Origin of the sequence: Nocardioides perillae (genome assembly GCF_013409425.1) — a bacterium.
Lineage (GTDB): Bacteria > Actinomycetota > Actinomycetes > Propionibacteriales > Nocardioidaceae > Nocardioides > Nocardioides perillae.
On sequence record NZ_JACCAC010000001.1, the window covers coordinates 2,572,501 to 2,687,843 of the forward strand.

Genomic DNA, 115,343 nt, shown 5'->3' on the forward strand with positions numbered 1-115,343 from the left:
TCGGTCTCGGGGGCTGAGGGTCGGCGGTCGCGGGGACCGGGCCGACGGGCGAGTCTAGCGGCCCCGCACGCGACGACGCGCCCCGGGCAGCGTGTGCCGGGGCGCGTCGCTCGGGGGGTGGGGCTCAGTGCTTGAACGCGTCCTTGACCTTGTCGGCCGCCTGCTTGAGGTCGCCCTTCACCTGGTCGGCCTTGCCCTGGCGCTCGAGACCCTCGTCGCCGGTCAGCTTGCCGACGCCCTCCTTGGCCTTGCCGCGCAGACCGTCGACCTTGCCGTCCACCTTGTCCTGGTCGCTCACGTGGGCCCCTCTCGTCGTGGTGGGTGCGGGTTGCTCCCGCACCCCTTGTGTACGCCGGGGCGCGCGACGCCCGCCCACCCGTGCGGGTGGTGCCGAGCCCGCAGGCCCGCGGGGTCAGCCGAGGCGCGCGGCGACGACCTCGAGCGCGTCGCGGTAGCCGTCGACGCCCTTGCCGGCCACGACGGCGACGGCGTGCGGGGTCACGACGGAGGTGTGGCGGAAGACCTCCGGCCGCTGGGTCGGGTCCGACAGGTGCACCTCGACGAGCGGCGCGGTGAGCTGGGCGCACGCGTCGAAGACGGCGTAGGAGTAGTGCGTCCACGCCGCGGCGTTGAGCACGACGGGCACCGCCTCGTCGGCGGCGTCGTTCAGCCAGTCGAGCAGCACGCCCTCGTGGTTGGTCTGGCGCACCTCGACGTCGAGGCCCAGCTCCGCGCCCCACGCCACGCAGCGCTCGGCCAGCTCGTCGTGGGTGGTCGTGCCGTAGATCTCGGGCTGCCGGCGCCCGAGGCGCCCGAGGTTGGGCCCGTTCAGCACGAGCACCCGGCGAGCGGGAGCGGTGCCGGCGCTCACGCCGGGCCGCCGATCGCGGCGTACGCCTCGCGCAGCCAGGACTCCTCCGGACCCTCGAGCACCGCAGGGCGGGCGAGGCCCTCGAGGACCACGAAGCGCAGCAGCGAGCCGCGGGCCTTCTTGTCGACGCGCATCGTGGCGAGCAGCTCGTCGAAGGGGGCTCCGGCGTAGGTCGTCGGGAGTCCCACCGCGCCGAACGCACGGCGGTGCCGCTCCACCAGCGCCTCGTCGATGCGCCCGGCCCGCCGCGCCAGCTCGGCGACGAAGACCGACCCGATCGCGACCGCCTCGCCGTGGCGCACCTGGTAGTCCTCGGCCCTCTCGACCGCGTGGGCCAGGGTGTGGCCGTAGTTGAGCACCTCGCGGCCCGGGTGACCGTCGCGGCCCCCGGTCTCGCGCAGGTCGCCGACGACGACGTCGACCTTGACCGCCACCGCCCGCTCGACCAGCTCGCGCAGCACCGGCGAGGCCGGGTCGAGCACGGCCTCGCCGTGCGCCTCGACCAGGTCGAGGACCACCGGGTCGGCGACGAAGCCGCACTTGACGACCTCGCCCATGCCGGCGACGAGCTCCGCGCGCGGCAGGGTGTCGAGGAGGTCGAGGTCGCACAGCACGCCCGCCGGCTCGTGGAAGGACCCGACGAGGTTCTTGCCGGCGCCGGTGTTGACCCCGGTCTTGCCCCCCACCGCGGCGTCGACCATCGCCAGCAGCGTGGTCGGCACGTGCACCACGCGCACCCCGCGCAGCCAGGTCGCGGCGACGAAGCCGCCGAGGTCGGTCGTCGCGCCGCCTCCCACGGTCACGACCGCGTCGCTGCGGGTGAAGCCGGACTCCCCCAGCGCCTCCCAGCAGTCCGCGGCCACCGCGGCGGTCTTGGTGTGCTCGCCGTCGGGGAGGCCGAGGGCCAACACGTCGAAGTGCGGGCGCAGCGCGTCGAGCACGGGCGCCAGCGGCTCGGTCAGCTCGGCCGGGTGCAGGACCGCGACGCGCTGCGTGTGGTCTCCGAGCACCTCGGGCAGGCGCGGCGCCAGGCCGCGACCGACCACGACGTCGTAAGGCGAGGCGCCGCGCACCTCCAGGACCGTGTCCCCGCGGCTCTCGCCGCCGCCCCCGCCGCGACCCTCGCTGCCACCCGCCGGGCTCACCCCGCTCACCGTGCCTCCTCCTGCTCGCGTGCCTCGACGCGCCGCGCGACCTCGTCGGCCACGTCGTCGGGGGTGCGGTCGTCGGTGTCGACCACCAGGGTCGCGACGGCCTCGTAGACCGGGGCGCGCTCGTCGAGCAGCGCCTTGACCCGCGCGCGCACGCCGCCGACGAGCAGCGGTCGCGAGGTGCCGAGACCGACCCGCTTCACCGCGTCGGAGAGGCCGACGCGCAGGAACACCACCGGGTGCCCGGCGAGCAGCTCGCGGGTCGCGGGGTCGAGGACCGCGCCGCCTCCCAGCGCCAGCACCCCGTCGTGCTCGGCGAGGGCGAGGGCGACGGCGTCGCGCTCGAGCGCGCGGAAGTGGGCCTCGCCGTGGTCGACGAAGAGGTCGCTGATGCTCTGCCCGGCGCTCGCCGCCACGTCGGCGTCGGTGTCGCGCACGGGGAGCCCCCAGCGCTCGCCGAGCAGGCCGGCCACCGTCGTCTTCCCGGCGCCCATCGGGCCGACCAGCACCACCCGGGGCCCGGTGGACCCGGCGGCCGACCCGTCTGCGGCAGGCACAGGTGCGCTCACCGGTAGCGCAGGGCGTCGAGGTAGGCGGTGGCGTTGCGCCGCGTCTCGCCCACCGAGTCGCCGCCGAACTTCTCCACGACCGCGTCGGCCAGCACCAGCGCCACCATCGCCTCGGCGACGCTGCCCGCAGCCGGCACGGCGCAGACGTCGGAGCGCTGGTGGTGGGCGGTGGTCGCCTCGCCGGTGGCGACGTCGACGGTGCGCAGGGCCCGGGGCACCGTGGCGATCGGCTTCATCGCGGCGCGCACGCGCAGCACCTCGCCCGTGGTCATGCCGCCCTCGGTGCCGCCGGAGCGACCCGACGTGCGGCGCAGGCCCTGGTCGGTGGTGACGATCTCGTCGTGGGCCAGCGAGCCGGGGGTGGCCGCGAGGCGGAAGCCGTCGCCCACCTCGACGCCCTTGATCGCCTGGATGCCCATGAGCGCGCCCGCGAGCCGCGCGTCGAGGCGGCGGTCCCAGTGGACGTGGGAGCCGAGGCCCGGCGGGAGGCCGTCGACGACGACCTCGACGACGCCGCCGAGGGTGTCGCCGTCCTTGTGGGCCTGGTCGATGCGGGCGACCATCGCGGCGCTCGCCTCGGGGTCGAGGCAGCGCACCGGGTCGTCGTCGAGCCGCTCGACGTCGTCGGCGCTGGGCAGCGAGCCCTCGGGTGCGGGCACGCCGCCGAGCTCGACGACGTGGGAGACCAGCCGCGCACCGACGGCCTGCTCGAGGAAGGCGGAGGCGACGCGGCCGAGCGCGACGCGGGCCGCGGTCTCGCGGGCCGAGGCCCGCTCGAGGATCGGCCGGGCCTCGTCGAAGTCGTACTTCTGCATGCCGACGAGGTCGGCGTGGCCCGGCCGCGGCCGGGTCAGCGGCGCGTTGCGGGCGAGCGCCGCCAGCTCCTCGGCGTCGACCGGGTCGGCGGCCATCACCTTCTCCCACTTGGGCCACTCGGTGTTGGCGACCTGCACCGCGACCGGCCCGCCCTGGGTCTCGCCGTGGCGCACCCCGCCGAGGAAGGTCACCTCGTCGCGCTCGAACTTCATCCGCGCGCCGCGCCCGTGGCCCAGCCGCCGGCGCGCCAGCGCGTCGGCGACGTCGTCGGTGTTCACCCGCACGTGGGCGGGCAGCCCCTCGAGGATCGCGACCAGGGCAGGACCGTGGGACTCGCCCGCAGTGAGCCAACGCAGCATGCCTCGCAGTCTCCCACGCAGCGCCGACGCGGCCCGCGGCGGCGTCAGGCGGCGAGACCCGCCAGCGCCGGGCCGGCGACGGCGCCGACGACCGCGCCGAGCAGCATGAACGGCCCGAAGGGGAAGCCCTTGCGCTCCACCACCCGCAGCACCGAGAGCAGCCCGCCGAGCACGCCGCCGAGCAGGAAGCCGGCGTAGGTGCCGACCAGCAGCTCGGCCCAGCCGAGCTGGCCGAGGGCGATCCCGAGCACGCCCGAGAGCCGCACGTCCCCGTAGCCGAGCCCGCGCGGGTGCACCAGCCACAGCAGGAGGTAGAGACCGCCGGCCACCGCCCACCCGGTGCCCGCCCGCAGCAGGTCGTCGAGGTCGCGGCCGACCAGCGTGCCGACGACGACCAGCGGCACGACGACGGCGTAGAGGCGCGCCACCAGCCACGTCGGGAGCAGCATCGTGCGCCAGTCGACGTGGGCGAGCAGCACGCCGGCGGGCACGAGCACCCACCACACCGGCAGCGCCCACGCCCACCCGAGCGCACCGCCGACCAGCAGCCCCAGCACGCCGGAGGCCGCCGCCAGGCGCAGCGACAGCCGCGGTGCCGCCGCCAGCACGGCGTACGCCGGCTTGTCGGGGTCGGGCTCGTCGGGCTCGGGCACGCGCGCCAGCAGCGCCGGGGCGCCCAGCGCGAGGCCGGCGCACACCAGCGCGGTCACGACCGCCGGCACCAGCGCCCCGCTGTCGAGCAGGTCGCCCACGCTCACGGCGCCGCCGACCGGGCGGCCACCGCGGCCTCGCCGGCGTCGCGGACCGCGGCGAGCGGCACCGCCCGCCCGGTCATGAGCTCCACCTGCAGCACGGCCTGGTGCACCAGCAGGTCGAGGCCGGTCACGAGCGCCTGCCCGCCACGCTCCGCCGCCGCCTGGAGCGGGGTCGGCCACGGGTCGTAGAGCACCTCGAAGACCACCGGCGCCGCGGCGCAGCGCGCGAGCAGCGCGTCGTCCTGCGCCGCCGCCGGCACGGTCGAGACGACGACCTCGCCCACGACCGGGGCGGTCGCGAGGTCGAGCACCTCGACCCGGGGCGCCGCCGGGTGCGCCGCCACGGCGGCAGCGGTCTCCTCCGCCCGCGCGGCCGCCCGCACCAGCAGGCGCACCTGGCGCGCCCCGAGGTCGCACAGCGCGAGCGCCGTGGAGGTCGCCGTCGCTCCCCCGCCCAGCACCGTGACGGTGCGCGGCTCGACGTCGGTGCGCTCGCGCACCGCCGCGGCCGCGCCGGGCACGTCGGTGTTGTCCCCGTGTCGGCGCACCCCACCCGCGGCGTGCTCGAGCACGACGGTGTTGGCGGCGCCCGCGCGGCGTGCCTGCTCGCCGACCTCGTCGAGCAGCGGCAGCACCTCGCGCTTGAGCGGCATCGTCAGAGAGAAGCCCCGCCACGCCTCCTCGCCCGCGGCCGACGCCAGGAAGGCCGCGAGCGTGCCCGCGGGGACCCGCCGCGCGGTGTAGTCCCACGGCAGGTCGAGCGCGGCGTAGGCCGCGGCGTGCAGCGCCGGCGAGAGCGAGTGGTCCACCGGGTCGCCGAGCACGGCGCAGCGCCGCTGCCCCGGCCCCGGGGCGCTCACCTGGTCACCACCCGCTCACGCCCGGCGGCTCAGCACCGGTCGGACTCGTTGGCGCAGTAGTCGCGCAGCTCGTCCTTGTAGCGCAGGAACTCGTCGTAGGTCTCCGCGAACTTCGTCTCGCCGGTGGCCAGGTCGACGGTGACGTAGTAGAACCAGTCGCCCTCGGCCGGGTTCGCCGCCGCCTCGATCGCCTCGGCACCGGGCATCTCGATCGGGCCGGGGGGCAGGCCCGGGTTCTGGTAGGTGTTGTAGGGCGAGTCGACCTCGAGGTCCTCCAGCGTCGGCACCGCGCCGAGGTCGTTGCCGGCGGCGTAGTTGACGGTGGCGTCGATCTGCAGCAGGCCGTTGGTCTCCTCGCCCTCGAGCCGGTTGTAGATCACCCGCGAGATCCGCGGCATGTCGTCGCCGCGGCCCTCGGCCTCGACCAGGCTGGCCACGGTCATGAGCTCGTGGGGGGTGTAGCCGAGGTCGGCCGCGGCCTGCTCGAGCCCCGCCTCGTCGGCGGCCTGGCGCCAGCGGTCGACCATGGCGCGCAGGATGTCGCGCGGGGTGTCGCCGGGCGCCACGTCGTACGTCGCGGGGAACAGGTAGCCCTCGGCGTCACCGCCGGCGTAGTCGGGCAGGCCGATGCTGCCCGGCTGCTCGAGCACCCGCTCGAAGCGGCCCCGGCGGAACTCGGTGCCCTCGGCCAGCACGTCGAGCACCTGCTCGAGGCGCAGGCCCTCGGGCACCGTGACCGTGCTGCGCACGATGTTCGCGGGGTCGACCAGCACCTCCAGCGCGTCGGAGGCCCGCATCTCCTCGCGCAGCTCGTAGGTGCCGACCTGGATGCCGTTGGCCGCCTCGTTGCCGAGCGCGGCGTCGGTGAGCGCCTGCACGGAGGCGATGACGCCGAGCTCCTTCAGCTCCCGGCCCATCTGGGCGACGGTGTCGCCGGGCTCGACCTCGAAGAGCACCGAGCCGGAGCCCGGGCCGGGGTAGTCCTCCGCCTCGCCGAAGGCGCTGGAGAGGTAGTCGACCCCCTTGGTCACCGCGACGTAGAAGCCGGCGACGACGACCGTGAGCGCGACGAGCGCCGCCAGGCAGCCGGGCACGCGCTTCTTGCGGCGGCGCCGCCCCCCCGGGGTGTAGCCGGGGTCGGGGTCGGCGTCGGGGTCGGGGTCGGCGGCGAGGAGCACGTCGGGCTGCGCCTCGTCGTGGACCAGGTCCAGTCCGTCGTCCACCGGCTCGGCCGGGGTGCGCTGCTCCTCGTTCATGCGTTCTCCTCGACGATCTCTCCGGGAGCCTGGCCGCTGCTCCGCTCGGTGTCCAGCGCGTGCTGCAGGATCAGGACCGCGGCGGCCATGTCGACGACGGCGCGGCGGTCGGCGCCCTTGCGGCCCTGCTGGCGCAGCACCGACTCTGCCGACACGGTGGTGAGGCGCTCGTCGACGAGGCGCACCGGGACGGGCGCGACCCGTCGCGCGAGCCGGGCCGCGAAGTCGCGCACCTTGGCCGCGGCCGGCCCCTCGCCGCCGCTCAGCGAGCGCGGGAGCCCCACGACGACCTCCACCGCCTCGGCCTCGCGGGTCAGCGTCGCGAGCCGCGCCAGGTCGCCCTTGCCTCGCCGCACGGTCTCGAGCGGTGTGGCGAGGAAGCCGGTCGGGTCGCTCCGGGCGACACCCACGCGGGCGTCGCCGGGGTCGAGCCCGAGCCGGGTGCCGTGCCTCACCGCACCCGCCTCAGGCCTGCGCCGCGCGGGCGACCTCGGCGGTGACCGCTGCGAGGGCCGCCTCCGCACCGGACGGGTCGATGCCGCCGCCCTGGGCGACGTCGTCCTTGCCGCCGCCCTTGCCGCCCACGTGCGGACCGACCGCGCGCACGAGCGCGCTGGCGCTGACGCCGCGGCTGCGGGCCTCGTCGTTGACGGCGGCGACGACCGCGACCTTGCCGTCGGCGACGCCGAGCACCACGACGGCGCCCGGGCGGTCGGCGGGGATGCGGGCGCGCACGTCGAGCGCGAGCGTGCGCACGTCGCCGCCGCCGGCGCCGTCGACGCGGTGGGCCACGACCGCGACGCCGTGGACGTCGGTGGCCGCCTCGGCCAGCTGGGCCCCCTGGGCCAGCAGCTGGGCCACGCGCAGTCGCTCCAGCTCCTTCTCGGCGGTGCGGAGCCGCTCGGTGAGGTCCTGGACACGCCCGACGAGCTCGTCCGGCCGGGTCTTGAGCGTGGCCGTCAGCTGCGCGACGACGTCGCGCTCGCGGGCGAGGTAGCCGAAGCCCTCGACGCCGGTCAACGCCTCGATGCGGCGGTTGCCGGAGCCCACGCTGGACTCGCCGGTCACCACGACGGTGCCGATCTGCGAGGAGTGCTCGACGTGGGTGCCGCCGCACAGCTCGCGCGACCAGGGGCCGCCGATCTCGACGACGCGCACCTTGCCGGAGTCGTAGGTCTCGCCGAAGAGGGCGATCGCGCCCCACTCCTTGGCCTGCTCCAGCGTCATGTAGTCCCAGGCGACCGGCAGGTCGGCGCGCAGCGCCTGCTGCGAGACCTGCTCCACGTCGCGCAGCTGCGCGGGGCTCAGGGCCTGGGTCCACCCGAAGTCGAGGCGGAGGTAGCCGGGCCGGTTGTAGGAGCCGGCCTGCAGCGCCGTGGGGCCGAGCACCTCGCGCAGCGCCGCGTGGACCACGTGGGTCCCGGAGTGCGCCTGGCGCGCGCCGGTGCGCCACTCCGGGTCGACCCGGGCATGCAGCTCGGCGTCGGCGTCGAGCTCGCCCTCGACCACCCGCACCTGGTGGACGACCAGGCCGCGCACGGGCCGCTGCACGTCGAGCACCTCGAGCGTGCCGCCACCGGCGGCGGAGGTGAAGGCGATGGTGCCGGCGTCGGCGGCCTGACCACCGGACTCGGCGTAGAAGGGCGTGCGGTCGAGCACGAGCTCGCCGACCTCGCCCTGGGCCAGGCTGCGCACGGGCGCGGCGCCCCGCAGCAGCGCGACCGCCCGCGACTCGGTCTCGAGGGTCTCGTAGGCCAGCCACTCGGTCGGGCCGTGCTCGTCGAGCACGGTGCGGTAGACGCCGGTGTCGGCGTGGCCGCCCTTCTTGGCGCGCGCGTCGGCCTTCGCCCGCTCCCGCTGCTCGGCCATCAGGCCGCGGAAGCCCGCCTCGTCGACGGCGAGCCCCTGCTCGGCGGCCATCTCGAGCGTGAGGTCGATCGGGAAGCCGTAGGTGTCGTGCAGGGCGAACGCCCGCTCCCCCGACAGCGTCGCACCGCCGGACTGCTTCACCTCGCCCGCCGCGAGGTCGAAGATCTGCGTGCCCGCCTGCAGCGTCCGGCGGAAGGCGTCCTCCTCGGCGAAGGCGACGCGGGCGATCCGGTCCCACTCGCGCACGAGGTCGGTGTAGGTCTCGGCCATCTTGTCGCGGCTGACCGGCATCAGCTCGGGCAGCGCCGGGTCCCCGAAGCCGAGGAGGCGCACCGAGCGCACCGCGCGGCGCAGCAGTCGGCGCAGGACGTAGCCGCGGCCCTCGTTGCCGGGCGTCACGCCGTCGCCGATGAGCATCATGGAGGAGCGCACGTGGTCGGCGACGACGCGGAAGCGCACGTCGTCCACGGGGTCGGCGCCGTAGCGCTTCCCGGTCAGCTCCATCGCGCGCTCGATGACCGGGAACATCACGTCGATCTCGTACATGTTCTCGACGCCCTGCGTCATGAAGGCGACGCGCTCGAGGCCCATGCCGGTGTCGATGTTCTTCTTCGGCAGCGAGCCGGCGATGTCGAAGTCCTCCTTCGACCGCACCGCAGACAGCTCGTCCTGCATGAAGACGAGGTTCCAGAACTCGAGGTAGCGGTCCTCGGCGGAGAAGTCGCCGTCCGCGCCGTAGGCCGGCCCGCGGTCGATGAGGATCTCCGAGCAGGGCCCGCCCGGGCCCGGCACGCCCATCGACCAGTAGTTCTCCGACTTGCCGAGCCGGGCGATGCGCTCGTCGGGCAGCCCGGTGACCTTCTTCCACAGCGCGACGGCCTCGGCGTCGTCGACGTAGACGCTGGGGTAGAGCTTGTCCTCCGGGAAGCCCCAGCCGCCGTCGGCCTGCGGCTTGGTGACGAGGTCCCAGGCGAGCTCGATGGCCCGCTCCTTGAAGTAGTCGCCGAAGGAGAAGTTGCCGCACATCTCGAAGAACGTGCCGTGGCGCGTCGTCTTGCCGACGTCGTCGATGTCGGGCGTGCGCACGCACTTCTGCACGCTGACCGCCCGCTCGTAGGGCGGGGTCTCCTGGCCCAGGAAGTAGGGCTTGAACGGGACCATCCCCGCCGGGACGAAGAGCAGGTTGGGGTCGTTCGCGAGCACGCTCGCCGACGGCACCGCGGTGTGGCCCGCCGCCTCGAAGTGGGCGACGAACCGCCGGCGGATCTCGGAGGTGTCCATCAGGGCAGTTCCTTCGCGTCGGTGGGCGGGGGGCCGGCCTCGAGGGCGGGCGTGGTCGGGGGGACGAGGCCGAGCCGCTCGCGCAGCTCCGCCTCCTTCTCGGCGCGGCCGGCGGCGACCTCGGCGGCGACGAGTCGGGCGCCGTGGTCGAGCGCCTGCAGGCGGTCGCGCAGGCCGCCGGCGGTGAGGGCCTCGGCGGCGCGGCGGGCGCGCTGCACCGCCCACACGCCCGCTCCCGCCCCCGCGACGAACCAGAGGCTGCGGCTCATGCGGCGTCCTCACCTGCCGCGAGGTCGGCGCGCTGCTCGGCGTGCAGGTGCCGGCGGGCCGCCCGCAGGTCGGCGCGGCGCTGCTTGCGCGCGCGCCGCAGCTCGCGGCGCAGCTCGACGCGCACCCGGTCGCGGGTCTCGGGCGCGGCCGCCCGGCGTACGCCGTGGGCCAGGGCGGCGGCCTTGACCACCGACTCGCGCAGCACCAGGTCGGCGAAGAGCCGGCCCTCGAGGCGCGCCGGTGCCGGCGCGGGACCGCCAGGCGCGCGAGGCCGGTCGCCGACGCCGGTGATGACGTACGCCGGCACGCTCGGCCGTGCCGCGTCCGCCGGGTCCGGCTCCGGCTCCGGCGGGACCTCCCGACCACCGCCCGCGGTCCCGAGGGCGGCGCGCAGCTCGGCGAGGTCGCGGCGCAGCGCAGCGGTCTCGGCCCGGCCGCGCGCGGCCGCACGACGGGCGGTGACGACGGTCGCGGCGAGGGTGAGCAGGCACGCGCACGCCACCGCGAGAGCGGTGACCGCGAGGATCCCGGGCGCCGTCATGGTGCCCGACCCTACCCCGCGGGGCGGGTGCCGCCGGACCGGCCGGGACCCGAGCCGCGCACCAGTCGGCGGATGCGCTCCCACCGCTCCTTGACGGCCGCCTCGGCGCCCAGGGCCGTCGGTCGGTAGTACTCGGCGTCGGCGACCACGTCGGGGGCGTACTGCTGCTCGGCGATGCCGTAGGGCGCGTCGTGGCTGTAGAGGTAGCCGCCGCCGTGACCCAGGGTCGCGGCCCCGCCGTAGTGCGCGTCGCGCAGGTGGGGCGGGACCGGCCCGATGCGGCCCGCGCGGACGTCGGCCTGGGCGGCGTCGATGGCCCGGGTGACGGCGTTGGACTTCGGCGCCACCGCCAAGGCGATGGTCGCCTGTGCGAGGTTGAAGCGGGCCTCGGGCATGCCGATCAGCTGCACCGCCTGCGCCGCGGCCACGGCGGTGGTGAGGGCGGTGGGGTCGGCGAGGCCGACGTCCTCGCTCGCCAGGACGACGAGCCGGCGCGCGATGAAGCGGGGGTCCTCCCCCGCCTCGACCATGCGCGCGAGGTAGTGCAGCGCGGCGTCCGCGTCGGAGCCCCGCACCGACTTGATGAAGGCGCTGGTCACGTCGTAGTGCTGGTCCCCCTGGCGGTCGTAGCGCACCGCCGCGCGGTCGACCGCGGTCTCGGTGGTGGCCAGGTCGATGCGGTCGGCACCGGTGGCACGCGCGGCGCCGGCGGCCGCCTCGAGGTAGGTCAGGGAGCGGCGGGCGTCGCCGCCGGCCAGCCGCACGAGGTGGTCGCGGGCGTCGTCGTCCAGGGAGAAGGCGCCGGCGAGGCCGCGCTCGTCGACCAGCGCCTGGTCGAGCACCGCGGCGACGTCGTCGTCGGTCAGCGACTCCAGGCGCAGCAGCAGGCTGCGCGAGAGCAGCGGCGAGATGACCGAGAAGAAGGGGTTCTCGGTGGTGGCGGCCACGAGCGTGACCCAGCGGTTCTCCACGCCGGGGAGCAGCGCGTCCTGCTGGGCCTTGGAGAAGCGGTGCACCTCGTCGACGAAGAGCACGGTCTCCTCGCCGCTGTGCACCAGCTCGTGGCGCGCCGCGTCGATGGCGGCGCGCACCTCCTTCACGCCGGCCGACACCGCCGAGACCTCCACGAAGCGGCGCCGGGTCTGCTGGCTCAGGATCGAGGCGATCGTGGTCTTGCCGGTGCCGGGCGGGCCCCACAGCAGCAACGACATGGGCTGGTCGCCCTCGACCAGGCGGCGCAGCGGCGAGCCCTCGGCCCGCAGCTGCTCCTGGCCGACCAGCTCGTCGAGGGTGCGCGGGCGCATCCGCACCGCGAGGGGCGCGGAGGCCGTGGTGTTGGCGCTCAGCGACCCGGCGCCACCACCGGCGCGCGGCCCGGCCGCCCCCGTGGGGACGGCCGGCGCCGGTGCGTCGAAGAGCCCGTCGTCGTCAACCACGACGACAGGGTGTCAGGCGCCCGCCATGGTGCGCCGCTCGAGGTCGAACCAGGTCGAGTCGTAACCCGGCTTGTTGCCCAGGTCGGTCGCCGGGCCGGCGCCGGGGTCGGGGCTGCCCTGGTCGTCGACACCGAGCAGGCGCGCGGTGACCGGCTTGTCGGGGTGCTTGCCCAGCTCGCCCGGGAAGTGGCAGGCGACCTTGTGCCGCTGCCCGATCTGCAGCAGCGGCGGCTCGACCTTGGCGCAGATCTCCTGCGCCATCGGGCACCGGGTGCGGAAGCGGCAGCCCGAGGGCGGGTTGATCGGGCTCGGCACGTCGCCCTCGAGGCGGATGCGCTCGCGCCGGCCGCCGACCGCTGCCTGCTTGATGTCGGGCACGGCCGACAGCAGCGCCTGGGTGTAGGGGTGGTGCGGGCGGGAGTAGAGCGTCTCGCGGTCCGCGATCTCGACGATCTTGCCGAGGTACATCACCGCCACCTCGGGGCAGAAGTGCCGCACGACCGCGAGGTCGTGGGCGATGAAGAGGAAGGCGATGTCGAACTCCTTCTGCAGGTCCTGCAGGAGGTTGATCACCTGGGCCTGGATGGAGACGTCGAGCGCCGAGACCGGCTCGTCGGCCACCAGCAGCTTGGGGTTGAGCGTCAGCGCGCGGGCGATGCCGATGCGCTGGCGCTGACCCCCGGAGAACTCCGAGGGGTAGCGGTTGTAGTGCTCCGGGTTGAGCCCCACGACCTCGAGCAGCTCCTGCACCCGGTCGAGCACCTTGTCCTTGGGCACGACGCCGTGCACCAGCAGCGGTGCCCCGACGATCGCGCCGACGGTGTGGCGCGGGTTCAGCGAGGTGTAGGGGTCCTGGAAGATCATCTGCACGTCGCGGCGGTAGGGCTTCATGCCGCGGTTGGACAGCGTCGCCAGGTCGACGGCCTCGCTGCCGTCGTGGCCGCCGAAGCGCATCGCGCCGCCGGTCGGCTCGTAGAGCCGGGTGATCAGCCGGCCGGTGGTCGACTTGCCGCAGCCGGACTCGCCGACCAGGCCGAGCGAGCCGCCGCGCGGCACCTGGAAGGACACGCCGTCGACGGCCTGCACGTGGCCGATCGTGCGGCGCACGAGGCCGGAGGACTTCACCGGGAACCACATCTTCAGGTCCTCGACCTCGAGGACCGGGGGCGCCGTCGGGTCGAGCCGGCTCGGGGCGTGCGGCTCGAGGACGTGCTGCAGCGCCTCGGCCGAGTCGAGCTCGGCGGGGCTCACTGCGGGGCCCGCCTCCGGGCTGCGGTCGGACGTCTGGGACATCACGCCTCCTTCGACGCGGCCGCGGCGGCGTCGGGGTCGATCACGGGGAGCACCTCGGAGAGGAAGACCCGGTCGGGGTCGGTGAGGTGGCAGCGCTTGAGGTGCCCGGGGCCGCGCCCGCCGGGGGCGAGGGCGGGCAGCTCGGTGACGCAGCGGTCGCCCTCCACCTTGTCCTGGTGCACGCACCGCGGGTGGAAGGGGCACCCCGTGGGCGGGGCCAGCAGGCTCGGCGGGTTGCCGGGGATCGGCACCAGGCGCGAGTCGGTCGAGGCCGTCACGTCGGGCACGCTCGAGAGCAGGCCCCAGGTGTAGGGCATCTCGGGGTGGGTCAGGATCTCCTTGCCCGCGCCGTACTCGACGCAGCGCCCGGAGTACATCACCAGCACGTCGTCGGCCACCTCGGCGATGACGCCGAGGTCGTGGGTGATCATGATGATCGCGGAGTCGAACTCGCGCTGCAGGTCCTGCAGCAGGTCGAGGATCTGCGCCTGCACCGTCACGTCGAGCGCGGTGGTCGGCTCGTCGGCGATGAGCAGCGACGGGTCGTTGATGAGGCCCATCGCGATCATGGCCCGCTGGCGCATGCCGCCGGAGAACTGGTGCGGGAAGTCGTCGGCGCGGCGGTCGGGCTGCGGGATGCCCACCCGGTCGAGCATCTCGACGGCGCGGCGGCGCGCCTCGCGCTTCGTGGCCTTCGGGTGGTGGGCGAGGTAGGCCTCCGCGAGCTGGCCACCCACCTTGTAGAAGGGGTGCAGCGCCGCCAGGGCGTCCTGGAAGATCATCGCCATCGCGTTGCCGCGCAGCGTGCGCATCCGGTCCTCGCCCAGGCCCACGACCTCCTGGCCGTCGACCTTGATCGAGCCCGTGATGCGCGAGCGCTTCGGGTCGTGCAGCCCCATGACCGCCATCGACGACACGGACTTCCCGGAGCCGGACTCCCCCACGATGCCGAGGGTCTTGCCCTTCTCGACGGTGTAGGACAGGCCCTGGACGGCGGTCAGCCACCCGTCGCCGGTCGGGAACTGCACGGTCAGGTCCTCGACGACGAGGAACGGGTCACCCGAGGGGCGCCGGGTCGCGGCGCCCGCCGAGGTGGGCTGGCGGTCCAGCTGGGTCACGAGAGCCTCACACGGGGGTCGAGGATGCTGTAGACGACGTCGACCAGCAGGTTGCTGGTGATGATGATGACGGCGCCGAAGAGGGCGGCCGCCTGCACGATCGGCAGGTCGCGCGTGCCGACGGCGGCGAGGGCCCACAGGCCGATGCCGTTGATGTCGAAGATGCGCTCGGTGAAGATCGTGCCGGCGAAGAGCACGCCGATGTCGATGCCGAAGATCGTGACCACCGGCACCAGCGCGGCGCGCAGGCCGTGCTTGTAGACCACCGTGCGCGTCGGGAGGCCCTTGGCCTTCGCCGTGCGGATGTAGTCCTCGCCCAGGGTCTCGACCATGGCACCGCGCGTGAAGCGGGTGTACTGCGTCGCACCGAAGATGCCCAGCGCCACCCAGGCCAGCAACATGCCGGTGAACCACCTGGCAGGGTTCTCCGTGATCGGGAAGTAGCCGGTGTCGCTGATGACCGGCACCTCGTTGATGACGGTGGCGTAGAGGAAGATCAGCAGCGCGAAGAGGTAGTAGGGCACCGAGTTCAAGATGAGGAACGAGCTCACCAGGGCCTTGTCGGCGAGGGTGCCACGGCGCCGCGCCGCGGCCACGCCGATCGGCACGCCGAAGAGCAGGTAGAGCGCCCCACCGCCGATGGCGACCGAGGCGGTCGCGGGGAGCCGGGACTTCAGCTCCTCCCAGACGGGGGCGCGGGTGGTGTAGGCGTAGCCCAGGCAGGGCGCGTCGCACTGGTAGACCAGCTGCTCGCTGAAGGCGATCTCGCGCCCGGCGACGACGCCCTTGAGGAACTGGCCGTACTGGTCGAGCATCGGCTGGTCGTAGCCGAGCGCCCGCTCGAAGCGCTCCAGCGCCTCGGGTGAGCACCGGTTGCTGGTGTCGCGCTCGCAGATCGGCTGTGCCGGGCTCGACGGCCCGTACCAGAACAGCGCGAAGATCGCGAGGGACATCAGCAGGATGACGAGGAAGCCGGCGAGCGCCCGCTTCACGACGTAGGCGAACATCTGCTCCTGCTCTCGGGTCCTTCGTGGCTGTCGGGTGAGGGCCTCCCGGTCCGGGAGGCCCCCACCCGACAGCGGTGGTCGTGAACCGGCTCAGGTCGAGCCGGTCACCGGGCGTGCGTCACTGGGTGACGAAGAGGCCCTTGTAGTACGGGGCACCGATCGCGCCGTCGCCGACGCCGTTGCCGATCTTCTCGCCGAACATGAACAGGTCGTTGCGGAAGGCCGTGGGGATGATCGGGAAGTACTCCGTCTGCATCTCCTCGTCGATCGCGCCCCACTCGGCGGCCTGCTCCTCGAGCGGCAGGTTGACGACGTTCTCCATGCGCTCGTCGAGCGCGGGCTCGGAGAAGCCACCGGTGTTGTAGGTGGCGTCCGTCTTCGTCAGCGGCGGGATCATCGTCAGGCCGGAGGGCCAGTCGGAGCACCAGTTGACGCCGCGCAGGTTGAGGCTCTGGTTGACCTTGTTGTCGGGGTCGAGCCAGGTGTTGTAGGGCGAGTCCTGGGTCGGGATCGCGGTGACCTTGAAGCCGGCCTCCTCGAGACCCGCGGTCAGCTGCTTCTGGGCCTCGACCTGCAGCGGGTCGGACTCGAAGTAGATCATGCGCAGCTCGTACTCGCCGGGCTCGTAGCCCTCCTCGGCCAGCAGCTCCTTGGCCCGCTCGGGCTGGTAGGTGATCTGCTCACCGTCGACGAAGTAGTCCGGCTTGCCGGCCATGCCCGGGGGCATGATCGAGTTGGCGGGGACGCGGGTCACGCCGGGGACCTCACCCGAGGTCAGCCAGACGTTCTCGTAGTCGTAGCCGTAGGCGATCGCCTTGCGGATGTTGAGGGTGGTCTTCTCGTACACGGGGTACAGGAAGCTCGTGCACTGCGAGGACTGCTGGACCAGGCGGTCTTCGAGCTCCTGGCTGATGCGCGCGTAGTTCGCCGAGCCGGCACCGGTCGAGACCGCGGTCTGCGAGTCGGTGTTGCCGCTCAGGAAGATCTGGTCGACGGTGTTCTGGTCGGCCTCGAACTTGAAGATGTAGCGGTCCGGGTACTGCGTGCGGGCCGGGTCGCTGGCGGGGTCCCACTGCTCGTTGCGGACGAGCACGAGCTCCTCGGTGGGCCGGAACGACTCGATCTTGTAGGGACCGGTCGACAGCGGCTTCTGGCCGTAGGCCGGCGGGTTCGAGACCTTGCCGGTGGGCACGGGGCCCATGGCCATGAAGGCGCCCCAGTAGTCCATGTCGGGGAACGGCTTGGACATCTCGATGATGACGTCGTTGCCCTCGGCCCGGACGGACTCGTAGTCCTCGTTGGGCTCGGTGTAAGGGCCCTGGTACTCGTCGGCGCCGGCGAAGTAGGCGGCGGAGTACTCGGTGCCGGGGCCACCGGGGAAGGTCTCGACGTCGAGCGAGCGCTTGATGCCGAAGGCGACCTCCTCGGCGGTGACGGGCTTGCCGTCCTCCCACGTCGCGTCGTCACGGATCGTGAACGTCCACTGCGTGAAGTCCTCGTTGGGCGTGCCGAGGTCGGTCGCCAGGTCGGGGACCAGGACCATCTCGCCGTCGTCGTTGCGCTTGTACTGCGTCAGCGAGCGGGTGGTGAGGGCCTGCTGGATCGAGTTGCCGGTCACGGACCAGCCCTCGGTCGGGTCGAGGGTGTCGGGACCCGGGTCGCCGGGGAGGTAGACCGTGACGGTCCCGCCCTCGGTGGCGCCCTCGATCTCGACCGGGCCGGTGGCCTCGGCGTCCTTCGAGCCGCCGTCCTGCTCTCCGAACTCGCGCTCCGTCGTGGTCCCGCTGCCGCCGTTGCCGCCGCCACAGGCAGCGAGGGCGAGCATGGAGGTACCGACGACGAAGGCAAGAGGCTTGCTTCGCTTCATCGTGTCCAGCCTTTCTGGGTTGTGTCGTGCGGCCGGGTGCGCCGACCAGTCACGTCTGTCGCCGGCTCAGCGGCGGGTCTTGGGGTCCAGGGCGTCGCGGATGGCGTCGCCGAGGAGGTTGAGCGCGATGACCAGCACGACGATGCCGATCAGCGGCTGCCACAGGAAGAGCGGGTAGAGCTCGAAGTACTGGGTGGCGCGGAGGATGGTCTGGCCCCAGGACTGCCCCGTCGTGATGCCGAGGCCGAGGTAGGCCAGGGCCGCCTCCGAGGCGACGAAGACCGGCAGCATCAGCGAGACCGAGACCACGATCGGTGCGGCGAGGTTGGGCAGCAGCTCCTTGGTCAGGATGCGCCGGGTCGGCATGCCGAGCACGCGGGCGGCCTGCACGAACTCGCGCTCGCGCAGCGACAGCACCTCGCCGCGCACGAGGCGGGCGACGCTCATCCAGCCGAAGCCGGCCAGGATCGCCACGAGCCCCCAGAACTGCACCCGGGCGTAGAGCTCGGGGTTGATCGCGAACCGCTGGTTGATGATCGGGGCGAGGACCAGCGCGGCGAGCAGGAAGGGGATGGTGAGGAAGAAGTCGATGACGAAGGACACGATCCGGTCGACCCAGCCGCCGAGGAAGCCGGCGAGCAGGCCCAGGGTCACGCCGATGAGGGTGGCGAAGAGGGTCGCCATGCCGGCGACGCTGAGCGACGTGCGCGCGCCGTAGAGCCAGAAGGCCAGGTTGTCGTTGCCGCTCTGCGGCGCCAGGCCGAAGGGGTGGTCGGGGTCGAATCCGCCGTTGGGCGGGCCCTCCAGCGGCAGCAGCGTGGTGATGTCGAGGACCTCGGTGGGCCGGCCGCGCTCGAGCGAGACGCCCACGAGGTCGCAGATGACGCCGGCGAAGACCGCCAGGAAGACGAAGATCCCCACGATGACCAGGCAGAGCAGCGCGACCTTGTCGTGCAGCAGCCGGTCGGCGGCGATGCGCAGCGGGGAGCGGCCCTCGACACCCGCAGACGTGCGGGCCTCCTTCTTCCGGTCGCGACGGCCGGCCCGGCCGCTGGTGGGCGGCTCGGCGCCGGTGGCGCCGCTCTCACGCTCGAGCGGTGTGCCTCCAGCCGGTGTCGACATGCTCTCCCCATCACTTCGGCGGGTGGCCCCGCGAGGCGCCCCGAGAGGGGCGTCGTACGTCGTGGCGCAGCCCGCGCCGACGGCGACTCTAGGTGCTGCCGACCCCGGGGACGATCACTCGCGAGTAACGATCCGGACACGACGACCGGGCCCCACCGCGGGGTGGGACGCCGACGGCCGGGCCCCGCGAGGGGACCCGGCCGCGGCGCGACGTGCCGCAGGTCAGGCCGTCGGCGCGCCGGCCTGCTGCGGACGGGCGTCGACGCCGGCCTCCTTGCGCTGCTGCGCGGTGATCGGGGCCGGGGCCGCGGTGAGCGGGTCGAAGCCGCCGCCCGACTTGGGGAAGGCGATGACGTCGCGGATGGAGTCGCTGCCGGCCAGCAGCGCCACGATCCGGTCCCAGCCGAAGGCGATGCCGCCGTGCGGCGGCGCGCCGTACTTGAAGGCGTCGAGGAGGAAGCCGAACTTCTCCTGCGCCTCCTCCTCCTCGATCCCCATCACCGCGAACACGCGCTTCTGCACGTCCTCGCGGTGGATGCGGATGGAGCCGCCGCCGATCTCGTTGCCGTTGCAGACGATGTCGTAGGCCCACGCCAGGGCGCTGCCGGGGTCGGAGTCGAAGGTCTCGAGGTCCTTCGGCGAGGTGAAGGCGTGGTGCACCGCGGTCCACGCACCCGAGCCCACCGCGACGTCGCCGGCGGCCGTGGCGTCGCCGGTCGGCTCGAAGAGCGGGGCGTCGACGACCCACAGGAAGCTCCACGCGTCCTCGTCGATGAGCCCGCAGCGGCGCCCGACCTCGAGGCGCGCCGCGCCGAGCAGTGCCCGGCTCGGCTTGGCGGCGCCGGCGGCGAAGAACACGCAGTCCCCCGGCTCGGCGCCGACGTGCGCGGCGAGCCCGGCCGCCTCGGTCTCGCTGATGTTCTTGGCGACCGGGCCGGTGAGGGTCCCGTCCTCCTGCACCAGCACGTAGGCCAGCCCGCGGGCGCCGCGCTGCTTGGCCCACTCCTGCCACGCGTCGAGCTGCTTGCGGGGCTGGCCGGCGCCGCCCGGCATCACGACCGCGCCGACGTAGTCGGCCTGGAAGACCCGGAAGGGCGTGTCGCGGAAGTAGTCGGTGCACTCGACCAGCTCCTGACCCATGCGCAGGTCGGGCTTGTCGCTGCCGTAGCGCGCCATCGCCTCGGCGTAGGTCATGCGCGGCAGCGGCGTGGGCACCTCGTGGCCGACCAGCGCCCACAGCGCGGTGAGGATCTCCTCGGCGACCGCGATGACGTCGTCCTGCTCGACGAAGCTCATCTCGAGGTCGAGCTGGGTGAACTCGGGCTGGCGGTCGGCGCGGAAGTCCTCGTCGCGGTAGCACCGGGCGATCTGGAAGTAGCGCTCCATGCCGGCGACCATGAGCAGCTGCTTGAAGAGCTGGGGGCTCTGCGGCAGGGCGTACCAGCTGCCGGGCTGCAGCCGGGCGGGCACCAGGAAGTCGCGGGCGCCCTCGGGGGTCGAGCGGGTCAGCGTCGGGGTCTCGACCTCGACGAAGTCGTGGCGGTCGAGCACGTCGCGGGCGGCCTTGTTGACCTTGCTGCGCAGGCGCAGCGCGGCGCCGGGGCCGCTGCGGCGCAGGTCGAGGTAGCGGTGACGCAGCCGCGCCTCCTCCCCCACGTCGACGTGGTCGTCGATGGGGAACGGCAGCGGCGCGGCGGCGCTGAGCACCTCGAGCTCGTCGGTGATCACCTCGACCTCGCCGGTGGGCAGGGCCGGGTTGGCGTTGCCCTCGGGCCTCAGGGCCACCTCGCCGGTGACCTTGAGGCAGTACTCGTTGCGCAGCGCGTGGGCCACCTCCTCGTCGCGGACGACGACCTGGACGACGCCGCTGGCCTCGCGCAGGTCGAGGAAGGCGACGCCGCCGTGGTCGCGGCGGCGCGCGACCCAGCCGGCGAGGGTGACGGTCTGGCCGACGTGCTCCGGGCGCAGGGCGCCGGCGTCGTGGGTGCGGATCACGGGGTTGTCTCCTCGAGGTTCACCGCGACGACCTGCGGGCGCAGGTCCGCGGGCGGCGGGGTCCAGGTGGCCGGGTCGGCGTCGACCTGCTCCCCGCTGCGGATGTCCTTGACCTGGTGGGTCCCGTCGGCCTGGGGGAACCAGACGTACGGGATGCCCCGACGCTCGGCGTAGCGGATCTGCTTGCCGAACTTCTGGGCGGAGGCGGCCACCTCGCACGGCACGCGGCGCGCGCGCAGCGAGGCGGCCACCGCATCGCTGGCGTGGCGGGAGTCCTCGTCGGCCAGGGCGACGAGGACCGCGCTCGGGACCGGTCGGCTGCCGGCGAGGACGCCGTCGGCCAGCAGCGGGACCAGGCTGCGGGAGACCCCGAAGGAGACGCCCACGCCCGGGTAGGTGGTCCGGCCGTCGCTGGCCAGCGCGTCGTACCGCCCGCCACCGCCCACCGACTTCAGCCGCTCGTAGCCGGCCATGAAGATCTCCACGACGGTGCCGGTGTAGTAGTCGAGGCCGCGTGCGATGCGCAGGTCGGCCTCGACCGTGACGTGGCGCCGCTCCCCCGCCGCGCAGCCGGCCACCACGGCCTCGAGCTCGGCGAGCCCCTCGTCGAGGAGCGGGTCGGCCACGCCGAGGGCCCGCACCCGCGCGACGAAGGAGGTGTCGGCGGTGCGGATCGTGGCGAGGTCGAGGCAGCGCTGCGCCTGCTCGGGGGTGGCGCCCGCGTCGGCGACCAGCAGCCGCGCCACCTCGTCGGCCGGGAGCTTGTCGAGCTTGTCGACCGTGCGGATCGCCGCGACGACGTCGGGCACGCCGAGGCCCTGGTAGAAGCCCTGGATCAGCTTGCGGTTGTTGAACTGGAAGCTCAGCGCGGGCAGGGGCAGTGCGTCGAGCGCCTCCACCATCACCCGCATCACCTCGACGTCGTGGTGGAAGGGCAGCTCGCCCTTGCCGACCACGTCGACGTCGGCCTGGGTGAACTGGCGGTAGCGGCCCTCCTGCGGTCGCTCGCCGCGCCACGCCGGCTGCACCTGGTAGCGGCGGAACGGGAACTCCAGGTGGCCCGCGTGCTCGAGGACGTAGCGGGCGAAGGGGACGGTGAGGTCGAAGTGCAGCCCCAGTCCGGTGCCGGCGCCGCCCTCCTCCTGCTGCAGGCGCTCGAGCAGGTAGACCTCCTTCGAGGTCTCCCCCTTGCCGAGCAGCACCTCGACCGGCTCGACGGCACGGGTCTCGACGTTGGTGAAGCCGTGGAGCTCGAAGGTGTCCGAGAGCGAGGCGACGACGGCGCGCTCGACCACGCGGTCGGCAGGCAGCAGCTCGGGGAAGCCGCTCAGCGGCTGGTGCTTGGGCACGGACTCACAGCCCTCGGGTGACGGGAGGGGTGTCCTCCAGGTCGAGCAGGAACGGGTTGGTGGCGCGCTCGCGGCCGATCGAGGTCTGCTCGCCGTGGCCGGGCAGCACCACCACGTCGTCGGCCAGCGGCAGCACCTTGTCGCGCAGGCTGCGCAGCATCGTGGGGTGGTCTCCCCCCGGCAGGTCGGTGCGCCCGATCGACCCGGCGAAGAGCAGGTCGCCGGAGAACATCACCTCGGAGACCTCCGGCACGTCGTAGGGCGTGCGGAAGGTGACCGAGCCCTCCGTGTGGCCCGGCGCGTGGTCGACGACGAAGCGCAGCCCGGCCAGCTCGAGCACCTGCAGGTCGGCCAGCTCGCGCACGTCGTCGGGCTCGGCCCACTCGTAGGAGCCGCCCAGCAGCATGGAGGTGGTCTCGCGCGACATCCCGGCCATCGGGTCGCTCAGCAGGTGGCGGTCGGCGGGGTGCACCCACGCGGTCGCGTCGTAGGTGCCGGCGACCGGCGCCACGCACCACACGTGGTCCACGTGGCCGTGGGTGACGAGCACGGAGACCGGCTTGAGGCGGTGCTCGCGCACCACCTGGGCGACCCCGTCGGCGGAGTCCTTGCCGGGGTCGACCACGACGCACTCGCTGCCCGGGCCCGTGGCCACGACGTAGCAGTTGGTGCCCCACGGACCTGCGGGGAATCCGGCGATCAGCACCCCCGCACACTAGCGAGGCGACACCCCCGGCGACGAACCGGTTCGCGCGGCCCCGGCTCGCGCTCACCCCCTGGTTAGCATGGGCGCGCCCCGCGCGGCGTGCGGGCGCGAAGGCGGACGCAGCACCGACCAGCACGACGCGAGCGAAGAGGACGAGCCTGTGACGGCACATGAGTGGGGACGGGTCGCCGAGGACGGCACGGTCTACGTGCGGACCGCCGACGGCGAGCGCGCGGTCGGTTCCTACCCCGAGGGCACCCCCGAGGAGGCCCTGCACTTCTTCACCGAGCGCTACGCCGCGCTCGCCTTCGAGGTGGAGCTGCTCGAGAAGCGTGTCAACGGCGGCAAGCTGAGCCCCGACGAGGCCGCGACGTCGGTCAAGACCGTGCGCGAGCAGGTGGTCGACGCCCACGCGGTGGGCGACCTCGACTCCCTCGCCGGCCGGCTCGACGCCCTCGGCCCCGTCATCGCGGTCCAGCGCGAGGCCCGCAAGGCCGAGCGCGCCCAGAAGGTCGCGGCCGCCAAGCAGGCCAAGGAGCGCATCGTCGTCGAGGCGGAGTCGATCGCCGAGGGCAGCGACTGGCGCAGCGGCGCCAACCGGCTGCGCGACCTGCTCGAGGAGTGGAAGGCGCTCCCCCGCCTCGACCGTCCCTCCGACGACGCGCTCTGGCGCCGCTTCTCCTCCGCGCGCACCTCCTACACCCGGCGCCGCAAGGCCCACTTCGCCGAGCTCAACGAGAAGCGCGAGGGCGCCCGCGCGGTCAAGGAGCGTCTGGCCAGCGAGGCCGAGGCCCTCGCCGGCTCCACGGAGTGGGGCCCGACCGCCGGCCGCTTCCGCGACCTGATGCGCGACTGGAAGGCCGCCGGCCCCGCCCCCCGCGAGGTCGACGACAAGCTCTGGAAGCGCTTCCGGGGCGCCCAGGACCAGTTCTTCGCCGCCCGCGACGCGGCGAACGCCGAGCTCGACCAGGAGTTCGCCGGCAACGCCGAGGTCAAGGAGCGGCTGCTCGTCGAGGCCGAGGCGTTGCTGCCCGTCACCGACGTCGAGGCGGCCAAGCGCGCCTTCCGCGACATCGCCGAGAAGTGGGACGCCGCCGGCAAGGTGCCGCGCGACCGGATGAAGGAGCTCGAGGGCCGCATCCGCAAGGTCGAGCAGGCCATCCGCTCCGTCGAGGACGAGCAGTGGCGGCGCAGCGACCCCGAGAAGTCCGCGCGCGCGGACGACATGGTGGCCAAGCTCGAGCGCGGCATCGCCGACCTCGAGGCCGACCTCGAGCGGGCCCGCGCCGCCGGCGACGCCGGCAGGGTCTCGCGCCTCGGGGGTGACCTCGAGTCGCGCCGCACCTTCCTCGAGATGGCCCGCAAGGCCGCCGCCGACTTCTCGTAGCCCGACCCGCGAACCCGCGATCGAGGGACGAGGTCGCGCGAGGTGGAGTGCCCGCCGACACGTCCCTCGTCGTCGGCTACTGCGTGACGCGGTAGGCGTCGAAGACGCCGGGGACGGCACGGACGGCCTTGAGCACCGTGTCGAGGTGCATCGCGTCGCCCATCTCGAAGGAGAAGCGCGACTTCGCGACCCGGTCGCGGGTGGTGCTGAGGGTCGCGCTGAGGATGTTCACGTGCGCGTCGCTGAGCGCCATGGTGATGTCGGAGAGCAGGCGGGCGCGGTCGAGCGCCTCGACCTGGATGTTGACCAGGAAGGTCGACTGCGAGGTCGGCGCCCACTCGACGTCGAGGAGCCGCTCGGGCTGGCCCTGCAGGTGGGTGGCGTTGGTGCAGTCGCGTCGGTGCACCGAGACACCACCGCCCTTGGTGACGAAGCCGAGGATCGGGTCGGGCGGCACGGGAGTGCAGCACTTCGCGAGCTTGACCCACAGGTCGGCGACGCCCTTGACCACGACGCCGGAGTCGGTGCTCCGCGGCGTCGCGCTGCGCCGGCTCCGGCGACCGGTGATCGTGACGGCCTCGGCGAGGTCCTCCGCCGCCCCCTCGCTGCCGCCGTGCAGCTCGAGCACGTGGCGCACGACGGCCTGGGCCGAGAGGTTGTTCTCGCCGACGGCGGCGTAGAGGGCGGTGATGTCGGCGAGCTTGTAGTGCACGGCCGCCTGGGTGAGCGTGTCGTGGCTCAGCAACCGCTTGAGGGGCAGCCCCTCCTTGCGCATCTGCCGGGCGATCGCGTCCTTGCCGCGCTCGACCGCCTCCTCGCGCCGCTCCTTGGTGAAGTGCTGGCGGATCTTGTTGCGGGCGCGCGGCGACTTGACGAAGGCGAGCCAGTCGCGTGACGGCCCCGCCGTGGGGGCCTTCGAGGTGAACACCTCGACGACGTCGCCGTTGTCGAGGGTCGACTCGAGCGGCACCAGCCGCCCGTTGACCCGCGAGCCGATCGTGTGGTGGCCGACCTCGGTGTGCACGGCGTAGGCGAAGTCGACCGGGGTCGCACCCACCGGGAGCGCGATGACGTCGCCGCGCGGGGTGAAGACGTAGACCTCGGCGCGGTTGATCTCGAAGCGCAGCGACTCGAGGAACTCGCCCGGGTCCTCGACCTCGGACTGCCAGTCCAGCAGCTGGCGCACCCACGACATGTCGTCCATGTCGCCGCGGCGCTCGGTGTCGACGCCGGCGCGGCCGTCCTCCTTGTACTTCCAGTGCGCCGCGACGCCGTACTCCGCGCGGCGGTGCTGGGCGAAGGTGCGGATCTGCACCTCGACCGGCTTGCCCTGCGGCCCGATGACGGTCGTGTGCAGCGACTGGTACATGTTGAACTTCGGCATCGCGACGTAGTCCTTGAACCGCCCGAGCACGGGGTTCCACCGCGAGTGGAGCACGCCGAGCGCGGAGTAGCAGTCGCGGTCCTCGTCGACGAGGATGCGGATGCCGACCAGGTCGTAGATGTCGGAGAACTCCCGGCCCCCGACGATCATCTTCTGGTAGATCGAGTAGTAGTGCTTCGGCCGCCCGGTGACCTTGGCCTTGATGCGGGCGTCGCGCAGGTCGGACTCCACGCGCTGGATCACCTCGGCGAGGAACTGGTCGCGCGACGGCGCGCGCTCGGCCACGAGCCGCACGATCTCGTCGTAGATCTTGGGGTGGAGCGTGGCGAAGGCGAGGTCCTCGAGCTCCCACTTGAGGGTGTTCATGCCGAGCCGGTGCGCCAGCGGGGCGTAGATGTCGAGGGTCTCGCGGGCCTTGCGCTCCTGGGTCTCCTGCTTGACGTAGCGCAGCGTGCGCATGTTGTGCAGCCGGTCGGCCAGCTTGATGACGAGCACGCGGATGTCGCGGCTCATCGCGACGATCATCTTGCGGATGGTCTCGGCCTGGGCGGAGTCGCCGTACTGCACCTTGTCGAGCTTGGTGACGCCGTCGACGAGCAGGGCGACCTCGTCGCCGAAGTCGGTGCGCAGCTGCTCGAGGGTGTAGGGCGTGTCCTCGACCGTGTCGTGCAGCAGGGCCGCGCACAGCGTCGGCTCGGTCATGCCGATGTCGGCGAGGATCGTGGTCACGGCCAGCGGGTGGGTGATGTAGGGGTCACCGCTCTTGCGCATCTGCCCGTCGTGCATGCGCTCCGCGACGGCGTACGCCCGTTCGATCAGCGCGAGGTCGGCCTTCGGGTGGTTGGCGCGCACCGCCCGGAAGAGCGGCTCGAGGACCGGGTTGGCCGACGGCGCGCGGGTGCCGATGCGCGCCAGGCGGGCCCGCATGCCCCGGGCCGAGGCGACGGGGTCGAGCGCGCGCTCGCGCGGCTCCGCCGGGGCCGTGGGGCCCGTGCGTTCGTCCGTGCGCTCCGCCACCCGCCCAGTGTAGGGGCGGTGCTCGGCGGGCGGGGCTCTGCGGGCGTGCGGGGTGAGGCGTCAGACCGTGGTGAGCACGTGCAGCGGGAGGTCGCCGAGCGCAGCGCGCCCGGGGAGCGCGCTGATCTCCATGAGCAGCGAGGCCGCGTGGACGTGGGCACCGCAGGCCTCGACGAGGGCACGGGCCGCCGCGAGGGTGCCGCCGGTGGCGAGGACGTCGTCGACCACGAGCACCCGGGCACCGGGGGCGACGGCGTCGCGGTGGACCTGCAGGACGGCCTCGCCGTACTCGAGGGCGTAGGCGACCTCGTGGGTCTCCCCCGGGAGCTTGCCCGCCTTGCGCACCGGCACGAAGCCGACGCCGAGGGCGAGGGCCACCGGCGCGGCGAGCACGAAGCCGCGGGCCTCGAGCCCGACGACCGCGTCGACGACGGGGCGTCCCTCGGCGTCGCGGCCGGCTGCGGCCAGGCCGTCGACCACCGCGCGCAGGCCGGCGTGGTCGGCGAGCAGCGGCGTGATGTCCTTGAAGAGCACCCCCGGCTCCGGGAAGTCCGGGACGTCGCGGACCAGCCGGGCGAGGGCCTCGCGCGCGGTGGCGGCGGGGTCGTGGGCGGGACCGTCCGCGGGGGACGTCGGAGGCGGGGTCACGGGCGTGCTCACTTCTTCCCGCGCTTCGCGCGCGTCTTGCGGGTGGGCTGCTGGCGTCCGGCCGAGGCGGAGCGGGCCACCGGACCGCGGGCCGGGGCGGGACGGACGGCCCCCGACCCACCGCTCGCCGTCGACGCGCCGGACCGCTTGGCCGACTTGGCCGACTTGGCCGACTTGGCCGTCCCGGCCGACGGGCGCGGCGCCTCACTGTCGTGCCGACGGCGGGCCAGCACGCGGCGGTCGGCCTCGCGGATCGCGGGGTCGCGCTCGTCGAGGGCGACGAGCGCGGGCACCGCGAGCAGGACGGTCGCGGCCGCGGCCAGGACGGTGCCGCCGGCGAGGGCGAGCGAGGCGGGGGCGACCTCGCCGGAGCCACCGTCGGCGACGAGGGCGGCGACGAGGACGGCCAGGGCAGGCACCGCGACGACCGCGGCGACCGTGGTCGGCCAGGCAGCAGCGGGGGCGGCGGCCAGCTCGGCGGCCTGCCGTCGGGTGGTGCGGGCACGTGCGGCACCCTGCGGACCGCGACCGGTGACGGCGCCGAGCACCACCGCGCCCGCGGCGAGGGCGACGACGCCGACGAGCACGACCGCGGCGACCGTGGCCGCACCGACGGCGACGCCGGTCCAGGCCGCCAGGCCCAGCGCGGTGGCGACGGCCAGGGCCGGAGGCACCAGGGCGGCCGGCACGACCTGCCGGCGACCGGCCCAGCCTGCGAGCGCGCCCAGCACGACGAGCACGAGCACGGCGCAGGCGGCGACGAGCCAGCGGGTGTCGGTGGCGTCCCAGGTCGCACCCACCGCACCGAGGGCCGCACCGGGCCCGCCGAGGCGACCTCCGGCGAGGTCGACGCCGGCGTCGAGCGGGCGCACCAGCAGGCCGAGCGTGGCGAGCGCGGCGACGCCCAGGACGGCGAGCGCGCCGACACGCTCCCGCGGCCGCGCGGCGAGGGCTCGCTCACCCGCGGGGGCGCTCGACCGGGTCGCGGGCCGCGCGACCAGCAGCTCCACCAGCGGGGCGACGACGCCGACGCGCGTGAGCAGGCCGACCGCGGCGGCGAGCAGCAGGAGCACGCCGACCCCGTCGAGGGCGTCACCACGGCCGAGGACGAGCAGCGCCAGGCCGGCCGCTGCCACCACCGCGTCGCCGGCCAGGGCGAGGCGCTGGGTGCGGCGGGTCGCGGTGTCGACCGCGGCGCCCGCCGAGGCCCCGGCGGCACGCTCGGTGCGGGCCAGGGCGAGCAGCAGGGCAGCGGAGCCGGCGGCGAGCGCGGGGCCGAGCGGGAGCGCGGCCCACGCCGCCGGCGTGAGGGCGAGGTCGAGCCCGCGCGCGAGCAGCAGCAGGCCGGCGTGGGTGAGCGCGGTGCCGGTCAGGAGGGCGGCCGGCACCAGCAGGCCCAGCACCCCCAGGCGCACCACGGCCGCGAAGGTCGCGACGAGCGCGAGGAGGCCTCCCACCAGGACACCGGTGCCGAGGGCGCCGGCCGGCAGCGACGCGGGCACCGTCGTCGACTCCGGCTCGCCGGCGAGCGCCACGGGCAGCGACCCGGAGCGCAGGCTGGCGGCCAGCGCCTCGGCCTCGGCCTCGGTGAGGTCGGCGGAGATCTGCGGGCGCCCGTCGGTGACGGCGCTGGTCTGGGGCGCCGCGACGACCTGGCCGTCCACGACCAGGGCGAATTGGCGACCCGTGCCCTCGAGGCGCTGGGTCATCGCGCCGAAGGCGCGGGTGCCGTCGCCGTCGAGGTCGAGGGCCAGCCCCCAGGTGGTGCGGCCGGTGGGCAGCACTGCCTCGACCCCGTCGACCGCGGAGCCGTCGACCACGGCGGCGGAGAGCAGGTAGGCCAGGCCGTTCGCGTCGCAGGCGACGACCGGCCGGTCGAGGTCGTCCTCGCCGGGCGCGCCCCGGGTCGGGCAGCGTGCCGCGTCGAACGCCTCGCCCGAGGCCACGTCGGGGCGCGCGGCCCAGGCGACGGGGTCGTCGACCAGCTCCCCGCCGTCGAGCGGCGTCGGGCTGGCGGACGGCTCGGTCGAGGGGCCCGCGGACGGCTCGGTCGAGGGGCCCGCGGACGGGTCGGCGGACGGGTCGGCGGAGGACTCCGCGGAGGGGCTCGCGGAGGTGCTCGCGGACGGGCTCGCCGACGGGCTAGCGGTGGGCTCGGCGGCGGCGGGGAAACCGGAGCGGGCCACGACGCGCACGCTCAGCTCGGCGGGTCGCACGACCGAGTCGAGCACCGACCGCGGGGTGCGGGGCGGCACCTCGACCACGAGGCCGTCGGCGGCGGTGCGCACGCGCGCCGCGGGCACGCCGGCGTCGTCGAGCCGCTCGGCCAGGACGTCGCGCGCCCGGGCCAGGTCGGCGGCACCGGCGTCGGTGACCGGGACCACCAACCGGGTCCCACCGCCGGTCTCCACCCCCGGCCGGGGCGTCCACTCGCCGCCGAGCGCGACCAGGCCGTAGAGGACGGCCAGCACCAGCCCGGCGACGGCGAGGAGTCGTCCCGGGCGCGAGCCCCGGGCCACGTCAGTGGTCCCCGCGCGGGCCCTGCTCGTCGCGGCGCGAGGTCGGGTCGGTCGGGTCGACGAGGTCGCTGGCGTCGTCGGGGGCCGTGGTGCCGTCGACCTCGTCGAGACGGTCGGCCTGCTCGACCACCTGGGCGATCGCGCCACGGGCCACCTGCAGCTGCACGCCCGGGGCGACCTCGACGTGCACCCGGGCACGGTCGTCGTCGATGGCGGTGACCGTGGCGAAGATGCCCGAGCCCATCATCACCTCGTCGCCCGGCCGCAGCGACGACTGCATGCGGGAGAGCTCCTTCTGCCGCTTGGCCTGCGGCCGGATCAGCAGCAGCCAGAAGAGCAGGGCGATGGCGATGATGGGCAGGAACTCCACGGAGGACCTCTCGACGTGAGCGGCGCACCGTGGGGGTCGGCGCCGGCCGCTCGCGGGCAGGGCGTCGGGCCGGCGCGGCCGGCCCGCCGCGGAGTCTACGTCGACGGGTCGTCGTCGAAGAGCGCGGCGTCACCCGGCTCTCCTGCCCCGCCGGGCTGTCCGCCGACCCAGGCGCCCCACGCGCTCGCCGCCGGCACCGGCAGGCCGAGGTGCTCCCAGGCCGCGGGCGTCGCGACGCGACCGCGCGGGGTGCGGGCGAGCAGCCCGCTGCGCACGAGGAACGGCTCGGCGACCTCCTCGACGGTCTCGCGCTCCTCCCCCACGGCCACCGCGAGCGTCGAGACGCCCACCGGCCCGCCTCCGAAGCGGCGGCACAGCACGTCGAGGACCGCCCGGTCGAGCCGGTCGAGACCGGAGGAGTCGACCTCGTAGAGGTCGAGCGCGGTGCGCGCCACCGGCTGCGTGACGACGCCGTCGGCGCGCACCTGGGCGTAGTCGCGCACGCGGCGCAGCAGCCGGTTGGCGATGCGGGGAGTGCCGCGCGAGCGCGACGCGATCTCGGCCGCGCCTCCCCCGGCCAGCTCGACGCCCAGCAGGTCGGCGGAGCGCCGCACGATGAGCTCGAGCTCGTCGGGCTCGTAGAACTCCAGGTGCGCGGTGAAGCCGAAGCGGTCGCGCAGCGGCCCCGGCAGCAGCCCCGCACGGGTCGTCGCGCCGACCAGCGTGAAGGGCGGGATCTCCAGCGGGATGGCGGTGGCACCCGGGCCCTTGCCGATGACCACGTCGACGCGGAAGTCCTCCATGGCGAGGTAGAGCATCTCCTCGGCCGGTCGCGACATCCGGTGGATCTCGTCGACGAAGAGCACGTCGCCCTCGACCATGCCCGACAAGATCGCGGCGAGGTCGCCGGCGTGGGTGATCGCGGGGCCGCTGGTGAGCCGCAGCGGGCTGCCCATCTCGGCGGCGATGATCATCGCCAGCGTCGTCTTGCCGAGGCCCGGGGGGCCCGAGAGCAGCACGTGGTCGGGAGCGCGACCGCGGCGACGCGCGGCCTCGAGGACCAGCCCGAGCTGCTCGCGCACCCGCACCTGCCCGACCACCTCGTCGAGGGTGCGCGGGCGCAGCGCGGCCTCGACGGCCCGCTCGTCGCCCTCGGCCTCGGCCGCGGTCAGGGTGCGCAGGTGGGCGTCCTCCGCAGCGCTGAGGCGGGCGTCGGGACCGGCGTACGCCGTGGAGGCGCCGTCGGCGGCCGTGTCGAGGTCGTCGTCGGAGTGGGGCACGTCAGGCCCGGCTCAGCGTCTGGAGGGCGGCGCGCAGCAGGGCGCCGACGTCGGGGCGGTCCCCGGCCTGGTCGGCGACGGCCTCGACCGCCTTGTCGGCCTCCTTGGCCGACCAGCCGAGACCGACGAGGCCCTGGGCGACCTGGTCGCGCCAGGGCGCGGCGCCCGGGGCGGGGGCGCCGGGGAGGGGCGCGGCGCCGACCGGGGCGCCGATGCGGTCGCGCAGCTCGAGGATGATGCGCTGCGCACCCTTCTGGCCGATGCCGGGGACGCGGGTGAGGGTCTTGACGTCCTCGTCGGCGACGGCGCGGCGCACGGCGTCGGGGCTGAGCACGGCGAGCATCGCCTGGGCCAGCTTGGGGCCGACGCCCGAGGCGGTCTGCACGAGCTCGAAGACCTGCTTCTCGTCGTCGTCGGCGAAGCCGAAGAGGGTCAGCGACTCCTCGCGCACCACCATGCTGGTGGGCAGCGACGCCTCCGCGCCGAGGCGCAGCGCGGCGAGGGTGCCCGGGGTGCACAGCAGCTCGAGTCCGACCCCGCCGGCGGCGCCGCCGACCTCGAGCACGGCACTGGTGAGGCCGACCTCGGCGACCCGGCCGCGGACGAACGCGATCATGCTCTCCTCCTCGCCGGGGCGGGCCCGGTGACGGTCCTGGGTCGGGTGCCGGCGGGCGTCCGGCTCCGGCTCGCGGCCACGGCGGCGTCGATGCGTGCCTGGGCCCCGCCGCGCCAGATGTGGGTGATCGCGAGCGCGAGTGCGTCGGCGGCGTCGGCGGGCTTCGGTGCGGCGTCGAGGCGCAGGATGCGGGTGACCATCGCCCCGACCTGCGCCTTGTCGGCGCGGCCGCTGCCGGAGACGGCCGCCTTCACCTCGCTCGGCGTGTGCAGGGCCACCGGCAGGCCGCGGCGCGCCGCGGCGACCAGGGCGATGCCGCTGGCCTGCGCCGTGCCCATGACGGTGCTGACGTCGGAGCGGGCGAAGACCCGCTCGACCGCGACCGCGTCGGGGCGGTGCTCGTCGATCCAGGCGTCGATGCCGCGCTCGATGGTGACCAGGCGCACCGCGACGGGCTCGCTGGCCGAGGTGCGGAGCACGCCGACGTCGACCAGGCGCAGGGGCCGCCCGACGTCGCCCTCGACCAGGCCCATCCCGCAGCGGGTCAGGCCCGGGTCGATCCCCAGCACGCGCACGCGTCGCTCCTCGGCTCGAACGTCAGTTCGACACGGGACGTTACGGCGGTGACCGGTCCACCCGGTCTCGACACGCCGATCGCGTCCTCGCAGGCTCAGCCACGCGGCTCGCTCGACCACCGCCGGCGGCTCCGCTGGCGCGTCGCCGCTACGCGTCCTCGAGCTCGGCCATGACCTCGGCCGAGACGTCGACGTTGCTGTAGACGTCCTGCACGTCGTCGAGGTCCTCGAGGGCGTCGACGAGCTTGAAGACCTTGCCCGCGGCGGTCGCGTCGACGGGGATGTCCATCGTGGCGACGAACTGCACGTCGGCGGAGTCGTAGTCGAGGCCGGCGGCCTGCAGCGCGGTGCGGACGGCCACGAGGTCGGTGGCCTCGGAGACGACCTGCCACTGCTCGCCGAGGTCCTCCACCTCCTCGGCGCCGGCGTCGAGGGTGGCCTCGAGGACGTCGTCCTCGCTGACGTCCTTGCCGTCCTGCGACTTGGCGACCACCACGACACCCTTGCGGTGGAAGAGTCGCGAGACCGAGCCCGGGTCGGCCATCGTGCCGCCGTTGCGCGTGACGGCGGTGCGCACCTCCATCGCGGCCCGGTTCTTGTTGTCGGTGAGGCACTCGACGAGGATGCCGACGCCCTGCGCGCCGTACACCTCGTAGGTGATCGTCGAGTAGTCGGCGCCACCGGTCTCGGCACCGGAGCCGCGCTTGACCGCGCGGTCGATGTTGTCGTTGGGGACCGAGGACTTCTTGGCCTTCTGGATCGCGTCGTAGAGCGTGGGGTTGCCGGCCGGGTCACCGCCGCCCATGCGGGCCGCGACCTCGACGTTCTTGATCAGCTTGGCGAACATCTTGCCGCGCTTGGCGTCGATCGCGGCCTTCTTGTGCTTCGTGGTCGCCCACTTGGAGTGGCCTGACATGCGTCCCTCTTCTTCCGACTCGCTCGGTGCCCGCTCGGTGCCTGCTGGGTGCCTGCTCGGTGTGTGCCGAGTGCCGGTCGTCGATCCTACCGGCGGCGCCGGGGGGCGCCGCGCCGGCCACGACCGCGCCGCGACCGCGCCGCGACCGCGCCGCGACCGGACCGCGACCGGACCGCGACCGTCAGCCCAGGAGGTCGAGGAAGAGGCGGTGCAGGCGCAGGTCGTGCCCGACCTCGGGGTGGAACGACGTCGCCAGCAGCGGCCCCTGCCGCACCGCGACCGGGTGGTCGGCCGCCTCGGCGAGCACCTCGACGCGGTCGCCCACCTCCTCCACCCAGGGGGCGCGGATGAAGACGGCGTGCACGGGGCCCTCGACCCCGCTCACGTCGAGGTCGGTCTCGAAGGAGTCGACCTGCCGGCCGAACGCGTTGCGGCGCACCGTGACGTCGAGGCCTCCGAGCGTCTCCTGTCCGGGCGCGCCGTCGCGGATCCGGTCGGCCAGCAGGATCATCCCCGCGCACGTGCCGAAGGCGGGCATCCCGCCTGCGAGCCGCTCGCGCAGCGGGTCGAGCAGGTCGAAGGCACGGGCGAGCTTGATCATCGTGGTCGACTCCCCGCCGGGCAGGACCAGCCCGTCGAGGTCGTCGAGCTCCTCGGGGCGGCGCACCCTCATGGGCGAGACCCCGAGGGCCGTCAGTGCCGCGAGGTGCTCCCGCACGTCGCCCTGGAGCGCGAGGACGCCGACCTTCTGCACGGGGTGGATCGTACGGAGCGGTCGCCGACGGCCGGCGTGCGGCCTAGTAGCCGAAGGTGATCGTCCGGTCGGTGGCGTTGCCTGCACCGTCGACGGCGCGGATCCGGAGCACGAACGCACCCTCGTTGCCGTCGTAGGCCGCCACCAGGGAACCGGGGACCCGCCACACGCCCCCGCTCACCACGGCCGGCGCCAGCGCGCAGCCCGTGGTGGGCACGGTGCCCGACCAGCCGCTCTCCGTCCAGCAGCCGTTGGGGACCGTGGGCACGCCGGCGGCGAACGCCCGGCGGGTCAGGGCGTACTGCACCGTGACCGGGGCGGAGGGGTCGGCGACGGTCCCGCAGGCCACGCTCGACGCGGGGCAGCGAGGCGCCACCGCGTTGCGGAAGGCCGGACCCGCCCCTGCCTCCTCTCCGTTGGAGGGTGCGGTGAACACCAGGGTCGGGCCCACCAGGTCGAGGGCGAGGGGCGCGGTCGAGCGCGCCGATTCCTGTCGCCACTGCGTGCCGAACCGCGCGACGACGCTCACGTAGGAGCCCTGCGGGAGGTCGACGGTGCACCGGCGTGCCGCGTCGTCCAGCGCGAGACCGGGAGTCGTGGGACAGACCTGCACCTGACCCGCCGTTCCGGTCGCTCCGGAGTAGCGGAACACCTGGTAGCCGGTGGCCGGCACGGCACCGGCGCCGCCGACGGCAGTCGTCTGCTGCCAGCTCACCTCGGCCCGACCCGTGACGGTCGGGCCCACCGTGGGGGCCGCCGGCGTGGCCAGGGTGCCTGCGGTGGCGAGCACGTCGGGAGAGGACGCGGTCGCGCGGTCGGTGAAGGCGGCGAGGGTCGCTGGCGGCGCGGCCAGGGCGAAGGCCAGCACGGCCGCCAGCGCGAGCCCGACGAGTCGTGCGGTGAGCCTCACGGCAGCACCTGGGTGGCGTCGAGGCGCAGCGTCAGCCGCCCGGCGGCCTGGCCCTGCACCGCGTCGGGTGCGGTCAGCGGCAGCGAGACCCGGACGCAGAGCGTGGTGGAGCCGTCCCTGGGCTCGAGCCGGCCGCCCGCCTGCTGGCCGTTCTCCACCCGCGTGCCGGTGCACGTGCCCGTCCGGGGGTAGGTGGTGCCGTTCCCGGACGCCGTGCCGCCGGCGTACACCTCGACCTCGAGGGCGCGCGACAGCGCGTCGTCCGCCTTCTGCGTCGTCTGGGTGAAGGTGAAGGGCGCGTCGCCGGCGTTGGTCACGGTGAGGGTGCGGGCGACGCTCTCGCCGGGGAGCATGCGGTCGAGGGTCAGGTCGGTCCTGACGTACGCCTCGGGCTTGCCCTGCTGCGCGTCGACCTGCAGGTCGAGCGTGCCGGAGGTGATGGTGCCCGGCGTGACGGTGCCGGTGTCGGTCCAGAAGGCGGCCGTGCTCGCCCCGCCCATGCCCAGCGCGACCGCACCGGCCAGCGCCGCGAGGCCCAGGACGACGCGGCCGCCGCGCGGACGACGGCGCGGCGCGGCGTGGCGGCTCACGACGCCTCCCGGCGCTGGCGGGCCGTGCGGCGGCGCACGACCGTGGTGAGCAGGCCGAGCACGAGGGCGAGCGGGAGCAGGGTCGCGGGGCGGACGACGCCGTCGGCGCCGGGCAGGAGGTCGCCGAGCGCGGCGAGGCCGGCGTCGACGGCAGAGGGCACCGCCCCGCCGTCCGCGTCGCTGCCTACGCCGGGCACGGCCGTCCCGGGCTGCTGGCCTCCGTCGCCACTGCCTGGACCGCCGCCGTCGCCGTCCCCGCCGTCGCCCTGGCCGTCCCCGCCGTCGCCGGGGACCGACACGTCCTCGGAGAAGACCGAGTCGCCGACGCGCACCAGCAGGTCGACGTCGGTGGCGAGCACCATGGTGGCGTTGGGCGCGCTGCCGAGCAGCGTGGCGCGCAGCTCGACCCGCACGGGCCGCCCGGCGGGCAGCTCGCGCGCGTTGAGCAGCGACGTGCGGGCGTCGGACAGGTCGAGCCAGGCGCCGCCGGCCGAGCGGCCCTCGAGCAGCAGGGTGCCCGTGTCGTAAAGCGCGGTCAGCCCGCGCCCGACGACGTCGACGTCGACGTCCGCGCCCGTGGGGCCGCGGTGACGCAGCCAGAAACCGGTCGTGCGGCGGTCCCCCGGGACCCACCGGACGGCAGGGTCGAAGAGCGGCGCGTCGAGCGACTCCGCCCACGTGACCCGGTCCGTGCTCAGCTCGAGCACCCCGTCCAGCTCCTGCGCCCCCGCCGCACCGGCCGTCGCCACGGCCCCGGCCGCGCCCGCGAGGGCGAGGCAGCCGGCGGCCACCACCCTCGCGAGGGGGCGACGCGGGTCGGGGCGGGTCACGGGGGTCTCCGGTCCTCTGGTGTGGTCGGTGGCGGGCGTCAGGTGGGGAGCGTCAGGTGGTGCGGGTCGGGTGGTGCGGGTCAGGTGGTGGCGCGGCGGGCCCCACCGCGGGGTCGCACCGGGCGGGTGGCCCGGCGCCGGTCGAGGGCTGCCGAGGCGAGCGCCCAGACGGCGTACGCCGCGAGGCCCAGCGACGCGGCCTGCACCAGGAGCGCTCGGGTGCGACCCGTGACCGCGTTGTTGACGTGGCCGAGCCAGGGCAGGGCGTACCAGACCGCACCGCGCAGCTGCTCGGGCTGCACGGCCGTCGCGTCCTCGGCGCCGTTGGCGTCGCCGCGGGTGGTCCAGCGCAGCTCGCCGGCCGTCGTCATGCCGACCGCGGTGACGCGGTGCGTCACCACCTCGGCCCGACCGGACTCGCGCTGGAACGTGATGACCGTGCCCGTCCCGACCGACGCGGGGTCGACCGGGCGGACCACGACGAGCGAACCGGGCGGGTAGGTGGGGCTCATCGAGCCGGTGAGCACGGTGTAGGGCGTCGCCCCGGCGACCCGGGGCACCACCACCGCGGCGAGCAGCACCGCGGTCGTCGCGAACACCGCCGACCACGCCAGCACCTGCCCCACCCACCCGGCCGCCTCACGCAGGCGGGTGGTCATGGTCAGGGGGTCTGACGGACCTGGTCGAGCTGGACCGTCAGAGCGTCCAGGTCGGCAAGCAGGTTCTGGGTGTTGTTCCCGTTGAGGACCGAAGTGCCGAGGGGGAACGACGCCGTGATGGTGGCCACCAGGACCTCACCGTCGTCGTCCTGAGTGACCGTCTGGACGGCACCTTCGTCGAGCTCGTAGGTGGCGGTGATCGGCAACGAGATGGCAGCGGACTCCGGCACGACAGTGCCGTCGGTCTTGCTCGGCGTGAAGCCAAGGGACGCCGGAGTGGTCAACACTGCCTCGAGATTTTCACCTTCGGCGCGCACCGTGAAAGAACACGTCTTCTCGATGACATCGCCGGGCACGACTCGAGACACCGCGAGCGGCGGCTCGGCGGCTGCTGCGCGACCGTTCTGGTGCGTCCAGCTGCTGCAGGCGGACCCGGTCGCCTCGTCGATCACGGGCGCGATGCTCATCGAGCCCGACTCGATGACTCCGGCGTCCGCCGTCGCGTCGTCCGTCCAAATCGCGAACGTCCCCGCCCCGCCCAGCATCATGAAGGCGGCGGTGCCGGCGGCGAGCGCGCCCTTGGTGGTCTTCTTCATCGTGGGTCCTCCCCCTCGGTGGTCTGTGCACCGACCAACCGCAGGGGACGGCGGGCGTCACGGGCAGGGGCGCAGGTCTGCCCGATCGGTCGGGCCGCATGGCCCGTCCGGGCCATGCGCCGACCACCCGGCCCGGCTCCCGACCCCGGACCTGGCCCCTGACTGCCGACGTGCAAGGCAGTGCTCGCGCTGCTCCCCCAGGCGTCGACACCTGGGGAAGCGACCACGACGCTGGGGAAGCCGGCCGCGGCGGCGAGGCGCCCCCGACCTCGCCCAGCGGCGTACGCCGGCGGGCGCCCTCCGCAACCGGCCCGCCGCCGCACTTGTGGCCCAGGTCCCGCACTTGTGGCCCGAGTTCTCGGGCCACAGGTGACGGAGTCACCGGTCAGCCGGTGACTCCGACAGGGACGACCTGCCCACGACAGCGCGCCACGACGTACGCCGGGTGGGCGCCCCTCGCGGACGTCCACAGCCGCACTTGTGGCCCAGGTCTTGCACTTGTGGCCCGAGTTCTCGGGCCACAAGTGACGGAGTCACCGGTCAGCCGGTGACTCCGACAGCGGTCACCAGCCGCGCTCGGCCAACCGGTGCGGCTGGGGGATCTCCTCGACGTTGAGGCCGACCATGGCCTCGCCGAGGCCGCGGGAGACCTTGGCGACCATGTCGGGGTCGTCGTAGAACGTGGTGGCCTTGACGATCGCCTCGGCGCGCTGGGCGGGGTTGCCGGACTTGAAGATGCCCGAGCCCACGAAGACGCCGTCGGCGCCGAGCTGCATCATCATCGCGGCGTCGGCGGGGGTGGCGATGCCGCCGGCGGTGAAGAGGACGACGGGCAGCGAGCCCGACTCGGCGACCTCCTTCACCAGGGCGTAGGGCGCCTGCAGCTCCTTGGCGGCGACGTAGAGCTCGTCGGGCGAGAGCGAGGACAGCCGGCGGATCTCGCCGCGGATGGTGCGCATGTGGGTGACGGCGTTGGACACGTCACCGGTGCCGGCCTCGCCCTTGGAGCGGATCATCGCCGCGCCCTCGCCGATGCGCCGCAGCGCCTCGCCCAGGTTGGTCGCACCGCACACGAAGGGCACCGTGAAGGCCCACTTGTCGATGTGGTGGGCGTAGTCGGCGGGGGTCAGCACCTCGGACTCGTCGATGTAGTCCACGCCGAGCGACTGCAGCACCTGCGCCTCGACGAAGTGGCCGATGCGGGCCTTGGCCATGACCGGGATCGAGACCGCCTCGACGATCCCCTCGACCATGTCGGGGTCGCTCATGCGCGAGACGCCGCCCTGGGCGCGGATGTCGGCGGGGACCCGCTCGAGGGCCATGACGGCCACGGCGCCGGCGTCCTCGGCGATCTTCGCCTGCTCGGGGGTGACGACGTCCATGATGACGCCGCCCTTCAGCATCTCGGCCATGCCGCGCTTGACGGTGCCGGTGCCGGTGGTCGTCTCGGTGGTGGTGCTCGACTCAGGGGTGAGGGGGGTGGTCATGCCCTCAAGCGTACGGCGTTCAGGTCGGCGTCCCCGTGCCGGATCCGGGGGCGGACCGGCCGAGGTCGCCGTGCCCCGCGAGGGCCTGCTGGCGCACGACCCAGACCCGCTGGACCACCGTCACCGTGCTGGCGACCGCGAGGGCCCACAGCGTCACCCACATCAGCACCGGTGCGTCGAAGATCGCGCCGAGGCCGGTCATCACCAGGATCGCGACCAACCGGTCGGCGCGCTCCGCGATGCCGACCTTGGCGGTGTAGCCCAGCCCCTCGGCACGGGCGCGGGCGTAGGAGGTGACCGACCCCATCACCAGGCACACCAGCGACAGCACGAGGTAGAGCGTGGAGTCGCCGGGGCCCGCGAAGTAGAGGGCGAGGCCCGCGAAGATCGCGCCGTCGCCGATGCGGTCGAGGGTGGAGTCGAGGAACGCACCGAACGGCGACGTGCGTCCGGTGAGGCGCGCCATGTGGCCGTCGACGAGGTCGCTGAAGACGAAGGCGGTGATCACCAGCACGCCGGTGAGCAGCATGCCCTGCGGGAAGAACACCAGGGCCCCCGCCGCGACGCCGGCGGTGCCCACGACGGTGACCGCGTCGGGGCTCACCCCGAGACGGATCAGCAGGTGGGCGACCGGGGAGACGACCCGGGTCCAGAAGGCGCGGAAGCGTTCGAGCACGGCGGGGAGGCTACCGCCCCGCGGCGACGCTCAGGCGTCGCCCCACGCCCCGGCGAGCAGCGCGCGGGTGTCGCCCAGCAGCTCGGGCAGCGTCTTGGTGCGGCCGATGATCGGCATGAAGTTCTGGTCGCCCGGCCAGCGGGGCACGACGTGCTGGTGCAGGTGCGCCGCGATCCCGGCCCCGGCGACCGCGCCCTGGTTCATGCCGACGTTGAAGCCGGCCGCCCGCGACGCCGCCCGCACCGTGCGCATCGCGGTGCGCGTGAGGTCGGCGATCTCGGCCGCCTCCGCGTCGGTGGTCTCGGTGTAGTCGGCGACGTGGCGGTAGGGGCAGACCATGAGGTGGCCCGGGGAGTAGGGGTAGAGGTTGAGCACCACGAAGGCCAGCTCGCCGCGGTGCACGACCAGGCCCTCGTCGTCGGGCAGGCCGGGGACGCGGCAGAAGGGGCACGCGCCCGACGAGGCGTCGTCGGGCTTGTTCTCGCCGCGGATGTAGGCCATCCGGTGCGGGGTCCACAGCCGCTCGAGGTCGTCGGCCTCCCCCACGCCCTGCTGGCGCAGCGGCCCGTCGTCGCTCACGAGGCCGCCCCGGCAGCAGCGGCGAGCAGCTCCTCGACGGGCTGGCGGGCGTGCAGCTCGATGCCCAGGCCGCGGGCGTGGCCCTGCACCGTGAACCACACCGAGTGCGTGACCAGCTCGACGAGCCGGGGCGCGTCGGGCTCGCGCACCGGGCGCGCGATCCAGCGGCGCACGGCGCTGAAGACCGCGCCGACCAGCCCGAAGACGAGGGGGTCGAGCGCCGCCTGCTCGTCCTCGGCGAGGTCGAGGCCCAGGATGTCCACCGCGGTCGTGATGAGGCCCACGACCTGCTCGGCGATGCGGGCGAGGCCCTGCTCGAGCGGTCCGGGGCCGGCGCCGGTCGCGTCGCGCTCGGCCATCCGGTGCAGCGAGGGGTGCGCCACCGCCCACCCGACGTAGGTGGCGACGACGCGCTCGATGATCTGCGGGATCGTGCCGTCGAGGGTGATCGAGGGCAGCAGCTCGGCCCACAGCTGCTCGAGCACCGCCTCCTGCACGGCGCGGTCGAGGTCGGCGCGGTCGGCGAAGTGGCGGTAGACCACCGTGCGCGAGAGCCCCGCCTCCGCGGCGATCTGCTGCACGTGGACCTCGGCGCCGGGCTCGTGCGCCTCGATGACCGCGACCGCGGCGTCGAGGATGCGCCGGCGGCGCTCCTGGTTGTGGCGGTCCCACCGGGCCTGCCGGCCGTCGGGCCGGGTGCCGGCCGGCGCCGGGGTGCCGGCGCGCGCGTCGTCGACCACGCCGCCGTCACCTCCTCGCCTCAGCGGGCGACCACCGCCGCCACGTCGTCCTCGCGACGCGAAGCGTACCTGCCGAGCCGGGCCCGGCCCCGCCGCGCCGGACGCGCCGGACGCGCGGTGGCCGCGATCGCGTGCAGCTCGGCGAGGTCGGTGACCTTGACCCGAGGGCGGCCCTGAGCGGCACCCCGCCGCCGCTCCTCGGCGTCGACGGCGCGCCACCCGGCCAGGTCGACCACCGCGGTGCCGCGCGCTCGCAGCAGCGCCGCGAGCCCGCCGCCGCCCGCAGCACCTGCCCCGGCGGCGGGCCGCTGCAGCAGCCCGGCGTCGAGGTCGTCGAGCAGCGAGGCGACGGTCTCCTGGGCGCACGACTTGTTGGTGCCGATGAAGCCGCTCGGGCCGCGCTTGGCCCAGCCCGCGACGTACTGCCCCGGGCGCACGCGGCCGCGCTCGTGCGGCACGGTGCCGGTCGCCTCGTCGAAGGGCAGCCCGGCGACCGGGCGCCCGCGGTAGCCGACCGAGCGCACGACGAGCCCGGTCTCGAGCACCTCCGTCGCGCCGGTCGGCTCAGCACGCGCCACGCCGTCGGGCCTGACGACCAGGCGGGTCCGCTCCACCTCGAGCCCGCGCACGCGGTCCTCGCCCAGGACCCGCACGGGCTGCGCGCAGAAGCGGAGCACGACGGTGGGCAGCGTCGGGTCGAGCGGCCGCGCGGCGAGCTCGCGCAGCACCCGGGCGCGCGGGTCGTCGCCGGTGGGCAGGTCGGGGGCGTCGACGACGACGTCGACGCCCCGCAGCCCGGCCAGGCCGATCAGCTCCGGGGTCGTGAAGGCCGCCTGCGCAGGTTCACGCCGCCCGAGCACGACGACCTCGCGGACGGCACTGCCGCGCAGCGCGGCCAGCGCGGGGTCGCCGACGTCGGTGAGCGCGAGGTCGTCGGGGTCGGCGGTCAGCACCCGGGCGACGTCGAGCGCGACGTTGCCGTTGCCCACGACGACCGCCCGTGCGTGGTCGAGCGGCACGTCGAGGCCCTGGTGGTCGGGGTGGCCGTTGTACCACCCCACCAGCGCCGTGGCCGCCAGCGAGCCGGGCAGGTCCTCGCCCGGCACGCCCAGCCGGCGGTCCGCGGACGCGCCTGTGCAGGTGACGACCGCGTCGTAGTGCGCAGCCAGCTCCTCCGGCGCCACGTCGCGACCCACCTCGACCCCGAGCAGGTAGTCGAACCCCGGCTGCGACTCGACCGACGCGAAGAGCCCGGCGGCGCCCTTGGTGTGCTGGTGGTCGGGGGCGACGCCGGCCCGCACCAGGCCGTAGGGCGTGGGGAGGCGGTCGAGCACGTCGACGCGCACCTCGGGGTGGCGCAGCAGGTCGTCCGCGACGTACATCCCGGCGGGGCCGGCCCCGACCACCGCGACCCGCACCGGTCGGGGCTCCCGGAGCCGGCGCTGCGGGGGCACGGGCGCCAGCGGCGCACGGTCGGCGTGCGGGAAGGCGTCGTAGTAGGCCGCATTGAGGTCGGCGAAGGGCCGCTGGGCCTCGCTCAGGGCGGTGTCGGGCACGACGGCGCCGACCGGGCAGGCCGTGGTGCAGGCCCCGCAGCCCACGCACGAGCGCGGGTCGACGTAGAGCATCTCGGCCTCGGCGAAACCCGGCTCACCAGGGGCCGGGTGGATGCAGTTGACCGGGCAGGCGACGACGCACGAGGCGTCGGCACAGCACGACTGCGTGACGACGTAGGGCACGCCCGTCGCCGTTCAGGCGGCCGACGCGGACGCCGACGCCGGCTCGCTGCGGAAGCGCGACGGTCGACCGTCGATGCCCATGAGCCGCCACACCCGGCGCGCCGTCGGCGTCATCAGCCCGCACTCCTCCGCCAGCATCCGCACGTCGCCGAAGAGGTCGCGCAGGAAGCGGCGCGACTCCGCCCGCGACCACCACACCTCGCGCGCCACCGACCGCGGGATGCCGAGGTCGCGGCGCGCCCGGCGGCTGGGGCGCAGGATCTCGTCGCAGAGCCACCGCATGATGACCGGCGTCGCGAGGGCCAGGACCGTGCGCTGCGTCCGGCTCAGCTTGGGCGCCTGGTGCTGCAGGTACTGGTGGGCGAAGCCGATGTGGCGGGCCTCCTCCGCGACGTGGATCTGCATGATCCGCCGCAGCAGCGGGTGCATGTCCTCACCCGCGCGCAGCACGGCCTTCTGCACGTGGTCGATCGGCTCCTCGCCGGCCAGCACCCCGACGAAGAAGCCGAAGGGCACCCAGCGCGCGGCGAGCGGGAGGAACGGCGCGAGGGTGCGGAAGAGGAGGCTGCCGCCCGAGACCGGCTGGCCGGAGCGGTTCACGAACTCCTGGAACATCTGGGTGTGGTGGCACTCCTCGGTCGCCTCGTGGGTGGCGTAGCGGAACTCCGGGGAGCCGTTGGGCAGGCCGAAGGAGAAGTTCATGAGGCCGCTGATGAGGATCTGCTCGAACTGCAGGCCCACCTTGGTCACGTTGGCCTGGCGGTAGAGGCCGATCTCGACCTGGCGCTCCAGCGGGAGCGAGCGGTACCACGGGTGGGCGCCGAGCACGTCGCCCTCCGGCAGCACCCAGCGCGGGTCGCGCGGGTCGACGGCGAAGTCGGGGTGGTCCCAGTCGATGTCGAGGAAGGCGTCGAAGTGCTGGTGGACCGAGGCCTCCGAGAGCGTGCGGAGGGTCTGCTCGTACGTCGTGGGGCTCGTCGTCGCGGTCATGGCGCGAGGTTAGTGCGACACCATGTCGCATATCAAGGGTTTCCGCGACACCGTGTCGCGACAACCCGTCGGAGCCCGGTCGGTGGGCTCAGAAGTCGTGGAACCACCCCGCCACGTCGTCCTCGGCGCCGGGGCAGGTCACGTTGCGGTCGCGGTCGGCCTCCAGCCACTGCCCCATCGCGCCCGGTCCACCGCCGATCGACCAGTCCTCACCGCACCGCGACAGCGCCTCGGCACGCGACGTCTCCCCCGCCGCCCGCCACTCCGGCACGCCGAGCGCGAGGTCGCCGACGACCGCCTCCCACAGCGCGGGCGTGGAGTAGACGCCGACGGCGAAGCCGTGGTCGCGGTAGCCGCGCACGATCCCCTCGACGACCGCCGCGTTGGCCCCCGGGTCGGCCGACCACTCCCAGTCGCGCACGGGCTCGACGTCGACCCACACCAGCGGCACCGGGAGCCCCGCCTCGCGCAGCTGCGCGAGGTTGAACAGGGCCTGCTGGTAGCCGACGTTGCGCAGGTCGTCGTGCTCGTCGCCCCCGAAGGGTCCCTCCTCGGCGTACGCCGCGCGCGTGCGGTCGTCGGGGAAGCTCGCGACGGCGTAGGCACCGGCCAGCAGCCCGCGCTCGCGCACCCAGGCGACCTGGTCGGCCAGGCAGGGGTTGGGGAAGAACGCGGGTCCGTTGGTCAGGCCGACGACGACGAACCGAGCGCTCGGCAACGGCATGGGCAGCCCCAGCGTCCGGCGCTCGGGGATGCCGCTCCCCCGCGGGCACTGCGGCCAGCTCACGTCGCCGCCCTCGAGCGGGCCGACGACGCGCGGTGCCACCTGTCCCGCCGCGCGCTCGGCCTCGCGGGCCAGCGCCGCCATCGCGGCCTGCTGCTCGAGGTCCTGGGGCAGCCGCGGCTCCGAGGTGGGTCCTGCGGTCGGAGCGGAGGCAGGCGGGGCGGTGGGCGTGGGCGCAGCCGTCGGCGCGGACGCACCACCGCAGCCGGCGAGCAGGCCCGCGCCGAGCAGCGCCGCGACGACGAGCCGACGCAGCGGCCGACGGCGCCGGGCTCCCACCAGCGGACCCGTCAGACCTGCTCGCGCGAGGCGATGGCCGCCCGGACCCGCTCGACGGCCTCCTCGACCGGGACGCCGTTGTCCTGGCGGCCGTCGCGGTAGCGGAAGGAGACCGCGCCCTTCTCGACGTCGTCGTCGCCGGCGATCATCATGAACGGCACCTTCTGCAGCTGCGCGTTGCGGATCTTCTTCTGCATCCGGTCCGAGGAGTCGTCGACCTCGACCCGCAGGCCCTGCGCGCGCATCCGCTTCGCGACGTCCCACAGGTAGTCCTCGTGCCGCTCCGCGATCGGGATCGCCTGCACCTGCACGGGCGCGAGCCACGGGGGGAAGGCGCCGGCGTAGTGCTCGACGAGCACGCCCACGAAGCGCTCGATGGAGCCGAACTTGGCCGAGTGGATCATCACCGGCTGCTGCCGGCTGCCGTCGGCCGCGACGTACTCCAGGCCGAAGCGGTCTGCCGAGGGCTGGTTGAAGTCGTACTGGATGGTCGACATCTGCCAGGTGCGGCCGATGGCGTCGCGCGCCTGCACCGAGATCTTCGGGCCGTAGTAGGCCGCGCCGCCGGGGTCGGGGACCAGCTCGAGCCCGGAGTCGGTGGCCACCTTCGCCAGCACCGCGGTGGCCATCTCCCAGTCCTCGTCAGAGCCGATGAACTTGTCGGGCTTGGAGTCGTCGCGCGTGGACAGCTCCAGGTAGAAGTCGTCGAGACCGAAGTCGCGGAAGAGGCCGAGGCAGAAGTCGAGCAGGTGCTGGATCTCTCCGGGTGCCTGCTCCGGGGTGACGTAGGAGTGCGAGTCGTCCTGGGCGAAGCCGCGCACGCGCGTGAGGCCGTGGACCACGCCGGACTTCTCGTGGCGGTAGACCGAGCCGAACTCGAACAGCCGCAGCGGCAGCTCGCGGTAGGAGCGCTGGCGCGAGCGGAAGATCAGGTTGTGCATGGGGCAGTTCATCGCCTTGAGGCGGTAGTCCATGCCGTCGACGTCGAGGGCCGGGAACATCCCCTCGCCGTAGTAGGGCAGGTGCCCGGAGGTGTAGAAGAGCCCCTCCTTGGCGATGTGGGGCGTGCCGACGTACTCGAAGCCTTCCTCGATGTGGCGCTGGCGGACGTAGTCCTCCATCACCCGCTTGATCACGCCGCCCTTGGGGTGGAAGACCGGCAGGCCCGAGCCGATCTCGTCGGGGAAGGAGAAGAGGTCCAGGTCGCGGCCCAGCTTGCGGTGGTCGCGGCGCTCTGCCTCCTCGAGGCGGTGCAGGTGCGCCTCGAGTGCCTCCTTCGACTCCCACGCGGTGCCGTAGATGCGCTGGAGCTGCTTGTTCTTCTCGTCGCCGCGCCAGTACGCCGCAGCGGAGCGCATGAGCTTGAAGGCCGGGATGCGCTTCGTGGTCGGCAGGTGCGGACCACGGCACAGGTCGGACCAGGCGACGTCGCCGCCCCGACGCACGTTGTCGTAGATGGTCAGCTCGCCCGCGCCGACCTCGACGGCGGCGCCCTCGGCCGCGTCGTCGGACCTGCCCGACCCCTTGAGGCCGATCAGCTCGACCTTGTAGGGCTCGTGGGCCAGCTCGGAGAGCGCGTCGGCGTCGGTGGTGACCCGGCGGGAGAAGCGCTGGCCCTCCTTGACGATCTTGCGCATGCGGGTCTCGATCTTCTCGAGGTCCTCCGGCACGAACGGGGTCTCGACGTCGAAGTCGTAGTAGAAGCCGTCGACGACCGGCGGGCCGATGCCCAGCTTGGCCTCGGGGAAGAGGTCCTGCACCGCCTGCGCCATGACGTGCGCGGTGGAGTGGCGCAGGATGTCGCGGCCGTCGGCGCTGTCGATGGCGACCGACTCGACGACGTCGCCGTCGGCGAGCTCGTGGGCGAGGTCGCGCAGCGCCGACTCGCCGTCGCGGGTGACGCGCGCGGCGATGACCTCGGGGTCGTCGGCGAAGAGCTCCCACGCCTTCGTGCCCGTCGTGACGGTCCGCTCCTCGCGCGCGTCGGCGTGGACTCGGACGACGGACAGGTCGGGCACGACCGGCTCCTCTGCAGCTCGGGTGGGCCCGCGCGGTGCGCCCGGGCCGGACCCGGCGATGGTAGCGACCGGCAGGCCCGCCGCTCTCCCCGGTTCGCGGGGGCGACGGGCCGGAGGACGCACGAGGCCGGCCCCAGGAGGGACCGGCCTCGGCAGTGCTGGGTGGGCGATACTGGGTTCGAACCAGTGACCTCTTCGGTGTGAACGAAGCGCGCTACCACTGCGCCAATCGCCCGCTGCGCGATGAACCGTAGCGCACACCCGCCGGGCTGCTCGAATCGGCCTCCTCGCACCGCCGGACGGGGTGCGCTCCCCCGTCCGGACGACCCGCCGGGACCTTGGGCCCGCGCCGACCCGGGCAGCGGGTCCTGACTTCTGCAAGGAAGGGCTGCGAAACGCCGAATCACCTGGATCTGCGCGATCGCAGGACGGAAGGTGTGGTCACACCCCAGCGGAGCCCGAGCCAGGAGCGGCACCGCCGAGCGACCCGAGGAGGTCACCATGACCGCAGCCGCCCACGGCACCGTCCACGCCGACATCGCGATGCACTCGGTCGACGCCCTCGGCACGCTCCACCGCCTCGACGCCGGTTTCGACTACGACCCGGCCGACCCGTTCGCGATCACGGTCACCTTCCGCACCGCCTACGGCGACGTCGCGTGGACCTTCGCCCGGGACCTGCTGCTCGAGGGCATCGACACCCCCGCCGGCGACGGCGACGTGCACGTGTGGCCCTCCGACGACGAGGACGGCCGCCCGGTCGTCGTCATCGAGCTCGAGTCCGACGACGGCCAGCTGCTGGCCCAGGCCCCGCGCTGGGCCGTGCGCCGCTTCGCCGCGCGCACGCTGCGCTCCGTGCCGGCCGGCACGGAGAGCGCGCTGCTCGACCTCGACGCCGTGCTGGACGCGCTGCTCGCCAGCTGAGCCGACCCGAGGCGGCTCACGGGTCGAGGTCGGCGGCCTCGCGCTCGGCCCACACCCGCGCCACCTCGGCGGTCACGGGTCCTGGTGCGGGCAGCTCGCGCCCGCCCCAGCGGTGCACGCCCTGCACGTCGCGCGTGGTGCTGACCAGGAACACCTCGGAGGCATCCTCGGCGGCCACCGCGACGGGCTCGTCGACCTCACGCGCGCCGTACCACTCGAGCACGAGCCCGCGGGTCACGCCGGCGAGGCAGCCGCTGGCCAGCGTCGGCGTGCGCAGCTCGCCGTCGACGACGTAGAAGACGTTGCTGCCCGTGCCCTCGCACAGGTGCCCGCGGGTGTTCGTGAACACCGCCTCGGTGGCCCCGTGCGCCTGCGCGCGGGCCAGCGCGACGACGTTCTCGGCGTACGACGTGGTCTTGAGGCCGGCGGTGGCCCCCCGCTCGTTGCGGGGCCAGGGCACGGTCACCACCGCGGTCGTGGGCTCCCACGGGGCCATCGGGCCGGCGGCCACGACGAGCGTCGGGGCACCGTCGCCGCGTCCTGAGCCCATCGGCGCGGGGCCGCCGGTCAGCGTGATGCGCAGCCGGCCGAGCGGCAGGTCCTGGCCCTCGAGCACCGCCGCGACGCCGGCGCGCACGAGGTCGGGGTCCGGCCCGGCCAGCCCGAGGCCGGCGGCCGAGCGTGCCAGCCGGTCGAGGTGCCGGGTCAGCGCGAAGGGCTGCCCCTGCACGACCTTGACGGCCTCGAAGACGCCGTCACCGACCGTCAGGCCGTGGTCGTCGACCCGGACGGCCGCGGCCGTGGGGTCCTCCAGCAGGGCTCCGTCGATCCACGCGCGCATGGCCGCACCCTAGGGCGACACGCTCCCGCCCCCCTGATTTTGCACCCCCGGAGGCGTGGGCTACTGTTCTGCACGCCAGCACGGCCCGGGGTCACCCGGACCGCGGTGCGCAAGCGGACGTAGCTCAGTTGGTAGAGCGCAACCTTGCCAAGGTTGAGGTCGCGAGTTCGAGCCTCGTCGTCCGCTCGGAGAGGTCTCTCCCACAAGTTGGGCCTCCACGGTGGGTTGGCCGAGAGGCGAGGCAACGGACTGCAAATCCGTGTACACGGGTTCAAATCCCGTACCCACCTCTCACGCCACTCCACCACAACTCCAGACCCGGGCGATTGGCGCAGTGGTAGCGCGCTTCCTTGACACGGAAGAGGTCACTGGTTCAAACCCAGTATCGCCCACCAGCACCGTCGGCAGACCCCGCTCCCTCGTGGACCGGGGTCTTCCGCATTCCCGGTCCCCCTTCAGGCGATCGTCCGGTACGGGCCGCCGCGCACCAGCACTGCCCCGGCGGCGGCGAGGGCGACGAGCACGGGCCAGAGCGCGACCCGCTCCGCCAGCCCCGTGCCGGCGGCGCCGTCGAGCAGCACGAAGCCGAGCCCGGCAGCACCGGCGCCCACCGCGGTGGTGGCCAGCAGACCAGCGAGCCGGGGGTGCGCGCGCCGCACGCGTGCCGCGAGCAGCCCCAGCGCGAGCGGCTGTGCGACGAAGAGCGGAGTCGCCGCCAGCGCGTGGCGCGCGGGCGCGACGTCGACGGGCACGAGACCGGTCAGGGCGGTGCTGAGCCCGGCGGCAACCAGGAGCGCGGTCACGAGGCGCCCCAGCTGCGGGGCCAGCAGCACGGTGCCGACGGCCAGCAGCGCCCCGACCACCACGAAGGTCGCGTTCAGCACCTCGTGGCCCGGCGAGCAGACCGACGCCGTGCACCCGACCGCCCCGAGCCGGCTCACCGCGTCGTCGCAGAGGTCGTGGCCACGCGCGACCGAGGCGACCAGCAGCTCGACGACGACGTACGCCGGGCGCACCGCCCACAGGCCGGCACCGGCGACCAGCCGCCCCCTCCCCCAGCACTCCACCCCTCGAGCATGACCGAGCCGCGGCGGCGCCGGGGTGGGCACGGCCCCCAGGGGTGGAAGCGGCCCCGGGGGTGCGGGGCTGGCGGGGCTGGCGGGTACCCCGCGGGATCCGCGACACCGATCCCGCAGGAGGAACCATGGACCAGCGCGACCCGGCCCTCGGCCGGCACGCCTCGGGCAGCACCGAGGTCGACCCCGACACCCGTGCCGCCGGCACGTCCGGCGCCACCGTGCCCGCGCCGCGGCGGCACGGCGCACCGCTGCACCACGACGTCGAGGCCCGCCAGGACGACGCCGTCGTCGTGCGCGCGGGGGCCGACGCCGACCGCCACCGCGGGCTCGACCTGCCGGCCGTGCTCGGCGCAGTGCTCGCCGCCTTCGGCGCCCTCGTGATCCTGGCCGCGCTCGCCGGCGCGCTGCTCGGCGCGGCCGACTCCTCCGTCGCGGGGATCGTCGGCGGCGTCCTCGCCGTCGCGCTCGCCTGCCTGGTGGGCGGCTGGGTCGCCGGCCGCGCCGCCCGCCACCGCGGCGGCGTGCACGGGCTGCTGACCGCGCTCGGCCTGCTCCTGCTGCTCGTCGCCCTCGCCGCGCTGGCCGCCGCCCTCGGCGACCGCTTCGACGTCGTCGAGCGCCTCGGCCTCGGCTCCTGGTCGACCGACGACGTCGGCGACGACCTCCGCACCGCCGCGATCGTGGGCGGCATCGCCGCGCTGCTGCTCGCGCCGCTGGCCGCTTGGCTGGGCGGGAAGCTGGGCGAGCGCTCCGCGCAGCGCGCCACCGTCGACACCGACGTGCGCGTCGTGACCACCCGCCGCGGCGTCCGCCACCACGACGGCGGCATCGGCACCGGCACCGGCACCACGACCGCCACGACTGCCCCGACCGCCACGACGACCCGCGAGGAGAACCGGTGAACGACCGCACCCCCGACCCCACGTCGTACGCCTCGGACGCCGACGCGACCGCACCGGTCGAGACCGTCCGCCACGAGGAGCGCGCCGCGGTCACGACCGAGGCGCACGAGTCCGGACGGGTGCGCGTGCGCAAGTCGGTGAGCACCTACCCGGTCGAGCACACCGTGCCGCGGGAGGTGGAGGAGGTCGAGGGCACCGAGCGCGTCGCCGCGGCCGAGGACGACTCCGGCGAGGTCGAGACGCTGCCCGACGGCTCGGTGTCCATCCCCGTCTTCGAGGAGGTCCTGGTCGTCACCAAGCGCCTGGTCGTGAAGGAGCGCGTCGTCGTCCGCAAGAGCACGGTCGTCGACGAGCACCAGCTGCGCACCGACCTGCGGCGCGAGCACATCGAGGTCGAGGCCGAGGGCGACGTGGAGGTCCGCGACGGCCTGGGCTGACCTGTCGCCCTGAAGGGTGGTTCTGCTCCCGAGCAGGAGGGGCTGGACCGTCCGGGGGCTACCTAGGGCCGTCCGAGAAGCACAGCACACGAGTGGAGGAATTCCCTGTGATCACCGAGACCCAGGCACGCGACATCGTCGGCACCACGGCCTACGCCAGCGACGGCGACAAGATCGGCAAGGTCGGGCAGCTCTACCTCGACGACGCCACCGGCCAGCCGGACTTCGTCACGGTCAACACCGGCCTCTTCGGCACCAGCGAGTCCTTCGTCCCGGTGCGCGAGGCCACCTTCGAGGGCGACCGCCTCGTCCTGCCCTACAGCAAGGACAAGGTCAAGGACGCCCCGAACGTGCCCGCCGACGGTGGTCACCTCGACGAGCAGTTCGAGGACCAGCTCTACGCCTACTACGGCATCGGCGACCTGGGCACCACCGGGACCGGCACCGGCTACGACACCGCTGGCTACGACACGGGCAACGCCCACGGCACGGTGGGCCACGACACCTCGGGCCCGACCACCGACGACGCGATGACCCGCTCGGAGGAGCACCTCGAGGTCGGCACGACCTCGCGCGAGGCCGGCCGCGCGCGGTTGCGCAAGTACGTCACCACCGAGACCGAGACCCGCACAGTGCCGGTCGAGCACGAGCGCGCGGTCGTGGAGCGCGAGCCGGTCGACGCCACCAACGTCGACCAGGCCCTCGACGGCCCCACCATCTCGGAGGAGGAGCACGAGGTCGTGCTGCGCGAGGAGCGCCCGGTCGTCGAGAAGACGGCCGAGGCGGTCGAGCGCGTGCGGCTCGGCAAGGAGACCGTGCGCGACGAGGAGACCGTGACCGACGAGGTGCGCAAGGAGCACATCGAGGTCGAGGGCGACGTCGAGGGCGGCACCGCCGGCACGGGTCGCATCTGACGCGTCACCCCGCGCCTCGAGGCCGTCCGCACCGACCGGTGCGGGCGGCCTCGTCGCGTCCGGCCCGGCTCAGTCCTCGACCAGCGCCAGGTCGGCGCCGGCGCGGTGCACGGCGTAGTCGCACCCGGGGTCGAGGACCACGACGTCGGTGCGCCACGTCTCCTCGACGCGTCGCACCGTCACCACGCAGGTGCACCTCACCAGGGCCATGCCGGGACCGTACGTCGGGCTCGGCGCGCGCGCCGGCTCTCACCGCAGTCGTGACCCGGTGGTCGAGACCACCGGCGGCACGTCAGCACCCGGCGACCGCGCCGGGCGACGGCACGTGGCGCTCGCTGAACAGCTCGGCGAGAGCGTGGTCGACCGGGGTCGACGCGCCCGTGCGCACCACCGACCACGCCAGGACGACGTGGCGCGGGCCGCCGGCGGGTCCGTGGGCCACGTGGGTGGTCAGGGCGGTCTCCGTGGTCAGCTGCGGCTGCTCGTCGGCGCCGGCCCAGGCGAGCACCGCGGCGGCGGGCTCGTCCTCCGCGGGTGTCGTGACGGCCTCGACGTCGACAGCGCCGGCGAAGCGCAGCTGCAGGCCGCTCTCGGCGGCGACGCGCTCGGTGGCGGCCTCGACGACCGCGTCCCAGCCGGCGGGCGTGCCGTCGGTGTCGACGAAGAGCTCCACGGGGCGGCACGCGCCCCAGCGCGCCGGACCGGCCGCGGACGCCGACGCGCCTCCGGGGCCGGCGGCGAGCACCTCGACGTCGCCGGCGGCCGACGCCAGCGTGTCGAAGGGCCCTACCCCACCGGCGACGACGGTGGCGAGGACGGCACCGCCGAGCACCTGGCCCACCACGAGCGACCGGACGACCCGCTGCGCGCTGCTGCGTGCGGTGCTGCGTGCGGTGGTGCGCTGGTCCATCGGGGGCCTCCTCGAACATCCGTGTTCAGCGGGAGGCACCCCTGGTCGGCAACCCGACGGCCGGCTTGCGGATTTCTTGCGGATCGGTGGTCCCTGCTGCGGTCCTGGTCTTGTCCGGACCTAGGTCCCCGATCGGCCGCATCCGGACATGGCCCCACGCGGCCAGGGCGTCGTGGTGGCCGCCGCGCGCCGGCGGCCGTTGGGTGACGAGACGGGGCGACACCGGAGGTCGCGTGCGCCCCGACCCACCCGGAAGGCAGCTCGTGGACGCTCCGCACCGCACCGGACACGCCGGCGGCACGCACCCCCGCCTCGGTGTCGACGACGCCCTGCTCGCGCACGCGGTCGAGACCGCGCCCGGCGCCTTCGTCTCGATCGACGGCGCGGGGTGCATCACCGGGTGGAACGCCGCGAGCGAGGCCCTCTTCGGCTGGACGGCCACGGAGGTCCTCGGCCGCGCCCTGGCGCAGACCATCGTGCCACCGGAGCACCGCGACGACCACCTCGCCGGCGTGGCGCGGGTGGCGCAGACCGGGCGCTCCGAGCTGCGGGGCCGTGAGCTGGCGCTGCCCGGCATGACCAGCTCCGGCGAGCGCATCCCGCTGACCGTCACCATCTGGCCCTCCGACGGCCCCGACGGCCTGCGGTTCCACGCCCACCTGCGCGATGCCCGTCCCGACGCCGCCTCGCGGCGGGCCGTCGAGCACGAGCAGTCCCGCTTCGAGCGGCTCGCGCGCGTCGTGCCGGGCGTGGTCTACACCTTCGTCCTCGACGAGGACGGCGAGGCCCGCTACGACTACGTGTCCCCCGCCTGCGCCGAGGTCTACGGCTTCACGGCCGAAGAGGCCCTCGCCGACGCCTCGCTGATGCCGGGAGCCGTCCACCCCGACGACCGCGCTTCCTTCCGCCGCGCCACGTGGATCTCCGGGGCGGCCCTGGAGGAGCTGCGGTGGAGCGGGCGCGTCGTGCACCGCGACGGCACCGTGCGGCACGTGGCCATCACCTCGCGGCCCACGCTGCAGCCCGGCGGCGCCACCGAGTGGTGCGGAGTCGTCGAGGACCGCACCGAGCAGGCCGACGCGGCGCGCACGATCGCGCAGCAGGGTGACCGCCTCGAGCGCGAGCAGGCGATCCTCGACGCCGCCCTGGCCTCGCTCTCGCAGGCGGTCGTCGCCTGCGACGCCGAGGGCCGGGTGACCTACCTCAACGACGCCGCCCACCGGCTCTACGGCAGCACCGGGACGGGACCGCACCGCGGCGCGGCGCACGACCTGGTCGACCCCACCACCGGTGCGCCCGTGCCCGACGACCGCACCCCGCTGCGGCGCACGCTCGCCGGCGAGTCCGTCGACGGGGTGCGCGTCGACCTCGCGCCCGCCGGTCTCCCCCGCCGGCGCCTCGTCGTCGACGGCCGCCGGCTGACCTCCGAGGCGGGCGAGGTGCTCGGCGCCGTGGTGTCGGCCCGCGACGTCGGTGCGCTGCTCGGCGGCCCGCACGACGCCGGCCTCGGCGTGGGCCCCGACCTCGACCCGGAGGCGGACCTGCACGTGGACGCGCAGGTCACCGCGGAGGCGTCGGCCGCCCCGGAAGGATCGGGGAGCGGCCCGGCAGACCGCCTCACCGCCGAGCTCCGGCAGTCGTTGGGCTGGCGGGTCGACCAGCAGCTCGACGCGGTGCGGTGGGGCCTCGAGGTCGCCCGGAGCCACCGTGGCCCGGCAGACACAGGCGACCCCGGCGAGCACGAGGCGCTGCTGCGGGCCCTGGCCGTCGTGGGACGCGCCGTCGAGCGCCTCGACGGGCTGCACCGCGACGTGTGGTCGCTGGTGGCGCTCGAGACCGGTCGTCTGGTCGCCCAGCCCAGCGCCACCCCGGTGGCCCCCGCGCTGCGGGCGGCGGCCGCGCTGGCGCAGGACCCCGGCTCGGTGCGCGTCGAGTGCCCCGAGGACCTGCGCGCCTGGGTGCAGCCGGAACACCTGCACCAGGTGCTGGCCAACCTGGTCTCCAACGCCGACGAGCACGCGGGCGGACCGACCGTGCTCCGCGCCTCGCTGGCCGGCGACCACGTGCTCGTCGACGTCGAGGACGCCGGCGACGGCGTGCCCGACGCCCGCCGCGGCCAGCTCTTCCGCAAGCTCACCCGTGCCGGCGACCCCGCCACGGCCGCGCGGGGCACCGCCCTGGGGCTGCACGTGGTGCGGCAGCTGACCGAGGCCAACCAGGGCGCGGTCGCCTACCAGGCGCTGCCGGGCGGCTCCCGCTTCGTGGTCTCGCTACCCGCCGCGCGGGGCTGACCGCGGTCGGGACCGACCCGACCGCCCACCGACGGGCTCAGTCGTCGTCCGCCGCGTCCTCGCCGTGCGTGCCGGGGCGCGGCGCCCAGGGCAGCTCGCGGGCGGGACGCACCACCACGAGCCGGTCGCCCCGGGCCAGCAGCGTGACGACCGGGTCGAAGTAGCGGTAGACCTTCTCGTCGCGCACCACCGCGATGACCTGGTCGGGCAGCGACTGCGGCGGCTTGCCGACCTCGCTCACCAGCAGGTCGCGCTCGGCGACCTCGAGCCCCTCGCCGTAGGTCAGGAGGTCCTCCATCACCGAGCCCAGCGTCGGCGAGAGGGTGGAGAGGCCCAGCAGCCGGCCCACCGCGTCGGAGGAGGTGATGACCGAGTCGGCGCCGGACTGCTTGACCAGCGGGACGTTCTCCTGCTCGCGGACCGCCGAGACGATGTAGGCGTCGGGGTTCAGCTGGCGCACGGTGAGCGTGGCGAGGACGTTGGAGTCGTCGCGGTCGGTGGTGATGATGACCTGGCTCGCCCCGCCGACGCCGGCGCGCCGCAGCACCTCCCGGCGGGTGGCGTCACCGGTCACCACGGCCAGGCCGTCGGCGTGGGCGTCCTCCAGCGCTGCGGTCGAGGGGTCGACCACGACGATCGAGCCCTTGTCGAGGCCGTTGTTGACCAGCGTGTCGACCGCGCGGCGCCCCTTGGTGCCGTAGCCGACGACGACGATGTGGTCTCCCATGTGCTTCTTCCTCCAGCGGGCGACCCGCAGCATGTCGCGGCCCTGGGAGGCGAGCACCTCCAGGGTGGTGCCGATGAGCAGCACCAGGAAGGCGATGCGCAGCGGCGTGATGACGAACGCGTTCACCACGCGCGCCTGCTGGGTGAACGGCGTGATGTCGCCGTAGCCCGTGGTGCTCAAGGTGACCGTCACGTAGTAGAGGCAGTCGACGAAGGACAACGTGTTGGTCGGGTCGGTGCCGTCGCGGTAGCCCTCGCGGTCGAACCACACGATCGCCACCGACGCCGCCAGCACGCCGAGCGCCATCAGCAGGCGGCGGGTCAGCTCCCACCACGGGGAGCGGACCTCTGCGGGCAGGTTGATCCGCCCGGTGCCGGCACCCTCGCCGGTCTCGACCTGCGCCACCCCGGTCAGCCCTGCTCGACGTCGCCGTAGATGAGCACCCGGGCCCGGTCGTCGGCCACCCCCGGGTCGTCGGCCGTGCTGACCGAGACGAAGCGGAAGGTGTCGCCCTCGCGCGGTGCGTCCTGGCCCGGGGTGCGACGCCAGGTGCCGCAGAGCACGCCCTCGTCGTCGGCGCCCTCGGCCTGCGCCGCGGCGTCGCCGGACAGGCAGAGGGCCCGCGTGCCGGGGTCGTACGACGTCACGGTCGCGGTGGCGCGGTCCGGACCGTCGGGCCCGGCGACCACGCCGAGGACGTAGCCCCCGAGCAGGCACATCGCGGCACCGGCGACCAGGACGGGCGTGGGGAGACTCGTGGTGGCCACGCTCACGAGTCTCCCATGCGCATCCGGGTGCGCAGCCGCTGCACCATCTCGAGCCGGGCGCGCGTCGTCGCCTTCTGCGGGAAGACCTCGTCGAAGGCTGCGTTGACGGCCGCGCCGATGAGCACGGCGATCGCCACGACGTAGAGCCACAGCAGCACGGCGATGGGGGCCGCCAGCGGACCGTAGATCGAGCGCGAGTCCGCCGCGGTCACCGTGAGCACCCAGCGCAGGGCGTAGGACCCCAGGATCCAGCTGACGAGGGAGAAGACGGCCCCGGGGAGGTTGAACGACCAGTTCGTCCGCACCGGCACCGAGACGTGGTAGAGCGTGGCGAGGAAGCACACGCACAGCAGCACGACGACCGGCCAGTAGAGGCGCTCGACGAAGGCGAGGCGGTCGGGCACGAGCTCGCCCACCAGCCCGGGGCCGGCCACCACGAGCGGCAGCGTCACGATCCCGGTGAGCAGCCCGAGCACGTAGAGCAGGAACGACAGCGCACGCGTGCGCACGATCCCGCGGTGCCCGCCGAGGCCGTGCATGATCGTGATGGTGTCGACGAAGACGTTGAGCGCACGCGAGCCCGACCACAGCGCCAGCACGAAGCCGATCGAGATCACGTCGTAGCGCCCGCCCTCGAGCACGTCGTCGATCGTCGGCACCACGATCGAGTCGACCGCGCGGTCGGTGAGCGCGCGTTGGCTCACCTCCACCACCGCGGCCCGCACGTCGCTGACCTGCGCGGTCGTGAACTGGTCGGTGACGTAGCCGATGGCGCCGGCGAGCGCGAAGACCAGCGGCGGGATCGAGAGGATCGCGAAGAACGCCGCCTCCGCCGCCAGCCCGGTGACGCGGTAGCGCATGCACGACCCGACGGTCGTCACCAGCAGCCGCCAGGCACGGTGCCTCACCCGCCGGGCGAGGACCGCCCACGCCGGCGGGGCGGAGGCGGCCGAGGACATGGGCCCACGCTAGTCCTCACCGACGCCGCAGCCCGGCAGCCCCGTCGCGGGGCTGCCGGGCCGTCGTCGGCAGGGTCCGCTCAGACCCGGGGCGTGCCGGTCAGCTGCTCGGTCGCGGCGGCGCCGGAGGTCTGGGTCGGCACCACGGGGCCGGCCACGTCCTCGGGGGCGTCGCCGTGGCCGTCGTCGAGCATCGTGGTCTCGTCGAAGGGGGCGTCGCCCGCGAGCACCTGGTCGAGGCGCGCCCGGTCGAGCCCACCGGTCAACGCGCCGATCAGCACGGTGGCGACGGCGTTGCCGGCGAAGTTGGTCACCGCGCGCGCCTCGGACATGAAGCGGTCGATGCCGACGATGAGGCCCACGCCGTCGAGCAGCTCGGGTCGGTGCGAGCTGAGCCCGCCGGCCAGCGTCGCCAGTCCGGCGCCGGTGACGCCGGCGGCGCCCTTCGAGGCGATGACCATGAAGAGCAGCAGCGAGACCTGCTCGCCGATGCTGAGCGGGTCGCCGAGGGCCTGCGCGATGAAGAGGGAGGCCATCGTCAGGTAGATCGCGGTGCCGTCGAGGTTGAAGGAGTAGCCGGTCGGCACGACGACGCCCACGGTCGGCTTGTCCACGCCCGCGTGCTCCATCTTGGCGATGAGGCGCGGCAGCGCCGACTCCGAGGAGGAGGTCGAGACGATGAGGAGGAACTCCCGCCCGAGGTACTTCAGCAGGCTGAAGAGGTTGACCCCGGTGGCCAGCTTGAGGACGAGGCCGAGGATGCCGAAGACGAAGAGGGCGCAGGTGACGTAGAAGCCGAGCATCAGCACCGCGAGCGACTTCAGCGCCTCGACGCCGGTCTCGCCGACCACGCCGGCGATCGCGCCGAAGGCACCGATCGGGGCCACCCACATGATCATCGCGAGCACCCGGAAGACCAACCGCTGAGGTGCGTGACACCGCGCAGCACGGGCTCGCCGGCCCGGCCCATGGCCTGCACCGCGAAGCCGACGAGCAGCGCGACCAGCAGCGTCTGCAGCACCTCGCCCGAGGTGAGCGCCGAGAACAGCGAGGTCGGGATGATCCCCAGGAGGAAGTCGGTGGTGGAGCCGTGGCCGGAGGCCGCCTGCTCGGCGCCGACGGCGGCGGTCTCCTCGGTCAGGCTGAGGCCCGAGCCGGGGGTCAGCAGGTTGCCGACGACCAGGCCGATCGCCAGGGCGAAGGTCGACATCGTGAGGAAGTAGCCGAGCGCGAGGCCGCCGACCTTGCCCACGCGGGCGGCGCTGCGCACCGAGCCGACACCGAGCACCAGCGTGCAGAAGATGACCGGCTGGATCATCATCTTGATCAGCGCCACGAAGGCGGTGCCGAGCGGCTTGAGCTCGACCGCGACGTCGGGGGCGACGAGGCCGACGAGGACGCCGAGCGCCACCGCCGCGATCACCGCGAGGTAGAGGTAGTGGGTCCGGTTGCGCGGCGCCGTCCGGGCGGTGGGGGTGTCGGTGCCGTCCGCCGGATCGGGCGTGCGGCCGGGGCCGGGCGCCTGGGTGCTGCTGCTCATGCGGGTCCTCCTGGGGGTGGGCCGGTCTCGCCGGCGGTGCCGCCCACCGTCGCGCAGCCTGTGACGGCGGTCACCGTTGTGGTCGTTGTGTTCGCACCCGCGACCGGTGCTCCGCGGTCTGGCAGCATGGGGCGGTGCCGACCCGCCGCTCCGAGCCGTCGGTCGCCCGGCAGGTGCTGCTGCTCTAGGTCGTCCTCGTGCTCGCGCTCGTCCTGGTCTCGGTCGTCCTGGTCGCCCTCGACGCGCGTCGCGACGCGCGCGAGACCGCGGGCGAGCGGGCGCTGGCGATCGCCCGCACCGTCGCCGACTCCCCACGGTCGCCTCCGGCGTCACCGCCGCCGCACCCTCGGCCGTCCTCCAGCCGTACGCCGAGGCGGTGCGCGCCGACACCGGCGTCGACTTCGTGGTCGTCATGGACACCGACCGCACCCGCTACACCCATCCCGACCCCGCGCGCATCGGCGAGTCCTTCATCGGCGACACGGGCGCGGCGCCGCGCGGCGGCACCCTGGTGCAGGAGTACACCGGCACGCTGGGGCCCTCGATGCGTGCGGTCGTGCCGGTGTGGTCGGCCGCCGGCGGGCGCTCCCCCGACGACGTCGAGGCCCTGGTCTCCGTCGGCATCACCGTGGACCGCATCGACGCGTCGCTGCGCCGTGACCTGCTGCTCGTGGGGCTGGTGGCCGCCCTCGTGCTCGCGCTCGGCGTCGCCGGGGCCGCGCTGGTCAGTCGGCGCCTGCGCCGGGCCACCCACGGCCTGGGTGAGCGAGAGATCACCCGGATGTTCGAGTACTACTCCGCCGTCCTCCACGCCGTGCGCGAGGGCCTGCTGCTGCTCGACGACCGCGGGCGCGTGCAGCTGGTCAACGACGAGGCGCGGCGGCTGCTCGACCTGCCCGACGACGCGGGGGGCCGCTCGGTGGACGAGCTCGGGTTGCCACCGGGGCTCGTGGCCGCCGCCCGCGGGCGGCGCGCCGAGCTCGACGACGTCTACGTCGCGGGCGAGCACGTCGTGGTCGTCAGCTCCTCGCCCGCGACCTGGGCCGGGCGCGACGTCGGCGCGGTGGTGACGCTGCGCGACCACACCGAGCTGCAGGCGGTCACCGGTGAGCTCGACGTGGTGCGCGGCCTGACCGACTCCCTGCGCGCTCAGGCCCACGAGGCGGCGAACCGGCTGCACACCGTCGTCTCCCTGGTCGAGACCGGCCGCACCGAGGAGGCGCTCGACTTCGCGACCGAGGAGCTGCAGCTCGCCCAGCTGCTCACCGACCGCGTCGTCGGGGCCGTCGGCGACCCCGTCGTGGCCGCCCTGCTGCTCGGCAAGTCGGCCGAAGCCGCCGAGCGGGGCACCGACCTCGTGCTCGACGGCGACCTGCCGCCGGGCCTCGTCGACGCGGGCGGCGACGGCCGTGTGGGCGGCGAGCGCAGCGCCTTGACCTCGCGCGAGCTGGTGACCGTGCTCGGCAACCTCGTCGACAACGCCCTCGACGCCGTCGCGGGTCGCGACGTGCGGCGGGTGTCGGTCTCCCTCGGCCCCGGGCCGGACGGCGCCGGGCTGTCCGTGGTGGTCGGCGACTCCGGTCCCGGGCTGCCGCCCGACGCGGGTGCCCGCGTGCTCGAGCGGGGCTGGACCACCAAGGCAGGCGGCCCCGCGCGCGACGGGGCGCACGGCATCGGCCTGGCCCTGGTCGGCCAGGTCGCGCGTCGCCACGGCGGCACCGTGAGCGTCGGGCGCTCCCCGCTCGGCGGCGCAGAGCTGCGGGTCGACCTGCCCGGCACAGGAGCGGCGCGGTGAGCGTGCGGGTGCTGGTCATCGAGGACGAGGCGGCCGCGGCGGAGGCCCACGCGGCGTACGTCGCGCGCGTCCCCGGCTTCGAGGTCGCCGCCGTGGCGCGCGCCGCGGCCGAGGCGGCCCGGGCGCTCGCGGCCGACCCCGCCGTCGACCTGGTGCTCCTCGACATGCACCTGCCCGACGGCCACGGGCTCGGCCTGCTGCAGCGCATGCGCGCGGCCGGTCACCTCTGCGACGTCATCGCCGTCACCTCGGCGCGCGACGCCGACGTGGTGCGGCACGCGGTCGCGCAGGGCGTCGTGCTCTACCTGCTCAAGCCGTTCACCTTCGCGGGCTTCCGCAGCAAGCTCGAGCAGTACTCCGCCTACCGCGCGCGGCTCGTGGCGACCGCCGCGGCAGAGGGCGGCGTCGCCCAGGACGACGTCGACCAGCTCCTGGGCAGCCTGCGGGTCCCCGCGGGCTCGACCGCGGTGCCGAAGGGCATGAGCGCCGAGACGCTGCAGCAGGTGACCGAGGCCGTGCGCGCGGCGGCGCCGGGGCGTGGTGGCCGGTCGGCCAGCGAGGTCGCCGAGGTCGTCGGCGCCTCCCGCGTCACGGTCCGGCGCTACCTCGAGCACCTCGCCGACACGGGGCTCCTCGAGCGCGCCCCGCGCTACGGCGGGACGGGGCGCCCCGAGGTGGAGTACCGCTGGCGCGGGTGAGCGCAGTCCCCCGCGGTCCGGCGCGACGGGTCAGCTGAGCTCGAGGCCGGGGTAGAGCGGGTGGCGGTCCAGCATCTCGGCGGACCGGGCGCGCACGCGCTCGGCGACGCCGTCCTCGAGCACGTAGGACGCCTTCGACGGCCCGCCCGCCTTGGTGGTGCCGGCCTGCGTGTGCGTGAGGACGTCGACGACCAGCTCGGCGACCGTGTCGAACTCGTCGTGGCCGAAACCGCGGGTGGTGAGCGCGGGCGTGCCGAAGCGGATGCCGGAGGTGTACCAGGCGCCGTTGGGGTCGGCCGGCACGGAGTTGCGGTTGGTCACGACGCCGGCCTCGAGCAGCGCGGACTCCGCCTGACGACCGGTGAGGCCGTAGCCGGAGACGTCCAGGAGCACGAGGTGGTTGTCGGTGCCGCCGGTGACCAGGCGCGCACCGCGCCGGTTGAACCCCTCGGCGAGCGTCTGGGCGTTGTCGGCGACCTGCTGGGCGTAGGTGCGGAAGGAGTCCTGGCGGGCCTCGGCGAACGCGACGGCCTTCGCGGCCATCACGTGCGACAGCGGGCCACCGAGCACCATGGGGCAGCCGCGGTCGACCGAGGGGGCGTACTCCTGGGTGGCGAGCACGATGCCGCCGCGCGGGCCGCGGAGCGACTTGTGCGTGGTCGAGGTGACGACGTGGGCGTGGGGCACCGGGTCCTCGTCGCCGGTGAACACCTTGCCGGCGACCAGGCCGGCGAAGTGCGCCATGTCCACCATCAGCGTGGCACCGACCTCGTCGGCGATCTCGCGCATCTTGGCGAAGTCGACGCGGCGGGGGTAGGCGGAGTAGCCGGCCACGAGCACGAGCGGGCGGAACTCGCGCGCCTTGGCGGCGACCGCGTCGTAGTCGAGCAGGCCGGTCTCGGGGTCGGTGCCGTACTGCTGCTGGTGGAACATCTTGCCGCTGATGTTGGGACGGAAGCCGTGCGTGAGGTGGCCACCGGCGTCGAGGCTCATGCCGAGCAGCCGCTGACGGCCCATCTCCTCGCGCAGCGACTCCCAATCGGCCTCGGAGAGGTCGTTGACGCCCTTGGCGCCGAACTTCTCCAGCCACGGGCCCTCGACCCGGTGGGCCAGGATCGACCAGAAGGCGACGAGGTTGGCGTCGATGCCCGAGTGCGGCTGCACGTAGGCGTGCTCGGCGCCGAAGAGCTCGCGGGCGTGCTCGGCGGCGAGCGACTCGACGGTGTCGACGTTCTGGCAGGCGGCGTAGAAGCGGTGCCCGACCGTGCCCTCGGCGTACTTGTCGGAGAACCAGGTGCCCATCGTCATCAGCACGGCCGGGGACGCGTAGTTCTCCGAGGCGATCAGCTTGAGCGACCCGCGCTGGTCGGCCAGCTCCTGGCGGGTGGCCTCCGCGATCCGCGGCTCGACCGAGGCGATGACCTCGAGGGCCTGGCTGTACGCGCTGCTGACGAGGTGGTCGCTCATGGGCCCCAGCCTAGGCGAGCGCCGGCCCCCCGTCGGGTGTGACCTGCGCCTCGCGGGGCGCGGGACGACCGCGGGACCACGGCCTCGCCGGGGCCGCGCCGTCCGACATGCGGACATGCGTCCCACATCACGAGATTCGCGGTTGTGGCGGGGGTGTCCGCCCCGTGAGACTCGACCCCGTGATCAGCGCGGCGACGCACGTCTGCCTCGTGGCCCGGCGCCACGTGGACTACGGGCGCACCCGCAGCATGGTCTGTCGGTCCCGCTGACCCACCGTCCCCCCGGCCCCCGCCCACGGACGCACGGTCGCAGGCACCGACCCGACACCGGCGTCGGACCTTCGTCCCCGTGCTCCCGCATGCTCGACAAAGGATCTGACCCGACGTGAGCGACTCCCCGCAGGCCGCCTCCCCTGCCGCGCGCCCCGCCCGCACGCCTCGCCCCCGCCCGAAGCGCGGCGAGGGCCAGTGGGCGCTCGGCTACCGCGAGCCGCTGAACAAGAACGAGCAGGCGAAGAAGGACGACAACCCGCTCAACGTGCGGGCGCGCATCCTGCACACCTACTCCAAGCGCGGCTTCGACTCGATCGACCCGGCCGACCTGCGCGGCCGCTTCCGCTGGATGGGGCTCTACACCCAGCGCGCCCCGGGCTTCGACGGCGGCAAGACCGCGACGGTGCCCGAGGAGGAGCTGGACGACCGCTACTTCATGATGCGGGTCCGCTCCGACGGGGCCCTCCTGCCGCCGGCCACCGTGCGCGCGCTCGGCGAGGTCAGCCGCGACCACGCCCGCGACACCGCCGACATCACCGACCGGCAGAACATCCAGTACCACTGGATCCGCATCGAGGACGTCCCCGCGATCTGGGAGCGGCTCGAGCATGGCGGGCTGGTCACCACCGAGGCGTGCGGCGACTCGCCCCGCCCCTTCCTGGGCTCCCCCGTGGCGGGCATCGCCGCCGACGAGATCATCGACGGGACCTCCGCGCTGGAGGAGATCAAGCGCCGCTACATCGGCGACCCCGAGTTCTCCAACCTCCCGCGCAAGTTCAAGACCGCGCTGACCGGCCACCCCAGCCACGACGTCGCCCCCGAGATCAACGACGTCGCCTTCGTCGGCACCGTGCACCCCGAGCACGGGCCCGGCTTCGACCTGTGGGTCGGCGGCGGGCTGTCGACCAACCCGATGCTCGCGCAGAAGCTCGGGGTGTGGATCCCGCTCGACGAGGTCCCCGACGCCTGGGCGGGCGTCGCCTCGATCTTCCGCGACTACGGCTACCGCCGGCTGCGCTCACGCGCCCGCCTCAAGTTCCTCGTCGCCGACTGGGGCGTCGAGAAGTTCCGCCAGGTGCTCGAGGAGGAGTACCTCCACCGACGCCTGGTGGACTGCCCCTCCCCCGAGACCCCGTTCGCCCACCGTGACCATCTCGGCGTCCACGACGCCAAGGACGGCACCAAGTACGTCGGGCTCGCCCCGGTCGTCGGCCGGGTCTCCGGCACGATGCTGGTCGCGCTCGCCGACGCGATGGAGCGCCACGGCGTCCGCGGCGCGCGCCTCACGGCGTACCAGAAGCTCGTGCTCATCGGCGTCGACCCCGACGTGGTCGAGGAGCTCGTCGCCGAGCTCGACGCGATCGGGCTGCAGGCCCGCCCCTCGCCGTGGCGCGGCGGCACGATGGCCTGCACGGGCATCGAGTTCTGCAAGCTCGCCATCGTCGAGACCAAGGACCGCGCCCGTCGCCTGGTCGACGAGCTCGAGCGCCGCTTCCCCGACCTCGACACACCGATCTCGGTGAACATGAACGGCTGCCCCAACGCGTGCGCGCGCACGCAGACGGCCGACATCGGCCTCAAGGGCCAGCTGGTCATGCACGACGGCGAGCAGGTCGAGGGCTTCCAGGTGCACCTCGGCGGAGCGACCGGCCTCGGCGCCAACTTCGGTCGCAAGCTGCGCGCGCACAAGGTCACCAGCGCCGGCCTCGACGACTACGTCACCGCCGTCGTCACGAACTACCTCGCCGACCGCACCGAGGGCGAGGCCTTCGCCGCATGGGTGCACCGCGCCGACGAGACCCTGCTCACCGGGGGCCACGTGCTCGAGGGGCGGGCGCTCTGATGTCCGAGCGGGCCGTGCCCTTCCACTGCCCCTACTGCGGCAGCGAGGACCTGCGCCCCCACGAGGTGGTCGACGCCGACGGCGAGGTCAGCTCGCCGCACGGGTCGTGGGAATGCCGCGGTTGCGTCCGGGCCTTCTCCCTCAAGCTCCTGGGCCTCGTGCGCCCCGGAGCAGGGAAGGAAGCACCGTGACCGCCGCCACCACCACCGCCGCCCGCAACCGCCGCGGCAGCCACACCGAGGGCCGCAGCCCCGAGGAGCTGCGCGAGCTGGTCTCCCACGTCGGGGCCGAGCTCGAGCTCGCCCCCGCCGAGGACATCGTCGAGTGGGCGGTGGCCACCTTCGGGTCGCGCTTCTGCGTGACCTCCTCGATGGCCGACGCTGTCCTGGCACACCTCGTCTCGCGGGTCGCGCCCGGCGTCGACGTGGTCTTCCTCGACACCGGCTACCACTTCGCCGAGACCATCGGCACCCGCGACGCGGTGGAGGCCACCCTGCCGGTCAACCTGCTCACCATCACGCCCGTGCAGAGCGTGGCCGAGCAGGACGCCGAGCACGGCCCCGAGCTCTACAAGCGCGACCCCGACCTGTGCTGCCGGCTGCGCAAGGTCGAGCCGCTGGCCGACGCGCTGGCGGGCTACGACGCCTGGGCGACCGGGCTGCGGCGCGCCGAGACCCACCAGCGCATCATCGCCCCCGTCGTGGGCTGGGACGCTCGCAAGGGCAAGGTCAAGGTCTCGCCGCTCGCGCGCTGGAGCGACGAGCAGGTCGCGGCGTACGTCGACGAGCACGGCGTGCTGCTCAACCCGCTCGTCCACGACGGCTACCCCTCCATCGGCTGCTGGCCCTGCACCCGACGCGTCGCCCCGGGCGAGGACGCCCGCAGCGGCCGCTGGGCCGGCACCGCGAAGACCGAGTGCGGGATCCACACGTGACCCGCACGCCGCACGAGGAGACGAGGAGGCCGCTGCCGTGGCTGCTCCTGCCCTGATCGCCCTCGCCCACGGGTCGCGTGACCCCCGCGCCGCCGCGACGGTGCGGGCGCTCGTCGGCGAGGTCCGCGCGCAGCGCCCCGACCTGCGCATCGAGGCCGCCCACCTCTCCGCCAGCCGACCTAGCTTCGAGCAGGTGGTGGACAAGCTCGTGCGCGCCGGGCACGAGGAGGTCGTCGTCGTCCCGCTGCTGCTCAACGACGCCCACCACGCCCAGGTCGACGTGCCCGCCGCCGTGGCCGCCGCGAGCGAGCGCCACCCTGGGCTGCGGGTGCGCGCCTCGCGCATCCTGGGCCTCGAGCCCGCCTTCCTGCAGGTGCTCGACGAGCGGCTGCGCGACGCACTGCGCCACGCCCGGGTGCGCGAGCTCGACGCCCTGGTGCTGGCCGCCGCCGGCTCCGGCGACGCGCTCGCCAACCAGGCCGTCGCCCGCCTCGCGCGGGTGTGGGGCTCGCGCCACCGGCTCCCGGTCACGGCCGCCTTCGCCTCCGCCGCGCCCCCGGCGACCGGTGAGGCCGTCCGCGCCTTCCGCGGGGAAGGCCGGCGCCACATCGCCGTGGCCTCGATGTTCCTGGCCCCGGGTGCGATGACCGACCGGGCCGCCGAGCTGGCCCTGGAGGCCGGCGCCGTCGCCGTCTCCGACCCCCTCGGGGCGCACCCGGAGGTCGCGCGTGCCGTCCTCGCGCGCTACGCCGTCGGTGCCGTGGAGCTCGTGCCGGTCTGACCGGTCACCGCATGTCTCAGCGCACGAGGCAGTCGAGCAGGTGCGCCACCTGCCGGGCCGGGTCGCTCGTGAGCCCGCCGTGCACCGGGCCGGGCTGCACGACGGTGCTGCGCGGCGCCTTGAGGTAGCCGAAGCGGGTGCCGAGCGACCCCGTGGCCGCACCACCCGCCGCGGGTGACCCGGAGGCGACGTGCTCGGCGAAGACGAGCGCCGCCTCCACCCGACCCAGGTCGACGCCGGGCGCCAGCGCACGCAGGCGGTCGGGGTCGAGGTGCCAGCCGACGGCCAGGTGGTCGGCGGCCTGGCAGTGGACGACCACGCCCACGTTGACGAACTCCTCGCGGTCGGCGCGCGGCACGCAGCGCAGCACGACGTACTCGTAGGGCAGCAGGCTCACGCCGCGCCTCCGCCGGCACCGGGCAGCCACGCGCGACTGTCGCGGCGCGCCCGCAGGAAGGCGGTGTACGCCGCGCGCAGCGACGCCTCGTCCGACGCGCCCGGCACGGGCTCGAGCCAGTCGGCCGGCACGTCGGCGACGACCGCGTCGAGCGTCGCGTCGTCGAGCAGGGCGCGCAGCTCCGCGTCGACACCCGCCAGCAGGTCGAGGCGGTCGCCCAGCACGTGGTCGCGGGGGTCCCACGGGCGGGCGGCGAAGCGCGCGGGGTCGCCCACACCGCCTGACCAGGCGTGGTGGAACCACAGCGACGCTCCGTGGTCGATCACCCAGAGGTCGCCGTGCCACACGAGCAGGTTGGGGTTGCGCCACGAGCGGTCGACGTTGGCGAGGTAGGCGTCGAGCCAGAGCACCCGCGCGGCCACGTCGTCGGGCACCGCGAGCTCGGTGTCCGGACCGAAGGCGCCGGGCAGGAAGTCGACCCCGAGGTTGAGCCCCAGGCTGGCGCTCAGCAGGTCCTGGACCTCCTCGTCGGCCTCGTAGCGCGCGATCGCGGCGTCGAGCTCCAGGGCCACCAGCCGCGGCGTCCGCAGGCCGAGCCGGGTCGCGACGCCCGTGGCGAGCACCTCCGCCACCAGCACCCGCACGCCCTGGCCCGCTCCGCGGAACTTGCAGACGTAGGTGCCGAGGTCGTCGGCCTCCACCACACCGGGGAGCGACCCGCCCTCGCGCAGCGGGGTGACGTAGCGGGTGACGGCCACGGTCGGGAGCACCGCGCCACCCTACGGCTGCCTGGACGCAGCGCTCGGGCGGCACCCCGCCACTGGACCAGACCACCCCGCACACGGCGTGCCGTCGGAGCCCGGGGGTCGTTGCAGGGTCGTGGCGGCCGGGGGGACCCGTCCACGGCGCGCCGCTGTCGATGCCCTACCACCCTCAGGAGCCACACCGTGCGCGTACGACGCCTGCTCACCTCCGTGCTGACCGCCTCCCTGCTCGCCACCACCGCGGGCGTGGCGCTCACCGCCTCGCCGGCGGCAGCGGCCACCCCCACCACCATCACCGGCCCCGACGGGGCGCCGTGGCTGCAGCGCGCGAGCAGCTTCTCGGACCAGCCCGGTGCCGTCGTGCGCGGCGACGACCTCGCGCTGTCGATCACGGTGGTCGACCCGGCCACCGGCGAGCGGGTCTACGACGGGTCGCTCGTCGTCGAGCGGCTCATGCGCGGCGCTGCGCCCGATGCCTGGCAGCCGGTGGCCTCCTCGCCCAACGCCTACCTCTACGACACCGTGCAGGCGGTCGCCAACGCGACCTACCGCGTGACCTACTCGGGCACCGAGACCCACGACGCGTCGGTGTCGAGCCTCGCCGTCGCCGTCCAGCGCGACCTGGTCGTCACCGCGAAGAACCGCCCGCTGGGGCTCGCCGGCACCATCGCCCCCCGGGCCAAGCTCCCGGTGGTCGTGCAGAAGAAGGTCAACGGCACCTGGAAGAACGTCAAGACGGTGCGCAGCGACGCCCGCGGCCGCTTCTTCGCCGGCTTGCCCGCCCCCAAGAAGCGGGGCGCCCGCTTCTACTGGCGGCTCCAGGTCAAGCCGAGCACGCAGTTCGCGACCACGCGCTCGGGCGTCTACTACACGACGCGCTACTGAGCGACCGGCCCGCGCGGGGGCGTCAGGAGATCGGCACCTCGCCGGTCAGGCGCCCCCGCTCGTGGTCGACGTCGAAGTCGGCCGGGGGCCAGGTCGGCGCCATCCGGGCGAGCGTGTCGCGCAGCAGCATCCCCACGGCCAGGTTGCGGTACCACTTGCGGTCCGAGGGCACGACGAACCACGGCGCGGCCTCGGCGTTGGTGCGCTCGACCGCCAGCTCGTAGGCCTCGCGGTAGGCCGGCCAGCGCTGCCGCTCGTCGACGTCGCCCGGGTTGTACTTCCAGTGCTTGGTCGGGTCGTCGAGACGCGCCAGCAGGCGCTCCTTCTGGGTGTCCGCCGAGATGTGCAGCAGGCACTTCACGACCGTCGTCCCCGAGGCGACCAGCTCGGCCTCGAAGCGGTTGATCGCGTCGTAGCGGCGCTCGAGCTCGGCCTCGTCGGCCAGCGCGCGGACCCGGCCGATGAGGACGTCCTCGTAGTGCGAGCGGTCGAAGACGCCGATCTGCCCCGGGCCGGGCAGCGCCTTGCGGATGCGCCAGAGGAAGTCGTGCCGCAGCTCCTCGGGCGTGGGCGCCTTGAAGGACGTGATGCGCACGCCCTGGGGGTCGACGAGGCCGACCGTGTGGCGCAGCACCCCGCCCTTGCCCGAGGTGTCCATGCCCTGCAGCACCAGCAGCACCGACCGCGCCGGCACGTCGTCGCGGCTGCGCTCGGCGAAGAGCCGCTCCTGCAGGTCGGCGAGGTCGGGCCCGAGGTCGGCCAGGGCCTGCTTGCCCTCGGCCTTGCTCCCCTCGAAGCCGGGGGTGTCGCCGGTCGGGACCGCGGTGAGGTCGACGGGACCGGGCGGGACGCGCAGCAGCTCCTCGATCACGGGGCCATCATGGCCGCTGCGCGGTCAGTCGACCAGGTCGCCGGTGCCGCCGAGGTCGTCGGTGTCCCCGAGGTCACCGACCTCGTCACTGCCGTGGCCGGCCGCGTCGAGCTCCTCGCGCACCACCGCGAAGGCGACCCCGGGCGGGTGCCCCTTGCGACCCAGCATCGCGACCAGCCGGCGGGTCGCGGTGGCCCGGTCGAGCCGGGCGACGCTGCGCAGCCTGCGCTGCACGAGCCGGCGCGCCGCGTCGTGCTCGGCCTCGGGGTCGACCTCGTCGAGCACCTCGCGCGCCACCTCGTCGTCGACGCCCTTGCGTCGCAGCTCCTGGGCGAGCGCCCGGCGCGCCAAGCCCTTCCCGGACTGCCGCTGGTCGACCCACGCCCGGGCGAAGGCCTCGTCGTCGACGAGGCCGACCTCCTCGAACCGGTCGAGCAGCCGCGACCCGACGTCGTCGGGCACACCCTTGCGGGCCAACCGCTCCGCCAGCTCGTGCCGACTGCGCGCCCGACCGGTCAGCTGGTCGAGCAGGATCGTGCGGGCGACCTGCTCGGGGTCGGCGTCGGGACCGAGCGCCGCCGTGTCGGGCGGCGGCGCGGAGCGGCGCGCCCCTCGGGCGCGCCGCTGCGACGCCACCTCGGTGGGCGGGGCCGACGCGGTCCACGCGTCGACCCCGGCCGTCACGTCACCGACCCAGTCGGGCGCCGGTCGCTGCTCGGGCTGCATGTGCTCCTCCGGGGTTGCGGCCGACGCGCGTCTCACCGGGCCTCGACACGCGGGTCACGGCCTCGCGAGCTCGCCGCGCCGCTTGCTCGACCACCGACGATCGTGTCCTCGCGAGCTCGACCACCGATCAGAAATCGTCGACGCCCAGCGGGTCGGCGGGGGCCTCGGCGTCGACGGTCGGACCGACACCGAGCTTCTCGAGGATGCGCTTCTCGAGCTCGTTGGCGAGGTCGGGGTTGTCGCGCAGGAAGGTGCGGGCGTTCTCCTTGCCCTGGCCGAGCTGGTCGCCCTCGTAGGTGTACCAAGCGCCGGCCTTGCGGACCAGGCCGGCCTCGACGCCGACGTCGATCAGCCCGCCCTCGCGGGAGATGCCCTTGCCGTACATGATGTCGAACTCCGCCTGCTTGAACGGCGGGGCGACCTTGTTCTTGACGACCTTGACGCGGGTGCGGTTGCCGACCATGTCCTGGCCGTCCTTGAGCGTCTCGATGCGGCGCACGTCGAGGCGCACCGAGGAGTAGAACTTCAGCGCCCGGCCACCGGTCGTGGTCTCCGGCGAGCCGAACATCACGCCGATCTTCTCGCGCAGCTGGTTGATGAAGATCGCGGTCGTGCCGGAGTTGTTGAGCGCACCGGTCATCTTGCGCAGCGCCTGGCTCATGAGCCGGGCCTGCAGGCCCACGTGGCTGTCGCCCATCTCGCCCTCGATCTCGGCGCGGGGCACCAGCGCGGCCACGGAGTCGATGACGATGAGCGAGAGCGCGCCGGAGCGCACGAGCATGTCGGCGATCTCGAGCGCCTGCTCACCGGAGTCGGGCTGGGAGACCAGCAGGGCGTCGGTGTCGACGCCCAGGGCCTTGGCGTAGTCGGGGTCGAGCGCGTGCTCGGCGTCGATGAAGGCGACGATGCCGCCGGCCGCCTGGGCATTGGCCACCGCGTGCAGGGCGACCGTCGTCTTGCCGGAGGACTCCGGGCCGTAGATCTCAACGACGCGGCCGCGCGGCAGTCCGCCGAGGCCGAGGGCCACGTCGAGGGCGATGGCCCCGGTGGGGATCACCTCCAGGGGGGCACGGGTCTCGTCGCCGAGACGCATCACCGAGCCCTTGCCGAACTGCCGCTCGATGTTGACGAGTGCGGCGTCGAGTGCCTTGTCGCGGTCTCCACCAGCCATGGATCTCTCCGTCCCGTCCGGGCCTGCGGCCCGTCGCTTGGTCTTGTCAGGTCGTGGGGTGCTGCTCTTGGGTGCCATCACCGCGGACGCTAGGCGACGCCACCGACAAGCACCTGCGGGCGGCCCCGGGCTGTGGAGGGACCACCTCCCCGACCTGCCTGTGGACGCAGCCTAGCCCGAACACGTGTTCGAGCAGCGCAGGCGGTCAGGCGTGTCGCGCCGACCGCCGCTGACGCACGAGGCCGACCACGACCACCCCGAGGCCGGTCGCCACCGCGAGCGCCCACCACCCCTGCCAGTAGTCGCGGCTCAGCAGCGTCGTGTTGGGCTCGTAGCCGCCGATGCCCACCAGCAGCGGCACCGCGACCAGCGTCGTCGAGCCCAGGACCACCAGCCCGCCGGCCAGCGCAGCTCGCCACGGCCCGGGCAGCACCCGCGCGGCCAGCCACGAGACCAGGACGGTCGCCGGCACGAGCACGAGGTCGTGCAGGAGCGCGCCGCCGGCGAGCCAGAGCAGCGCGGAGGTGGAGGCGGCGCGGTCGCCGAGCAGCTCGGCGGCGAGCAGCCACCCGCCGTACGCCACGAGCGCGACGCCGACGCAGCCGAGCGCGAGCCTCCCGGTCCCCCCGCCCGCCGGCGCCCCGCGCGTCGAGGACCCTGCCCGGCTCACGCCTGCACCTCGAGCCGGCCGACCCACTTCGTCTGCAGGACGCCCGGGCGGTTGGGCGCGATGACCCGGGCCGGGAAGCCGTGGTCGAGGGCCAGCGGGGCACCTTCGAGCCGGAGAGCGAGCAGCGTGCGCCCGTCGTCGACGAAGCCCGGCTGCAGCACGCTCGTGCGGAAGGGCCCCTCGGGCTGCAGGGACGTGACGGTGACCGCCTCCTCGGGCGAGCCCCCCACCAGCGCGACGAGGTCGCGCACGCGGACCCCGGTCCAGGTGCCGGAGGCGCTCCACCCCTCGACGCAGGCGATCGGCAGGGTCTCGGTGCGCTGCGGCAGCGCGGCCAGCTCGGCGAGGGTGAGCCGCACGGACCGCTCGCCGCGGACGACCTCGAGCACCCACCCGCCGCTGGTCGCGCGTGCGACCACGTCGGCCTCGGCCGCCGTCGTGTTGACGGGCAGGCCCTGCGGGCCGTCACCGTCGGTCGTGGCGAGCACGGAGATCCGCCGCAGGCCGGGCACCGACTGGCCCGCCGTCGCCAGCACCGTGAGGCCCGCCGCGACCCCGGTCGCGCGCAGCAGACCGCGGCGGGTCGGGCGCTCCGGGCCGGGCCCGGGGTCCTCGTCGACGTCGACCGGGCCCGCGAAGGCGTCGCGGACCAGCGGGAGCTTGACCGCCACGTGCAGCACGATCGAGCCCACCGCCACCCAGGCCACGGCGTAGTGGGTCGGCCGGAAGGAGAAGGCGAAGGGGTACCACTGCGCGGAGTTGGCGAGGCCCGAGGCGAGCTGGAACACCGCCGTCGCCACCAGCACCGCCACCGAGGCGCGCTCGACCCCGGTGAGCAGCAGCCGGCGGGTGCGGTGCGGGCCCGGCCGGGGCAGGCGCTGCCAGAAGCGCGGGTAGACGGTCCAGAGCTTGACCAGCAGCAGCGGCACCGTCGCGGCTCCCGTGACCACGTGGAGGCCCTGGGTGACGCGGTAACCCCAGGCCGGCGAGGTCGGGAACGGCACCGGGTGCGACGTCTCCTGCGCGTAGTGGCTCACGAGGCCGGTGAGGAAGCAGACGCCGAAGGCGGCCGCGAGCCACACCCCCACCCGGGCCGCGACCCGGTGCGAGTGCAGCGGGGAGGTGAAGTCGTCCTCCCGCGGCAGCAGGCGCGGGCGCCCGGAGGAGCGGTCGGTGGTGCGCTCGCGTCCCACCCCGACCTCAGCGCCCCGGGCGGCCGGGGCGGTCGGGGCGGTCGGGGCGGTCGGGGCGGTCGGGGCGGTCGGGGCGGTCGGGGCGGTCGGGGCGGTCGGGGCGGTCGGGGCGGTCGGGGCGGTCGGGGCGGTCGGGGCGGTCGGGGCGGTGCAGCACGGCGAACCAGCGGCCGTCGACGTGGTCGAGCAGGCCGAGCTCGAGCCGGGCCCGCCGCGCCAGGTCGCCCACCGCGTCGGCACCTACGAGGGCCCACCGGAAGGGGCGGCTCTCGACGCCGTCGAGCCGCAGCCGCGACCAGAAGGGAGGCGTCGCTGTGCCGGGAGCGTCGAGCTCGACGACGACCCGCCCACCGCGGGCGAGGAGCGCCCGCGCTCGCCGCAGCAGCGCGAGCGGGTCGCCACCGATGCCCAGGTTGCCGTCGGCGAGCAGGACGCTGCCCCACCGTCCCTCGCCCGGCAGCGGACCGAGGACGTCGCGCCGCAGGGCCGGCACCCCGCGCTGGCGGGTCTGCAGGACGGCCTCGTCGACCACGTCCACGCCCAGGACGTGTCCGCCGCGCTCGGCGAGGCGGGCGCCCATGCGGCCCGGCCCGCACCCGAGGTCGACGGTGGGCCCGACGCAGTGCGCGAGCATGGCCTCGTCGGCCGCGTCGACCCGGCGCCAGGACTGCACGGGCAGGGCGCTCACCTGCCCGTCGGGACCGACCACCTCCACCGCGCTGCCGCGCAGGGCGGCGGTGAAGGCGTCGGTGAACGACAGGCGCGGGCGAGGCACGGGCGGGGGCGGCACCGCGGCTCGGCGCTCGGCGGCCTGCAGGTGCACCGGGTCCTCCGTGGTCCTGCCGGGGTCGTGGACGTCCAGGTGCCCTGGCAAGGGGCTCGTCATGCCTCCGCCCGGCGGCCGGCGGGGCTCGTCGCCGCCCAGGCACGGGCGAACCGCGTGTGCGGGTGGCCCGCCGCCACCGCGGCCGCGTCGTCGACCTCGTCGACGTCGCGCAGTGCGGGGGCGCCCGCCACCGAGAGCCCCGCCCGCTCCAGCGCGGCGCGCGTCATCGCACCGGTCTCCCCCGTCGACATCGGCACGCCCACCAGCGCCTCCGCCGCCCGCGGGTCACGCAGCCCGAGGGCCCACCAGCCGCCGTCGTCGGCCGGCGCGAGCACGGCGTCGTGGACGGCCAGCGCCTCCCCCAGGCCGGTGAGCAGGTGCGCGGTCAGCTGGGGGGTGTCCATGCCGACCTGCACCACGGCGTCGCCGGGCGCGCGGCGGGCCACCTCGCCGTGCGCGTGCGCGAGACGGCGGTCGAAGCCGCCCGCGCACTGCTCGAAGACGTCGTACGCCGCGAGGGTGCGCCGCAGCTCCGTCGAGCGCGCCGCGTCGGCCAGCTCGCCGGTGAGCGCGACGTGCAGCCGGTCGGAGCCGACGCCCGCCTCGCACGCGGCCAGCGTGTCGAGCAGCGCGGCCGCGGCGAGGTCGGCGGCCGCCACGTCGCCCACCACCGCGGCGAGGCGCGTCTTGGCGAGCCCCGGCACCGGCGCCTTGGCGACGACGAGGGCCCGCAGCCCCGGCCCGCCGCTCACGACAGGACCCGGTAAAAGTCGCGGGCGGCACGCACGGTGCCGCGCACCGAGCCCGACACCTTGGAGCGGGTGCCGGCGGCCCGCGGGTGGTAGGCCACGTCGTGCTCGCGGACCCGCCACCCCGCGAGGGTCACCTTCTGCAGCAGCTCGACCGGGTAGCCGAAGCGCCGGTCCTCGACACCGAGGTCGAGCAGCGCCTGGCGTCGGCACACCCGCATCGGTGCGATGTCGTGCGCCGGCATCGCGATGCGGCGTCGCAGCCACGCGACCACGAGGCGGTTGCCGGCGCGGGCGTGCCACGGCCAGACGCCGCGCGCGGCCGGGCGCCGGCGTCCCACCGCCATGTCGGCACGCCCGGAGCGCACGTCGTCGAGCAGCGGCAGCAGGTCGTCGGGGTCGAAGGAGCCGTCACCGTCCATCACCGCGAGGAACTCGTGGGTGCCGGCCTCGACACCGGCGTGCACGGCCGAGCCGTAGCCCGGCACCTCCTCGCGCACCACCCGTGCGCCGAGAGCACGCGCCACCTCCGCGGTGTCGTCGCGCGAGCCGTTGTCGACGACGACGACGGCGAACGCCGACGGCACCCGCGGCAGCAGGTCGCGCAGGGCCGGGCCCTCGTCGCGGCAGGGCAGCACCAGGTCGCAGACCGCCTCCGCGACGTGCCCGGCTCCACCGGCGCTCCCACCCCCGTGCGGCTCCATGCCGTCACCGTAGCCAGGCCACGGGCGGGGCCACCCTCCCGCTCCCACCCCGTCGTCGCCCGCCCGTCACCCGGGTGGGCGCGCCGGGGGCGACTGCCTAGGGTCGAGGCGTGAGCGATCCGCAGCCGACCCGCGGCGCCCTCCCCGGCACCCGCGCCGCCTGGACGGGCACGCTCGTGGCCGCCGCCCTCGTCGTGCTCGCCTTCGTGGTGCCACCGCTGACCGGCTGGGACGTCGCCACCCGGGCGCCCCGCTCGGAGGTCGACGAGGTGCTCTCGCCGCCCCTGCACGGCTGGTGGGAGCCGAAGCTGCTCGGGCCCGGCACGGTGCCGGCGCTCGTCGTCGCGGTGCTGGGCTGGCGGTGGGCCAGGACGCGGGTCGCCGACCAGCCGTGGGCGCGCCTGCTCGCCACCGCGAGCGCGCTGTCGCTGGCGTGGTGCCTCTCCCTCGCCCTGGTGGACGGCGCCAGCGGGCTCTCCCGCGTGCTCGGCGGCGACTACGAGTACCTCCCGACCGCGCGCGAGGTCGACGACGTGGGCGCGCTGCTCGAGGGCTACGTCGAGCGCATCCCCATCGACTCCCCCGGCGCCTGGCCGACGCACGTGGCGGGTCACCCGCCGCTGATGCTGCTCTTCTTCGTCGGCCTCGTCCGGCTGGGACTCGGGGGCGACCTCGCCGCCGGGGTGGTCGTGACGGTGCTCGCGGCCTCGCTGCCGGTGGCCGCCGCGGTCGCCCTCCGGGCGCTCGGTGCGGAGGCGGCGGCGCGCGCGGCACTCCCCGTCCTGACGCTCTCCCCCGTCGCCGTCTTCGTCGCGGTCTCGGCCGACGCCCTGGCCGCGACCGTCGCCGCGTGGGGCCTGGCCTGCCTGGCGCTGGCGACCCGGCGGTGGGGGTGGGCGGTGCCCGCGGGGCTGCTGCTCGGGACCGCCACCTGCATGGCCTACGGCGTGCCCCTGCTCGGCTTCGTCGCCCTGGCCGTGCTCGCGGCCGGTCGGTCGTGGCGCCCGCTCCCGGTCGCCGTGGGCGCCGCGCTCGTGCCGGTGCTCGCGCTCGCGGCCGCGGGCTACGCCTGGTGGGAGGCCTACCCGGTGCTGCACGACCGCTACTGGGACGGCATCGCCGAGGACCGCCCCGCGTCGTACTGGTTGTGGGGCAACCTCGCCGCCCTCGCGCTCGTCACCGGACCCGCGGTGTGGGGTGGGCTCGGGGTGCTCACGGCGCGCGCCCGCCCCCTGCTGCGCCCGTCAGCCGTCGACGGGCTGCGCCCGGTCGTGCTGCTCGCGCTCGGCGCCGCGCTGGCCGTGACCGTCGCCGACCTCTCCCGCATGAGCAAGTCGGAGGTCGAGCGCATCTGGATCCCGTTCGTGCCGTGGCTGAGCCTGGCCGCGGTGCTGCTGCCGCCGCGGTGGCGGGCCCGGGCGCTCGCGGCCCAGCTCGTGCTGGCGCTGCTGGTGCAGCACCTGCTCTACACGAGCTGGTGAAGCGCCCGCGGTGTGCCCTCAGGCGCGCAGCGGTGCGTGGGCGAAGGCCCGCAGGCCCTCGTCGGGCGTGACCTGGGCGCGGAAGCCGAGCTCGCGGGCCGCCTTCTGCGGCGAGGCCACGACGTGGCGCACGTCGCCGGGGCGGTACTGCCCGGTCACCTCGGGCACCAGCGACGAGCCGGTGCCGGCCACGACCAGCTCGGCCACCTCGCGGATGGTGAGGGGGGTGCCCGAGCAGACGTTGTAGGCCTCGAGCCCCGGAGCCCGCACCGGGTCGGTGGCCGCGACCGCGTCGAGCGCGGCGAGGTTGGCCCGCGCCACGTCGTCGACGTGCACGAAGTCGCGCACCTGCCCGCCGTCCTCGTAGACGGTCGGCGGGCGGCCGTGCTCGACGGAGGAGCGGAACATCGCCGCCACCCCGCTGTACGGCGTGTCCCGTGGCATCCCGGGCCCGTAGACGTTGTGGTAGCGCAGCGCGACCGCCGCGCCGCCGGCCTGCCGGCACCAGGCCGAGGTGTAGTGCTCCTGGGCGAGCTTCGAGGCGGCGTAGGAGCTGCGGGGGTCGAGCACGGCGTCCTCGCCCACCAGCTCCCAGGCCAACGGAGCGCCGCACACCGGGCACGGCACCTCGAAGTCGCCCGCGTCGAGGGCGGCGGTCGGCCGCACCCCCGGCACCTGGCGACCGTGGACCGGGCAGGCGTAGCGGCCCTCGCCGTAGACCACCATCGAGGAGGCGAGCACGAGCCGGCGCACCCCCGCCTCGTGCATCGCCGCCAGCAGCACGGCGGTGCCGAGGTCGTTGTGCGAGGCGTAGAGCGGGAGGTCGGCCACCTGCACCCCGGCGCCGACCATCGCGGCCTGGTGGCACACGACGTCGACGCCCCGCAGCAGCGCGTCCCAGCCCTCGGCCTCGCGCACGTCGTGGCGGTGGGTGCCGGGCGGCACCTCGGTCGAGCCGTGCGCCTGCGGCAGCATCAGGTCGACGCGGACGACCTCGTCGCCGCGCTCCTCGAGCAGACGGCCGACGGCGCCGCCGACGAACCCCGCCGAGCCGGTGAGGAGGACCTTCACAGGCCAGGCACCTCGTAGGTGAGCTCGAGGCCGTCGGCCCACGACGCGCAGGTGCAGCCGTCGGGGTCGGGCAGGGCCGCGATCGCGGTGGCGAGGATGCCCTTGAGCCGCTCGGTGTTGGCGGCGAAGAGCGCGAAGACCTCCTCCTGGCCCACGCCCTCGCCGCTCTGCGCGCCGGCGTCCATGTCGGTGACCAGGGCGACGGCGGCGTAGCACATCAGCATCTCCCGGGCGAGCTGCGCCTCGGGCGCCCCCGTCATGTTGACCAGGGTCCACCCCTGCGCGGCGTGGTGCAGCGACTCCGCCCGGGTGCTGAAGCGTGGGCCCTCGATCACCACCATCGTGCCGCCGCGCCCCACCGTGACGTCGGCGGCGGCGACCGCGTCGCCGACCCGTGCGCAGTAGGGGTCGGCGAAGGGCAGGTGCACCGCGCCGCGCTCCACGAAGCTGCCGACGCGGCGGAAGGTGCGGTCGACCAGCTGGTCGGGCACCACCACGTCGCCCGGCGCGACCTCGTCGCGCAGGCCGCCGACGGCGCAGGGTGCGATGACCTGGCGCACGCCGAGCGAGCGCAGTGCCCACGCGTTGGCGCGGTAGGGGATGGCGTGGGGCGGGTGCTCGTGCCCCGTGCCGTGGCGCGGCAGGAAGGCGACCCGGCGACCCCCGACCTCCCCGACGGCGAGGTCGGCGGAGGGTGCGCCGTAGGGCGTCTCGACGGTGACGTGGGTCGGGTCGTCGAGGAAGGAGTAGAAGCCGGTGCCGCCCACGACGGCGACGTCGGCGCGCAGCTCGGGCGGGACGGGGTGGGAGGTGTGCGTCACGGGGTCACTCTGCCAGCCGCCCCGCGAGCACCCCGGCGGCGAGCACCGCCGCCGCCAGCGCGCCGGTCGTCGCAGCCAGCACCGGGAAGCCCGCGAGACCGACGACGAGGCCCGCCAGTCCGCCCGCGGTCGCGGCGGTGAGCCCCATCACCAGGTCGGAGGCGCCCTGCACGTCGGCGCGGGCGTCGAGCGGGGTGGCGTCGACCAGCAGCGTCGAGGCGGACACGGTGGCCAGCGACCAGCCGAGACCCAGGAGGAAGAGCCCGACGGTGATCTGCCAGGAGCCACCCTCCGGCGCCAGGGCGCACAGCACGAGGGCGAGGCCGAGGACGACGCCGCCCGCCCCCAGCACCTGCGGCCGGCCCCAGCGGTCGGCCGCGGCGCCCACGAGCGGGGCGAAGGCGAACATGCCGAGCACGTGGATGCTGATGACCACCCCGATGAGGTCGAGCTCGGCGCCGCCGTGCTCCATGTGCAGCGGCGTCATGACCATCACCGCGATCATCGCGGCGTGGGCACCCGACAGCCCGACCACCGCCACGGCCACCACGGGCCGCTCGGCGAGGACGCGGCGCACCCGGCCCCACGAGGTGCCGGCGGGCGGCTCCGCGCCGTGCCCGGCCACCGCGCGTGCGAGCAGCAGCGGGTCGGGGCGCAGCAGCAGGCCGACCAGCACCGCGGCGAGCAGCATGCCGGCGCAGCCCAGCACGAAGGGGCCGGCCAGTTCGGGCACGCCGAGCCAGCGGGCGACCGCGGCGGCCGGCCCGGTGAGGTTGGGGCCGGCGACCGCGCCGACCGTGGTCGCCCAGACGACGACCGAGAGCGCCCGCCCGCGGGCGCGCGGCTCGGCCAGGTCGGTGGCGGCGTAGCGCGCACCGTTGTTGGCCGCGGTCGTCGCACCGAGCAGGGTGGCGCCGAGCAGCAGCAGCGCCATCGAGCCGACCGCTGCGGCGACGACCGCGAGCGCCGCCCCGCCGGCACCGACGGCGTAGCCCGTGAGCAGGCCCGGCCGCCGGCCGCGCCGGGTGATCAACCGCGCCAGGAGGTAGGCCGCGACCGCGGCCCCGAGCACCTGCGCGGTCTGCGCGAGCCCGGCCAGGCTCTCGGAGCCCGAGAGGTCGCGCGCCAGCAGCGGTGCGGTCGCGATGCCGATCGTGATGCCCACCGCGCCCACCGCCTGCGTGAGCACCAGCACCGCGACGGTGCGGCGCTGCACCGCGGCGACGCCGCCGGCGGGCAGGCCGGCGGTCGGGACGGGCGGCGAGGGGGTCGAGGGGGTGGGAGGGGTCGTCGGCTCGGTCGTCACGGCGTCAGCGCTCCTTCGCGGGCAGGTCCAGCTCGCGCCACACGGCGCGCCAGACGTCCTTCGCCGGCACACCCGCGCCGAGCGCCTCCTCGACGGTGCGGTCGCCGAGCTCGCCCAGCACGTGGGCCGAGGCCCAGTAGCGGGCGTAGCCGTCGCCCAGGGCCGCCTCCATCCGCGACCAGAACTCCGTCAACCGCACGACGCACCGTCCCCCTGCGGGCCGGCGGTCGCGTCAGCGGCGGGCGGGTCGGTGCGACCGCGACGCGCCGAGAGCGCCAACCACCGCTCCCCGCGCGCACCCGGCTGCCGCAGCACGGCCGTCGGCACCCACCCGGCGCTCTCGACCGCGCTGCGCAGCGCGGGTTCGCGCCACAGGGTGAACAGCCGCGGCCCGCCCACCGCGCCGTGCGTCGACCAGCGCTCGCCGTCGCCCTCCTTGACCGACAGGTGCAGTGCGCCGCCCTCCCGGGTGGCGGCCGCCAGCCGGGAGAGCACCTGCGGCAGGTCGCCGCGCGCGACGTGGAGGAGGGAGGCGGCCGCCCACACCCCGTCGTACGCCGTGTCCGGCGCCAGCGGGTCCGCGAGCGGGTCCACGAGGGGGTCGAGCTGGTCGGCCTCGTGGCCGGCAGCGCGCAGCAGCGCGACGAACGCGGCGCTGACGTCGGTGCGCCGCACCGAGACGCCGCGCTGCTCCAGCAGCCGGGCGTCGCGACCGCCGCCGGAGCCCACCTCGAGCACCCGGGCGCCCGGGCCGACGCGCGCGGCGAAGGCGTCGACCTGCTCGCGGAGCAGGGCCGTCGGCTCCGCGGTGGCGGCGGCGAAGGCCGCGGCCGACTCCTCGTAGGAGCCGACCGTCACCGCCTGGGCGTCGGCCCGCCCGGCGGCAGCTGCGCGGCGGGCCACGTCGTGCAGGTGGTGGACGACGTCGTGGAGGTGGTAGCGCCCCAGGGTGGTGACGGTGAAGGCGCTGCCGTTCGAGCGCAGCCCGGGCCGGTGCCGATCGGCCTCGCCGACCCCGCGGTAGCGCGCCACCACGGCGTCGCACGCGTCCGCCAGCTCGGCGGCGACGACCGCCGGCTCCTGCGTCGCGTAGCGGTCCTCGCGGGCGGTGGCGTCCTGGTCCCAGTCGGCGAAGGTCGGCCCGTCCTCCTCCAGCATGCGGGCGAGCCGGCCGTCGAAGACGCGGTGGACGTCGCGCACGTGCGCGGCGTACTCCAGCGGGCTCCAGGTCGTCGCGGCGGGCCGCTCGCGCACGTCGACGCGCCCGAGCACCGCCGACCACCGGTCCCGGGTGGCCGCGAGCCCGTCCGCCACGTCGTGGGGGCCGAGGTCGGCGCCGTCGAAGCCGCAGTCGGGGCACGGACGATCCAGCACCCACGTCCAGTCCTGGGTGTCGGGAGGCGGGTCGGGCAGCTGCACGCCGCCATTGAACCAGCGCCGGGGCCCGGCCCCGGGTCTGGGAGACTGCCGCCATGCCCTCGACGGTCGAGTACTCCACACGCTCCGCGACCGCCGACGACCTGCCTGCCATCGCCGGGATCTACGCGCACGCCGTCGAGCACTCGCACGCGACCTTCGACCTCGAGCCCCCCGACCTCGACCACTGGGTCACCCGCCTCGACGGGCAGCACCCCGGCGACCACCTGCTCGTCGCGGTCGACGGGGACGACGACGTCGTGGGCTACGCCTACTCGTGGTCCTACCGGCCCCGCCCGGCCTACGAGTCGACCCGCGAGACCTCGATCTACCTCGACGACAGCGTGCGCGGCAAGGGCGTCGGGCGGCTGCTGTACCCCGCCCTGCTGGAGACCATGGCCGTCTCCGGCGTGCACACCGCCGTCGCGCTGGTGGCCCTGCCGAACCCCGCCTCCGAGCGCCTCCACCTCGCCGTGGGCTTCGAGAAGGTCGGGCAGCTGCGCGAGGTCGGCTACAAGTTCGACCAGTGGATCGACGTGGCGTGGTTCCAGAAGATGCTGCACACGATGCCGTGATGCACCCGCCGGGCTGGAGCACGCCCCGTCGGCCGCGTGTCGTGCACCACGTCGGCCGGCGCGGATCCCGCGTCGTTCCGGGCTCGCGCTGCCCCGCCCCACCCCCACGGGGGGTCGTGGAGCAGCCGCGGGTTCGACTCCGGGGCGGGGTCGTGCCTACCGTCGTCGGGCCGTTCGGCACCGAGCGCGGAGCACGCCGAGTCCTGCCCGCCCCGCGCTTCCCCTGACACACGACCAGGGCAGGAGTGGGGGACCCACCGCACGGCGTCCGCCGGCCCACGGGCCGGACCGGACTCGGGGTGAAGCCACCAGCAGTGGCCGAGCACCTACCCGCTCGAACCCGACAGCTCACCTCACAGGCGCGGGAAGGGAACCCGCATGTCCACGCACAGCCACGCCCTGCGGCGCCTCGTCGCGGTGCCCGCCACCGCCCTGCTGGCCCTGGTGGTCAGCCTCGGCCTGGTCGCGGTCAGCGCCCCGGCCGCCGAGGCCGCAGGGGCCGCAGGGGCCGAGCGTCGCGAGCGCAAGGTCGACACCGCGATGGCCATCACGCGCCGCCAGAAGGGCGACCCCTACGGCTACGGCGCGGCCGGGCCGCACCGCTTCGACTGCTCCGGCCTCATCCGCTACGCCTACGGCCGCGCCGGCTTCGACGTGCCGCGCACCTCGCGCGAGCAGGCCCGGACCCTCGGTCGCCGCATCCCGAAGCGGGCCGTGCGACGCGGTGACCTGGTGTTCTTCTACGACGGCGGCGGGGTCTACCACGCCGGTGTCTTCGCCGGCCGCAAGCACGGTCGCGCCTACCTCGTCCACGCCTCGAAGCCGGGCACGGACGTGAAGCGCGACCGCATCTGGACCAGCAGCTGGTTCGGCCGCACGCTGCGCTGAGGTCGGTCGATCCGCGCCGGGCGAGGCGCGGTGTCGGTGGCCTCCGCCAGGATGGTGGGGTGACCACGGCCGCGACCTCCTCGGTGCTCGAGCGCTTCAGCACGCCCACGCGCACCTGGTTCGAGGCCGCCTTCGCCGCACCCACCCCGGCCCAGGCCGGGGCGTGGGAGGCGATCGGCGCGGGGCGCCACGCGCTGGTCGTGGCGCCCACCGGGTCGGGCAAGACCCTGTCGGCCTTCCTGTGGTCGCTCGACCAGCTGCTGACCACGGAGCGCCCGGAGGACCGCACCACCCGGTGCCGGGTCCTCTACGTCTCCCCCCTGAAGGCGCTGGCGGTCGACGTCGAGCGCAACCTGCGCGCCCCGCTGGCCGGCATCCGCCACACCGCGGCCAGGCTCGGCACCCGGGTGCCGGAGGTGCGGGTGGGGCTGCGCTCGGGTGACACCTCCGCGGCCGACCGCCGCAAGCTGGTGACCGACCCGCCCGACATCGTCATCACGACGCCCGAGTCGCTCTTCCTCATGCTCACCTCGCAGGCGCGCGAGTCGCTGCGGGGCGTGCAGACCGTGATCCTCGACGAGGTGCACGCCGTCGCCGGCACCAAGCGCGGCGCCCACCTCGCCGTGACCCTCGAGCGTCTCGACGCCCTGCTCGAGCGGCCCGCCCAGCGCATCGGGCTGTCGGCGACCGTGCGGCCGCTCGAGGAGGTCGCCCGGTTCCTGGGCGGCAGCGCACCGGTCGAGGTCGTGGCGCCACCGTCCGCCAAGGAGTGGGACCTCCGCGTGGTCGTCCCCGTCGAGGACATGACCGCCCCCGAGGCCTACGACGACAGCCGGCTCCCCCGCGGCGGGCCGGCCTCGGGCAACGGCGTGCAGCGGTTCAAGGGTGGGCCCCCGCCGCAGGCCGGCGACCCCGTCGAGCCGGGCGACGCTGCTGCGGCCGACGTGGCACCCGACGACGACGACCCGTTCGCCGACCTCTTCGGCGGCACGGTCGCGCAACCGGTCGGCGACCCCAGCCGCGCGCAGTCGCTGTGGCCGCACATCGAGGAGAGCGTCGTCGACCTCGTCGAGCAGCACCGCTCGACCATCGTCTTCGCCAACTCGCGCCGCCTCGCCGAGCGGCTGACGGCCCGCCTCAACGAGATCGCCACCGAGCGGGCCGAGGCGGCCGCGCCCGACGCCGCCCCGGAGCAGCCCGGCAGCCGCTGGCGCCTGGAGCAGCGACCGCCCGCCGAGGTCGCCGGCCAGTCCGGCAGCACCCGGGGCGGCGGGGCGGACGCCGGCCCTGGTCCCCACGACGGGGGGCCGGGCGCGGTCGTCATCGCCAAGGCCCACCACGGCTCGGTGTCGAAGGAGCAGCGCGCACTCATCGAGGACGACCTCAAGCGGGGGCGGCTGCCCTGCGTGGTGGCCACCAGCAGCCTCGAGCTCGGCATCGACATGGGCGCCGTCGACCTGGTCGTGCAGATCGAGTCGCCGCCGTCGGTCGCGAGCGCCCTGCAGCGCGTGGGCCGCGCCGGCCACCAGGTCGGCGAGGTCTCGCGCGGGGTGCTCTTCCCCAAGCACCGCGGCGACCTCGCCCAGACCGCGGTGGCGGTCGAGCGCATGCTCACCGGTGCCATCGAATCGCTGCGGGTGCCCACCAACCCGCTCGACGTGCTCGCCCAGCAGGTCGTCGCGGCGACCGCGCTCGACGAGTGGGACGTCGAGGAGCTCTACGCCCTGGTCCGGCGCAGCGCGGCCTTCACGTCCCTGCCGCGCTCGGCCTACGACGCCACCCTCGACCTGCTCTCCGGCCGCTACCCCTCCGACGAGTTCGCCGAGCTGCGACCGCGGGTCGTGTGGGACCGGGTCGCCGGCACGCTGACCGCCCGCCCCGGCGCCCAGCGCCTCGCCGTCACCAGCGGCGGCACGATCCCCGACCGCGGCCTCTTCGGGGTCTTCCTCGCCGGCGGGGAGGGGCCCGGCCGCCGCGTCGGCGAGCTCGACGAGGAGATGGTCTACGAGTCGCGGGTCGGCGACGTCTTCGCGCTGGGCGCGACCAGCTGGCGCATCGAGGACATCACCCACGACCGGGTCCTCGTCACGCCGGCGCCCGGCATCCCCGGCCGGCTGCCCTTCTGGCGCGGCGACAGCCTCGGCCGTCCCGCCGAGCTCGGCGAGGCCGTCGGCGCCCTGGTGCGCGAGCTGGGCGCGCTGCCCCAGGAGCGCGCCGAGGCCCAGGTGGCGCAGCGCGGGCTCGACGACTTCGCCGCCGGCAACCTGGTGGCCTACCTCCGCGAGCAGCAGGAGGCCACCTCGGCGCTGCCCACCGACCGCACCGTGCTGGTCGAGCGGTTCCGCGACGAGCTCGGCGACTGGCGCCTCGTCGTGCACTCGCCCTACGGCACACCGGTGCACGCACCCTGGGCCCTGGCCATCAACGCCCGCATGCGCGAGCGCTACGGCATCGACGGGCAGGCGGTGGCCTCCGACGACGGCATCGTCATCCGGGTCCCCGACACCGACGCGGAGCCGCCGACGGGTGAGGTCGTGGTCTTCGAGCCCGACGAGGTCGAGGACCTCGTCACCTCGGAGGTCGGTGGCTCCTCGCTGTTCGCCTCCCGCTTCCGCGAGTGCGCCGCACGGGCGCTGCTGCTTCCCCGCCGCGACCCGGGTCGTCGCTCCCCGCTGTGGCAGCAGCGGCAGCGGGCCGCGCAGCTGCTCGAGGTCGCCTCGAAGTACCCCTCCTTCCCGATCGTGCTCGAGGCGGTCCGCGAGTGCCTGCAGGACGTCTACGACCTGCCCTCGCTGGTGGGCCTGATGCGCCGTCTCGAGCGGCGCGAGGTCACCGTCACCGACGTCGAGACCACCACGCCCTCGCCCTTCGCGCGCAGCCTGCTCTTCGGCTACGTCGCGCAGTTCGTCTACGAGGGCGACTCCCCCATCGCCGAGCGGCGCGCCGCCGCGCTCGCGCTCGACCAGGGCCTGCTCGCCGAGCTGCTGGGGCGCGCCGAGCTGCGCGAGCTGCTCGACCCCGACGTGCTGGCCGAGGTCGAGGCCGAGCTGCAGCGCCTCGCCGAGGACCGGCGGGCCCGCGACACCGAGGGCGTGGCCGACCTCGTGCGCCAGGTGGGGCCGCTCAGCGTCGACGAGGTCGACGCCCGCACCACCGACGCCGTCGACGCGCTGGCCTCGCTCACCGAGCTGGCGCGCGCTCGCCGCGTCGTCGCGGTGCGCATGGGCGGCGAGGAGCGCTGGGCCGCGGTCGAGGACGTCGGCCGGCTGCGCGACGGCCTCGGCGTCCCGGTCCCGCCCGGCACCCCCGACGCCTTCACCGACCCCGTCGACGACCCGATCGCCGACCTCGTCTCCCGCTACGCCCGCACCCACGGGCCCTTCACCACCGACGACGTCGCCGCGCGGCTCGGTCTCGGTGCCGCCGTCGTGCGGCACACGCTGCAGCGGCTCGGTGGCCAGGGCCGAGTCCTCGAGGGCGAGTTCCGCCCCAGCGGCTCCGGGCAGGAGTGGTGCGACGCCGAGGTGCTGCGGCGGCTGCGGCGACGTTCCCTGGCCCGGCTCCGCAAGGAGGTGGAGCCGGTCGAGCCGACCGCCCTCGGGCGGTTCGCCACCGCGTGGCAGCACGTGCGCCCCGCGCGCGGCGGGCTGCGCGGCGTCGACGGTGTGCTGACGGTGCTCGACCAGCTCGCCGGTTGTCCGGTGCCCGCCTCAGCGCTGGAGTCGCTGGTGCTGCCGGCGCGGGTGCGCGACTACACCCCGGCCTACCTCGACGAGCTGACCGCGTCGGGCGAGGTCGTCTGGTCGGGCCACGGCACCCTGCCCGGTCAGGACGGCTGGGTCTCCCTGCACCTCGCCGACACCAGTCCGCTCACCCTGCCGGTGCCCGAGCCGCTCGAGGGAGAGCTGGGCGGCGACCTCCACCGCGCCGTGGTCGCCGCGCTCGAGCCCGGCGGAGCCTGGTTCTTCCGTCAGCTCGCCGACGCGGTCGGCGCCACCGACGACAAGGCGCTCGCGGCCGTCCTCTGGGACCTCGTCTGGGCCGGTCACCTGAGCAACGACACCCTGACGCCGCTGCGGGCGCTGCTGCGCGGCGGGGGCACGGCCCACCGCACGAGGCGGCCACCGCCCCGCGCCCGCACCGGCGGAGCCGCGCTGCGCGGCGCCGGGCTGCGCGGCGGCGGAGCCCGGGCGCGCATGCCCTCCCGCAGCGGCCCGCCCGAGACCGGCGGCCGCTGGGCGCTGCTGCCCGAGGTCGAGACCGACCCGACCCGGCGTGCCCACGCCGCCGCCGAGGGCCTCCTCGAGCGGCACGGGGTCGTGACGCGGGGCGCGGTCGTCAGCGAGCGGGTCCCCGGCGGCTTCGCCGCCGTCTACAAGGTCCTCAGCCGGCTCGAGGAGACCGGGCGGTGCCGTCGCGGCTACTTCGTCGAGGGCCTGGGCGCCGCCCAGTTCGGCACCAGCGGCGCCGTCGACCGCCTGCGCACCTACGCCGAGCTCGCCCCCGACGCCGAGCCGGTCGCCGTCGCGCTCGCGGCGACCGACCCGGCCAACCCCTACGGCGCCGCCCTGCCGTGGCCCGAGCGCGACGACGTGGGCGAGGCCTCGAGCAGCGCTCCGGGCAGCTCCTCCGGCAGCTCCCCCGGCGGCGCCGGGGCCGCGGGCACCCGCCACCGCCCCGGCCGCAAGGCCGGCGCCCTGGTGGTGCTGGTCGACGGCCGCCTGACGCTCTACGTCGAGCGCGGCGGGCGCACCCTGCTCACCTGGACCGACGACGCGGCGCGCCTCACCGCGGCGGCCCGCGCCCTGGCCGAGGCCGCGCAGGAGGGCGCGCTGGGACGGCTGACGGTCGAGAAGGCCGACGGCGCCGCGATCCTCGGGGCCCACGACACCCCGCTGCGCGCCGCACTCGACGCGGCCGGCTTCGTCGCCACCCCGCAGGGCCTGCGGCTGCGGTCGCGGAGCTGACGTGCCGGAGGGCGACACCGTCTGGCGCACGGCCCGGGCGCTGCACCGCGCCCTGACCGGTCACGTGCTGGTGCGCGCCGAGCTGCGGGTGCCGCAGCACGCGACCGCCGACCTGGTCGGCGCGACCGTCACCGGCACCCACGCGCGCGGCAAGCACCTCGTGACGCGGCTCGAGCGCCCCGGTGCCGAGCAGTGGACCCTCCACACCCACCTCAAGATGGAGGGCAGCTGGCACCTCTACCCGACCGGCGGGCGGTGGCGACGCCCTGACCACCAGGTGCGCGCGGTGCTGGGCACCGCCGACACCACCGCGGTCGGCTTCTCCCTCGGGGTGGTCGAGCTCGTGCCTCGCAGCGCGGAGGCCGACCTCGTCGCCCACCTCGGGCCCGACCTGCTCGGTCCCGACTGGGACGAGGACGAGGCGCTGCGCCGGCTGCGCGCCGAGCCGGCGCGCACCCTCGCCGACGCCCTGCTCGACCAGCGGGTCCTCGCCGGCATCGGCAACATGTACCTCGCCGAGCTCTGCTTCGTCACCGGGCACCACCCCGAGGCCACCGTGGCGTCCGTCGCCGACCTGCCCCGGCTGGTGCGCACGGCGCGTCGCATGCTCGCCCTCGGCACCCGCCACGCCGTGCAGGCGACGACCGGCGACCAACGCCCGGGGCAGCAGACGTGGGTCTACCGGCGCGACGGCGAGCCGTGCCGCCGCTGCGGCACGACGGTCCAGGTGGCGATGCGCGGGCCGCTGGGCCGCGAGCGGGCGTCGTACTGGTGCCCCCGCTGCCAGCCCGGCCCCTGACGGGGCCGGTGCGCCAGGAGCGGGAGGGCGGACCCGCCCGGCCAGGTGGCCGGGCGGGTCCGGTCGCTCAGCCGCGGAAGACCGCGAGCCCGTCGACGCGCACGGTCCGACCCGACGTCGTGCGGAGGGTGAGCCGCCCGCTGACCGGGGCGGCGACGTCGGGCAGGACCCGCACCACCCGGGTGCGGGCGGGCCCGGCCAGGCTGACGCGACCCAGGGTCCGACCGCCCAGCTGCACCAGCACGGTGCCGTAGCCGCGTCCGGTGGAGACCACGACGCCGATGCGGCTGACGCCGCGCACCCCGAGCGAGAGCGCCGCGCCGCGCTGCGAGGTCTGCAGCAGCGTCTCGCGGAAGCTGCGCTCCGAGCCGAGCGGGCGCCAGGCGCCACGGCGCTGCAGCTGCCGGTCGTCGAAGGCGACCGCGAAGCGGCGGGAGGCCGGGGAGCGGTCGACGTTGCCGGCAGCGTCGCGGGCCGCGACGGTGAAGGTGTGCTGACCCGCGCGCAGGCCGCGCAGCACCACAGACCCACGGCCGCACGCCACCTGGCGCCCGTCGAGACGGCAGGTGAACGACGCGGTCTCGTCCGCGGTGTAGCGGAAGCGGACCGTGCCGGCGGCCAGCAGCGCCCGGTCGGCCGGCCCACCGCTCACCCGCGTCTGGGGTGCCCGGTCGTCGGCCGCGGCGACGCTCACCCGCGCGTCGTCGGCGCGGTCGTCGCGGGCGTGCGCGCCGTCGAGGACGAGCCCGACCACGGTGGTCGCGGTGAGGACGGCGTCGCAGGACGCGGTGCCCGAGGCCGCCGAGCCCTCGACGTCGACCGGGCCGCAGAGCGCCTCGCCGGTGGCGCGGTCGACGAAGGTCAGCTCCGACTGCTCCACGTCCCCGGGGGTGGTGTCGCCGCTGTCGGCGACGGTGGCGCTGAGCCGCACGGTGCCGGGCGCCGCCTGCGTGGGGCCGGTGTAGTCCAGCACGGCGGCCTCGGGGCGCACCGCGACCGGCACCCGCACGACGGCGGCGGCACCGCTCGGCTCGCTGACGGCGACGGTGGCCGTGCGGTCCCCGGGCAGCGCACGGACCGCCCCGCGCAGCTCGAAGGTGGCGACCGCGGGACGCTGGCCGTCGGGTGTCGCGCTCGTGCGCACCGCCTCGAGGCCGGCCACGCCGGCCACCACGGCCGACAGCTGGTCGGCGTCGACCTCGCCGCTGCGCGCGGTCACGACCACGGGGTTGTCGAGCTCGTCGCTGAACGCCGCTGCCGAGGTGGCCCGGTCGCTCGTGGCGGTCAGCGGCGCGGTGATGGAGAGTGCCGCGTCGTTGACGTCGAAGAAGTAGTTGTCGACGGCCTCGATCTTGAGGCGGGCCTGGTCGGTGATGACGTCGGGCCACACGATCTGCTCGCGGCCGTCGTTGGCCGTCGGACCGGCGAGCACGTGCGGGTAGGTCACGCCCCCGTCCTCGGAGAGCACGATGCGCACCTGGGGCGCCAGGCCGGCGGCCGCCGTGCCCGCGACGCTCCACGTGACGGTCTCGAGCGCGCCCGCCCGCCGCACCGACCCGGGGGTCGCCTGCGAGGTGACGAGGAAGGGGCCGGCGGCCGTGTCGAGCGTGAGGGTCACGTCGTCGGCACCGGTGCCGCCACCGCCCGTGCGCTGGTCGCGCGCGGTCAGTCGGAAGTTGAGCTCGCCCCCGCCGCCGAGCAGCGGGTCGCCGGTGTAGGCCGCGGTCGGCAGGAACTCCGACCAGCACTCGACCGTCGCGGGCGGCACCGGTGCCTCGCCGTCGGCGGGCGGCGCGGGGCAGGTGCCGGTGGCGGCGTTGGTGTTGCCCGCGAGCACCTGGGCCAGGTCGGGGAAGGTGCGGCTCGGCGAACGTCCGGCGACGTTCTGGCCGGGCGAGGGCGAGAGCAGCGCAGCCTCGTCGGTGACGTCGGCGGCGGTGCCGAAGACCCGGAAGAGCGGGCCGGAGGACTTGGCCGCGTCGTAGAGGGCGGTGCCGTCGGTCTCGTCGACGCCGACGTCGTTCTGCTCCCACAGGTAGACCAGGGCGTCGCCGTCGACGTCGGTGCCGCTGCCGGTGAGGGTGAAGGGGGTGCGCACCGGGATGGTCTTGTCCGCCGGGGCCGTGACGGCCGGGGCGCGGTTGCCGGTGGCGCTGACCGCGCCCTGGTTGGTGCCGGGGCCACCCTGCACCAGCACGCCCACGGCGGCGGACACCGGCTGACCACCCTCGTCCTGCACGCTCGCGACCGCGATCCGCGCGTGGTCGACGTCGTCGTTCCACGTCACGGTGAACCCGGCGTCGTCGGGGAAGGTCGCCCCGTCGAAGCCGGTCACCGTCACGCTCTCCCCGCCGGTGAGGGCCGAGATGCGCCGCTGCAGCTCGAGCGGGTTGTAGGTCGCCAGACCACGCTCGACCGTGGTGGTCCGCCCGCGGTAGGTCAGGTTGACCAGGTCGCCGTCGGTGTCGAAGCCGCGCAGCGTGACGGTCTGCTCCTCGGCGTAGCTCAGGGGCTCGGCGGTGACGTGCGTGTCGACCTCGTCGAGCGAGCGCTGCGAGAAGTACGGATCGGTGTGCGGCTGCAGGTCGTCGCGGTCGCAGATGCCGGCGTACGCCATGACCGACGAGCCGGAGCCCGGCTCGACGGAGGTGCCGGCGTTGCGGTTGGTCAGCGAGCAGTTGCCCTGGTTGCCGTCGAAGGTGTGGTTGCCGTTGAACTGGTGACCCATCTCGTGGGCGACGTAGTCGATGGCGAAGAAGTCGCCCTGCGGCTTCGGCAGGCCGGTGCAGCCGGCCGCCTTGCGGTCCTCGCCGACGACGCCGAGGCCGGCGATGCCGCCACCGTTGAGCCCGAGGGCGATGTGGCCGATGTCGTAGCGGTCGGCGCCGATCAGCTGCCCGAGCACGAAGGTGTTGCGGGTCAGCAGCCCGCTGCTGCAGCCCTCGAGCTGCGCCGGGGTGTAGCAGCCGTTGGCCCCGCACGGCCCGTCGGCCCCGGTGGCCTTCTCCACCGTGTCGAGGTTGAGCCTCTCGGTGCCGTCGACGAGCAGCATCCGGATGGCGAGGTCGTCGCGGTAGACCTGGTTGACGCGGTTCATCAGCGTCGCCTTCTCGGCGAGCACGTTCTGGGTGCCGAAGTAGGTCGCGTAGCTCGGGTCGGTCACGAGCGCGAGCCGGTAGGTGCGCAGCGGCACGGCCTCGCCCGGTCCCGGGCGCTGGGCGGCCCGCTCCCGCTCGCCCGGGCCGAGCTCGGGCAGCGGCGGCTGGAAGTCGAAGGGCAGCTCCGGGGCGGCGGAGTCCTCGCCGTGGTAGCTGACGTGCTCGACGGTGCCGCGCTCGTTGCGCACGGGGTCGACCAGCCACGACTCGTGGGCGCCGGCCTCGCGCACGCTCGCGTGGAAGCCCATGGGGGTGAGGTCGAGGGCCACGCTGAGGCGCGGGTCGTCGACGCCGGTGCCGGCGTAGGTGCGGATCTCCGGGTGGGCTGCGGCGAGCCGCGGCTCCATCACGGGCGTCTGCGTGACCGCGAAGCGCACGAGGTCGCCGTCGGGGTCGGGCACGAAGACCACCGCCGGGGCGGCACCGCGCCGGGCCTGCGCCGGGCTCGGCGCGGCGGACAGCTGCGCGCCGAGCGCGCCGAGGTCGACCGCGAACGCGCTGAAGTCGCTCGGCCGCACCCGCGCCTCGTCGCCCGCGGGCAGGACGAGGTCGGTCAGCGGCTCGAAGAGCGGACCCAGGGGGTCACCGGGTGCGGCGGTCGCGGCCGGGCCGCTCGGCAGGGCGCCGACCAGCGTGGCGGCGAGCAGGAGCGACGTGGCCGGGGCGACCAGGCGACGCAGGGAGGGGACGCGCATGCAGACCTCACGAGACGTGCGGCCGGGGCCGCGGGCGGGCCACCCTCTCGAGGGGGTGGTCGTCCCCCCAACGAGCCGACGGGCTCGGGGTCACGAACGGGTGTGGCTGGAGTGGCACACGGTCTGGTCGAGCGGCCCCCTCCCGAGGGCCTGCCGTCAGCGGTAGGTGCGCAGCGCGTCCTCGAAGGCCGAGCGGGAGGTGCCGGAGCTGGCGATGCGCCAGTCGGACTCCTTGTCGAACTCGAACCAGGTGAAGCCGCGCCAGTCCGGCACCTCCGCGAGCGTGGCGAACATGCCGTAGACCCAGGAGGCCTTGTCGCCACCGACCTCGGTCGAGCTCACCTCACCGACGTAGAACGGCTTGGCGGTGAAGGAGCGGATCTCCTGGTAGCCGGCGAAGAAGATGTCGGCGAAGCCGGTCCACCGGGTGCCGGGGAGCAGCGTCGACCAGTTGTAGCCGTCGAGCGCGACGTGCTCGACCAGCCCGTCACCGGGGTAGAGGCCCTTCAGCGCGGGGGTGCCGGGGAACGGCACGTTGGGCGACCACTTCCACATCACGTTGGTCACGCCCTGCTTGGTGAAGATGCCCCGCACGCGCTTCCAGGCCGCCACGTAGTCGCCGGCGCCGTTGCCGTTGACGCCCTCGGCCCAGGGGTACCAGTTGCCGTTCATCTCGTGGGCGAAGCGCAGCACGACCGGCCCGGCGTAGGCCTTGAGCTGCTTGGCCCACTTCGTCACGTAGGCGTCGAACGCGCCACCCGCGATCCGGTCGAGCGCGTACGCCGGCTGGTCGACGCCGTACGCCGGGTTCCACGGCTCCCACGTGACCTCGGGGGTCGCGCCGAGGGCGGCGACCCGCGCCGCGGCCTGCGCGGGGAAGTCGCCGCCGTCGGACCACGCGACGTACCACATCGCGAGGTTCGGCATGCGACCCGTCTGCGCCGCCACCTGCTCCAGCACCGAGGTGTCCCACGGCAGGCCCGGAGCCGCGACACCGAAGGCGCGACCGGGCAGCGAGACCGTCGTGGCGCTGCTCGGCGAGGTCGCGGTGGTCGTCGGTGCCTTCACGACGCGCCCCGTGGAGGAGGTCGGGCGGGCCGAGGCCGACCCGGGGGTCACGGCGACCACCGAGGCGGCGACGAGGACGGCGAGGGCGGCCGCGAGGTGGCGACGGATCTGCACGACTGCTCCTGGGGGGTCCGGGCCGCCCCCACCGGCGGCCGTGCCCTCATCATCGGCGATCTCCGGTCTTCCTTGAGGCATTCTTGAAGATCTGCCGCAGGTGTCCCTGGACGCACCGCGGCCCCCGCCGGAGCACCGGTCGGGGGCCGCGTGGCGCGTGACGCGTCAGTCGAGGTAGTCGCGCAGGACCTGGGAGCGCGAGGGGTGACGCAGCTTCGACATCGTCTTCGACTCGATCTGGCGGATCCGCTCCCGGGTCACGCCGTAGACCTTGCCGATCTCGTCGAGCGTCTTGGGCTGGCCGTCGGTCAGCCCGAACCGCATGGACACCACGCCCGCCTCGCGCTCGGACAGGGTGTCGAGGACCGCGTGCAGCTGCTCCTGCAGGAGCGTGAACGACACCGCGTCGGCCGGCACGATCGCCTCGGAGTCCTCGATGAGGTCACCGAACTCCGAGTCGCCGTCCTCGCCGAGCGGGGTGTGCAGCGAGATCGGCTCGCGGCCGTACTTCTGGACCTCGACGACCTTCTCGGGGGTCATGTCGAGCTCCTTGGCGAGCTCCTCCGGGGTGGGCTCGCGACCGAGGTCCTGCAGCATCTGCCGCTGCACGCGGGCGAGCTTGTTGATGACCTCGACCATGTGCACCGGGATGCGGATGGTGCGCGCCTGGTCGGCCATGGCGCGGGTGATCGCCTGGCGGATCCACCACGTGGCGTAGGTCGAGAACTTGTAGCCCTTGGTGTAGTCGAACTTCTCGACCGCGCGGATCAGGCCGAGGTTGCCCTCCTGGATCAGGTCGAGGAAGAGCATGCCGCGCCCGGTGTAGCGCTTGGCCAGCGAGACGACGAGGCGCAGGTTGGCCTCGAGCAGGTGGTTCTTCGCGCGGCGGCCGTCCTCGGCGATCCACTCGAGCTCCTCGAGCACCTTGGCCGTGATCTTGCCGCCCTTGGCGAGCTTCTCCTCGGCGAAGAGGCCGGCCTCGATGCGCTTGGCGAGCTCGACCTCCATCTCGGCGTTGAGGAGGGGGACCTTGCCGATCTGCTTGAGGTAGTCCTTGACCGGGTCGGCGGTCGCGCCGGCGACCATGACCTGCTGCTCGGGCTCGTCGGTGTCGTCGGCGGCGCTGACGACGAACGTGCCCTCCTTCTCGTCCTGCTTGATCGTCGGGTCGGTCGCGACGTCCTTCTCGAACTGCTCGTCGGGGATGTCGGGCAGGACCTTCTTGCCGTCGGGGCCCACCGCGGCGGGGGCGACGCCGTCGACCGGGACCGCGACCTCGACGGTGCCGTCGGGGGCCACACCGCTCGTCGGTGCCAGCGGCGCGAGCTCGTCGGCCGCGGCGGCGGACGCGGCAGCCTTCTTGGCCGGCGCCTTCTTCGCGGCGGCCTTCTTCGCGGGGGCGGCCTTCGCGGTCGTCTTGGCGGTCGTCGTGCGGCGCGTGCTCGTGGCCGCGACCGCCCGCCCGGTGCCGACCGGGATGTCGACCGAGATCCCGAGGCTGCTGAGGTGCCCCAGCAGCGCCTTGAGGTGCCGGGGCTCGATCGCCGCGTCCTCGCTGGCCTGGCGCACCTGGTCGGGCGTCAGGGTGCCCGTCGGGCCTCCCTGCGCGACCAGGGCGGCGACGGCCGGGTGCGCGAGCACCTCGGCGGGGAGCAGCTTGCGTGCGTTCGAGGACACGAACACCTCTCGTCAGCGACATGGGGGCGCGGCGAGGCCCGGATACGTCAAGGCCGCCCCCTCAGTGTGCCACGCCGGTGGGCGCGGCTCGACCACGGGGCGGCCTCAGGCGCGCGCTGCGTCGGCCCCCGGGCGCGCCGTCTTCGCGGCTGCCTTCGCCTGCTTCTTGTGCTCGCGCACCTTCTGCAGCGAGGCCTCGTCCACCACGTCGGCCACCGAGCGGTGGCCCTCGAGCGCGTAGTCGCCGACCACCTGCTCCCAGCCGTCGGGGCGCACGCCTCGCTGCTTGGCGAGGAGGGCCACGAAGATCTGCGCCTTCTGCCTGCCGAAGCCGGGCAGCGCCTGGACCCGGCGCAGCAGGTCACGGGCGTCGGCCGCCTCGGTCCACAACCGGCTGGCGTCACCGGCGTACTCGTCCTCGACGATGCGCGCCAGCTCCTGCAGGCGCGCGGCCATCGATCCGGGGAACCGGTGCACGGCCGGGGTCTCGGCGCACAGCGCGGCGAACTCCTCGGGGTCGGCCGCGGCGACGGCCGCGGGCTCGAACGAGCCGAGTCGTCCGAGCACCTTGTGCGGCCCTCGGAAGGCGTGCTCCATGGGGTACTGCTGGTCGAGCATCATCCCCGCGAGCAGGGCGAACGGGGACTCCTCGAGCACCCGGTCGGCGGCGGGGTCACCAGTGATCTGCAGGGCCATGCGCCCATCGTGCCGCACCTGCAGGAGCCGCCGCCCCCACCGGCTGGGTCAGTCGCCCGCCTTGACCGCCATCACGGGGCAGTGGGCGTCGAGCAGGATGCGCTGCGCGTTGCTGCCGAGTATGAGCTTGCCGACCGGCGAGCGGCGGCGCAGCCCGATGACGATGAGCTCGGCGTCGTTGGCCTCGGCGATGGAGATGAGGTCCTCGGCGGGCTCGAAACCGCGCACGAGCTGACGGACGTCGTAGTCGACCCCGGAGGCGTCGAGCACGGCGCGCGCCTTGCCCATCTCCTCCTCGGCCTGCGCCGCGGCGTCGCGGTCGAAGTCGCTGCCGCCGCGGTGGGAGTTGACCACCACCAGGCGGGTGCGGCGCAGCTGCGCCTCCGCGATGGCGCGCTGGAGGGCTGCCTCGCCCTCCGGCTTGGGGACGTACCCGACGACGACGGTGCCCATCGACCCTCCTGCTGCTCGGTCCGGAACGGTGGTGCTCACTGCTGACCGCTGGTGACCACTGCTGGCGACTGCTGACCAGCACCCGCACGCTGCGGTGCCGCCCGTGCCCCGGCCCGAGGCCGCGGGTCGGACGACGTGCTGGTGACGCTAGCCCATCGAGGGGCGCCGCGGGAGGCTTGTGGAGAGCCGCTCGCGCGGGCACGGTCGCCCGGGCAGGCTGCCCGCATGAGCAGGCCCATCCGCCCCGACCCGGCGCGCTGGCGCCAGGACGTGCTGCGCGCCGCGGTGCTCGACCTCGCGGGCCGCGGCCTGCCGACCGTCTTCACGCCGACGGTCTCGGTCGGTGACCCCCGGGGCCGGTGGTCGCGCGTCGCCGACCACGGCGCGGGGACCGGCGGGACCACCGGGCCCCGCGGCCACGCGCGGGCGGCGCCGGTCGTCCTCGACCACGCGCTGCGCTGCGACCTCGTCGCCATCATGCTGGGCCGCGCCCTGCCCGACGACGTCGCCTGCCCGGCACCGATCACCTGGTTGGCGCGACCCGCGGTGTGGGACGAGCCCGACTGCGAGCGGGCCTGGCTGGCCGCTGCGGACTGCGCCCACCGCGAGCTCGGGGTGCCGCTCACCTTCGTCGTCGTCACCCGCCAGGGGTGGCGCGACCCGCGCACCGGCGAGGAGCGCACCTGGCGCCGGCTCCGCGCGCGACGCTGACCACGGCCGGGATCGGCAACCCAGCACCTCGGCCTCCCCCCGGGCCCGAGGCCGGCCTCAGTCCCAGGTGTGCACCGGCTCGTTGGTGTGCATGCGGGTGCGGTACTCCCCGAGCGTGGCGCGCAGCGCGTCGCCGCGCGAGCCGGCGCCGGCCGCGTCCCCGACCCGCTCGTGGTAGCGGCGCGCGAACCAGGAGGCACCGTTGGTGCCCGTCAGGCAGCGCTGCTCGACGATCCCGAGGTAGCGGTCGCGCTCGTCGGCATCCACGCCCCACGCCTCGAGGCCCTCGTGGGCCAGCGGGAGCAGACGGCGCAGCACCAGCTCGGTGGCGCCCACCTGCCCCACGCCCGGCCAGTAGACGGTGGCGTCGATGCCGTGGCGGGCCGCGGCGTGGAAGTTCTCCTCGGCGGCGCTGAAGGACATCTGCGACCACAGGGGGCGCTCGTCCTCGGCGAGGCGCCGCACCAGGCCCCACCAGAACGCGCCGTTGGCGAGGGTGTCGACGACGGTGGGGCCCGCGGCGAGCACGCGGTTCTCGACGCGGAGGTGCGGGGTGCCGTGCGCGATGTCGTAGACGGGGCGGTTCCAGCGGTAGATGGTGCCGTTGTGCAGGCGCAGCTCGGCGAGGCTGGGCGTGCCGCCGTGCTCGAGGACCTCGATCGGGTCCTCGTCGTCTGTGACCGGCAGCAGGGCGGGGAAGTAGCGGACGTTCTCCTCGAACAGGTCGAAGACCGAGGTGATCCACCGCTCGCCGAACCACACCCGGGGTCGCACCCCCTGCACCTTCAGCTCCTCGCTGCGGGTGTCGGTGGCCTGCTCGAAGAGCGGGATGCGCGTCTCGCGCCAGAGCTCCTTGCCGAGGAGGAACGGCGAGTTCGCCCCGACGGCGAGCTGCACCGACGCGATCGCCTGGGCCGCGTTCCAGTAGGAGGCGAACTGGTCCGGCGAGGTCTGCACGTGCAGCTGCGTGCTGGTGCAGGCCGCCTCAGGCACGATCGAGTCGGCCGTGGTCTCGAGGCTCTCCTCCCCGGCGATCGCGATGACGATGTCCTCGCCGCGCGCGGCGAGGATCTGCCGGCTCAGCAGGTCGTAGCGAGGGTTGGGGGTGAGGCTGTCGCGGGTCAGGTGCCCCTCCCCCAGCGTCGGCAGGATGCCGACCATGACGAGGTGGGCGCCGACGGCGGCCGACTTCTCCTCCGCGTCGTTGAGGCTGCGGCGCAGCGACTCCTCGAAGCCGGACAGCCCCCGCGCCCGCAGCCGGGCCGGCTCGACGTTGATCTCGACGTTGAACTGGCCGAGCTCGGTCTGGAAGTCGGGGTCGGCGATCGCCTCGAGCGCCTCGGTGCCCTTGAGCGCGGGGTCCTCCGCATCGTCGACGAGGTTGAGCTCGACCTCGAGGCCGGTCATCGGGTCGTCGGTGTCGAAGCGCGCGTCGCGCAGCATCCGCGCGAAGACGTCGAGGCAGCGCCGCACCTTCTCGCGGTGGCGCGTGCGGTCGGCGCGGCTGAACTCCTGTGCCTCGACCTCTTCACCCATGGCCGCACAGTAGCCAGCGCGGGCCGCGGCGATGCGGTGCCGCCGGGGTGACCCCGACTCCGCCCCGACTCCGCCCCGGCCCGCGGGCTCAGGCCGCCTGCACGCAGCGCTCCCACACCTCGGGCGGCACGGCCCGCTCGAGCATCGAGGCAACGAGGTCGGCCAGGGTGGCGGCGGGGCCGCCCGCACCGCAGCGGTCGAGCGCGCACCAGGCCAGCGCGCCGTCGCCGGCCACCCACGCGCTCAGCGCCAGCAGCGTGGCGGCCGGTCCGCGCAGGTGGTCGGGCGCCCGGCGCACCAGGTCGCGCCACAGCGTGGTGTGGGCCTCGGCGGTGGCACGGGTCAGCAGCAGGCAGGCGACCTCGCGCAGCGCGGGCTCGCGCACGGCCAGCAGCAGCCGCGCCGCGGCGTCGTCGTCGAGCACCGGCCGCTCCGTCGGCGGCCGCATCGCGCCGCGCACCGCCTCCCCCACGAACGCGGCGTCGCGCTCTGCCGCCGTGGCGGCCCCGTCCGGCTCCCCCGGCTCCCCCGGGTCCCCCGGCCGTCCCGGTCCCGCCGCCGGCACCAGCCACGGCCGCGACCGAGCCGCCTCGGCGACCCGGGCGACCGCGGAGGGCTCCGGGTCCAGCGTCGCCGCGAGGGCGGCGCGGGAGGGGTGCGTCACACGTCCGTCGACGACGGCCTGCAGGCGCAGCGGGTGGTGCGCGACGTCGTACGCGCACCCCGCTCGCGGCGGGCCGCCGCCGGGCAGCGTCCACCACCGTCGACCGTCAGCGAGCACGACCCCGGGCACCACCGCGCCCGGAGCCCGCTCGGCCAGCGCGGCGAGCAGTGCGTCGACCACGACCCCGGCGAGCGCGGGTCGGGTCGAGTGGACCACCAGCACGACGCGGGGCACCGCGTGCCGGACCACGGGCTCGGTGATCGCCTCGACGAGCCGGTGCACCTCGTGGGCGTCGGGCGTGGCGGTGTCGGGCCCGTCGGGCAGGTCGACGCGGCCGTGGAAGCACCGTCCCTGGCGCACGCCACGTGTGTCGGGGAATCCGAGCAGCGTCACGGACTCCTCGGGCTCGAAGCCGAGCACGACCGGCACGAGGGCGAGCAGGTCCTCCGGTGAGCGGACGGTGTAGGTGGGCGCAGGGCTGGGGGTCGGTGTCGTCATGCCCGCACGCTGCCGCGCGCCGGGCACGGGTGGGCCCGGAGCGGCCCCGCCTGGGGACGGGCGGGCCTCGCCGCGGGCCTGTGGACGCGCCGTGGCCCGGGTACCGTGCGGCGGTGCGCGACACCGCCTCCGTGCTGCACCTCGACCTCGACGCGTTCTTCGCGGCGGTCGAGCAGCGCGACAAGCCGTCGCTGCGCGGCAAGCCGGTCGTCGTCGGCGGCACCGGCGGCCGCGGCGTGGTCGCCACCGCGTCCTACGAGGCGCGCCGCTTCGGCGTGCGCTCCGCGATGTCCACCCGCGAGGCGCGCTCGCGCTGCCCCCACGCCGCGTTCCTCTCCGGACGGTTCCCCGCCTACCGCGCCGCCAGCGAGCTCGTGATGGCCGAGCTCCGCGCGGTCAGCCCCCTGGTGGAACCGCTCTCGCTCGACGAGGCCTTCGTCGACCTGGCCGCCGCCGGCCTGCCCGACCTGACGCTGCCGACCGTCACGGAGGTCGCGCAGCGGCTGCGCGCCCGGGTCGCCGAGGTCACCGGCGGACTCACCGCCTCGGTCGGGCTGGCGAGCTCGAAGTTCGTCGCCAAGGTCGCCAGCGAGCTGGACAAGCCCGACGGCCTCACGGTCGTGCCGCCCGGCACCGAGCAGGAGCTGCTGCGCCCGATGCCGGCGCGCGTGATCCCGGGCGTGGGACCGCAGACCACCGAGCGATTGCGTCGCGCCGGCGTGCACACCGTCGCCGACCTCGAGGCGCTCTCCCTCGACGAGCTGGTGCGGCTGCTCGGCAAGGCCCACGGGCACGGTCTCCACGCCTTCGCCCGCGCCCAGGACGACCGCCCCGTCGTGGCGGAGCGGGAGGCCAAGTCGGTGAGCGTCGAGGGCACCTACGACACCGACCTGACCGACCGACGCCTGATGGAGGGCCTGCTGACCCGCCAGGCCGGGGAGGTGGCGACCCGGCTGCGCGCGCACGGGTTGTCGGGGCGCACGGTGACGATCAAGGTGCGCCTGCACGACTTCACCACCCTGAGCCGCTCCTCGACGCTGCCCTCCCCCACCGACGCCGCCGGCGTCGTCGCCCGCACCGCCCGCACCCTGCTCGCCGACCTCGACACCTCGGGCGGGGTGCGGCTGCTGGGCGTCGGTGTCTCCGGCCTCGCCGACTGGGTGCAGGAGGACCTCTTCGCCGACGACGCCGCGCTCGGCGACGAGGCCGCCGACGAGGTGGCGCCCGTCGACCTCGAGGCCGCCTTCCCCCGCCGGCGCACCTGGCCGCCGGGGGCCGACGTGGTCCACGAGGAGCACGGGCGCGGCTGGGTGTGGGGCTCGGGGCGCGGCGTCGTCACGGTGCGCTTCGAGACCGCGGCGTCGCCCTCCGGTCCGGTGCGCAGCTTCGCCGAGGACGATCCCGCCCTGCAGCGGTGGACGTCGACCGAGCCCGACCCCGGGGAGGTCACGACCCAGCCCCTATCGTCACCGACATGACGACCGGCCCCCAGCAGCCCCCCCGCGCCGAGGCGCGACCCGTCGAGGAGACCCACCACGGCCACGTGCGCGTCGACGACTACGACTGGCTGCGCGACAAGGGCTCCCCGGAGGTCACCGCCTACCTGGAGGCCGAGAACGCCTGGACCCAGGAGCGCACCGCCCACCTCGCCGGCCTGCGGCAGCGGATCTTCGAGGAGATCCGTTCGCGCACCCTCGAGACCGACCTCTCGGTGCCGACCCGCAACCGGGGCTGGTGGTACTACGGCCGCTCGTTCGAGGGCAAGGAGTACGGCGCGTCCTGCCGCGTGCCGGTCACTGACCCCGACGACTGGACCCCGCCGCGACCGGCCGCCGACTGCGCTCCCGACGAGCCGGCGCTGCCGGGCGAGCAGGTGCTGCTCGACCTCGACGCGCTCGCGCAGGGCCACGACTTCTTCTCCCTCGGCGGCTCCTCGATCACCGCCGACGGCGACCTGCTGGCCTACGCCGTCGACACCGTCGGCGACGAGCGCTACACCGTGCGGTTCAAGGACCTCACCACCGGCGGGCTGCTCGACGACGAGCTCACGGGCGTGCTCGGCGGCGTCACCTGGCACCCCTCCGGCACCGACTGCTACTACTCCACCGTCGACGAGACCTGGCGTCCCGACAAGGTGTGGCGCCACCGGCTCGGCACCGCGCAGGCCGACGACGAGCTCGTCTTCCACGAGACCGACGCGCGTTTCTGGAGCGGGCTCGGCCGCACGCGCAGCGACCGCTTCCTGGTCATCGCGAGCAGCTCCAAGACCACCACCGAGTACCGCTACCTCGACACCCACGAGGACCCCGCCACCGCCACCTGGCAGGTCTTCTGCGAGCGCCGCCAGGGCCTCGAGCACCACCTCGAGCACGCGGTGCTGGGCGGCGAGGACGTCTTCCTCGTGCTGCACAACGCCGCAGGCCCCGACCACGAGCTCGGCGTCGCGCCCCTCGCCCCCACCCCGCCCGAGCAGTGGCGCCCGCTCATCGCCCACGACCCAGCGGTGCGCCTCGAGGACGTCGATGCCTTCCGCACGCACCTCGTGGTGCACCAGCGCAGCGGCGGCCTCACCCAGCTGCGGGTGCTCGACCTCGACGAGACCGGCGTGTCCGACGACCACCTCGTGGAGTTCCCGGAGCCGCTGTACACGATCGGCTCGGGCTCGAACCCCTCCTTCGACCAGCCGACGGTCCGCCTGGGCTACACCACGATGGCCGTGCCCAGCTCGGTCTACGACTACGACGTGCGCACCCGGGAGCTGACGCTGCTGCGGCGCACCCCCGTGCTCGGCGGCTACGACCCGGCCGACTACGAGGAGCACCGGCTCTGGGCGACCGCCGACGACGGCACGCAGGTGCCGATCTCGGTGGTGTGCCGCCGCGGCGCCCGGGAGGACGAGACCATGGGCTCGCGGCCGGTCCCGCTGCTGCTCTACGGCTACGGCGCCTACGAGATGTCGATCGACCCCTACTTCTCCGTCGCCCGTCTCTCGCTGCTCGACCGTGGCGCGGCCTTCGCCATCGCCCACGTGCGCGGCGGCGGCGAGATGGGCCGGCGGTGGTACGACCAGGGCAAGCTGCTGGCGAAGACCAACACCTTCGACGACTTCACCGCCTGCGCCCGCCACCTCGTCGAGACCGGCTGGACCCGCCCCGAGCTGATGGTGGCCGAGGGCGGCAGCGCCGGCGGCCTGCTCGTGGGCGCGGTCGCCAACCGTGCGCCCGAGCTCTTCGGGGGCATCGTGGCCAACGTGCCGTTCGTCGACGCGCTCACCTCCATGCTCGACGCGTCGCTGCCGCTGACCGTCGGGGAGTACGAGGAGTGGGGCAACCCCGAGGCAGACCCCGAGGTCTACGAGGCGATGGCCGGCTACGCGCCGTACGACCAGGTGGGTGCGCAGGCCTACCCCCCGATCCTCGCCGAGACGTCCCTCAACGACACCCGCGTGCTGTACGTCGAGCCCGCGAAGTGGGTGGCCAAGCTGCGGGCCACGGACCCCACCGGCGGCGGTCGCCCCGACGTGCTGCTGCGCACCGAGATGGCGGCGGGCCACGGCGGCGTCTCCGGGCGCTACCAGGCCTGGCACGACCGGGCGTTCTCGCTCGCGTGGATCCTCGACCGGATGGGCCTGGCCGACGTCGACCCGGACCACCGGGGACCCGGCCTGCCGCAGGGGGACTGAGAAGTCCCTGAGAGTTCCGCCACGGCGGAATCTTCCCGGGCTGCGAGGCGTCGGAACAGTCAGACGCCACGACCCATCCGGGAAGCCTCCCGGCTGCGTATGCGTTGCAGACGATCGGGTACCCGCAGCGTACCCGCGAAGGAGGAGGGCTCCATGGCCACGAGCACGGCGACACGCACCGCCCCCACGTCCAGCACCCCGGCGCCCAGCACCGCGCCCAAGGTGCCCGCCCCCCGCGCGACCGGTGCCCGCGAGATCGAGGGGCGCGACAGCGTCGGCCTCTACCTCGACGAGATCGCGCGCAACCCGCTCCTCGACGCCGCCACCGAGGTGGAGCTGTCGAAGACCATCGAGGCGGGGCTCTACGCCGAGCACCTGCTGCGCGAGGGCCGCGTCGGCCGCCGCAAGGGCGGCGCCCCGATGACCGCCTCGCAGGAGGAGCTCGAGTGGCTCGCCGAGGAGGGCCGCAAGGCGGTGGACACCTTCATCACCGCCAACCTGCGCCTCGTCGTCTCGATCGCCCGCAAGTACGGCCGGGCGCAGATGCCGATGCTCGACCTGATCCAGGAGGGCAACACCGGCCTGATCCGCGCGGTCGAGAAGTTCGACTACGCCAAGGGCTACAAGTTCTCCACCTACGCCACCTGGTGGGTGCGCCAGGCCATCACCCGCGGCATCGCCCAGCAGGCCCGCGTGGTGCGGCTGCCCGTGCACGTCGTCGAAGAGCTCAACCAGGTCGGCGGTGCGCGCCGGACCCTGGAGCGGCAGCTCGGGCGCGAGCCCGAGCCGGCGGAGATCGCCGAGGAGCTCGGCATGGAGCTCGAGCGGGTGCTCGACCTCATCGCCTGGGGCCGCGAGCACGTCAGCCTCGACACCCCGGTCGACGAGGACGGCGACACCTCGCTGGGCGACCTGATGGCGCAGGAGACCGCCCCCGGTCCCGACGTCAACGTGCTCGACCACGAATCCCGCGACCGGCTCAACCTGCTGGTCTCGCGCCTCGACGAGCGCGCCGCCGACATCATCCGCTCGCGCTACGGCCTCGCCGACGGTCGCCAGCACAAGCTGGCCGACATCGGCGCCAAGCACGGCATCTCCGCCGAGCGGGTGCGTCAGCTCGAGCGCGAGGCCCTGCAGAAGCTGCGGGGCTTCGCCGACCCCGACCTCGCCGCCTGAGCGGACCGGTCGCGCAGCAGTCCGCGACCGCTCAGTACGCCGCCTCCTCCAGCGCCCGCGCAGCCTCGGCTGCGCGGGCGTCGGCGTCCTCGGGGACCGCGACCTCACCCGTCGTGCGCGCCAGCCACAGCTGCAGCGCGACGACGCGGGCCGCGGCCTCCTCCGCGCGCTCGCGCGGCACGGTGCCGTCCTCGATCGCGGCGGTGAGCGTGCCGACGGTGCGGCGCGTGTCGACCGGCATCAGCAGCAGGTCGGCACCCGCCGCGAGCGCGGCGACCGCCGGCTTCGGCACGGCGGCGACCGCGCCCATCCCGAGCGAGTCGGTCACGGCCACGCCCTCGAAGCCCAGGTCGTCGCGCAGCAGGTCGTAGACCTCGGGCGCGGTGCTCGACGGCACCCCGGGTGCGACGGCGCGGGTGTCGAGGTGACCGACCATGACGGCCGGCGCCCCGACCTCGACGGCACGGCGGAACGGCACGAGGTCGCGCGCCTGCAGCTCGGCCAGGCTGGCGTCGAGCAGCGGCAGCACCTCGTGGCTGTCGGCGGTGACGCTGCCGTGGCCCGGGAAGTGCTTGACGGTGGAGGCCAGCGCCGCGTCGCGGTAGCCGCGCAGCGCCGAGGCGACGGCCCGCGAGGCGACCTGCGGCTCCTCCGACGGCGACCGCGACCCGATGGTGGGGTCGGCCGCCCCCACGGTGACGTCGCCGACGGGTGCCCACACCCAGGTGAAGCCGAGGGCCCGCAGCTCGAGCGCCAACGCCTCCGCCGCGTCGCGCACGACGCGCTGGCCGGCGCGGCCGTCCGTCTCGACGACCGTGCCGGCGGTCGCGAAGGACGGGAAGTCGGTCGCGACGCCGTCGAGGTGCGAGACCACACCACCCTCCTGGTCGACCCCCAGCACCGGCGGCCAGGCCCGGCCGGTCGCGGCGTGGGCCTCGCCGACCGCTGCGGTGAGGGCGCGCACCTGGTCGGCGTCGACGACGTTCTCGGCCGTCACCGAGAGTCCGGCGAGGCCGAGGTCGCCGACGAGCGCGGCCGCCTCGGCGGGGTCGGTGCCGCGGTAGCGCCCGACCACCACCTGACCGGCCAGGCGGGCGGCGTCCCAGCCCGCCACCGTCTCCCGAGCCTGGGCCAGCTCGCCCTCGGTGGGGCCCCAGCCCGTCGGAGCGTCGGGGTCGGGCTCGGCGCCGGTGGCCTCGTCGGCCCCGTCGGCCCCGGTCGCGCGGTCCGAGGCGGGCGCCGCGGGGGACGACTCCGAGCGCGCCGGGGCCGCGTCGTCGGCGGCACCGCACCCGGCGAGGAGCGCAGAGGTCAGCAGGCCGGCGAGCGCGAGGGGGGCGAGCGGGGGGCGAGAGGGCGAGCGGCGCGGGGAGCGGAGCACCCCGCCACGCTAACCCGCGCGCACCAGCCGACCCGCGCCGAGGTGGTCAGGCGGGCAGCCGCCCCGCGAGGTCGGCGTGGACCTCGCGCACCCGGGCTGCCAGCGCCTCCCGGGTGCTGTCGTTGACGACGAGGTGGGTGGCGACCGCACGCCGCTGCTCGGGCGTCGCCTGGGCCGCGATCCGGGCCTCCGCGTCCTCGCGGGTCATGCCGCGGTCCTCCAGCATGCGCTGCACCTGCAGGTCGTGGGGCGCCTCGACCACGACGACGGCGTCGAAGGTCGCGGCCCGTCCCGACTCGACGAGCAGTGGCACGTCGTGGACCACGAGGTCGTCGGGGCCGGCCTCCGCCTCCAGCGCGACCACCCGCTCGAAGACCAGCGGGTGCACGATCGCCTCGAGGCGCCGGCGCTGCTCGGCGTCGGCGAAGACCAGCCGACCGACGGCCGGGCGGTCGAGCTCCCCCCCGGGGGTCAGGACCTCGTTGCCGAAGGCCGCCACCACGGCGGCGAGACCGGGCGTGCCGGCCGCGACCACCTCGCGGGCCAGCGCGTCGGCGTCGATGACGACGGCGCCCAGCTCGCGCAGCAGCGCCGACACCGTGCTCTTGCCCGAGGCGATCCCGCCGGTGAGTCCCACGCGCACGGGGTCACGCTAGCGCCCCGCCGGTCGCCTAGGGTCGGCCGCGTGAGCCCTGCCGCCGGCACCGCACCGTTCCCGCAGGCCCTGCCCGACCCGCTGCCGGGCCTGCCCGGCCTGCCCCCAGGCTCGCTGGTGGCCCTGCTCGTGCCGGCGGACGCGGCGTACGTCGACCTCGTGCTCGGGCTGCTCGCCGTCGGCGTCCTGCCGGTGCCGCTCGACCCGCGCCTCACCGCCCGCGAGCGCGAGGTGCTGCTCGGGTCCGTGCGGCCCGACCTGGTGGTCGACGCCCCGGCCGACCTCGCCCGGCTGCGCGACGCCGTGGCGGGCACGCTGCCCGACGAGCCGCGCCGGCTGCTCCCGCGGGCGCGCCCCGTCCACTGCACCTCCGGCACCACCGGTGTCCCGAAGGGCGTCTCGAGCGGCCTGCTCGACGTCGCCGACGCCCGCGCGCTGCTGACCGAGGAGCGCGACCTCTGGGGCTTCCGTGCCGACGACGTGCACCTGGTGCTGAGCCCGCTGCACCACTCCGCACCGCTCCGCTTCGCCTGCGGCACCCTGCTGGCGGGCGGGCGCGTGGTCGTGCCGGGCCCCTTCGACCCCGCCACGGCGACCGCGGCGATCGCGCGGGAGCGGCCGACGACGGTGTTCTGCGTGCCGGCGCACCTGCAGCGGCTCTTCGCGCACTGGGACACCGAGGGCTGGCCCGAGCTCTCGTCCTTCCGGCTCGTGGCCCACGCCGGCGCGCCGTGCCCCGAGGCCGTCAAGCGCCGACTGGTCGCGGCCTTCCCGCCCGGCTCCACCTGGGAGTTCTACGGCTCCACCGAGGGCCAGTTCACCGCCTGCCGCAGCGAGGAGTGGCAGGAGCGACCCGGCACCGTCGGACGCGCGCGCCCCGGCCGGCACCTGTCGACCGACCCGGACGGCACCATCTGGTGCGTCGTGCCCGAGCACGCGCGCTTCACCTACCTCCACGCACCGGCGAAGACCGCCGCGGCGTGGCGCAGCACCCCGCAGGGGCCGGCGTTCAGCGTGGGCGACCTCGGCCGGCTCGACGACGACGGCTACCTCTGGCTCGACGGGCGCCGCGAGGACCTCGTCATCACCGGCGGCGTCAACGTCTACCCGCTCGAGGTCGAGCAGGCGCTGGCCGAGCTCGACGGGGTCGACGACGTCGCGGTCTACGGCGTGCCCGACGAGCGCTGGGGACAGCGGGTCTGCGCGGCGGTCGTGGGCACGGCCGGCGAGGCGGCGCTGGACGCGTGGGCGCGCGAGCGGCTGTCACCGCCGAAGCGGCCGAAGGAGTGGCACCGCCTCTCGGCGCTCCCGCGCACCCCGACCGGCAAGGTGCGCCGCCTCGACCTGCCCGGGGTCGCCCCCGCGTCAGCGGACGCTCAGCAGGCGAACTGACGGCGGTACTGCTGCGGGCTGACCCCGCGCACCCGGGTGAAGTGGTGTCGCAGCGCCGCCGCCCCGCCGAAGCCGACCTCCGCTGCGACCCACTCGACGGGACGGTCGGTCTGCTCCAGCAACTGCTCGGCGCGCAGCACCCGCTGCGCGGTCACCCACGCGTGCGGCGTCGCGCCGGTCTCGGCGCAGAAGCGCCGCGCTAAGGTGCGCGGTGACATGTGGGCTCGCCGGGCCAGCGCGTCGACGTCGAGGTCGTCGTCGAGGTGGCCGACGATCCAGGTGAGCAGCGGGCCGAGGGTCTCGGCGTCGCAGGCCGGCACGGGCCGGGCGATGAACTGCGCCTGCCCGCCGTCGCGGTGCGGCGGGACCACCATCCGCCGCGCCGCCGCCACGGCGTGGCGGGCCCCCACCTGCTCGCGCATGAGGTGGAGCGAGGCGTCGAGCCCCGCCGCCGAGCCGGCCCCGGTCGTGATGCCGCGGTCCTCGACGTAGAGCACGTCGGGGTCCACCTCCGCCTCGGGGTGCCGCGCCGCGAGAGCGGCCGCGTGGCGCCAGTGGGTCGTGCAGCGACGTCCGTCGAGCAGCCCCGCCTCGCCCAGCACGAAGGCGGCCGTGCAGTGCGCGAGCACCAGACCACCGCGGCCGTGCACGTGCTGCACGAGCTCGACGACCTCGGGCGAGGGAGCGAGGAAGTCGCGCTTCGGCACGATGCAGAGCAGGTCGGCGTCGGCCGCGTCGGCGAGCCCCCGCTCGACGTGCAGGTCGTAGCCCGCGGCGCCCGTGACGCGCCCCGGCCGAGGCGTCACCACTGGTCCCTGGTCCTGCTGGTCGCCGTCGGCGGCGCCGTGCTGCGCGACGTGCTCGGTGACGACCCCCGCGACGCCCCGTCGTACCACCCCCCGCGCAGCCACCCTGACGACGCCTTCGCCCGCTCGGGCTCGTCCTTCCGCTGACCCCGCCCCGCTCCCCCGGACGCACCGAGGCCCGGTCACCTCGCGGTGACCGGGCCTCGGTGCGTGCTCAGGCGGAGCCCAGGCGGCTGCCTGCAGGGATCAGGCGCCCCCGCCGGTCAGCTTCTCGCGGAGCGCCTGCAGCGCCTCGTCGCTGGCCAGCGAACCGCCGGTGTCGCCCGCGGTGTCGTCGGCGTCGGTGCCCCCGGAGGAGTACGACGTGGCCTCGCCGGCCTCGACCTCGGCCTTGGCGGCCTCGGCCTGCTGCTTGACGTGGGCCTCCCAGCGGGCGTGGGCCTTGGCGTACTGCTCCTCCCAGGCCGCGCGCTGCTCGTCGAAGCCCTCGAGCCACTCGCCCGTCTCGGGGTCGAAGCCCTCGGGGTAGACGTAGTTGCCCTGCTCGTCGTAGGTCGCGGTCATGCCGTAGAGGGTCGGGTCGAACTCCTCCACGTCGGCGGCGGCGGCGGTCTCGTTGGCCTGCTTCAGCGACAGCGAGATCCGGCGACGCTCGAGGTCGATGTCGATGATCTTGACCATGACGTCGTCGTTGACCTGCACGACCTGCTCGGGGATCTCCACGTGGCGCTCGGCCAGCTCGGAGATGTGCACGAGGCCCTCGATGCCCTCCTCGACGCGGACGAACGAGCCGAAGGGCACCAGCTTGGTGACCTTGCCCGGCACGATCTGGCCGATCTGGTGGGTGCGGGCGAAGTGCTGCCAGGGGTCCTCCTGCGTCGCCTTGAGCGACAGCGAGACCCGCTCGCGGTCCATGTCGACGTCGAGCACCTCGACGGTGACCTCGTCGCCCACGGCCACGACCTCGGAGGGGTGGTCGATGTGCTTCCAGGACAGCTCGGAGACGTGGACGAGGCCGTCGACCCCGCCGAGGTCGACGAACGCACCGAAGTTCACGATCGAGGAGACGACGCCCTTGCGGATCTGCCCCTTCTGCAGCTGGGTCAGGAAGCCCTGGCGGACCTCCGACTGCGTCTGCTCGAGCCAGGCGCGGCGCGACAGGACCACGTTGTTGCGGTTCTTGTCGAGCTCGATGATCTTGGCCTCGAGGGTCTGCCCGACGTAGGGCTGCAGGTCGCGCACGCGGCGCATCTCAACCAGCGAGGCGGGCAGGAAGCCCCGCAGGCCGATGTCGAGGATGAGGCCGCCCTTGACGACCTCGATGACGGTGCCCTCGACGACGCCGTCCTCCTCCTTGACCTGCTCGATGGTGCCCCAGGCGCGCTCGTACTGGGCGCGCTTCTTGGACAGGATGAGGCGACCCTCCTTGTCCTCCTTCTGGAGGACCAGGGCCTCGACCTTGTCGCCGACCTCGACGACCTCGTGCGGGTCGACGTCGTGCTTGATCGACAGCTCGCGCGAGGGGATGACGCCCTCGGTCTTGTAGCCGATGTCGAGGAGGACCTCGTCGCGGTCGACCTTCACGATGGTGCCGTCGACGATGTCGCCGTCGTTGAAGTACTTGATGGTCGCGTCGATCGCGGCGAGGAAGTCGGCCTCGGAGCCGATGTCGTTGACCGCGACCTGCGGGGCGTCGGTCTCGAGGTAGGTGCTGCTCGTCATGTGGTAGGGGGAACCTTCGGTGGGTGGGTGGAGTCGTGCGGGCACGCCGAGGGCCCTCTCTCCTCGCCGCCCGGCGCGAGCCGTGGCGACGGGGGCGAGCATCCGCTCCGTCCGGGACGCAGGCAGACCTCCGGCGCAATCTTGTGAAGACTACCGGCGGGCCGCCCGTCGGGTCCAACCGAGGTCAGCAGGCGTGCACGTCGCGGGCGCGCGCCACCGCCCGCAGCTGCTCCGCGGCACGCCGCGCGGGCGGGGAGCCGCCCCGCACCGCCAGCTCGACCAGCGCGAAGAGGTCCGCGCTGCGCGCGAGGTCGAGCGCGTCGGCGACCGCGTGACCGTGGCGCTCCGCCCACGCCCCCACCACCGCCTCGACCCACCCGGGCGCGCGGTCCCACCGCACCAGGTTGCCGAGGTCGGCCGTCGGCAGCCCGGCGTGCGCGAACTCCCAGTCGACGACCGCGGTGACCTCGAGCGACCCCGGGTCGACGAGCACGTTCTTCGGGTTCAGGTCGCCGTGCACCAGGCTGGCGCGCGCGAGAGTCTCCAGCCGGTCCTGCGCCTCCTCGGCCACGGCGAGCAGCCCGCCCCGCTCGTCGGGGGTCCAGCCGACGAGCCGCGCGCCGACCTCGTCGACGTACGCCGGGAGGTCGGGGCGCCAGGGCTGCACCCGCAGGCCGGCGTCGAGGAACCACCCGCGCTCCAGCTGCGGCATGCCGGCGAGGTCGGCCGCGACGCGGCCCACCGCCGCACCGACGCGTGCCTGCCCGTCGGCGTCGAGCGCCGGGAGCACCTCGTCGAGGCGGTCCCCCGGGACCCAGGAGGTGACGAGGAGGCCGGGCGCGTCCGCGCGGCCGCGTCGCACCTCCAGCACGTCGGGCACGGGCACCAGGCCGCGCACGAGCCGCAGCACGGCCGCGTCCACCTCGGGTGCCTCCGCGGGGCGGCCGCGGGCGGCGTACACCCGGACGACCGTGCGCTCGCCGCCCAGCGCGGTGAGGTCCGAGAGGAAGGTCTCGCCGGACCAGCCACCCGCCAGCGGCACCAGTCCCCCGGTCAGGAGGTCGTCGGGGTCGGGGACGCTCACCCCGGGCATGCTGCCAGAGCGGCCCCGCGGCGGCCCGGGCACGACTACGGTGGGCCCATGTCGCTGCCCGTCCCGGGCGCCGCGCGCCTCGCCGGCCCCGCCGCCTCGCTCGCCGCCCTCACCGCGCTCGTGCCGGCCCGGGTGGTCGAGACCGTCACGCTCCCCGTGCGGGTCGGTGCCGCCGCCGCGCAGGTGACCCTCGCGCTGGCGGCCCTCGTCGCACCGGACGGGCCGGTGCGACGCCGTGGTGGCTACGCCGAGATGGTGACGCGCGCGATCGGCGACGGCGGCTACGCCGAGCGGCTCACCGCCCTCGCCACCGACGAGCAGGGCCCGGTGCGCCTCGTGACCACGCTCAACGCGCTCACCTCGCCCGACCGCCCGCTCGGACGGCTGCTGGAGCAGGACGGCGCGCTCGACCGGCTGCTCGCCGAGGACGGCCCGCTGCTGCCCGTGCTGCAGGCCGGTGGTCCGCTGGAGCGGCTGCTGGCGCCCGGCGGGGCCCTCGACCGGATCCTCTCCCCCGGCGGTCCCCTGGACCAGGTCGTCGCGCCCGACGGCGTGCTCGACCGGCTGCTCGCCGCCGGCGGCGCCGTCGACCGGGTGACCACCCCGGGCGGCGTCCTCGACCGGCTGCTCGAGCCCGGCGGCCTCCTCGACCGGGTGCTGAGCGAGGACGGCTTCGTCGACAAGCTCGTCGCCGAGGGCGGCACCCTCGACCAGCTCGTGGCCCTGGGCGACACCCTCGAGGAGATCCAGCCGCGGCTGGTCGAGCTCGCGACGCTCGTCCCGACCCTGGGCGAGAGCGCCGACGCTCTGCAGCGTGCGGTGGGCCCCCTGGGTGACCTCGCCGGCCGCTTCCCGCTGCGCGGCCGCCGAGCCGGAGCGCTGCCCGCCGGTGGCTGACCGGGGCGCCGTTAGCCTCAGCGCGTGGTGACCACCCCTCCCGGCCCGGTCAGCGGCCAGCCGGACCGCTCCGCCCCCGGGTCGGACGGCCACGTCCTGCCGCCCGTGCGGGCGCAGCGGCGCGTCGTCGACGAGGCCTCCTCCCGCGCGGCCAACGGCCCCGACTGGGACCGCTACGCCGACGAGTACCAAGCCACGCACGGCGCCTTCCTCGGCGACGTCGGCTTCGTGTGGGGACCGGAGGGGCTCACCGAGGCCGAGGCCGGCGCGCTCGGCGACGTGCGCGGCAAGCGCACGCTCGAGGTCGGCTCGGGGGCCGGTCAGTGCTCGCGCTGGGTCCGCGCCCAGGGCGGCGAGGTGGTCGGCCTCGACCTGTCGCACCGCCAGCTGCAGCACTCGCGCCGCCTCGACGCGGAGACGGGCGTCGCGGTGCCGTCGGTGCGCGGCACCGCCACGCACCTGCCCTTCGCCGACGCCGCGTTCGACGTCGTCTTCTGCTCCTTCGGGGCGCTGCAGTTCGTCGCCGACCTCGACGACGCCGTGCGCGAGACCGCGCGGGTGCTGCGGCCCGGTGGCCGCTTCGCCTTCTCGATCACCCACCCCACCCGCTGGGTCTTCCCCGACGACCCCGGCCAGGACGGCCTCACCGTCGCGCAGTCCTACTGGGACCGCACGCCCTACGTGGAGGTCGACGAGGCCAGCGGCCGGGTCTCCTACGTCGAGCACCACCGCACGCTCGGCGACTGGGTGACGGTGCTGGCGCGGCACGGCTTCTGCCTGCGCGCGCTGCTCGAGCCCGAGTGGCCGGCCGACCACGACCGCACCTGGGGCGGGTGGTCGCGCACGCGCGGGCTGCTCACGCCGGGCACGGCGCTGTTCGTCGCCGACCTGCACTGAGGCGGGCGGGCGGGCGCCGCGGACCGGACGGGACAGGGGAAGGTCCCCGGCACCTGGTGCCGAGGACCCTCCCCTGTCGACGTGCCCCGGAGGGCGGTGGCTCAGACCTGCAGGAACCGGCGGCGCAGGGCCAGCGAGCCCAGTGCCAACGCCAGCACCAGCGCGGCGCCGAGGCCCCGCATCGCGGTGCGCTCGTCGTCACCGGTGTCGGCGACCAGCTCCAGGCTGTACGCCGTGAGGCCCTGCGCACCCTCGGGCGCGCCGTACGCCATGGTCTCGGTCTCGGCGCGCTCGGCGCTCGCCGCGATCGTGGCGGCGAGGACGCCGTAGTCGGACGCGGTGTCCTCACCGGCGGCCACGAGCTTGCTCATGCCCTCGGTCGACAGGCGCTGCGCGCCGTCCTGCAGCGCCGGCGCCCCGGCCGCCGCCTTCTCGAGGCCGTCGGCCAGGCGGCCCGAGCCGTCGGCCGCCGTGCCCAGGCCGTCGGCGAGCTCGTCGGCGCCGTCGGCGAGGAGGCCGGAGCCGTCCGCCGCGTCGGCGAGGCCCTCCTCCAGCGTCCGCGCGCCGTCCGCGAGGAGGCCGGAGCCGTCCGCGGCACCGTCGAGGCCCTCGGCGAGCGTGCCCGTGCCCGCCGCCAGGGCGTCGCCGCCCGCGGCGGCCTTGCCCGTGCCGTCGGCGAGGTCGCCGCTGCCCGCGGCGAGCTGACCCGCACCCGCGTCGAGCCGCTCGAGACCCGCGGCCAGGTCGCTCGCGCCGGTCAGCGCTGCGCTCGATCCGCCGGAGAGCTGGAGCACGCCGGCGACGGCCTTCGCCATCGCGCCCTGCAGCTGCGCGAGGCCTGCGGCCACCTGCTGGGTGCCGGCCTGGAGCTTGGTCGCACCGGCGAGTGCGGCGCCCGCGCCGGTCTCGGCGGTGGTGAGGCCGCCGGCGAGCTTCTGACCGCCCGGGATCAGCTGGGTGTCGAGCCCGCCGATCGCCTGGCCCAGGCCCGCGGACACCTGGCCGAGCACGGTGGCCGCCGTCGTCAGGCTGTTCGCGCTGCCCGCCGCGTAGGTCTCGAAGTTCGTGACGATCGCGAGGAGGGTGGCGTTGCACGTGGCGCCGCAGTCCGGCAGAGCGGCTGCGTTCTTGACAGCCTTGATGAGGTTCGGCAGCGTCGTGCTGCTCGCAGCGGCAG

104 protein-coding genes, 4 tRNA genes and 1 pseudogene (1 of these 109 running past the window's edge) are annotated in these 115,343 nt (G+C 75.0%); 28 read left to right on the plus strand and 81 right to left on the minus strand.

Annotated features, from left to right (window positions below; genetic code table 11):
* Nucleotides 1–124 precede the first annotated feature (124 nt).
* From BJ989_RS11980 to BJ989_RS12080, 21 genes are all read right to left on the minus strand, one after another.
* Nucleotides 125–298: a CsbD family protein gene (locus tag BJ989_RS11980; protein WP_179518404.1), complete on the minus strand. Its 174-nt coding sequence runs from the start codon at nt 296–298 to the stop codon at nt 125–127.
* Nucleotides 299–412: 114 nt separating this feature from the next.
* A complete protein-coding gene (locus BJ989_RS11985; protein WP_179518405.1) occupies nt 413–871 on the minus strand; it encodes a type II 3-dehydroquinate dehydratase in 459 nt (152 codons plus the stop codon).
* Nucleotides 868–2,025, minus strand: coding sequence for a 3-dehydroquinate synthase (gene aroB, locus BJ989_RS11990; RefSeq protein WP_343049309.1), 1,158 nt, complete (start codon nt 2,023–2,025; stop codon nt 868–870). The genes BJ989_RS11985 and aroB overlap by 4 nt, the downstream gene beginning before the upstream one ends.
* Entirely contained in the window at nt 2,022–2,579 is a 558-nt protein-coding gene (locus tag BJ989_RS11995) for a shikimate kinase (protein ID WP_343049310.1), read from the minus strand. Before BJ989_RS11995 ends, aroB begins: the two co-directional genes overlap by 4 nt.
* An 8-nt stretch (nt 2,580–2,587) precedes the next feature.
* Nucleotides 2,588–3,766, minus strand: a complete 1,179-nt coding sequence (gene aroC, locus BJ989_RS12000; RefSeq protein WP_179518406.1) for a chorismate synthase — start codon at nt 3,764–3,766, stop codon at nt 2,588–2,590.
* A 44-nt stretch (nt 3,767–3,810) separates the two neighbouring features.
* Nucleotides 3,811–4,524 carry a prepilin peptidase gene (locus tag BJ989_RS17760; protein WP_179518407.1) on the minus strand — a complete coding sequence of 238 codons (714 nt, stop codon included), beginning with the start codon at nt 4,522–4,524 and terminating at the stop codon, nt 3,811–3,813.
* Nucleotides 4,521–5,381 carry a shikimate dehydrogenase gene (locus tag BJ989_RS12010; RefSeq protein WP_179518408.1) on the minus strand — a complete coding sequence of 287 codons (861 nt, stop codon included), beginning with the start codon at nt 5,379–5,381 and terminating at the stop codon, nt 4,521–4,523. Before BJ989_RS12010 ends, BJ989_RS17760 begins: the two co-directional genes overlap by 4 nt.
* A gap of 29 nt (nt 5,382–5,410) precedes the next feature.
* On the minus strand, nt 5,411–6,637 hold the full coding sequence (mltG, locus tag BJ989_RS12015; protein WP_179518409.1) for an endolytic transglycosylase MltG: 1,227 nt from the start codon (nt 6,635–6,637) through the stop codon (nt 5,411–5,413).
* Nucleotides 6,634–7,092 (minus strand): Holliday junction resolvase RuvX, encoded by a 459-nt coding sequence (ruvX, locus tag BJ989_RS12020; protein WP_343049311.1) that lies wholly within the window; start codon nt 7,090–7,092, stop codon nt 6,634–6,636. Before ruvX ends, mltG begins: the two co-directional genes overlap by 4 nt.
* Before the next feature lie 10 nt (nt 7,093–7,102).
* Nucleotides 7,103–9,787, minus strand: coding sequence for an alanine--tRNA ligase (gene alaS / locus BJ989_RS12025; protein WP_179518411.1), 2,685 nt, complete (start codon nt 9,785–9,787; stop codon nt 7,103–7,105).
* Nucleotides 9,787–10,056, minus strand: coding sequence for a DUF6167 family protein (locus tag BJ989_RS12030; protein ID WP_179518412.1), 270 nt, complete (start codon nt 10,054–10,056; stop codon nt 9,787–9,789). The genes alaS and BJ989_RS12030 overlap by 1 nt, the downstream gene beginning before the upstream one ends.
* Nucleotides 10,053–10,598 carry a hypothetical protein gene (locus BJ989_RS12035; protein ID WP_179518413.1) on the minus strand — a complete coding sequence of 182 codons (546 nt, stop codon included), beginning with the start codon at nt 10,596–10,598 and terminating at the stop codon, nt 10,053–10,055. Before BJ989_RS12035 ends, BJ989_RS12030 begins: the two co-directional genes overlap by 4 nt.
* Nucleotides 10,599–10,609: 11 nt before the next feature.
* Complete coding sequence (locus BJ989_RS12040) at nt 10,610–12,034, minus strand: replication-associated recombination protein A (RefSeq protein WP_425489993.1); 1,425 nt, start codon at nt 12,032–12,034, stop codon at nt 10,610–10,612.
* 12 nt (nt 12,035–12,046) lie between these two features.
* A complete protein-coding gene (locus BJ989_RS12045; RefSeq protein ID WP_179518414.1) occupies nt 12,047–13,327 on the minus strand; it encodes an ABC transporter ATP-binding protein in 1,281 nt (426 codons plus the stop codon).
* Nucleotides 13,327–14,436, minus strand: a complete 1,110-nt coding sequence (locus BJ989_RS12050) for an ABC transporter ATP-binding protein (protein WP_218849378.1) — start codon at nt 14,434–14,436, stop codon at nt 13,327–13,329. Before BJ989_RS12050 ends, BJ989_RS12045 begins: the two co-directional genes overlap by 1 nt.
* Before the next feature lie 5 nt (nt 14,437–14,441).
* Nucleotides 14,442–15,452, minus strand: coding sequence for an ABC transporter permease (locus BJ989_RS12055; RefSeq protein WP_179518416.1), 1,011 nt, complete (start codon nt 15,450–15,452; stop codon nt 14,442–14,444).
* 118 nt (nt 15,453–15,570) lie between these two features.
* Nucleotides 15,571–17,319, minus strand: coding sequence for an ABC transporter substrate-binding protein (locus BJ989_RS12060; RefSeq protein ID WP_179518417.1), 1,749 nt, complete (start codon nt 17,317–17,319; stop codon nt 15,571–15,573).
* A gap of 66 nt (nt 17,320–17,385) precedes the next feature.
* Nucleotides 17,386–18,441 (minus strand): ABC transporter permease, encoded by a 1,056-nt coding sequence (locus BJ989_RS12065; RefSeq protein ID WP_179518418.1) that lies wholly within the window; start codon nt 18,439–18,441, stop codon nt 17,386–17,388.
* Between the two features lie 222 nt (nt 18,442–18,663).
* Nucleotides 18,664–20,436 (minus strand): aspartate--tRNA ligase, encoded by a 1,773-nt coding sequence (gene aspS / locus BJ989_RS12070; RefSeq protein ID WP_179518419.1) that lies wholly within the window; start codon nt 20,434–20,436, stop codon nt 18,664–18,666.
* Entirely contained in the window at nt 20,433–21,785 is a 1,353-nt protein-coding gene (gene hisS / locus BJ989_RS12075; protein WP_179518420.1) for a histidine--tRNA ligase, read from the minus strand. The genes aspS and hisS overlap by 4 nt, the downstream gene beginning before the upstream one ends.
* A gap of 4 nt (nt 21,786–21,789) precedes the next feature.
* Entirely contained in the window at nt 21,790–22,491 is a 702-nt protein-coding gene (locus tag BJ989_RS12080) for an MBL fold metallo-hydrolase (RefSeq protein WP_179518421.1), read from the minus strand.
* Nucleotides 22,492–22,651: 160 nt separating this feature from the next.
* Here BJ989_RS12080 and BJ989_RS12085 point away from each other — a divergent pair, with 160 nt between their 5' ends.
* A complete protein-coding gene (locus tag BJ989_RS12085; protein ID WP_343049313.1) occupies nt 22,652–23,878 on the plus strand; it encodes a DUF349 domain-containing protein in 1,227 nt (408 codons plus the stop codon).
* A gap of 76 nt (nt 23,879–23,954) precedes the next feature.
* Here BJ989_RS12085 and BJ989_RS12090 read toward each other — a convergent pair whose 3' ends face one another.
* From BJ989_RS12090 to BJ989_RS12200, 23 genes are all read right to left on the minus strand, one after another.
* Nucleotides 23,955–26,189, minus strand: coding sequence for a RelA/SpoT family protein (locus tag BJ989_RS12090; RefSeq protein ID WP_179519590.1), 2,235 nt, complete (start codon nt 26,187–26,189; stop codon nt 23,955–23,957).
* A 150-nt stretch (nt 26,190–26,339) separates the two neighbouring features.
* Entirely contained in the window at nt 26,340–26,849 is a 510-nt protein-coding gene (locus BJ989_RS12095) for an adenine phosphoribosyltransferase (RefSeq protein WP_218849382.1), read from the minus strand.
* A gap of 86 nt (nt 26,850–26,935) precedes the next feature.
* Nucleotides 26,936–29,446 carry a SecDF P1 head subdomain-containing protein gene (locus BJ989_RS12100; protein ID WP_179518424.1) on the minus strand — a complete coding sequence of 837 codons (2,511 nt, stop codon included), beginning with the start codon at nt 29,444–29,446 and terminating at the stop codon, nt 26,936–26,938.
* 1 nt (nt 29,447) lies between these two features.
* Entirely contained in the window at nt 29,448–29,816 is a 369-nt protein-coding gene (yajC, locus tag BJ989_RS12105) for a preprotein translocase subunit YajC (RefSeq protein WP_179518425.1), read from the minus strand.
* Nucleotides 29,817–29,911: 95 nt separating this feature from the next.
* Nucleotides 29,912–30,997 carry a Holliday junction branch migration DNA helicase RuvB gene (gene ruvB / locus BJ989_RS12110; protein WP_179519591.1) on the minus strand — a complete coding sequence of 362 codons (1,086 nt, stop codon included), beginning with the start codon at nt 30,995–30,997 and terminating at the stop codon, nt 29,912–29,914.
* Between the two features lie 100 nt (nt 30,998–31,097).
* The gene (gene ruvA, locus BJ989_RS12115; RefSeq protein WP_179518426.1) at nt 31,098–31,712 is read right to left on the minus strand and encodes a Holliday junction branch migration protein RuvA; all 615 of its coding nucleotides are present in this window, start codon (nt 31,710–31,712) and stop codon (nt 31,098–31,100) included.
* Nucleotides 31,709–32,278, minus strand: coding sequence for a crossover junction endodeoxyribonuclease RuvC (ruvC, locus tag BJ989_RS12120; protein WP_218849384.1), 570 nt, complete (start codon nt 32,276–32,278; stop codon nt 31,709–31,711). Before ruvC ends, ruvA begins: the two co-directional genes overlap by 4 nt.
* 157 nt (nt 32,279–32,435) lie before the next feature.
* A complete protein-coding gene (locus tag BJ989_RS12125; protein ID WP_179518428.1) occupies nt 32,436–33,203 on the minus strand; it encodes a YebC/PmpR family DNA-binding transcriptional regulator in 768 nt (255 codons plus the stop codon).
* Between the two features lie 181 nt (nt 33,204–33,384).
* On the minus strand, nt 33,385–33,957 hold the full coding sequence (gene pdxT / locus BJ989_RS12130) for a pyridoxal 5'-phosphate synthase glutaminase subunit PdxT (RefSeq protein ID WP_179518429.1): 573 nt from the start codon (nt 33,955–33,957) through the stop codon (nt 33,385–33,387).
* Nucleotides 33,958–34,000: 43 nt separating this feature from the next.
* Entirely contained in the window at nt 34,001–34,867 is an 867-nt protein-coding gene (locus BJ989_RS12135) for a hypothetical protein (RefSeq protein ID WP_179518430.1), read from the minus strand.
* On the minus strand, nt 34,864–35,457 hold the full coding sequence (locus BJ989_RS12140; protein WP_179518431.1) for a TasA family protein: 594 nt from the start codon (nt 35,455–35,457) through the stop codon (nt 34,864–34,866). The genes BJ989_RS12135 and BJ989_RS12140 overlap by 4 nt, the downstream gene beginning before the upstream one ends.
* On the minus strand, nt 35,454–36,287 hold the full coding sequence (locus BJ989_RS12145) for a hypothetical protein (RefSeq protein WP_179518432.1): 834 nt from the start codon (nt 36,285–36,287) through the stop codon (nt 35,454–35,456). Before BJ989_RS12145 ends, BJ989_RS12140 begins: the two co-directional genes overlap by 4 nt.
* An 80-nt stretch (nt 36,288–36,367) precedes the next feature.
* A complete protein-coding gene (locus BJ989_RS12150; protein WP_179518433.1) occupies nt 36,368–36,946 on the minus strand; it encodes a signal peptidase I in 579 nt (192 codons plus the stop codon).
* A gap of 2 nt (nt 36,947–36,948) precedes the next feature.
* On the minus strand, nt 36,949–37,542 hold the full coding sequence (locus BJ989_RS12155) for an alternate-type signal peptide domain-containing protein (RefSeq protein WP_179518434.1): 594 nt from the start codon (nt 37,540–37,542) through the stop codon (nt 36,949–36,951).
* A 563-nt stretch (nt 37,543–38,105) separates the two neighbouring features.
* Nucleotides 38,106–39,029 (minus strand): pyridoxal 5'-phosphate synthase lyase subunit PdxS, encoded by a 924-nt coding sequence (gene pdxS, locus BJ989_RS12160; protein WP_179518435.1) that lies wholly within the window; start codon nt 39,027–39,029, stop codon nt 38,106–38,108.
* Between the two features lie 19 nt (nt 39,030–39,048).
* Complete coding sequence (gene pgsA, locus BJ989_RS12165; RefSeq protein WP_179518436.1) at nt 39,049–39,705, minus strand: phosphatidylinositol phosphate synthase; 657 nt, start codon at nt 39,703–39,705, stop codon at nt 39,049–39,051.
* Nucleotides 39,706–39,735: 30 nt separating this feature from the next.
* A complete protein-coding gene (locus BJ989_RS12170) occupies nt 39,736–40,284 on the minus strand; it encodes an HIT family protein (protein WP_343049314.1) in 549 nt (182 codons plus the stop codon).
* Nucleotides 40,281–41,024: a TetR family transcriptional regulator gene (locus tag BJ989_RS12175; protein WP_179518437.1), complete on the minus strand. Its 744-nt coding sequence runs from the start codon at nt 41,022–41,024 to the stop codon at nt 40,281–40,283. Before BJ989_RS12175 ends, BJ989_RS12170 begins: the two co-directional genes overlap by 4 nt.
* A 20-nt stretch (nt 41,025–41,044) precedes the next feature.
* Entirely contained in the window at nt 41,045–42,763 is a 1,719-nt protein-coding gene (locus BJ989_RS12180) for an FAD-dependent oxidoreductase (RefSeq protein ID WP_179518438.1), read from the minus strand.
* A gap of 12 nt (nt 42,764–42,775) precedes the next feature.
* The gene (locus BJ989_RS12185; protein WP_179518439.1) at nt 42,776–43,753 is read right to left on the minus strand and encodes an AurF N-oxygenase family protein; all 978 of its coding nucleotides are present in this window, start codon (nt 43,751–43,753) and stop codon (nt 42,776–42,778) included.
* Nucleotides 43,754–43,841: 88 nt separating this feature from the next.
* Nucleotides 43,842–44,816, minus strand: coding sequence for a glycoside hydrolase family 25 domain-containing protein (locus BJ989_RS12190; protein ID WP_343049315.1), 975 nt, complete (start codon nt 44,814–44,816; stop codon nt 43,842–43,844).
* A gap of 11 nt (nt 44,817–44,827) precedes the next feature.
* Nucleotides 44,828–46,834 carry a threonine--tRNA ligase gene (gene thrS / locus BJ989_RS12195; protein ID WP_343049316.1) on the minus strand — a complete coding sequence of 669 codons (2,007 nt, stop codon included), beginning with the start codon at nt 46,832–46,834 and terminating at the stop codon, nt 44,828–44,830.
* Between the two features lie 163 nt (nt 46,835–46,997).
* Nucleotides 46,998–47,069 (minus strand) — tRNA-Val (locus BJ989_RS12200).
* 266 nt (nt 47,070–47,335) lie between these two features.
* Here BJ989_RS12200 and BJ989_RS12205 point away from each other — a divergent pair.
* Complete coding sequence (locus BJ989_RS12205) at nt 47,336–47,758, plus strand: SsgA family sporulation/cell division regulator (RefSeq protein ID WP_246283435.1); 423 nt, start codon at nt 47,336–47,338, stop codon at nt 47,756–47,758.
* Between the two features lie 16 nt (nt 47,759–47,774).
* Here BJ989_RS12205 and BJ989_RS12210 read toward each other — a convergent pair whose 3' ends face one another.
* Entirely contained in the window at nt 47,775–48,599 is an 825-nt protein-coding gene (locus tag BJ989_RS12210) for an aminotransferase class IV (protein ID WP_179518440.1), read from the minus strand.
* 113 nt (nt 48,600–48,712) lie between these two features.
* On the opposite strand from BJ989_RS12210, the gene BJ989_RS12215 reads away from it, so the two are divergent.
* The 3 genes from BJ989_RS12215 (at nt 48,713) to BJ989_RS12225 (ending at nt 48,994) form a co-directional block, all read left to right on the plus strand.
* Nucleotides 48,713–48,785 (plus strand) — tRNA-Gly (locus tag BJ989_RS12215).
* 33 nt (nt 48,786–48,818) lie between these two features.
* A tRNA-Cys gene (locus BJ989_RS12220) sits at nt 48,819–48,889 on the plus strand.
* Between the two features lie 30 nt (nt 48,890–48,919).
* A tRNA-Val gene (locus tag BJ989_RS12225) sits at nt 48,920–48,994 on the plus strand.
* Nucleotides 48,995–49,054: 60 nt separating this feature from the next.
* Here BJ989_RS12225 and BJ989_RS12230 read toward each other — a convergent pair.
* On the minus strand, nt 49,055–49,666 hold the full coding sequence (locus tag BJ989_RS12230; protein WP_179518441.1) for a DUF998 domain-containing protein: 612 nt from the start codon (nt 49,664–49,666) through the stop codon (nt 49,055–49,057).
* Nucleotides 49,667–49,803: 137 nt separating this feature from the next.
* On the opposite strand from BJ989_RS12230, the gene BJ989_RS17765 reads away from it, so the two are divergent.
* From BJ989_RS17765 to BJ989_RS12245, 3 genes are all read left to right on the plus strand, one after another.
* Nucleotides 49,804–50,580, plus strand: a complete 777-nt coding sequence (locus BJ989_RS17765) for a hypothetical protein (RefSeq protein WP_179518442.1) — start codon at nt 49,804–49,806, stop codon at nt 50,578–50,580.
* A complete protein-coding gene (locus BJ989_RS17770; protein WP_179518443.1) occupies nt 50,577–51,017 on the plus strand; it encodes a DUF2382 domain-containing protein in 441 nt (146 codons plus the stop codon). Before BJ989_RS17765 ends, BJ989_RS17770 begins: the two co-directional genes overlap by 4 nt.
* A gap of 107 nt (nt 51,018–51,124) precedes the next feature.
* The gene (locus tag BJ989_RS12245; RefSeq protein WP_179518444.1) at nt 51,125–51,931 is read left to right on the plus strand and encodes a DUF2382 domain-containing protein; all 807 of its coding nucleotides are present in this window, start codon (nt 51,125–51,127) and stop codon (nt 51,929–51,931) included.
* Nucleotides 51,932–52,000: 69 nt separating this feature from the next.
* Here BJ989_RS12245 and BJ989_RS12250 read toward each other — a convergent pair whose 3' ends face one another.
* Nucleotides 52,001–52,141: a hypothetical protein gene (locus BJ989_RS12250; RefSeq protein ID WP_179518445.1), complete on the minus strand. Its 141-nt coding sequence runs from the start codon at nt 52,139–52,141 to the stop codon at nt 52,001–52,003.
* A gap of 82 nt (nt 52,142–52,223) precedes the next feature.
* Nucleotides 52,224–52,841, minus strand: coding sequence for a hypothetical protein (locus tag BJ989_RS12255; protein WP_179518446.1), 618 nt, complete (start codon nt 52,839–52,841; stop codon nt 52,224–52,226).
* A 263-nt stretch (nt 52,842–53,104) separates the two neighbouring features.
* Here BJ989_RS12255 and BJ989_RS12260 point away from each other — a divergent pair, with 263 nt between their 5' ends.
* The gene (locus BJ989_RS12260) at nt 53,105–55,132 is read left to right on the plus strand and encodes a PAS domain S-box protein (protein ID WP_179518447.1); all 2,028 of its coding nucleotides are present in this window, start codon (nt 53,105–53,107) and stop codon (nt 55,130–55,132) included.
* Between the two features lie 37 nt (nt 55,133–55,169).
* Here BJ989_RS12260 and BJ989_RS12265 read toward each other — a convergent pair whose 3' ends face one another.
* The 4 genes and pseudogenes from BJ989_RS12265 to BJ989_RS19025 all read right to left on the minus strand — a co-directional run bounded on the left by BJ989_RS12265 (nt 55,170) and on the right by BJ989_RS19025 (nt 59,539).
* Nucleotides 55,170–56,264 carry a potassium channel family protein gene (locus BJ989_RS12265; protein WP_343049317.1) on the minus strand — a complete coding sequence of 365 codons (1,095 nt, stop codon included), beginning with the start codon at nt 56,262–56,264 and terminating at the stop codon, nt 55,170–55,172.
* 5 nt (nt 56,265–56,269) lie between these two features.
* Nucleotides 56,270–56,626, minus strand: a complete 357-nt coding sequence (locus BJ989_RS12270; protein WP_179518448.1) for a hypothetical protein — start codon at nt 56,624–56,626, stop codon at nt 56,270–56,272.
* Between the two features lie 2 nt (nt 56,627–56,628).
* Nucleotides 56,629–57,585: a YihY/virulence factor BrkB family protein gene (locus BJ989_RS12275; RefSeq protein WP_246283437.1), complete on the minus strand. Its 957-nt coding sequence runs from the start codon at nt 57,583–57,585 to the stop codon at nt 56,629–56,631.
* 80 nt (nt 57,586–57,665) lie between these two features.
* Nucleotides 57,666–59,539: pseudogene (locus BJ989_RS19025) on the minus strand (cation:dicarboxylate symporter family transporter).
* Here BJ989_RS19025 and BJ989_RS12285 point away from each other — a divergent pair.
* Together BJ989_RS12285 and BJ989_RS12290 are read left to right on the plus strand one after the other, a co-directional pair.
* Nucleotides 59,502–60,920: a sensor histidine kinase gene (locus BJ989_RS12285; RefSeq protein WP_343049319.1), complete on the plus strand. Its 1,419-nt coding sequence runs from the start codon at nt 59,502–59,504 to the stop codon at nt 60,918–60,920. The pseudogene BJ989_RS19025 and the gene BJ989_RS12285 overlap by 38 nt on opposite strands.
* Nucleotides 60,917–61,618, plus strand: coding sequence for a response regulator (locus BJ989_RS12290; RefSeq protein WP_179518449.1), 702 nt, complete (start codon nt 60,917–60,919; stop codon nt 61,616–61,618). The genes BJ989_RS12285 and BJ989_RS12290 overlap by 4 nt, the downstream gene beginning before the upstream one ends.
* 30 nt (nt 61,619–61,648) lie before the next feature.
* Here the strand turns inward: BJ989_RS12290 and BJ989_RS12295 are convergent, their stop codons facing one another.
* On the minus strand, nt 61,649–63,085 hold the full coding sequence (locus BJ989_RS12295; RefSeq protein ID WP_179518450.1) for a glycine hydroxymethyltransferase: 1,437 nt from the start codon (nt 63,083–63,085) through the stop codon (nt 61,649–61,651).
* Between the two features lie 384 nt (nt 63,086–63,469).
* Here BJ989_RS12295 and BJ989_RS12300 point away from each other — a divergent pair, with 384 nt between their 5' ends.
* From BJ989_RS12300 to BJ989_RS12315, 4 genes are read left to right on the plus strand one after another with little or no spacing between them, the layout of a single operon-like run.
* A complete protein-coding gene (locus BJ989_RS12300; protein ID WP_179518451.1) occupies nt 63,470–65,200 on the plus strand; it encodes a nitrite/sulfite reductase in 1,731 nt (576 codons plus the stop codon).
* The gene (locus tag BJ989_RS12305; RefSeq protein ID WP_179518452.1) at nt 65,200–65,391 is read left to right on the plus strand and encodes a hypothetical protein; all 192 of its coding nucleotides are present in this window, start codon (nt 65,200–65,202) and stop codon (nt 65,389–65,391) included. The genes BJ989_RS12300 and BJ989_RS12305 overlap by 1 nt, the downstream gene beginning before the upstream one ends.
* Nucleotides 65,388–66,134, plus strand: a complete 747-nt coding sequence (locus tag BJ989_RS12310) for a phosphoadenylyl-sulfate reductase (protein ID WP_343049320.1) — start codon at nt 65,388–65,390, stop codon at nt 66,132–66,134. The genes BJ989_RS12305 and BJ989_RS12310 overlap by 4 nt, the downstream gene beginning before the upstream one ends.
* 37 nt (nt 66,135–66,171) lie before the next feature.
* Nucleotides 66,172–66,915 (plus strand): CbiX/SirB N-terminal domain-containing protein, encoded by a 744-nt coding sequence (locus BJ989_RS12315; RefSeq protein ID WP_179518454.1) that lies wholly within the window; start codon nt 66,172–66,174, stop codon nt 66,913–66,915.
* A 16-nt stretch (nt 66,916–66,931) separates the two neighbouring features.
* Here BJ989_RS12315 and BJ989_RS12320 read toward each other — a convergent pair whose 3' ends face one another.
* Complete coding sequence (locus BJ989_RS12320; protein WP_343049321.1) at nt 66,932–67,312, minus strand: DUF3037 domain-containing protein; 381 nt, start codon at nt 67,310–67,312, stop codon at nt 66,932–66,934.
* Nucleotides 67,309–68,082 (minus strand): HipA family kinase, encoded by a 774-nt coding sequence (locus tag BJ989_RS12325; RefSeq protein ID WP_179518455.1) that lies wholly within the window; start codon nt 68,080–68,082, stop codon nt 67,309–67,311. The genes BJ989_RS12320 and BJ989_RS12325 overlap by 4 nt, the downstream gene beginning before the upstream one ends.
* Before the next feature lie 177 nt (nt 68,083–68,259).
* On the opposite strand from BJ989_RS12325, the gene BJ989_RS12330 reads away from it, so the two are divergent.
* The gene (locus BJ989_RS12330; protein ID WP_179518456.1) at nt 68,260–68,961 is read left to right on the plus strand and encodes a hypothetical protein; all 702 of its coding nucleotides are present in this window, start codon (nt 68,260–68,262) and stop codon (nt 68,959–68,961) included.
* 22 nt (nt 68,962–68,983) lie between these two features.
* Here the strand turns inward: BJ989_RS12330 and BJ989_RS12335 are convergent, their stop codons facing one another.
* From BJ989_RS12335 to BJ989_RS12370, 8 genes are all read right to left on the minus strand, one after another.
* Nucleotides 68,984–69,832: a PPK2 family polyphosphate kinase gene (locus tag BJ989_RS12335; RefSeq protein ID WP_343049322.1), complete on the minus strand. Its 849-nt coding sequence runs from the start codon at nt 69,830–69,832 to the stop codon at nt 68,984–68,986.
* 24 nt (nt 69,833–69,856) lie between these two features.
* Nucleotides 69,857–70,558, minus strand: a complete 702-nt coding sequence (locus BJ989_RS12340; RefSeq protein ID WP_179518457.1) for a regulatory protein RecX — start codon at nt 70,556–70,558, stop codon at nt 69,857–69,859.
* Nucleotides 70,559–70,685: 127 nt separating this feature from the next.
* The gene (recA, locus tag BJ989_RS12345) at nt 70,686–71,729 is read right to left on the minus strand and encodes a recombinase RecA (RefSeq protein WP_179518458.1); all 1,044 of its coding nucleotides are present in this window, start codon (nt 71,727–71,729) and stop codon (nt 70,686–70,688) included.
* Nucleotides 71,730–71,934: 205 nt separating this feature from the next.
* On the minus strand, nt 71,935–72,399 hold the full coding sequence (locus BJ989_RS12350) for a hypothetical protein (protein ID WP_179518459.1): 465 nt from the start codon (nt 72,397–72,399) through the stop codon (nt 71,935–71,937).
* A complete protein-coding gene (locus BJ989_RS12355) occupies nt 72,396–73,592 on the minus strand; it encodes a molybdopterin-dependent oxidoreductase (RefSeq protein ID WP_343049323.1) in 1,197 nt (398 codons plus the stop codon). Before BJ989_RS12355 ends, BJ989_RS12350 begins: the two co-directional genes overlap by 4 nt.
* Nucleotides 73,593–73,599: 7 nt before the next feature.
* The gene (locus tag BJ989_RS17200) at nt 73,600–74,466 is read right to left on the minus strand and encodes a methyltransferase domain-containing protein (RefSeq protein WP_218848804.1); all 867 of its coding nucleotides are present in this window, start codon (nt 74,464–74,466) and stop codon (nt 73,600–73,602) included.
* 8 nt (nt 74,467–74,474) lie between these two features.
* On the minus strand, nt 74,475–75,170 hold the full coding sequence (locus BJ989_RS12365) for a DUF2064 domain-containing protein (RefSeq protein ID WP_218848805.1): 696 nt from the start codon (nt 75,168–75,170) through the stop codon (nt 74,475–74,477).
* A complete protein-coding gene (locus BJ989_RS12370; RefSeq protein ID WP_179518460.1) occupies nt 75,167–75,871 on the minus strand; it encodes a glycosyltransferase family 2 protein in 705 nt (234 codons plus the stop codon). Before BJ989_RS12370 ends, BJ989_RS12365 begins: the two co-directional genes overlap by 4 nt.
* A 110-nt stretch (nt 75,872–75,981) precedes the next feature.
* On the opposite strand from BJ989_RS12370, the gene BJ989_RS12375 reads away from it, so the two are divergent.
* On the plus strand, nt 75,982–77,352 hold the full coding sequence (locus tag BJ989_RS12375; protein ID WP_218848806.1) for a hypothetical protein: 1,371 nt from the start codon (nt 75,982–75,984) through the stop codon (nt 77,350–77,352).
* Nucleotides 77,353–77,370: 18 nt separating this feature from the next.
* Here the strand turns inward: BJ989_RS12375 and BJ989_RS12380 are convergent, their stop codons facing one another.
* Genes BJ989_RS12380 through BJ989_RS17205 form a run of 5 tightly spaced genes read right to left on the minus strand, consistent with a single transcriptional unit; the run spans nt 77,371 to nt 81,969 of the window.
* Nucleotides 77,371–78,423: an NAD-dependent epimerase/dehydratase family protein gene (locus BJ989_RS12380; RefSeq protein WP_179518461.1), complete on the minus strand. Its 1,053-nt coding sequence runs from the start codon at nt 78,421–78,423 to the stop codon at nt 77,371–77,373.
* Nucleotides 78,420–79,244: an S-methyl-5'-thioadenosine phosphorylase gene (locus BJ989_RS12385; RefSeq protein WP_179518462.1), complete on the minus strand. Its 825-nt coding sequence runs from the start codon at nt 79,242–79,244 to the stop codon at nt 78,420–78,422. Before BJ989_RS12385 ends, BJ989_RS12380 begins: the two co-directional genes overlap by 4 nt.
* Nucleotides 79,245–79,248: 4 nt before the next feature.
* The gene (locus tag BJ989_RS12390; protein WP_343049324.1) at nt 79,249–80,550 is read right to left on the minus strand and encodes an MFS transporter; all 1,302 of its coding nucleotides are present in this window, start codon (nt 80,548–80,550) and stop codon (nt 79,249–79,251) included.
* Between the two features lie 4 nt (nt 80,551–80,554).
* Nucleotides 80,555–80,749 carry a DUF3046 domain-containing protein gene (locus BJ989_RS12395; RefSeq protein WP_179518463.1) on the minus strand — a complete coding sequence of 65 codons (195 nt, stop codon included), beginning with the start codon at nt 80,747–80,749 and terminating at the stop codon, nt 80,555–80,557.
* Entirely contained in the window at nt 80,740–81,969 is a 1,230-nt protein-coding gene (locus tag BJ989_RS17205; RefSeq protein WP_218848807.1) for a methyltransferase domain-containing protein, read from the minus strand. The genes BJ989_RS12395 and BJ989_RS17205 overlap by 10 nt, the downstream gene beginning before the upstream one ends.
* Before the next feature lie 53 nt (nt 81,970–82,022).
* On the opposite strand from BJ989_RS17205, the gene BJ989_RS12410 reads away from it, so the two are divergent.
* From BJ989_RS12410 to BJ989_RS12425, 4 genes are all read left to right on the plus strand, one after another.
* Nucleotides 82,023–82,541, plus strand: a complete 519-nt coding sequence (locus tag BJ989_RS12410) for a GNAT family N-acetyltransferase (RefSeq protein ID WP_179518464.1) — start codon at nt 82,023–82,025, stop codon at nt 82,539–82,541.
* A gap of 378 nt (nt 82,542–82,919) precedes the next feature.
* Nucleotides 82,920–83,429, plus strand: a complete 510-nt coding sequence (locus BJ989_RS12415; RefSeq protein WP_179518465.1) for a C40 family peptidase — start codon at nt 82,920–82,922, stop codon at nt 83,427–83,429.
* 59 nt (nt 83,430–83,488) lie between these two features.
* A complete protein-coding gene (locus tag BJ989_RS12420; RefSeq protein WP_179518466.1) occupies nt 83,489–88,396 on the plus strand; it encodes an Lhr family helicase in 4,908 nt (1,635 codons plus the stop codon).
* A 1-nt stretch (nt 88,397) separates the two neighbouring features.
* A complete protein-coding gene (locus tag BJ989_RS12425; protein ID WP_179518467.1) occupies nt 88,398–89,195 on the plus strand; it encodes an Fpg/Nei family DNA glycosylase in 798 nt (265 codons plus the stop codon).
* Between the two features lie 67 nt (nt 89,196–89,262).
* Here the strand turns inward: BJ989_RS12425 and BJ989_RS12430 are convergent, their stop codons facing one another.
* The 5 genes from BJ989_RS12430 to BJ989_RS12450 all read right to left on the minus strand — a co-directional run bounded on the left by BJ989_RS12430 (nt 89,263) and on the right by BJ989_RS12450 (nt 97,056).
* Entirely contained in the window at nt 89,263–93,048 is a 3,786-nt protein-coding gene (locus tag BJ989_RS12430; RefSeq protein WP_218848808.1) for a reprolysin-like metallopeptidase, read from the minus strand.
* A 156-nt stretch (nt 93,049–93,204) separates the two neighbouring features.
* Entirely contained in the window at nt 93,205–94,230 is a 1,026-nt protein-coding gene (locus BJ989_RS12435; RefSeq protein ID WP_179518468.1) for a glycosyl hydrolase, read from the minus strand.
* A 165-nt stretch (nt 94,231–94,395) separates the two neighbouring features.
* Nucleotides 94,396–95,913 (minus strand): RNA polymerase sigma factor, encoded by a 1,518-nt coding sequence (locus BJ989_RS12440; protein WP_343049325.1) that lies wholly within the window; start codon nt 95,911–95,913, stop codon nt 94,396–94,398.
* Nucleotides 95,914–96,012: 99 nt separating this feature from the next.
* Nucleotides 96,013–96,603: an HhH-GPD-type base excision DNA repair protein gene (locus tag BJ989_RS12445; protein WP_179518469.1), complete on the minus strand. Its 591-nt coding sequence runs from the start codon at nt 96,601–96,603 to the stop codon at nt 96,013–96,015.
* Nucleotides 96,604–96,651: 48 nt separating this feature from the next.
* Nucleotides 96,652–97,056, minus strand: coding sequence for a universal stress protein (locus BJ989_RS12450; protein ID WP_179518470.1), 405 nt, complete (start codon nt 97,054–97,056; stop codon nt 96,652–96,654).
* Between the two features lie 225 nt (nt 97,057–97,281).
* On the opposite strand from BJ989_RS12450, the gene BJ989_RS12455 reads away from it, so the two are divergent.
* Nucleotides 97,282–97,767, plus strand: a complete 486-nt coding sequence (locus tag BJ989_RS12455) for a hypothetical protein (protein ID WP_179518471.1) — start codon at nt 97,282–97,284, stop codon at nt 97,765–97,767.
* Nucleotides 97,768–97,824: 57 nt separating this feature from the next.
* Here the strand turns inward: BJ989_RS12455 and BJ989_RS12460 are convergent, their stop codons facing one another.
* Together BJ989_RS12460 and BJ989_RS12465 are read right to left on the minus strand one after the other, a co-directional pair.
* Complete coding sequence (locus BJ989_RS12460) at nt 97,825–99,303, minus strand: glutamate-cysteine ligase family protein (protein ID WP_179518472.1); 1,479 nt, start codon at nt 99,301–99,303, stop codon at nt 97,825–97,827.
* A gap of 88 nt (nt 99,304–99,391) precedes the next feature.
* A complete protein-coding gene (locus BJ989_RS12465) occupies nt 99,392–100,465 on the minus strand; it encodes a DUF4192 domain-containing protein (protein ID WP_179518473.1) in 1,074 nt (357 codons plus the stop codon).
* Between the two features lie 113 nt (nt 100,466–100,578).
* Here BJ989_RS12465 and BJ989_RS12470 point away from each other — a divergent pair, with 113 nt between their 5' ends.
* The 3 genes from BJ989_RS12470 to BJ989_RS12480 all read left to right on the plus strand — a co-directional run bounded on the left by BJ989_RS12470 (nt 100,579) and on the right by BJ989_RS12480 (nt 105,323).
* Entirely contained in the window at nt 100,579–101,943 is a 1,365-nt protein-coding gene (locus BJ989_RS12470) for a DNA polymerase IV (RefSeq protein ID WP_179518474.1), read from the plus strand.
* Complete coding sequence (locus BJ989_RS12475; RefSeq protein WP_179518475.1) at nt 101,940–104,147, plus strand: S9 family peptidase; 2,208 nt, start codon at nt 101,940–101,942, stop codon at nt 104,145–104,147. Before BJ989_RS12470 ends, BJ989_RS12475 begins: the two co-directional genes overlap by 4 nt.
* A 153-nt stretch (nt 104,148–104,300) precedes the next feature.
* Nucleotides 104,301–105,323, plus strand: a complete 1,023-nt coding sequence (locus BJ989_RS12480; protein WP_246283440.1) for a sigma-70 family RNA polymerase sigma factor — start codon at nt 104,301–104,303, stop codon at nt 105,321–105,323.
* A gap of 31 nt (nt 105,324–105,354) precedes the next feature.
* Here the strand turns inward: BJ989_RS12480 and BJ989_RS12485 are convergent, their stop codons facing one another.
* On the minus strand, nt 105,355–106,704 hold the full coding sequence (locus tag BJ989_RS12485; protein ID WP_179518476.1) for a glycoside hydrolase family 3 N-terminal domain-containing protein: 1,350 nt from the start codon (nt 106,702–106,704) through the stop codon (nt 105,355–105,357).
* A gap of 46 nt (nt 106,705–106,750) precedes the next feature.
* Nucleotides 106,751–107,347, minus strand: a complete 597-nt coding sequence (gene coaE, locus BJ989_RS12490) for a dephospho-CoA kinase (protein ID WP_179518477.1) — start codon at nt 107,345–107,347, stop codon at nt 106,751–106,753.
* A 42-nt stretch (nt 107,348–107,389) separates the two neighbouring features.
* Here coaE and BJ989_RS12495 point away from each other — a divergent pair, with 42 nt between their 5' ends.
* Nucleotides 107,390–108,751, plus strand: a complete 1,362-nt coding sequence (locus tag BJ989_RS12495; RefSeq protein ID WP_343049326.1) for a class I adenylate-forming enzyme family protein — start codon at nt 107,390–107,392, stop codon at nt 108,749–108,751.
* Here the strand turns inward: BJ989_RS12495 and BJ989_RS12500 are convergent.
* From BJ989_RS12500 to BJ989_RS12510, 3 genes are all read right to left on the minus strand, one after another.
* Entirely contained in the window at nt 108,736–109,647 is a 912-nt protein-coding gene (locus BJ989_RS12500; protein WP_343049327.1) for a GlxA family transcriptional regulator, read from the minus strand. The two genes, BJ989_RS12495 and BJ989_RS12500, sit on opposite strands and share 16 nt — an antisense overlap.
* Nucleotides 109,648–109,803: 156 nt before the next feature.
* Complete coding sequence (rpsA, locus tag BJ989_RS12505) at nt 109,804–111,279, minus strand: 30S ribosomal protein S1 (RefSeq protein WP_179518479.1); 1,476 nt, start codon at nt 111,277–111,279, stop codon at nt 109,804–109,806.
* Nucleotides 111,280–111,463: 184 nt separating this feature from the next.
* On the minus strand, nt 111,464–112,363 hold the full coding sequence (locus BJ989_RS12510; RefSeq protein ID WP_343049328.1) for a phosphotransferase family protein: 900 nt from the start codon (nt 112,361–112,363) through the stop codon (nt 111,464–111,466).
* Between the two features lie 57 nt (nt 112,364–112,420).
* Here BJ989_RS12510 and BJ989_RS12515 point away from each other — a divergent pair, with 57 nt between their 5' ends.
* Together BJ989_RS12515 and BJ989_RS12520 are read left to right on the plus strand one after the other, a co-directional pair.
* Entirely contained in the window at nt 112,421–113,269 is an 849-nt protein-coding gene (locus BJ989_RS12515; protein WP_179518481.1) for an ABC transporter, read from the plus strand.
* 24 nt (nt 113,270–113,293) lie between these two features.
* Nucleotides 113,294–114,166: a class I SAM-dependent methyltransferase gene (locus BJ989_RS12520; protein ID WP_343049329.1), complete on the plus strand. Its 873-nt coding sequence runs from the start codon at nt 113,294–113,296 to the stop codon at nt 114,164–114,166.
* A 101-nt stretch (nt 114,167–114,267) separates the two neighbouring features.
* Here BJ989_RS12520 and BJ989_RS18800 read toward each other — a convergent pair whose 3' ends face one another.
* Nucleotides 114,268–115,343: the 3' end of a hypothetical protein gene (locus tag BJ989_RS18800; protein ID WP_179518482.1), read on the minus strand. Its footprint extends 1,585 nt past the window's final position; only the last 1,076 of its 2,661 coding nucleotides appear in the window; its start codon lies beyond the right edge, outside the window; it ends in the stop codon at nt 114,268–114,270.

Bases quoted from the DNA above. Each gene is read 5' to 3' on its own strand.
- BJ989_RS12155 (WP_179518434.1), bottom strand. From the start codon at position 37,542: ATGAAGAAGACCACCAAGGGCGCGCTCGCCGCCGGCACCGCCGCCTTC.
- BJ989_RS12210 (WP_179518440.1), bottom strand. From the start codon at position 48,599: ATGCGCGCGTGGATCGACGGAGCCCTGCTGGAGGACCCCACGGCCGCG.
- BJ989_RS12305 (WP_179518452.1), top strand. From the start codon at position 65,200: ATGTCCGAGCGGGCCGTGCCCTTCCACTGCCCCTACTGCGGCAGCGAG.
- BJ989_RS12430 (WP_218848808.1), bottom strand. From the start codon at position 93,048: ATGCGCGTCCCCTCCCTGCGTCGCCTGGTCGCCCCGGCCACGTCGCTC.
- BJ989_RS12415 (WP_179518465.1), top strand. From the start codon at position 82,920: ATGTCCACGCACAGCCACGCCCTGCGGCGCCTCGTCGCGGTGCCCGCC.
- ruvA (WP_179518426.1), bottom strand. From the start codon at position 31,712: ATGATCGCGTTCGTCCGCGGCCGGGTCGCCGAGGTCGGCCTCACCAGT.
- BJ989_RS12295 (WP_179518450.1), bottom strand. From the start codon at position 63,085: ATGAGCGACCACCTCGTCAGCAGCGCGTACAGCCAGGCCCTCGAGGTC.
- BJ989_RS12460 (WP_179518472.1), bottom strand. From the start codon at position 99,303: ATGGGTGAAGAGGTCGAGGCACAGGAGTTCAGCCGCGCCGACCGCACG.
- rpsA (WP_179518479.1), bottom strand. From the start codon at position 111,279: ATGACGAGCAGCACCTACCTCGAGACCGACGCCCCGCAGGTCGCGGTC.
- aroC (WP_179518406.1), bottom strand. From the start codon at position 3,766: ATGCTGCGTTGGCTCACTGCGGGCGAGTCCCACGGTCCTGCCCTGGTC.
- BJ989_RS12090 (WP_179519590.1), bottom strand. From the start codon at position 26,189: ATGCGGGCCCGCCTGGCGCGCATCGGCACCCGCGCGCCGTCGGCCAAC.
- BJ989_RS12480 (WP_246283440.1), top strand. From the start codon at position 104,301: ATGGCCACGAGCACGGCGACACGCACCGCCCCCACGTCCAGCACCCCG.
- BJ989_RS12185 (WP_179518439.1), bottom strand. From the start codon at position 43,753: ATGACCGCGACGACGAGCCCCACGACGTACGAGCAGACCCTCCGCACG.
- BJ989_RS12250 (WP_179518445.1), bottom strand. From the start codon at position 52,141: ATGGCCCTGGTGAGGTGCACCTGCGTGGTGACGGTGCGACGCGTCGAG.
- recA (WP_179518458.1), bottom strand. From the start codon at position 71,729: ATGGCTGGTGGAGACCGCGACAAGGCACTCGACGCCGCACTCGTCAAC.
- BJ989_RS17765 (WP_179518442.1), top strand. From the start codon at position 49,804: ATGGACCAGCGCGACCCGGCCCTCGGCCGGCACGCCTCGGGCAGCACC.
- BJ989_RS12255 (WP_179518446.1), bottom strand. From the start codon at position 52,841: ATGGACCAGCGCACCACCGCACGCAGCACCGCACGCAGCAGCGCGCAG.
- BJ989_RS12205 (WP_246283435.1), top strand. From the start codon at position 47,336: ATGACCGCAGCCGCCCACGGCACCGTCCACGCCGACATCGCGATGCAC.
- pdxS (WP_179518435.1), bottom strand. From the start codon at position 39,029: ATGACCACCCCCCTCACCCCTGAGTCGAGCACCACCACCGAGACGACC.
- BJ989_RS12475 (WP_179518475.1), top strand. From the start codon at position 101,940: ATGACGACCGGCCCCCAGCAGCCCCCCCGCGCCGAGGCGCGACCCGTC.
- BJ989_RS12030 (WP_179518412.1), bottom strand. From the start codon at position 10,056: ATGAGCCGCAGCCTCTGGTTCGTCGCGGGGGCGGGAGCGGGCGTGTGG.
- BJ989_RS12455 (WP_179518471.1), top strand. From the start codon at position 97,282: ATGAGCAGGCCCATCCGCCCCGACCCGGCGCGCTGGCGCCAGGACGTG.
- mltG (WP_179518409.1), bottom strand. From the start codon at position 6,637: ATGAACGAGGAGCAGCGCACCCCGGCCGAGCCGGTGGACGACGGACTG.
- BJ989_RS12370 (WP_179518460.1), bottom strand. From the start codon at position 75,871: ATGGAGCCGCACGGGGGTGGGAGCGCCGGTGGAGCCGGGCACGTCGCG.
- BJ989_RS12055 (WP_179518416.1), bottom strand. From the start codon at position 15,452: ATGTTCGCCTACGTCGTGAAGCGGGCGCTCGCCGGCTTCCTCGTCATC.
- BJ989_RS12410 (WP_179518464.1), top strand. From the start codon at position 82,023: ATGCCCTCGACGGTCGAGTACTCCACACGCTCCGCGACCGCCGACGAC.
- BJ989_RS12065 (WP_179518418.1), bottom strand. From the start codon at position 18,441: ATGTCGACACCGGCTGGAGGCACACCGCTCGAGCGTGAGAGCGGCGCC.
- BJ989_RS12035 (WP_179518413.1), bottom strand. From the start codon at position 10,598: ATGACGGCGCCCGGGATCCTCGCGGTCACCGCTCTCGCGGTGGCGTGC.
- BJ989_RS12275 (WP_246283437.1), bottom strand. From the start codon at position 57,585: ATGTCCTCGGCCGCCTCCGCCCCGCCGGCGTGGGCGGTCCTCGCCCGG.
- BJ989_RS12450 (WP_179518470.1), bottom strand. From the start codon at position 97,056: ATGGGCACCGTCGTCGTCGGGTACGTCCCCAAGCCGGAGGGCGAGGCA.
- BJ989_RS12515 (WP_179518481.1), top strand. From the start codon at position 112,421: ATGTCGCTGCCCGTCCCGGGCGCCGCGCGCCTCGCCGGCCCCGCCGCC.
- BJ989_RS12045 (WP_179518414.1), bottom strand. From the start codon at position 13,327: ATGTCCCAGACGTCCGACCGCAGCCCGGAGGCGGGCCCCGCAGTGAGC.
- BJ989_RS12060 (WP_179518417.1), bottom strand. From the start codon at position 17,319: ATGAAGCGAAGCAAGCCTCTTGCCTTCGTCGTCGGTACCTCCATGCTC.
- BJ989_RS12445 (WP_179518469.1), bottom strand. From the start codon at position 96,603: ATGGCCCTGCAGATCACTGGTGACCCCGCCGCCGACCGGGTGCTCGAG.
- alaS (WP_179518411.1), bottom strand. From the start codon at position 9,787: ATGGACACCTCCGAGATCCGCCGGCGGTTCGTCGCCCACTTCGAGGCG.
- BJ989_RS12150 (WP_179518433.1), bottom strand. From the start codon at position 36,946: ATGACCACCCGCCTGCGTGAGGCGGCCGGGTGGGTGGGGCAGGTGCTG.
- BJ989_RS12465 (WP_179518473.1), bottom strand. From the start codon at position 100,465: ATGACGACACCGACCCCCAGCCCTGCGCCCACCTACACCGTCCGCTCA.
- BJ989_RS12125 (WP_179518428.1), bottom strand. From the start codon at position 33,203: ATGTCAGGCCACTCCAAGTGGGCGACCACGAAGCACAAGAAGGCCGCG.
- BJ989_RS12340 (WP_179518457.1), bottom strand. From the start codon at position 70,558: ATGCAGCCCGAGCAGCGACCGGCGCCCGACTGGGTCGGTGACGTGACG.